Genomic DNA, 111934 nt, shown 5'->3' on the forward strand with positions numbered 1-111934 from the left:
TGAGAAATCCTCCCGTTTCCCGCGACAGGTGCAGACCGGATTTTGCCAGATGCCACAAGGCTTGCAGAGGATTTCATGCTAAATTCTACCCACACTCTTTCACGAAGACCCAATTCATTCAATAACTGCGGCTCGTCTTTTGCATTGTACTCGGAGGCAATCTTAAGCTCGACAATCACCGTTTTGTTTACCAACAAGTCAGCGAAATATTCCCCCACTGCAATTCCTTTGTAACGCACCCCTATCGGATGTTCAATTTCGGCTTCGATGCCGCGTGCAGCCAGTTCGGCTTGCAACGCTTTCTGGTACACACGCTCCAGAAAGCCATATCCCAACGTGTTATGCACCTCAAACGATGCACCGATTATCTCCTGAGTCAAAGCTTCGTGAGCTAAAAGATTCATCCGTGTTTCATCCGTGTTCATCTGTGGCGCAATGATTTTTTAACTCGATTTCGGCGGCTCGTCGTCCGCACCGGCATCGGCGGCAAGCTTGTGCAGGTTGGCCCGGCGCGCTTCGATGGCGGCGATCTCCGCCTGTTGTTCGGGTGTTAAATGACCGACGTTCTTCGGTTGTGTGACAGCCGCCTGCGCCTTGGCACGTTCGATCGCCGCATCGATGCGCATCTGCTGCGTGTCGTCGGCAGAGGCTGCAGGATTAAGCGCTGCAGCCGGGGCGGGGATAGCTGCAGCAGCCTTGGCCGCGCTCTCCCGTTCTTTCTGCGCCAGCCGCCCGGCTTTTTCCTGCTTCTCGCGCTCAATGCGGAGCTGGTGGAACTCGTGGCGTTCGCGCGCCTGGTCGGCGGCGCGTTTTTCTTGGTCGCGCGCGCGGACCTCGCTCTTGGCGTAGCGGTAATAGTGCACCAGCGGAATGCTGCTGGGGCAGACATAGGCGCAGGCGCCGCACTCGATACAGTCGAACAGATTCCATTCCTGCGCCTTGCCGAAATTGTTCGACTGGGCGAACCAGTACAGATCCTGCGGTTGCAGTTCCGCCGGGCAGACCTGTGCGCAGCGCGTGCAGCGGATGCAGGGCAGCGCGGGCGGCTTCGGCGGGAACAGCGCATCGGAAGCGGCGATCACGCAGTTGCTGGCCTTGACCAGCGGCACGTTGGCGGCGGGTAACTCCAGCCCCATCATCGGCCCGCCCATGAGGTAGCGGTCGGTGTCCGGCAACGCCGCGCTCAACTGCACCAGTTCCGCAAAGCGTGTCCCGATCAGCGCTTCGTAGTTGCGCGGCTGCGCCACATTGCCGGTGACCGTGACTACGCGCGCGATCAGCGGCTCGCCGTCGTCGCAGGCGCGCTTGACCGCGTAGGTGGTGCCGACGTTGAAACATTGCACGCCGATGTCGGTCGGCAGCTTGCCGGAAGGAACCTCCAGCCCGGTCAGGATGCGGATCAGATGCTTGGCGCTGCCGCTGGGATACAGCGTGGGGATGACCACGACCTCGAATGGCAGGCCGCTTGCGTTCACCGCATTCTGCATGGCGGCGGCGGCTTCCGCTTTGTTGTCCTCGATGCCGATCAGCACTTCACGCGCATCGAGTGCGAAGCGCAGAATCTCCGCGCCGCGCACGATTTCCGCCGCGCGTTCGCGCATCAGCATATCGTCGCACGTAATGTAGGGCTCGCACTCCGCGCCGTTCAGGATCAGGGTCTGCACCGGCAACGCGTGGCGCAGTTTCATGTCGCTGGGGAACGCGGCGCCGCCGAGTCCGACGATGCCGTGCGCACGCAGATGCGCCTGCAGTTCCGCGTTCGATAGGGTGCGGTAATCCACCGGGTGGCGCTCGCCCCATTCTTCCGCGCCGTCCGTGCGCAGGGTGATGCACAGTTCAGGCAAAGCGGACGGGTGGGCCACGCTTTGCAAGTCGATGGCGCTGACGGTGCCGGAAGTTGGCGCGTGGATGGATGCGGAAAATCCGCCGACCGGCGCGCCGATCAGTTGCCCTTTCAGTACCCGTTCGCCGACCTGCACCAGCGGCTTGGCCGCTTCGCCGGCATGCTGGCGCAGCGGAATCACCAGTTCCTGCGGCACCGGCGCGCGCACGATCGGTTGCGCGGTTGATTGCGCCTTGTTGCCGGGCGGGTGGAGGCCGCCGTGAAAGTTGAAGAGCCGCCTCATTGCTTTTGCCTCAAAGGAATGACCGGATATTTCCATTTCCAGGTGGCCGGTTTTTCCGGGATGGGCTGCATGCTGATGCAATCCACCGGGCAGGGCGCGACGCACAGTTCGCACCCGGTGCATTCGGCGGCGATGATGGTGTGCATCTGCTTCGCGGCGCCGGCGATGGCGTCCACCGGGCACGCCTGGATGCACAGGGTGCAGCCGATGCAGGTGTTCTCGTCGATGAAGGCCACCGCCTTGGCGCGGGGCTGGCGGTCGGCACCAAACGGTTTCGGTTCGACGCCGAGCAGTTCCGCCAGTTTGTGGATGCCTTCCTCGCCGCCCGGCGGACACAGATTGATGTCCGCTTCGCCCCGGGCGATGGCCTCGGCGTAGGGTTTGCAGCCGGGGAAGCCGCACTGGCCGCATTGCGTCTGCGGCAGCACCGCGTCGATCTTTTCCACCAGCGGGTTGCCTTCGACGCGAAAGCGGATCGCGGAATAGCCCAGCACCACGCCGAGCACCACCGCGATGGCGATCATCACCCACAGCGCGGTGATCATTTCACCAGGCCCGAGAATCCCATGAATGCCAGGCTCATCAATCCCGCCGTGACCATCGCAATCGCGGTGCCGCGAAAGATCACCGGCACATCCGCCCCTTCCAGACGCTCGCGGATGCCGGCGAACAGCACCATCACCAGGGTGAAACCGACCGCGCCGCCGAAGCCGAACAGCAGCGATTCGATGAAATCATGTTTGGCCTGCACGTTGAGCAGGGGAATGCCGAGCACCGCGCAGTTGGTGGTGATCAGCGGCAGATAGATGCCGAGCACCTGGTACAGCACGGGACTGGTCTTCTTGATCGCCATTTCGGTGAATTGCACGATGGCGGCGATCACCACGATGAACGACAGCGTGGTGAGGTAGGCCAGATCCGGGCCGAGCAGATAATGGTTGACCAAATAGCTGGAGCCGGAAGCGATGGTCAGCACGAAGGTGGTGGCCGCGCCCATGCTCAATGACGTCTCCAGTTTTTTGGAAACGCCCATGAACGGGCAAAGCCCGAGAATCTTGACCATCACGATGTTGTTGACGAACACCGTGCCGATCACGATCAAAAAATATTCAGACATGGCAAAAATGTGCCGATAAGGTGCAAAGAGGGGCGGATTATGCCCCTGTTCGGGGGGCGCTTCAACTTCGGGCGGGGTATATCCTTATAACCGGAACAGGGGGCTTGTGGCCGTTGCCGGAGCTTGAGAAAAAGAGAGAAAAACATGTCGTCAGACCCAAAAAAAATCCTCGACAAGTTGAAGATCAGCGGCCATCTGCCCACGCCGAAGGGGGTGGCGCTGCAGGTCATCGAACTGACGCGACAGGACAGTGCGACCAACCACGACCTGGTGCGCCTGATCGGCGCCGATCCGGCGTTGAGCCAGCGCGTGGTGAAGGCGGCGAACGCCCTGCTGGGCAAGGTGTCGCGCCCGGTGGTGACCATACACGATGCGGTCACCGTGCTGGGGATGCGCGCGCTGCGCCAGCTGGTGCTGGGCATCGCCCTGGTGGCCGATTACCGGCATGGCCCGTGCACCCGTTTCGATTACACCCATTTCTGGTATCACTCCCTGCTGACGGCTGTCGCCGCGCGCCTGCTGGCGCAACAGGCCAGGCTGATGGCGGCGGAAGAGATCTTCGTGCTGGGCCTGCTCGGGCAGATCGGTCAGTTGGCGCTGGCGACCGTCTATCCGCAGGCGTTCAGCGATCTGCTGCAAGCGGGTATCGATGAACAACAACTGCGCGCAGGGGAGCGCGCGCAATTCGGTTTCGATCATGCCGAAGTCTCCGCCGCGATGCTGGCCGACATGCATTTTCCGGTGATGTTCCAGCAGTTGGCGCGCGACTATCGTACGCCGCAGGCAAGCGAGACCGCAGAAGGCACGCGCGAATGGCAGTTGTTGCGCACCCTCAATCTGGCGGCGCTGCTGGCCGATGCCTGGCTGGCCGATGACGCGGAGCGTCCGCGCCCGATCCGTGCCGTGCGCCGCGCCGCGGCGGAGTTGGCGGTCGAGGAGGGGGCGCTGCTCGAGCTGGTTGCGGTCTGCAAGAACGACGTGCAGCAATGGGTGGGCCTGCTCGGGATGGGCAGCCTGCATCTCCCTGATCTGGTGTTTGCCCCGGCGGAGGAGACGTTGCCGCCGGACGGCGACCTGCCCTATACGCTCAGTCCGCATGACTACAAGATGCGCGTGTTGCTGGTCGAGGATGATCGCGCCATGCGTGCGCTGGTCGAGCATTGGCTGACTGCGGCCGGGCATCGCGTCAGTGTGGCGCAGGACGGTGCGGAGGCGTTGAAGATGGCGGAACTGCACCGGCCGCAGGTGGTGATCGCCGACTGGAACATGCCGCAGATGGACGGTGTCGCGCTGTGCCGCGAACTGCGCCGCCTGCCGCAGCAGCGGCATGTCTATCTGATCGTGATGACGGCCGCGTACACGCCGGACAAACAGGTCGAGGCTTTCGAGGCGGGCAGCGACGATTGCCTGGCGAAACCGCTGACGCCCAAGCTGTTCTTCGCCCGCCTGCGCGCGGCGCAGCGCGTGGTGCAGTTGCAGGAAGAGCTGGCCTTCGACCGCGAACAACTGGTGCGTTTTTCCGGCGAGTTGTCGGCGGCCAACAAACGCCTGCAACAGCAGGCGCTGACCGATGCGCTGACCGGGCTGCCCAACCGCCGCTTCGCCATGGACCGGCTGGAACAGGAGTGGGCGCTCACGCGGCGCGGCGATCGGGCGCTATCCTGCATGATGATCGACATCGATCACTTCAAGTCGGTCAACGACCGCTTCGGCCATCAGGTGGGCGACGAAGCGCTGAAGCAGGTGGCCGAAACCCTGCGCAAGACAGCGCGCGCGCAGGACGTGGTGTGCCGCCATGGGGGCGAGGAATTTCTGGTGATCTGTCCGGATGCCGTTGCCGCCGCCGCCTGCCAGGCGGCGGAGCGCATGCGCCTTGCCGTGGAGTCGCTGCGCATGGCGGCACCGGACGGCCAGCGCGTGCCGCTCACCATCAGCATCGGCGTGGCGGAAAAAAGCGGGCAGGCCGCCGCCATGCACGAGTTGGTCAATCGCGCCGACGACAACCTGTACGCCGCGAAAAATCAGGGACGCAACCGCATCGTGCTCAATTCCTGAAGTCGTGGCACTTGTTGCGAACCCGTGTGGGTCGGACTTCAGTCCGACATGCCAGATCGAAACACGACCTCCAATGTGCCTGCAAAAAACCAAACGAACCTTGAATTGCATGGCATAGAATCGGCGCTCATGCATCTTCGATATTCGAGGTTCTGAATGGCACTTTCCTGGAACGAAATCCGCAACCGAGCAATCGAGTTCTCCAAACGCTGGGAGAACGAAACATCGGAAGATGCCGAAGCCAAGCCGTTCTGGACGGAGTTCTTCAACGTCTTCGGCATCGACCGCAAGCGCGTCGCCAGCTTCGAGGAGCCGGTCAAAAAGCTCGGCGACAGGCAGGGCTACATCGACCTGTTCTGGAAAGGCATGCTGCTGGTCGAGCACAAGTCGCGCGGCAAGGATCTGGACAAGGCCTATACACAGGCGCTCGATTATTTCCCCGGCATCAAGGAACGCGACCTGCCAAAATATGTGCTCGTCTCCGATTTCGCGCGCTTCCGTCTTTACGATCTTGAAGAAAACACCGAGACCGAATTCAAGCTCGCCGACCTGCACAAGCGCATCAAGCACTTCGCCTTCATCGCGGGTTACCGCACGCAAACCATCGCGCCGCAGAACCCGGTCAACATCAAGGCCGCCGAGCGCATGGGCAAGTTGCACGACGCGCTCAAGGCGGCGGGCTACGAGGGGCATCCGCTCGAAGTGCTGCTGGTGCGCCTGCTGTTCTGCCTGTTCGCCGAAGACACCGGCATCTTCCAGCCCGCCAGCGCGTTCCGCGCCTGGATCGAAGAGCGCACCGCGCCGGACGGCTCCGACCTCGGCGCGCAACTGGCACTGTTGTTCCAGGTGCTCAACACGCCGGAAACTCCCCCTCCTCAATCCTCCCCCGCAAGCGGAAGAGGAAGCAATCGTGAAAATCACTCTTCGATTCCTGTGCGCTCGAAAAATCTCGACGAACAGCTCGCCGCCTTCCCTTACGTCAACGGCAAACTGTTCGAGGAGATGCTGCCCATCGCCGACTTCGACGCCGCCCTGCGCGAGGCGCTGCTCGACTGCTGCGCGCTGGACTGGAGCGCCATTTCGCCCGCCATCTTCGGCGCGCTGTTCCAGAGCATCATGGATGGCAAGGCGCGGCGCAACCTCGGCGCGCACTACACCAGCGAGGAAAACATCCTCAAGCTCATCCAGCCGCTGTTCCTCGACGCGCTGTGGGAAGAATTCAAGCGCGTAAAAAGCAACAAGAACAAGCTGTTCGAGTTCCACAAGAAATTGCGCACGCTGACCTTCTTCGACCCCGCCTGCGGCTGCGGCAATTTTCTGGTCATTGCCTACCGCGAACTGCGCAAGCTGGAACTGGACGTATTGCGCACCGTACATGCAGGCCCAGGTTCGCGCTTCCTCGACATCCACCAGGAGATCAGCGTGGACGTGGACCAGTTCTTCGGCATCGAGATCGAGGAATTCCCGGCGCAGATCGCGCAGGTCGCGCTGTGGCTGATGGACCACCAGATGAACGTGCGCGTGTCGGAAGAATTCGGCCTGTATTTCGCGCGCATCCCGCTCAAGACCTCGCCGCACATCGTCAACGGCAACGCGCTTACCTTGGACTGGAACGACGTGCTACCGGCGGAGCAATGCAGCTATGTGTTGGGCAATCCGCCGTTCGTCGGCGCGAAGTTCATGGACGAAGCGCAGCGCGAGGATGCGCAGCGTGTGTTCGCGGACATCAAGAGCGGCGGTCTGCTCGATTTTGTCGCCGCGTGGTATGTGAAGGCGGCGCGGTATATAACGGATGCATCGCCCTTTGCAGGAGCGGGCCATGCCCGCGAATCGCACGCAGATACGCCCGTTTCTGTAGGAGCGCGCCCTGCGCGCGAAAGCGTTTCGCACGCAGGGCGTGCTCCTACAAAAGCCGCTTTCGTCTCTACCAACTCCATCACCCAGGGCGAGCAGGCCGGCGTACTGTGGGGATGGCTGCTCGCGCGAGGCATGCACATCCATTTCGCCCATCGCACCTTCCAGTGGAGCAACGAAGCGCGCGGCATGGCGGCGGTGCATTGCGTCATCATCGGCTTTTATCTCCCCTCGCCCTCCGGGAGAGGGGCAGGGGGTGAGGGCGAGCCGAAAAAGACCCTCTACGAATACGAAGACATTCGCGGCGAAGCGCACGCCGTCGCCGCGCGCAACATCAATCCCTATCTGGTGGACGCGCCGGACGTGGTGCTGGTCAACCGCCAGCACCCGATTTGCGCCGTGCCCGAGATCGGCATCGGCAACAAGCCGATCGATGGCGGCCACTACCTGTTCGCGCCGGACGAGAAAGCCGAGTTTCTCGCACACGAACCCAAGGCCGCCAAATGGTTCCGCCGCTGGATAGGCGCGGATGAATTCATCAATGGCTATGAGCGCTGGTGTCTGTGGCTGGGCGACTGCCCGCCCGACGAATTGCGCAGGATGCCGGAAGCGATGAAACGCGTCGAAGCCGTGCGCGAGCTACGCCTTGCCAGCAAGAGCGCGCCCACGCAGAAACTGGCAGCGACCCCGACGCGCTTTCATGTGGAAAACATTCCCGATGCGCCTTATCTCTTGATACCGCGTGTTTCATCGGAACGGCGCAGCTTCATTCCCATCGGCTTCATGCACCCAGACACGTTGACCAGTGATACCTCGCTAGTCATTTCCCATGCCACCCTCTACCACTTCGGCATCCTGACCTCCACCATGCACATGGCATGGGTGCGCTACACCTGCGGTCGGTTGGAAAGCCGCTACCGCTATTCGGCTGGCATCGTCTATAACAACTTCCCGTGGCCCGACGCTGTAGGAGCGGGCCCTGCCCGCGAAAGCGTTTCGCACGCAGGGCGTGCTCCTACCAACACCGTGGAAGCCGCCGCGCAAACCGTGCTGGATGTCCGCGCGCAATTCATGCTCCCCTCGCCTTCCGGGGGTGTGGGGGAACGTGTGAGCGCAGCGAATTCAGCCTCCCTCGCCGATCTCTACGACCCGCTCACCATGCCGCCCGCGCTGGTCAAAGCCCACCAGGCTCTCGACCGCGCCGTGGATGCCTGCTACCGCAAAGCACCGTTCACCAACGACGCGCAACGGGTGGAGTTTTTATTCGAGCGCTACCAGCAACTCACCAGCCTGTTGCCGACAGCCACCGCAAAGCCTAAACGCAGCAAGAAAGCGGCGGCATGAATGATGTGAATTTTCGCGGGCATAGCCCGCTCCTACAAACCACGCACATCCCCGTAGGAGCGGGCCATGCCCGCGAAACATTAGCCAATACAGGAGTTGTAGGAGCGGGCCACGCCCGCGAAACACCCGCAATAAATGCAACACATTCCGGCCATCACGCATTGCGCAAAGGACGCGCCTCGATAGCAAACGGGATATATCTGGTTACGACAACCACACTCGAACGCCAAAGAGTGTTTGAGGATTTTTCGGCAGGTTGCACGGCGGCGAGGTGTTTTGAAGATGCCGAGTTATTAGGCGACGCAAAAATGCTGGCGTGGGTGTTGATGCCGGATCACGTCCATTGGTTGCTGCAATTGGGTGAGCGGGATACGTTGAGCAAGGTGGTAGGTCGTATGAAATCGGCCTGCGGCAGACATGTGAACATCGCGTTAAGCAGGACGGGCGCCGTTTGGGCGAAGGCCTTTCACGATCACGGCTTGCGCAACGATGAGGATGTGCAAGCCGTGGCGCGTTACGTGGTGGCAAATCCCTTGCGTGCTGGGCTGGTATCCGACCTTGGAAATTATCCGTTCTGGAATGCGGTTTGGTTGTAGTACGGCAATCGCGCGCAGGGCGCGCTCCTACAGATCGAACGACACCCCGTAGGAGCGGCTCTCAGCCGCGATTCGCGAGCAGGGCACGCTCCTACATCGTGATCGCGAGCAGGGCGCGCTTAACCGCTATTCAAACCGCTATTCGCGTGCAGGGCACGCTCCTACCTGACCGCCGCCGCGCATTCCCTGACCAGCGCCTGGCCGCGGTAGATCAGGCCGCTGTAGAGCTGCACCAGCGATGCGCCGGCCTCGATTTTTTCTCGCGCATCCGCGCCTTTCAAGATTCCGCCGACACCGATGATGGGCAGCGCGCCCTGCAGTTCGGCGGCGAGTTGGCGGATGACGGCGGTGGATTTTTCGCGCACCGGTGCGCCGCTCAAACCGCCGCTCTCGTTGCCGTGCGGCAGATTCTCAACACCGTCGCGCGACAAGGTGGTGTTGGTGGCGATGACGGCGTCGATGCGGTGTTGGGTGAGCAGGGCGGCGATTTGCTTGATCTGTTCTGCATCCAAATCCGGGGCGATCTTTACCGCCAGCGGCACATATTTACCCTGCTGCTGCGCCAGTTTTTCCTGTTCCGCTTTCAGTTGGCCGAGCAGCGCGTCGAGCTCGTCGCTACCCTGCAACTGGCGCAGGTTCCTGGTGTTGGGCGAGGAGATGTTGATGGCGACGTAGCTGGCGTGTTCGTACACCTTGCGCAGGCCGATGAGGTAATCGTCCGCCGCATTCTCGATGGGGGTGTCGGCGTTCTTGCCGAGGTTGATGCCGAGCACGCCGGTGAATTTGGCACGCTTGACGTTCTCGATCAGCGCATCCACGCCGCCATTGTTGAACCCCATGCGGTTGATGATGGCCTGTGCTTGCGGCAGGCGGAACAGGCGCGGGCGCGGGTTGCCGGGTTGCGGGCGCGGGGTGACGGTGCCGATCTCGATGAAGCCGAATCCGAGCGCGGCGAGGCCGTTGATGCATGCGCCGTTCTTATCCAGCCCGGCGGCGAGCCCGACCGGGTTGGGGAAGGTGATGCCCATCACCGTGCGCGGATCGGGCGCGGGCTGCGGGATCAGGCGCGACAGGCCGAGACAGTGCGCCGTGTTCAGGCTGGTGAGCGTGGCATCGTGCGCGGTCTCCGGATCGAGCGCGAACAGGGCAGGACGGAACAGGTTATACGGATTCATTTTTTGACGACGGAAATGGGAAAGGGTTTGCGTTTGAACACTTCGCCGCGCGATTTTCCGCGCCAGAATTCGGCGACGACATCGCCCAGTTGCAGGCAGAGCAGGCCGAGCAGGGCATAACCGAGCTGGGCGAACCCGGCCTGCGGCAACTGCACGATGAGCGTGCCGCCGCCGAGTTCAAAGGTGAACACGAGTAAATTTCCGGCGACCAGACCGGACAGGGCGCCCCCGAGCACGCGCCCCCAGTCGCCGTGAGGGATGCCGTCAAACACGGTGCTCTCGTGCCACAGCAATTGCAGCGCGACGAGCAAGGCCAGAGGTGCCAGCCACAGCAGCCAGAAGCCGGATTGGGGCCAGACGCTGCCCACGGTCAAACCGAGCAGCGCCAGCGTCAACAGGGTGTGGGCGGCGGCATGCCGCGAGATGAACCGCAGCGCAGGCATGCCGGTCAGCAATTTGAGCAAGCCGGCCTGCGCTACGAAGGCGGTGCGCAGCAACAGCACCAGCGGCGCCAGCAGGGCAAAGATCAGCGTTTGCAGCAGACTGCTGGTGAAATCGTGCGAGGCCGGGAGCAGCCAGCTCTCGGCGAACAGATTGAGCCAGGCCAGCAACCAGCCCAGGAATGCGCCGGCCACCGCAAGCGCCAGAAAATAGGCGCGCTGCAGACGCAGCAGACTATGTCCGCCATTTCGTGCCTGCCATGTGTCGGCCAGCCACAGCAGGAGGATTGCGGCAACCAGCGTCAGCGCCAGCGGCGCCAAAGGCATGAGGGGGAATGTGGTCCATTCAGGTAGTGCATCGGCCAGCCACCGTGCCAGCAGGGGCAACAAGAGCAGGCTGCAGAAAAAGAGGGCGAGGCGTATCAGCATGTTGTTTCCTTTGCGGTTAACAGTGCCCAATCGCCATCGCGCAGGCCTTGCAGGGGAGCGAATTTTTGCTTGTACGCCATTTTGCGCGAGGCGCGGATCCAGTAGCCCAGATACAGGTAAGGCAACTGCAATTTGCGGCACAACTCGATCTGCCACAACACATTGAATGTGCCGAAACTGGCTTGCGCGATGGCGGGATCGTAAAAGGTATAGACGGCGGACAGGCCGTCGTCCAGCACATCGATCACGCTCACCATGCGCAGTTCGCCGCGCCCGCCCTGAGCCTGGTCGAAGGGCGCGCGGAACTCCACCAGCAGACTGTCCACATGACTTTGCAGCAGGAAGTTGCGGTACTGTTCCGGCGTGTCTTCCGCCATGCTGCCCTCGCTGTGGCGCGCCTGCTGGTAACGCTGATACAGGGCGAAATATTCCGCCTTGTCCTGGAGCGGCAGGATCTCGGCATGCAGGTCATGATGGCGTTTCCAGCTGCGGCGCTGGCTGCGCGTGGGCGCGAATTCGTCCGCCACGACGCGCACCGGCACGCACTCGCGGCAGCCGTCGCAGCGCGGGCGGTAGGTGAACGTGCCGCTGCGGCGGAATCCCCGGCGCACCAGTTCCGCATAGACTTTGGGCGTGATCAGGAAAGCGGGCGTGGCGACCTGCGAGCGCGCTTCCCGTTGCGGCAGGTAGCTGCACGGGTACGGCGCCGTCAGATAAAGTTGCAGCGTGGAGAGCGGGATGTCGTTGAGCAGGCTCATTGAAAAAGGTCGGGTTCGAAGCGAAAGTCGGCGACGGGCGTGCAGTTTATCAATTCCTGCACGCGGGCGACGAATTCCGTGCGCGGAATCTCGCGCGCGCCGAGCGAGGCCAGGTGCAGGGTGTGCATCTGGCAGTCGATCAGACCCCGCGTGCCGTGCCAGTGCTGCCATTGCGCGGCGAGATGGGCGAGGGCGATCTTGGAACCGTCGCGCTGGCGGCTGAACATCGACTCGCCGTAGAACATCCCGCCGAGGGCGACCCCGTACAGGCCGCCCGCCAGTTCGCCGTTCATCCACACTTCGACCGAATGCGCGTAGCCCAAGCGATGCAGTTCGCAATAGGCGTCGATCATTTCTGCGGTTATCCAGGTGCCTTTGCCGGGGCGGTCGGCGCAGGCGCGCATGACGCGTTCGAATGCGCTGTCGGTGCGAATTTCGTAGTGGCCTTTGCGCAGGGTTTTCTTCAGCGAGTGCGAGCAGTCGAACTCGGCCGGGAACAGCACCATGCGCGGATCCGGGCTCCACCACAGGATGGGTTCGCCGGGGCTGAACCAGGGAAAGATGCCGCGCCGGTAGGCGTCCAGCAGGCGGGGCGGCGACAGATCGCCGCCGCTGGCGAGCAGGCCGTTGGGGTGTTGCAAGGCATCTGCGACGGGGGGAAATGGCATGGGGCGAGGATACGTGGGCTGGCACCCCGATTCAATGGAATCTGTCGAAACGTGCGGATTGGCGCGGATACATAGGCCTTCTGGCATATAGGCAATCAAGGCAAATTGTGCTTACATTGGGCACGGGGAAGCATCGTCCAGGGAGGGCATCCTAGTGCTTGGGTTGTTTGGAAAGAAATCGGATCATCCGTTGGCAGATATGAAGTCTGCGCAAGCTCTGCTGGATGACATACCAAAGAATGATTCGTTCAGAGCGTTGCAGGAGATTGGCGACTGCGTGGAGGCGATCCGCGAGCAGGCAGACAGTTTCCGCCTCGATCACGAGTGGGCGGTGTTGCGCCTGTTCGACCAGGCGGCACAAGTGCACCTGCGCAAGTTGCTGCACGACTATTTCGCCCCGCAAACCCTGTCCCAGTTCCAGGAAAACCGCCTGTGGACCTTGCTTGATACCTATTTCACGCACAGCGACTCGTGCCACTTTGACGTGCTGACCCGCTATCGCGCCGGGGCGAAAGGGGCGGCTTCGATCAAGGCGGACATCCCGTTGCTGTGCGCGCGCGGCATCCATGCGATCACCGGCCAGTTGAAGCTGGCGGCGGCGCGCTATGCCATGGTCGATCCGGCCCTGTGGCGGCGGCTGGCAGCGTATTACGCCCTGGCCGAAGTTCATGATGGCATGGATGCCCCGCTCCTGTTGTATCCCGGCGTTGTCACCAGCGTGGCGCAGTCATTCGGCGTATTGGTCTTGTGGTACGGCAGCAGTGTGGGCAGTTTGAGCCCGCTCCATAGCCATATTGCGGAGCGATTGCTGGTTGCGTTGGGCGGCGGCATCCGCGTTGCGCGTACCGATGACGGGGCGGGCCTGTTCGCCTTTGATCTGGCACAACCGACGCCGCCCATGCGCGCCACTGCCGGCGCGACCGCCCATCCTGCCCTGCGCTTTGTTGGAGTACAAGGTCTGCGCCAGCCGTTGGCGGATCTGCTGAAAACCCTGGACAAGGGCATTCTGCCCGATGGATTGAATTTTTACGGGGCGAAATACGAAGTGGAGCAGGTGCGCGACATCGCGCAGCGCCTGTCGCAAAGCCTGACCCTGCCGCCGCCGGCCCGCCGCAATCCGCGCCGCAAGATCAAGGTCAATCTCAAGGTGGCCAACGGCTTCAGCCGGATGCTGGAACGCTCCGATCTCGGCTTGAGCTTTGGCGCGGAAGATTGTGAGCAGTGGGAAGTCGAGGATATCAGTGCCACCGGTTTTCGCAGTGTGCTTCCGGCAGCGCGGGTGAATGGCGTTCGCATCGGGTCGTTGCTGGGTTGCCAGCCCGAAGGCGTCGCGCAATGGGGGGCGTGTGTCGTGCGCCGTCTGAGCCGTGATCCGGAAGGCAATTTGCATATCGGAATCGAGATGTTGAGTCCGCGCATCGTCGGTGTGCCCTTGCTCGACGCGGTCAATTCCGACATTCCCAACGTGCAGATCGGCATGTACCTCAATCGCCCGAATGACGGCAGCGGCGAGGCATGGCTGCTGATGAAGCAGGATGCCTTCGTGGGCAGCCGCAGCCTCAAGATGCAACTGGACGACAAGGAGTATCTGCTGCTGCCGCTGGCGCTGGTCGAGCAGGGCGAGGATTACGATCTGGCGCGCTACCGCATGATGGAGCAGGACACCCGCAGCGAAGATTAGCGGAAGCGGTCTTTGTAGGTCGGGTTTCAACCCGACGAAGTTGTGGGCGTTTCCCCTGCCGTGTCGGACTAAAGTCCGACCCACAAACCCCATCTTTGCGCCGGTGTTTAACCCGACGGTTTTTCCGGGTTTTCTGCAATCTCCATCTGCTTCCTCAGCCAGCGCTCGATATCCCGGATTTCCTCCATGCACACGCTGTGCGGCATCGCGTAGTCGTGCCAGTCTGGCGTAAAGCCGAGGTGTTGCAGGCGTGCGGCGGATTGCTTGCCCAGTGCGCAGGGCAAGACCGGGTCGTGCAGTCCGTGCGCCATGAAAATCGGCGTGCCCAGGGCGCGCCTCACGCCTGCGGCGCGGGTGGTGTCCGCCAGGGGCAAATAGGTCGAGAGCGCGAGGATGCCGCCCAGTTTTTCCTGGGCATGCAGGCCGGTATGCAGCGCGATGGCGCCGCCCTGCGAAAATCCGGCGACAAAGAGATGGCCCGGCGCGATGCCGCGTCCGACTTCCCGTGCGATCAGTTTCTCGATTTCGTGCCGTGTCGCGGCAATGCCGGCGGCATCCTGTTCCGCATCGATTTCGCTGCTGCCGATGTCGTACCACGCAGGCATCACATGGCCGCCGTTGATCGTGACCGGGCGCGCCGGCGCATGCGGGAAGATGAAGCGCACCGCCTGCGGCAAATGCAGCTCCTGCGCGACCGGCACAAAATCCTCGCCGCTGGCACCCAGCCCGTGCAGCCAGATGACACTGAAACGCGGGTTGGCGCCGCTGTTCAGCGTGATATGCGGCAAGACATGGCTCATGGTTGCGGGATGATCTCGCGCAGCAACTGGAATATCTCGCGGTAGGATTTGGGCGGGGCGACCCGGACACGGCAGGGCGCAGCCCTCAGGTGCGGGTAGGGGCGCCAGCCGCCGGGACGAAACACGGGAGTGTTCATGGTTGCGGGATGATCTCGCGCAGCAACTGGAATATTTCGCGGTAGGATTTGGGCGGCTTCGCCAGTTCCTGTTCTTTCAGCGCGTTGCGGATCAGGGCGCGCAGCCGCTGCGCATCGGCTTGCGGATATTGCGCCAGCAAGGCGGTCAGGGCGGCGTTGTCTTCCAGCAGGCGGTCGCGCCACTGTTCAACCTGGTGCAGCCACGCGGTGTGTTCGCGCGAGGTGCCGTTCCAGGCGTCCAGCTTGGCCAGAATGGGGGCGGTCTCGACTTCGCGCATCAGCTTGCCGATGTATTGCAACTGGCGTTTCTGCGCGCCGAATTTGCTGATGCGCTTGTATTCCGTCAGCGCCTCCAGCAGGGTTTCGGGCAAGTCCAGCGCACGCCATTTGTCCTTCGGCAATTCGGTCAGTTGTTTGCCCAGGTCCTGCAGGTCGTGCATCTGTTTCTTTACCTTGGTTTTGCTGGGGGGCAGTGCCTGCTGCAATTCTGTATCGGTGTCCGGCGTGTTCGTCATGGCTGTGAGTGGCTGTCGCGATGTTGGTATGATAGCGCCCCTGCCGTAGCTGCCCGACTGAAAATTTTTATGCCCAGCCCCGTGAAAAACATCCCGACCTCGCCGGATTCCCTGCGCCAACTGGCGGCCGACATCATCGCTTACGCCCGCAAACAGGGTGCTTCGGCTAGTGTGGCCGAAGTGTCCGCCGGGCTGGGGCAGACCGTGAACGTGCGCCAGGGCGAGATCGAAACCATCGAATACAACCGCGACAAGGGACTGGGGGTCAGTGTCTATCTCGGCCAGCGCCGCGGCCAGGCCAGCACCTCGGACTTCTCGCGCCGGGCGATGCAGGACACGGTGCAGGCCGCGCTGAACATCGCGCGCTTCACCGCGGAGGACGATTGCGCGGGATTGCCGGAAGAGGCGTTGCTGGCGCGCGACTGGGCCGACCTGGACCTGTATCACGCGTGGCCGATCGACGTGGCGCAGGCGGTCGGTCTGGCGCGTGATTGCGAGCGCGCCGCCTTTGATGCCGACCCGCGCATCGTCAATTCCGAGGGCGCCAGCGTCAATGTGAACAGCGGCAGTTTCGTGCTGGCGAACAGCCTCGGTTTCAATGGCGGCTATACCTCCTCGCGCCACAGCGTCAGCTGTGCGGTGATCGCCGGCAAGGGCGGGAACATGCAGCGCGATTACTGGTACAGCACGGCGCGCCACCCCGCCGATATTCTCAAGGTGGAAGAAATCGGGCGCATCGCCGCCGAGCGCACCGTGCGCCGCCTGAAGGCGCGGCGGCTGCCGACCCTGCAGTGTCCGGTGCTGTTCGAGGCGCCGGTGGCGGCGAGTCTGTTCGGCCATTTCGTGCAGGCGGTCAGCGGCGGCAGCCTGTACCGGAAATCCTCGTTCCTGCTCGATCATCTGGAAAAGAAGGTGTTTTCAGACCTCGTCCGCATCGACGATGTGCCGGATATTCCGCGCGGCCTGGGCAGCAGCCCGTTCGATAACGAGGGCGTGCGCACTCGGCGCCGCACCCTCGTCGAGGACGGCGTGCTGCGCGGCTATTTTCTGGGAACGTACAGCGCGCGCAAACTGGGGATGCACAGCACCGGCAACGCGGGTGGCACGCACAATCTGATCGTTCGTCCCGGCACGCAGGATTTCGACGGCCTGCTGCGCCAGATGGGGCGCGGCCTGCTGGTGACCGAATTGCTGGGACACGGTGTGAACGCGGTGACCGGCGACTATTCGCGCGGCGCGGCGGGATTCTGGGTCGAACACGGAGAGATTCAGTACCCGGTGGAAGAATTGACCATCGCCGGCAATCTGCGCGAGATGTACCAGGGCATCGTCGCGCTGGGCAACGATGTGCAGGTGCAGGGCGCGCGCCAGTGCGGTTCGGTGCTGGTCGAGCGCATGGCGATCGCGGGCCAGGCATAAAGGAACGACGCCGATTAAGTCGTCATGCCCGCGCAGGCGGGAATCCAGCCGGTTGATTTAACTGGACTCGGGTCTTTGCGTGAGCGACTTAACCAGGCGTGTTCAGTGTTTTCTTAGAATTTTTCGTCTGCGCGCAGATAGCGCCACTGCCCCATCGGCAACTTCTCCAGCTTTACCTTGCCGATGCGCACGCGCTTGAGGCCTGTGACTTTCAAGCCGACCAGTTCGCACATGCGGCGGATCTGGCGCTTTTTGCCTTCCCTGAGAATGAACTTCAGCTGGTCGTCGTTCTGCCAGGTGACGTTCGCCGGTTTGAGTTTCTTGCCGTCCAGCGACAGGCCGTAATTGAGTTTTTCCAGGCCGTCCGCTGCGATGCGCCCGGAGACGCGCACCAGGTATTCCTTCTCGATGTTGGAGTCTTCGCCGATCAGTTGCTTGGCGATGCGGCCATCCTGCGTGAGCACCAACAGCCCGGTGGAGTCGATGTCCAGCCTGCCGGCGGGGACGAGGCTTTTCAGGTGGCGCGGCTCGAAACGTTGTGGCGAAGGGTCGAGTTTCCAGTGTTTCTCGGGGCGCACCAGCACGACGGCGGGCTGGTGGCCGTCTTCGGCCTGGCCCGAGACGTAGCCCACCGGCTTGTGCAGGATCACGGTGACCTGGCTTTCTTGCCGGGTCTGGGCGGCGCGTTCCAGCGTGATCTTTTGCGTCGGCAAGATCTTGCTGCCGAGTTCGCTGACGGTCACGCCGTCCACCTTCACCCAGCCTTGGGCGATGTAGTCATCCGCTTCGCGGCGCGAGCAGAGGCCCTGTGCGGACATCAATTTCGACAAACGTATTTTTTCCATGGTTAATCCAGTACGGGGAACAGCCCGCGCAGCCCGCCCGCGATGAATTCGACGGCAATGGCGGCCAGCAACAGGCCCATCAGACGGGTGACGATGGTGCTGCCGATGCTGCCCAAGCGGCGCGATACCCAGGGGGCGACCAGGAACGTCAGCCACACGGTGATGCCCAGGGCGACCAGCACCAGCGCCATTACGCCGTAGTGCGCGGCGCTGGCCGCTTTGTGCGCATCGACGATCACCGTGCTGATGGCGCCCGGGCCGGCCAGCAGCGGGGTGGACAGCGGCACGATGGCGATGGATTGGGTGGCTTCTGTATCCGCGTTTTCATTCGGCGCCGGCGCCTGCTTGTGGCCGATCAGCATGTTGATCGCCATCAATAGCAGGAGGATGCCGCCGGCTGTGCGGAAGGAGTGGATGCTGATGCCGAAGAACGAAAGGATCGCTTCGCCCAGCAACAGGGCGGCCAGCAGGATGCCGAACACCGAAAGCGATGCAAGACGCCCCACGCGCTCGCGTTTTTGCGCGCTCATGCCGGCCGTGAACGCAATGATGATCGGAATGATGCCGACCGGATCGATGATCGCGAACAGGCTGATGAAAATCTTGGTGTATTCGGTGAAATCCAGCATGGGTTGCTTGTGTTGGAAGGAAAGCCGCGCGAAGTTACACCGTATAATGCGGCGAATCAAATCGCTGCGTGCCTGTCGTGATGCAATTCATTGCCCATTCCTATCTGATCGCCTTCGCTGCGGGTGTGCTTGCCGTGCCGGGCTTTGCACCCTTTGCGCTCTTCCCCTTGCCGGTGCTTGCGCTGGCCGTGCTGTTCTGGCTGTGGAACCGTGCCGAACAGCCCCGGCACGCAGCCGGACTGGGATTCGCGTTCGGCATGGGCTTGTTCACGGCGGGGGTCGGCTGGATCTATATCGCGCTGCACGAATACGGCTACATGCACCCGGTGCTGGCGGGGACGGCCACGTTGCTGTTCGCCGCGTTGGTCTCCCTGCCCGCTGCGCTGGCGGGTTATGCGCGGGCACGCCTGGGTCGCGCATCCGGCGCGTCCGTGCTGTTGCTCGGACCGGCGCTATGGACTCTCGCCGAATGGCTGCGCGGCCTGATCTTCACCGGCTTCCCATGGCTCGCGATGGGCTATTCGCAGGTGCCGGACAGTCCTCTGGCGGGGTATGCGCCGCTGTTGGGGGTGTATGGCGTGTCGCTCATGGTGGCGGTGAGTGCGGCGTTGTTGCTATCGCTGATTCGTAGTGCCGCCCCGGCTCCCTCTCCCGCCGGGGGAGGGCTGGGGTGGGGGAAGAACCTGCGGATACAAGCCAGCTATATGCCGATGCTCCAGTTGATCTGCATCTGGATTGCAGGCTCCGCCCTGCAATCCATCGAATGGACCCACCCGCAGGGTGAACCGCTCAAAGTTGCCTTGTTGCAGGGCAACATCCCGCAGGACAGCAAGTTCGAGGAAGGCGCATTGATCGGCACGCTGGAAACCTATCGCCGCCTGACGCAAAACAGCGATGCACGCTTGATCGTGATGCCCGAAACCGCAGTGCCGCTGCTGCGCCACAATGTGCCGGAAAATTATCAGGCCCTCCTGCGCGATCACGTGAAACAGAACGGCGGCGACATCCTGATCGGCGCGTTCGAAAAAGAAGACGGGCGCTACTACAACAGCGTCTATTCGCTCGGCAGTTCGGAGAGCCAGCACTATCGCAAGAACCACCTCGTCCCCTTCGGCGAATTCATTCCGCTGCGCAGTGTCCTCGGCTGGTTCATCAATGAAGTGTTGCAGATCCCGATGGGCGATCTGGCCAGCGGCGGAGCCCGCCAGCCGCCGCTCGCTGTCGCCGGGCAACAGGTCGCGGTCAACATCTGCTACGAAGACGCCTTCGGCGAAGAGATCATCCGCGCCCTGCCGCAAGCCACCCTGCTGGTCAACGTGACCAACGATGCCTGGTACGGCGACTCGCACGCCGCCGCGCAGCACAACCAGTTGTCGCAGATGCGCGCGCTGGAAACGGGCCGCATGCTGCTGCGCGCCACCAATACCGGCGTCACCTCGGTCATCGGCACGGATGGGCAGGTGCTGGCCATGCTGCCGCAGCATGAAGAGGGTGTACTCGCGGCGCAAGTGCAGGGATATGCCGGCAGTACACCGTATGTGCGCTGGGGCAATGCGGCGATGCTGGGGTTGCTTGTGCTGATGCTCGGCACCGCGTTGAGGCTGCGCAAACATGAATGACACTCACTGCGCAAACTCCCTCTCCCGTCGGGGGAAGGTGGGGGTGGGGGAACATGTTTGGGTCTGCTATCTCCTCCAGTGCGCTGACAACACCCTCTACTGTGGCATCACCAACGATCTCGACAAACGGATTGCAGCACATAACGCAGGCGAAGGCGCCAAATACACCCGCGGCCGCACGCCGGTGAAAGTGCTGTATAGCGAACCCTGCGCCGACAAGTCAGCCGCGCTGAAGCGCGAGATGCAGATCAAGCAAATGGTGCGGAGTGAAAAGTTGGAGTTGTGCGGATTAAGCGTTTCAGAATATCCGGCTCGCAAAATCAGCGGGTGAAAAAATCGGGTAGGTATCAGCCAAACTGAGCAGGTCAATGTCGCCCGTCACCAGGCAATTAGCCTCGCTGGCAATGAGAGTGGCCAACACCATGTTGTCTTTTGCATCGCGTGGAACAACAGCAATGGTTTGTTGTATGTCCGCAATTTCTGTTTCAAATCGCAAGACGGTCAGATAGCGGCTGATGGCATCGTTATCCCAACCGGTACGTTTGCGAATCTTTGGATAACTCAATACGGCAGCTATTTCAGTCAGCATGGGCTCGGAAAGCACCAGAGAATAATGCCCGGTTCGCCATGCAGTGATAATACGTCCGGGTGTGCTTTTGGGTAGCAGCAGTCCTGAGATGAAAACGTTGGTGTCAATGACTGCGCGCACTTAACGCTTCCGTGCGTGTTTGATGGCAGCATCAATTTCCTGTTGGGCAATGTATTCATCCACGCCTTGGTAAGCGGATGCAAGCTCATCGGTGAGCCGTTCAAATTCACGCTTCATCAAACGGATTTTGTCGAATAGCGCGGTATCAACCATGGCGGCGACTGGTTTGCCGCCTTTAGTGATGACGATTTGGTCGTGCCCGTATTGAATGCCGTTCAGCAGATCCCCCAAGTTTTGGCGGACAGACATGGCAGTGGCTTCTTTAATCATGGCGATTGCCCCAATTGATATGACTGGGTCAATTATAGCAGTTGGTGCTTTGTGGGAATGGCGCCTGTAGCTGGGGGCTTCAGTGTTTTGATTTGACGGACTTGGGATGACGCAAACGTACTAAAACCCGTAAAATGCGCGCCTACACCAATTTAGCCGGTTTACACCAATGAGCACTTCTGCTTCCGACATCACGCGCTCCGCGCATGAGTCTTCCCAAAAAAACACTTTTGGTTCCGACATCACCCGCTCCGCGCATGAGTCTTCCAAAAAAAGCACTTTTGGTTCCGACGTCACGCGCTCCGCGCGTGAGTCTTCCCAAAAAAACACTTTTGGTTCCGACATCACCCGCTCCGCGCATGAGTCTTCACCGAAAGTCGGCCATGGGCCGACTTTTCAGCAAGTCATCCTGACGCTGCAGAATTATTGGGACAAGCAGGGTTGCGCGCTGCTGCAACCTTATGACATCGAGATCGGTGCGGGGACGTTCCACACCGCCACCTTTTTGCGCGCGATCGGGCCGGAGCCCTGGCGCGCGGCCTATGTCCAGCCGTCGCGCCGTCCCAAGGACGGGCGCTACGGCGAGAATCCGAACCGTTTGCAGCATTACTACCAGTATCAGGTGGTGCTGAAGCCGTCCCCGGACAACATCCAGGAACTCTATCTCGACAGCCTGCGCGCGCTGGGCATCGATACCGGCGAGCACGATATCCGTTTCGTCGAGGACGACTGGGAATCGCCGACGCTGGGCGCGTGGGGGCTGGGCTGGGAGGTGTGGCTGGATGGCATGGAAGTCACGCAGTTCACCTATTTCCAGGAGGTCGGTTCGCTCACCTGCAAGCCGGTGCTGGGCGAGATCACCTACGGGCTGGAACGCCTCGCCATGTACTTGCAGGGTGTGGAGAACGTGTTCGATCTGGTGTGGGCGAAGAACGGCGACACCGTAGTGACCTACCGCGACGTGTTTCACCAAAACGAGGTGGAGCAATCGAAATACAACTTCGAGCATTCCAACGTCGAGATGCTGTTCCGCCACTTCAACGAATACGAGGCCGAGGCTAAGCGCCTGATGGAAGCGGGGCTTCCGCTGCCGGGGTTCGAGATGGTGATGAAGTGTTCGCACACCTTCAACCTGCTGGACGCGCGCGGCGCGATTTCGGTCACCGAGCGCGCGGCCTACATCGGCCGCGTGCGCGCCTTGTCGCGCCGGGTGGCGCAGGCGTATTACGATTCGCGCGAGGCATTGGGCTTCCCCATGTGCAAAACCGGGGAGGGCAAATAAATGAAACAGACATTGCTGATCGAACTGCTGACTGAAGAGCTGCCGCCCAAGGTGCTGGAGAAGCTTTCCGCCACCTTCGCCAACGAAGTCTTTGCCGCGCTGAAAGAACAGGCATTGCTGGGTGACGACAGTGTCTGCACACCCTATTGCACGCCGCGCCGTCTGGCGGTGAGCATCACCGAGGTGGAGGCGCAGCAGGCGGATCGCATCATCGAACGCAAAGGCCCTGCAGTGGCCGCCGGACTGGATGCCGAAGGCAAGCCGACCAAGGCGCTGGAAGGTTTCATGCGCTCGGCCAATGTCACGCTGGCGCAGTTGCAGCGCGCGGGCGAAGGCAAGGCGGAATGTTTCATCGCGCGCATCGAGCAGAAGGGCAAGCCGCTGGAAGACTATCTCTCCGCCATCATCGTCCAGGCGCTGAAGAAATTGCCGGTGCCCAAGCTAATGCGCTGGGGCGATCTGGAACACCAGTTCGTACGTCCGGTGCACGGGTTGACGGTGTTGCATGGCAGCAGCGTGGTAGCGTCGGAGGTGCTGGGATTGAGCAGCGGCAACGTCACCAGCGGCCACCGCTTTCTGTGCAGCGAGCGCGTGACCATCGCGCACGCCGACGACTATGAGGCGACACTGGCACGCGACGGACGCGTGGTGGCGAGCTTTGCCAGCCGCCGCGAAAGCATCGCGGCGCGTCTGGATCAACTGGCGGGGGAGAACGGTGCGATCTGGATCGGACACGCCAACTTTGACCAGTCCAAACTGATGTCCATGTCCAACGAGGAGCGCAGCGTATTGAGCGGCCTGCTCGACGAAGTGACGGCGCTGGTGGAGTGGCCGGAGGTGTATGTCGGCCAGTTCGAGGCAGAATATCTGGAAGTGCCGCAGGAATGTCTGATCCTCACCATGCAGCAGAACCAGAAATACTTCCCGCTGCTGGATGCGCACAGCGGCAAGTTGCTGAACAAGTTCCTGATCGTCTCCAACATGCAGATCGCCGATCCGCATCACATCATCGAGGGCAACCAGCGCGTGGTGCTGCCGCGCCTGGCCGATGCGCGGTTCTTCTTCAATCAGGATCGCAGGCAGAAGCTGGAAAGTCGTGTCGAGAAACTGGGTAGCGTGGTGTACCACAACAAGCTGGGCACGCAGTTGCAGCGCGTGGAACGCATCACCTCGCTGGCGGGCACCATCGCCCGCCTGCTCGGCGCGGACAAGGCGGATGCGGAACTGGCGGCACGTTTGAGCAAGGCCGACCTCATCACCGACATGGTGGGCGAGTTTCCCGAGCTGCAAGGCATCATCGGACATTACTATGCGCTGCACGACGGCGAAAAGCCGGCCGTGGCGAGCGCCATCGAGGCGCATTACCATCCGCGCTTTGCCGGCGATACCCTGCCGCAAGGTCCGCTGGCCTGCGCGGTGGCGCTGGCCGACAAGCTGGAAACCTTGGTTGGCATCTACGGCGTCGGTCAGATCCCGACCGGCGACAAGGATCCGTTCGGCCTGCGCCGTCAGGCGCTGGGCATCCTGCGCATCCTGATCGAGACGCCGCTGGAACTGTCTTTGCCGGCATTGCTGAAAGTGACGGCCGACAATTTCCCGCAAGGCATGTTGAGCGCGACCGTGGCGGCGGAGGTGGAAGGCTTCATGCTCGACCGTCTGCGCGGTTATTTGCGCGAGCAGGATTTCGAGATTGCCCAGATCGAGGCCGTGCTGGCCGTCCTCAACGGGCGTCTGCACGAAGTGCTGCCGCGTTTGCAGGGTGTGCGCACTTTTGCCGCGCTGGCGGTGGCCAAGGACCTCGCGGCCGCGAACAAACGGGTGCAGAACATCATGCGCAAGAATGCCGAAGAACTGGGCGAGCAAACGCAGGCGGCGGTTAACCCGGCGTTGCTCAAGGACGACGCCGAACGCGAACTGTATCAGGCGATGCAGGACATCGCGCCGATGGCGCGCGGGTATTTCGAACGCGGCGATTACAGCAACAACCTGAAGACACTGGTCACGCTCAAGCCGTTCATCGACGATTTCTTCGACAAGGTGATGGTGATGGCAGAAGACAAGCCGCTGCGCCTGAACCGCGCCATGCTGCTGCAACAGTTGGGACGGCTGATGAACCAGTCGGCTGACATTTCCAAACTCGCAGCATGAAACTCATCATCCTCGACCGCGACGGCGTCATCAATTACGACTCCGACCAGTTCATCAAGAACCCGGAGGAATGGCGTCCGCTTCCCGGCAGCCTCGAAGCCATCGCGCGCCTCAACCAGTCCGGCTACCGGGTGGTGGTGGCGACCAACCAGTCCGGCATCGGGCGCGGCCTGTTCGACATGCCGATGCTGAACGCCATCCACGACAGGATGCACAAAGCGCTGGCCTTGGTCGGCGGGCGCATCGACGCGATTTTTTTCTGTCCGCATACCAATGATGCCCAGTGCGACTGCCGCAAACCGAAGAGCGGCATGCTGGAGGAGATTGCGGCGCGTTATGGCGTCAGTCTGGTCGGCGTGCCGGCGGTGGGCGATTCGCTGCGCGACCTGCAAGCGGCTGCTCGTCTCGGTGCCAGCCCGTATCTGGTGTTGACCGGCAAGGGCGTGAAGACGCAGGACGCGGGTGGCTTGCCGGAGGACACCCTGATATTCCCGGATCTTGCCGCCGTGGCGGCTGCCTTGCCATGAATTTGCTCCGCTCCATTCTGTTTGCGCTGGCGCAGGCCGTGTTCACTTTGGCCTATGCCCTGTTTTCGCCGGTTATCTTTCTGTTCGGACAGCATACGCGGCATCGCTTGCTGTCCGGTTTTGCTCCCGGCATGTTGTGGCTGCTGCAAGTCATCTGCGGCATCCGCATGGAAGTGCGCGGCCGGGAGAATATTCCGCCGACGGCCTGCGTGGTGTTGAGCAAGCACCAGTCCGCGTGGGAGACGCTGGCGCTCCAGTTGGTCTTGCCCGCGCATGTCTGGGTCGCAAAACGCGAGCTGTTGTGGATCCCCTTCTTTGGCTGGCTGCTGGCACTGTCGAGTCCCATCGCGCTGGATCGAAGCAAGGGCAAGGAGGCGATGAAGCAGCTGCTGGAGCAAGGCAAGTCCAAGCTGGAACAGGGTTTCAGCATTGTCCTCTTCCCCGAGGGCACGCGCATTCCTTATGGTCAGAAAGGAAAATACAAGATCGGCGGCGCGTTGCTGGCGAAGCATGCGGGCGTGCCCATCCTCCCCGTCGCGCACAATGCCGGAAAGTTCTGGGGGCGGAATGCCTTCGTCAAACGGCCGGGGGTGGTGCAGATGGTGATCGGCGCACCCATCGCCACCGCCGGCCTCAAGGCGGAGGAGATCAACCGCCTGGTCGAGGAATGGATCGAAGGCGAGATGGCGCAACTGTGATGTTGAACGCCTTGCGCCGCAAGATTTCGCCGCCGCTCGTCGAACAGCGCAAGATCGATCTCTCCGGCCAGTCGATCAGCTATACCCTGAAACGCAGCAGCAAACGCCGCAGCATCGGCTTGCGCATCGACGAGCGCGGCCTGACGGTGAGCATGCCTCTGCGCGCCTCCGAGAAATGGCTGCACACTGTGTTGCGCGACAAAGCCGATTGGGTGGTGGAGAAAATCGGCAGTTGGCAAGTCCGGCGTCCGGCGCCGCCCCAGTGGCGCGACGGCGGGCCCATTTCGTTTTGCGGCGATACCCTTGTTCTGCGGGTCGTGCCCGATCTGTTCGGCGCGCCGCCCGTGCGGGTCGCGGGAATGCTCCACCTGCGGCTGGCGGAGGAGGCGACGCCGCAGCGCGTGCAACGCGCGACCGAGCACTGGTACCGGCAACAGGCGCAGCAACTGTTTGAGCAGCGCGTGGCGCATTTTGCGCCGCTGCTGCAGGTCGCACCGAGCGCCATCCGCTTGTCGGCCGCGCGCAGCCAGTGGGGAAGTTGCAGCGCGCGCGGCGTGGTGCGGCTGAACTGGCGACTGATCAGATTGCCGCACGCGCTGATCGACTACGTGATCGTGCACGAACTGGCACACTTGCGCGAGATGAACCATTCCGCCGCATTCTGGCAAGGGGTGGCGCAGGCGTGTCCGGAATACCGGGAGCGGCGCGCGCAACTGCGGGATTTTCACCTCGGGGACTGAAACGGGTGCGACATCCTGTCGCATGCCGCCGCGGATAATCTTGCCTTGGCGTGCGTGCTCCAGACGGCCGCTGCGGGTGCCTCTGTCTCCTCCCGGCCAGTCGGCGGGCGGCAGTCTAGTTTCAAAATAGAATCTCGACGCCGGCACCCAGTCGTGCCAGCTCTCCCAGTTTTGCAAACAGTTCGCTGCCGTCGCGCTGGCTCTGCCAGACGCCATTGTGCAGGGCGAAATGGAAGCCGCCGGATTTTGCCGCCAGCCAGATCTCGCGGTTGGGGACGTGCCGGTTGACGATGAGCTTGTTGCCGTCCTGGAATTCGATCTCCATGACCGAGCCGTTGCTGTCGTAGTCCAGGTCGCCGTGGTCGAGCGCGCGTTCGATGCGCCCGAAAATTTCGTCCGCCAACCGGTTGAATTCGCTTTCCGTCATCATTGCTCCTTGCTGAGTGGCCGGCACGCGCTTCGCTTATAATCGCGGCCGTTTTGAGTTGAACCTTCGGGTTATAGAAAGAATTTCATCATGCGTACCCTCGGCATTATGTTTCTGTTGCTCTTGTGCGTGCAAGGATGCGGGCGCAAAGGACCGCTGTATCTGCCCCAGGCGCAAGCCGGTTTTTCCGACACGTATTCACATTCCCTCAAGGACGAGGCAAGCCATGAATGATCATTTCCGTTACCGCCAGGACGAACTGTACGCCGAGCAAGTCCCGCTGGGGCTAATCGCCCGGCGCTTCGGGACGCCTTGCTATGTCTATTCGCGTGCTGCACTGGAAAGCGCATTCCACGAATTCGACCAGGCCCTGGCGGCGCACGAGCATCTGCTGTGTTACGCGGTAAAGGCCAATCCCAATCTGGCCATCCTCAATCTGTTCGCCCGACTCGGCGCGGGATTCGACATCGTCTCCGGCGGCGAACTGCAACGCGTTCTGGCCGCGGGGGGCGCGGCAGAAAAGGTGGTCTTTTCCGGGGTGGGCAAGCGCGAGGACGAGATGCGCCAGGCGCTGGAAGCGGGCATCCTGTGCTTCAACGTCGAGTCGGCGGCGGAACTGGACCGTTTGAACCAAGTGGCGGGCGGGCTGGGCCAGATTGCGCCGGTCAGTCTGCGCGTGAACCCCGATGTCGATGCCAAAACGCATCCTTACATTTCCACCGGGCTCAAGCAGAGCAAATTCGGCGTGGCCTATTCCGAGGCACTGGCGCTTTACCGCAAGGCGGCCGGAATGGCACACCTGCGGGTGACCGGCATCGACTGCCATATCGGTTCGCAGCTCACCGAAGTCGGCCCGTTCATCGCCGCGGCCGAGAAGGTGCTGGCGCTGGTGGACAGGCTTGCCGCCGAAGGCATCGCGCTGGAGCATTTCGATTTCGGCGGCGGGCTGGGGATTTGCTACGACGACGAAACACCGCCTTCCATTGCTGAATACGCCCGTGCGTTGTTACATGCCTTGTCCGGTCGCAGCGAAAAACTTATTGTCGAACCGGGCCGGGTGTTGGTCGGCAATGCCGGCGTGCTGCTGACTCGGGTCGAATATCTCAAACAGGGCGAAGAGAAGAATTTTGCGATCGTCGATGCGGCCATGAACGATCTGATGCGCCCGGCTCTTTATGAGGCGTATCACCAGATCCTGCCGGTGCAACTTGCTCACCCACTCCAACCCGTCCCCGGAGGGCGCGGGGGTGAACGAGACAAGCAATCTTTGATTTTCGAGGTGGTCGGGCCGGTTTGCGAGAGCGGCGACTTCCTCGGGCACGCCCGTGAACTGGGGGTTGTGGCGGGGGATGTGCTGGCGGTGATGTCGGCCGGCGCATACGGTATGAGCATGAGTTCCAACTACAACACGCGCCCGCGCGCGGCCGAAGTGATGGTGGACGGGGAACAGACCCATCTTATTCGCGAACGCGAAACCTTGGAGCAACTGTATGCCACCGAAAAAATCATCACGTGATTTTTTTGCATATAACTGCACAAATCTATTGCGAAAAAAAAATATTCGCGCATAGAATGCCGCCACCGTGCGTGTTGGGAGATTTCAAGCAACTGAAAGACGCATCGGGAGTGCTGCGGTTGCACGCAATGTAGTATTTGGTTAGTCCATCAAACTTTAATAAGGAATGAAAATGGCAACTGCTACCAAAGCGAAAAGCACCACCAAAAAACCCGCAGCGAAAAAGGCTGCTGCAAAGAAACCGGCCGCCAAAAAAGTAGCTGCCAAGAAACCCGCAGCGAAAAAGGTCGCGGCAAAGAAGCCAGCCGTCAAGAAAGTAGCCGCCAAGAAACCCGCAGCGAAAAAGGTCGCGGCAAAGAAGCTGGCCGTCAAGAAAGTAGCCGCCAAGAAAGTCGCCGCCAAGAAACCCGCAGCGAAAAAGGCTGTGGCAAAGAAGCCAGCCGTCAAGAAAGTAGCCGCCAAGAAACCGGCAGCGAAAAAGGCTGTGGCAAAGAAGCCAGCCGTCAAGAAAGTAGCCGCCAAGAAACCGGCAGCGAAAAAGGCTGTGGCAAAGAAACCGGCTGCCAAAAAAGCGTCCGGCAAAGGCATCCTCGGCGCCTGATAGCGGTAGATTAGGGCGGGCGCCGGGCCGTTGCGTTTCGCCCTTTCTATCCGTTCTTCATACGTGTCGTCTGGCCGTGCGCAGTCTGTCCGCGCAGGCATGCTGGTCGGATCGCCTGGACTTTTCTGATCGCAATTTGCTGATCTCAATCGGCATCGTGCGCCTCATTGCCGTTGTTGCGCAGGGGGGCAGACCAGGTTAGATCAGGAATACCGTCGCCAAGCCAAGAAAGATGAAAAAGCCGCCGCTGTCGGTGATTGCGGTGAGCATGACGCTGGCCCCGATGGCGGGGTCGCGACCGAGACGCTGCATCAGCAGCGGGATGCCGATGCCGACCAGTGCCCCCAGGGTGAGATTGAGCAGCATGGCGCTGGTCATCACCAGCCCGAGCGGCACGCTGCGGTAGAGGAAGTAAGCGAACAATCCCGCAATTCCCCCCCATACGATGCCGTTCAGGCCGCTGATCGCGAGTTCTTTCAGCATCAGCCGGCGTGCGTTGTTCTGGTTGATCTGGCCGAGGGCAAGCGAGCGGATGATGATGGTGGTGGTCTGGTTGGCGGAGTTGCCTGCGATGCCGGCAACGATGGGCATCAGGGTGGCAAGTGCAACCATTTGCGCGATGGTGCCCTCGAATTCGCCAATCACGCGCGAAGCAAAAAAAGCGGTGCACAGATTCAGCGCCAGCCAGGTCCAGCGGTTCTGCGCCGACTTCCACACCGAGGCGAAGATATCTTCCTCCTCGCGCAAGCCGGCCTGGTTCAGCAGGTCGGTATCGGATTCCTCGCGGATGAAGTCCAGGACCACGTTCACCGTGACCCGGCCGAACAATTTCCCGTCTTCATGCACCACGGGCGCCGACACCAGGTCGTAGCGTTCGAACGCCTGTGCGGCGTGTTCCGCCTTGTCGTCGGGATGCAACTGGACGACGTCGGTGATCATCAACTGCCCCACCGGGGTTTCGGGTTCGTTGACGACGATCAGGTTGATCGGCAGTACGCCCCGGAAGCGCTCATCCCGGTCCACCACGAAAACCTGGTCGGTATGGTCGGGGAGTTCGTCGAAACGGCGCAGGTAACGGGACACGGCTTCCAGCGTGACGTCTTCCCGCACATGCACCATGTTGAAATCCATCAGGGCGCCGACCGAGTCTTCCGGATAGGACATCGCCGCGCGCAGTTGTTCGCGCTCTTCGATCGGCAGCGACTTGAACACATCGCGGATCACGTGATGCGGCAAGTCTGGCGCAAGGTCGGCGATTTCGTCGGTGTCGAGCTGTTCGGCGGCTTCGCGCAGTTCGTCGCGGCTCATGTCCGCGATCAGCGATTCGCGTACCGAATCGGAAACCTCAATCAGGATTTCGCCGTCGCGGTCGGCCTTGACCAGATTCCACACCAGCAGGCGCTGTTCGATGGGGAGCGCTTCCAGGATGTAGGCGATATCGGCGGCGTGCAGGGCTTCCAGTTTTTCGCTCAACTCCGCCAGGTGGCGCTTGTGCAGCATCTTGTCCAGCAGCTCGTGGCGTTCCGCACGCGGCAATTCCTGGTTATGCACAACCGTTTCCAGCAACGCCTGTTTCTCCAGCAGGTGTTGCACCTGCTGGAGATGTTCCTGCACGTTATCGGTGAATTGGTGTTCCGTGTTTTCGGTCATGGCGCGGCCCGGAAAATTGCGCGCTATTGTAAGGAAAATAAGCGGTCGCCGTCAGGGTATCTCGGCATCCGGCATACGTTCCAGAATGATCAGCGTCTTGGCCAGCATGCCCGAAGCCTGGCGATGGCGGTCGTAGTAGCGCGGGTTGGGCACCATGGCGGCGAGGCGTGCCGCCTGCTCGGCGGTGAGTTGAGAAGCTCTGACCCCGAAGTAATGCCGTGCCGCCGCTTCCGCGCCGAATACGCCATCGCCCCACTCGATGACGTTCAGGTAGATTTCGAAGATGCGCCGCTTGTCCATTGCGGTCTCCAGCATCAGCGTGATCAGGACTTCTTCGCCCTTGCGCCACGGCGTGCGTTTGGTGGAGAGGAAGAGATTCTTGGCCAATTGCTGACTGATGGTGGAACCGCCCGCGACGATCCGGCCCTTCTTCAAATTCTTCTGGTAAGCCTTGGCGATCCCCTCCCAGTCGAACCCTTCGTGATCGACAAACTTTGCGTCCTCGGCGGCAATGAGCGCGCGCTTGAGATTGTTCGAAATAGTGTTGTAGGGCACCCACTTGTGTTTCAGTTCGGCATCCGGATTCCTGTCCTGCATCACTTCCAGGCGATCCGCCATAAAGGAGCTGCCGGCCGGATTGAACTTGATCCACCAGCAGATGTGGGCGAACAGCCACAACTGGTAGAGCAGCAGCAAGGCGAACAGCACCGCCACGCTGCGCCAGAACAGGCTGCGCGGCATTTTCATTGTTTGCGCAGGGCGGCCAGGACGGGGGTGGTATCCGGGCGTACCTTGCGCCACAGGGCAAAAGAGGTGGCGGCCTGTTCCACCAGCATGCCCAGGCCGTCGGCAACGATGGCCGCGCCCTGCTGCCGCGCGAACGCCATGAACGGCGTCTCCTTGCCGTACAGCATGTCGTAGGCCAGTGCGCCGGGCTTGAACAGTCCATCCGGCAAGGGCGGAAGCTGGTCCGACAAGCCGCTGGAAGTGGCGTTGATGACCAGGTCGAAGCTGCGCCCGGTCAGGGCCTCGTAGGATCGGGCGTGCACCGTTCCCGCACCTTCGAACGGCGCCGCAAGCTGTTCGGCTTTGGCCTCGGTGCGGTTGGCGATGACGATGCTGATCCCGGCATTGAACAGCGGCCACAGCACGCCGGCTGCCGCCCCGCCGGCGCCGAGCAGCAAGGCGTCCTTGAGGAACAGTTTGAATTGCAGGTTCTTTTCGATATCGGCGAGCAGGCCGACGCCGTCGGTGTTGTCGCCCAGGATTTCCCCGCCTTCGAAAATGAGCGTGTTCACCGCACTGGCATCATTGGCGCGACCGCTGCGTTGCGTCGCCAATTGGTACGCCTCGAATTTGAACGGCACGGTGACGTTGCAGCCTTTGTAACCTTCGGCACGCAAGCGTGCGATGGTCTCGGCGAAGCCTTCCAGCGGCGCTTCGATCGCTTCGTAGCGGATGTCCTGTCCGGTCTGCTGCGCGAACATGCGGTGGATCAGCGGCGATTTGCTGTGCGCGATGGGGTTGCCGATCACGGCATATTTATCGGTCATTGCTGGAAGTGCCAATCAGTGAGGGCGGAAAGTGCGCGGATTATAGCGGCTTAACCCGTGCGCTTCAGCATTGCTGTCAGCAAATCGGTCAACGCCATTGCCCACACGATCGCGACGTCCACCTCAGTGATGATCGTGAACCTGTCGGTCAATCTGATACACTTGATCCCGGACACCGCCCTGCAGTGGCTAGGATTCCACACGCAGAGCTCAAGTGCGGGTAACCGTTCAGGTGAGAATTTTACAGCCGTGGCGACGGTGGGGACGGCGGCAGGACGGGATATCATGGGGAAGGCCATGGCGAATATCAGGGCCAGGCGAGGCAAGGCTGCAGACGACAAGGCCAAGGCTGATATGCTAAATATGCATGGTTTGCAGAAGGCGCGTGCTGCGGTCAGCGGTGGCTGATCTCTGCCTGACATGACGCATGAATAATCACTATAGCGCGCAGACGATGTCTGCTTACATAAGGGACATGGTATGAACGAATTTGTCAAAGGAATGGTGCTTGGGAATCTCCTAGTGCCGGATCAGACTGCTCAGATAGAGGCTGATTCGAGGGCGGAAATAGCTGGCATGCAGGCTGATCGGGCAATAGCGATCGCTGAAAGGAAACACCAGGAGCTTGTGCAGGCGCACGAAGCCAGGCAATGCTGGCACTTGTATGCTTCTCGCCTGCGCGTCAACTTGGAGGCCCGCAAGATAAGCGAGGCGGCCCTGCTGGAAGCGTTGATGCGGGAGGGAATCAATCATCCACTAGCTACCGCAGAAGGGTTTGAGGCGCATTTCAAGGCAGAACTTGATAAGCAGTATAGGATCGCTGCGCAAGCTGAAGAGCACGCCAAGGAGCTTGAGATTTTGAATAGCATCCCGCCTCTTCAGCACCACCTGAACAAGATTGACGCGGAATATTTGGCGCGCATGCCCGTCGAGATTGCTCAGCTTAGCGAAGATCAACGACGTGATGCGATGAAAAAAGCTAATGAGCAAGTCAGCTTCGGGTTTGCAAAATCGATGCCGGAGTGGGTTTCGCTTGAAAAAGAACGGTTGGCAGCACTTGCACAAGCGGAGAGGGATTTTGATTCAGGCTCGGAGACGGCAGAGTCCTCTATTGCCGCTGCGCCATCGGAGTGCCCGACACTCTATTCGGAATACCGAGAGATTGCTGTGCAATCTAGAGAGTACGCCAAGGAGCTTGAGATTTTGAATAGCATCCCGCCTCTTCAGCACCACCTGAACAAGATTGACGCGGAATATTTGGCGCGCATGCCCGTCGAGATTGCTCAGCTTAGCGAAGATCAACGACGTGATGCGATGAAGAAAGCTAATGAGCAATTCAGCTTCGGGTTTGCAAAATCGATGCCGGAGTGGGTTTCACTTGAAAAAGAACGGTTGGCAGCACTTGCACAAGCGGAGAAGGATTTCGACTCAGACTCGATCAGAACTGATGCACCTATTGCCCCCAGGCGCAAGCTGATCTATTAATCGAACTAGTGTAGTGTTGCACGCTATCTGGAACTTATGCCAAGGTGCGGGAAGCTCTTGTGGGTCGGGTTTTAACCCGACATGTCGGACTGAAGTCCGACCCACAAAGGTTTGCAATAAGTATCGTTAAGAGTGCAGCACTACACTAGGTCAGTAGTGTCCGGAGATTCGATAGTTTGACCATGTTAACTCATTGAGCAACCGTTACTAAATGGCATATTTTCCGTAACCGATTTCAACTTGCGCCAAACTTCCTTCCTTCACAGGAAGGGTGCATATGCACGCAGGGAAATTGGTGTTCGCTCAACTGATGGCTCATCTGCCATTACACCTATTCCGTCAGTGCGTAGCCCGCTATCCCAATCGGTATCCCGCACTCAAGTTCTCGCATCTCGATCAATTCCTCTGCCTGGCCTTCGCGCAACTGACTTACCGCGAGAGCTTGCGCGACATCGAAACCTGTCTGCGCGCCCACCAAGCCAAGCTCTATCACTTGGGTATCCGGGGCCATATCGCCAAGAGCACATTGGCCGATGACAACGAGAAGCGCGACTGGCGCATCTACCAGGATTTCGCGATGAGCTTGATCCAGACTGCCAGACAACTCTACGCCAGCGACAGCTTTGCCGTGAAACTGGAACAGACTGCCTATGCGCTCGACACCACGACCATCGACCTGTGCTTGAGCGTCTTCCCTTGGGCGCGCTTCCGTCAGGCCAAGGCCGCTGTCAAGATGCATACGCTGCTCGACCTGCGCGGCAACATTCCAACCCTCATTCACATCAGCGCCACTGCAGCGCTGTAGGTATGGCGACTGAAAATCAACCGCGAAAGATCGTTCCTCGCCAGTGATGTCCGGCTTACTTTAGAGGGTGAATCTGGTATCGTTACCGCGGGGGATAGGGGGGTTCTCTTTGTAATTTTGTTGGGTAGGACAAAAGTATTCAGGTGTTGAGGCAATGCTTTCATCTGAACGGTGTGAGGCTGGATTGCACCCATTCTTGAATCAAAATTAAGGAGCAGCAGTGAATCTGGCCTTATTCGATCTGGACAATACGTTACTGAGTGGCGACAGCGATTTTGAGTGGTCGCAATTTTTGATCGAGCGGGGCGTGCTCGACCGCGAGCTGTTCGAGTCCAAGAATCTGGCGTTCTACGAGCAGTACAAGGCGGGAACCTTGGACATCCACGAATTCCTCGATTTCCAGTTGAGACCGTTGTCGCGCCATGCGCGCAAGGTGCTGGACCAGTGGCATGAGGATTTCATGCATATCAAGGTGCGTCCGATGATCGGCGACAAGGCGCGAGCGCTGGTGGCACAACACCGGCAGGCCGGCGATGTGTGCGCCATCATCACTGCCACCAATAGTTTCGTCACCGCGCCCATCGCGCGCGAGTTTGGCATCGAACATCTGATCGCCACCGAGCCGGAAGAAAAGGGTGGCGAGTTCACCGGCCGTGTGGCGGGCATTCCCAGTTTCCGCGAAGGCAAGGTGACGCGCATGGAGCAATGGCTGGCCGGGCAGGGCTGGCAGTGGGATAGTTTCGAGCAAAGTTGTTTTTACAGCGATTCACTCAACGATCTGCCGCTGCTGTCCAAAGTCAAACGTCCGGTCGCGGTCGATCCCGACGACACCCTGCGCGCGCACGCCGCGCAGCACGGCTGGCCCATCCTGTCCTTGCGTTAATCGAGAACTCGCGTAGCGATTCGTTTGCCCTTTCTCCTGCTTGTGGGGGAAAGTTGGATAGGGGGAACGGGGCAAGGCATGGGTTCACATGCTTTAGAGCGAAGAGCCGACTGCCGGGGTGCGCAGTGTATAATTCGCGCCCGTTGCCGCGCTCAAGCCAGCGGCGGCATCCGCAACTTCCGGCGACAACATGATCAAAAGACTATTCAGGAAAGTGTTCGGCAAATCCCGCACGGCCAAGGCGGCGGGCAAGGCGCATGTGATTCCGTTGCGCGAGCACCGGGTGGCGCGTGACGGCATCAGCGACAGCGCGCAGCGCGTGACCGACGGCCTGCAGGCGGCCGGCTTTCAGGCTTACGTGGTGGGCGGCGCGGTGCGCGATTTGCTGCTGGGCTGTAAACCAAAAGATTTCGATGTGGCGACCGATGCCACGCCGGAGCAGGTGAAGCGCGTGTTTCGGCGCGCCCGCATCATTGGCCGCCGTTTCAAGCTGGTGCATGTCATGTTCGGCAGCGAAACCATCGAGGTCTCCACCTTCCGCCGTGCGATGGAGGTTGACGAGGCGGAGACCGACGCGCACGGGCGCATCCTGCGCGACAACGAATTCGGCGACATGGAGCAGGATGCCGCGCGGCGCGATTTCACCGCCAACGCACTGTTTTACGACCCCGCGACCCAGGAGATCATCGATTACCACCACGGCTATGCCGACATCCGCGCCAAGGTGTTGCGCATGATCGGCGACCCGGAAGTGCGGTTCCGCGAGGACCCGGTGCGGATGCTGCGCGCGGTGCGGCTGGCCGCCAAGCTCGGGATGAAGATCGATCCCGCCACGGCCGCGCCGATCGCCCGTCTGAAGGAACTGTTGCGCAATGTGCCGGAGGCGCGCCTGTTCGACGAGATGCTCAAACTGCTGTTGTCCGGCCACGCGCTGGCATGCATCAAAAAACTGCGTTTCAAGGGCCTGCACCATGGCCTGTTGCCGATGCTGGACGTGATCCTTGAACAGCCGATGGGCGAAAAGTTTGTGATGCTGGCCTTGCAGAACACCGATGACCGCATTGCCGCAGACAAGCCGGCTTCGCCCGCTTTCCTGTTTGCCGCATTGCTGTGGCATGAAGTGCTGGCGACCTGGAAAACCAGGCAGGCGGCGGGAGAGCGGCCGGTCGCCGCGCTGCATGCGGCCATGGATGACGTGCTGGAACGGCAGCGTGCGCAACTCGCCATCCCGCGCCGCTATGACACGGTAATGAAAGAGTTGTGGCTGTTGCAGCCGCGCTTCGAGCAGCGCGGCGGACAGCGTCCGTTCCGTCTGCTGGCGTTGCCGCGTTTCCGTGCCGCCTACGATTTTCTGTTGTTGCGCTGCGCCAGCGGCGAGGTCGATGCGGCGCTGGGTGACTGGTGGACCGAGTTTCAGGAAGCCGACGAGGCGCGCCGCGCCGAGATGCTGCAGCCGGACAGCGGTGCGCCGAAGAAACGCCGCCGCCGCAAAAAGCCGTCTGCCGCCGTGCAGGCAGAATTGCCGATCGATTGATGCGGCATCTCGCTTACCTCGCGCTGGGCAGCAACCTTGAAGACCCGGCTGCACAAGTCAGAAATGCGATGAATGCCCTGGATGCGCTGCCGCACACCCGTGTGCTGAAATGCTCATCGTTGTATCGCAGCGCGCCGGTCGGCTATCTGGACCAGCCCGATTTCATCAACGCGGTGGTGCAGGTGGCAACCGGACTGGCGCCGCATGCGCTGCTGGATGCGATGCTGGCGCTGGAACAGGCTTGCGGCCGCACGCGCGAATTCGCCAATGCGCCGCGCACGCTCGATCTGGACTTGTTGCTGTATGAGGCTCTTGTGCTGCACGAACACGGCCTGACCTTGCCGCACCCGCAAATGCACCGGCGTGCCTTCGTGTTGCAGCCGTTGCTTGAAATTGCGCCGGATTGCGTGATTCCCGGAGTCGGCCCGGCGGCAGTGGTGGCAAAGGCGTGCGCCGAGCAACAGCTGGTGCGGTTGGATTCGTAGGTCGGACTTCAGTCCGACAGGTCGGGATGAAGCCAGACCCATAGTGTTTCCAAGGACTTGCAAGGATGCTGGAAAAATATCGCTACATCGTGGTGGAAGGCCCCATTGGCGTGGGCAAGACCAGCCTCGCCCGGCGTCTGGCCGAACACGCCGCCGCGCAGCCGATGCTGGAAAAGCCGCAGGATAATCCGTTTCTGGCGCGGTTCTACGAGGACGCCGCGCGCTACGCGCTGCCGACTCAACTTTTTTTCCTGTTCCAGCGCATCGACGAGGTGCGCGAGCTGACGCAGATGGACATGTTCCGGACGCGGACCATTGCCGATTACCTGTTCGACAAGGATGATCTGTTCGCGCGCCTGAACCTGAGCGATGAGGAATACACCCTGTACCAGTCGATCTACCGCAACCTGGCACCGCAGGCGCCCGCGCCCGACCTGGTCATCTATTTGCAGGCTTCGGTCGATACCCTGGTCGAGCGGGTGCGGCGGCGCGGCCACCGCTACGAGCGGCCCATTCAGGACGATTATCTGGCACGTCTGGCCGACAACTATCGTGAATTCTTCCATCACTACAGCGCTGCCCCCGTGCTGGTGGTGAATAGCGAAAACCTGAATTTTGCGGATAATGCGGATGACTTCCAGCTGCTGCTCGACCGCATCGGCCGCATGCGTGGGCAGCGCGAGTATTTCAACGTGAGTGGGGACTGAAGCGCATGGCGCGAATGACTTTGAGCAAGCTGCAAACGATGCGCGAGCGCGGCGAAAAAATCGCCGTGCTGACCTGCTACGACGCCAGCTTCGCCACGCTGCTGGAGAACAATGGCGTGGAAGTTCTGCTGGTCGGCGATTCGCTCGGCATGGTGGTGCAGGGACGCGAGAGCACGCTGCCCGTCACCATCGAGCAGATGGCGTATCACACCTCCTGTGTTGCCAGCGGCGCGCAGCAGGCGTTCATCATCGCCGACATGCCCTTCGGCACCTCGCAATACAGCCCGCGCGAGACTTTTTCCTACGCCGTGCAACTGATGCAGGCCGGGGCCGAGATGGTCAAGCTCGAAGGCGGCGCGGAGATGGCCGATACGGTTGCTTTCCTGACTTCGCGGGGCATTCCGGTGTGCGGCCATATCGGCCTCACCCCGCAATCGGTGAACCAGCTCGGCGGCTACAAGGTGCAGGGCAAGACCGATGCCGCCGCCAGGAAACTGCTGAATGATGCGCAAGCCTTGCAGGACGCAGGTGCGGGCCTGATCGTGCTCGAAGCCATTCCCGCCGCGCTGGGCGCGCAAGTCACCCAACAACTGCGCATCCCCACCATCGGCATCGGCGCGGGGCCTGACTGTTCCGGCCAGGTGCTGGTGGTGTACGACATGCTCGGCATCTATCCCGGCAAAAAAGCGCGCTTCGTGAAGGATTTCATGCCGGGTGCGGGCTCCATCGCGCAGGCGGTGGCGAACTACGTGGCCGAAGTGAAGTCGGGAGCATTTCCGGCGGCGGAGCATTCGTTCTGATGCAACTCATTCATTCCGTATCCGAGCTGCGCGCCCGTCTCGCCGGCGAAAACGCCGTCGCTCTCGTGCCCACCATGGGCAATCTGCATGAAGGGCATATCGCGCTGGTGCGCCAGGCGCGGGAACGCGGGACATGCGTGGTGGCGAGCATCTTCGTCAACCCCCTGCAGTTCGGGCCGAACGAGGATTTTGACCGGTACCCGCGCACGCTGGAGGCGGATTGCGCCAAGCTGCAAGGGCTGGCGGACGTGGTGTTTGCGCCATCGGTCGGCGCAATGTATCCCGAAACACAGACGGTCTTCGTCGAGCCGCCACCCCTCGCCAATGAATTGTGCGGCGCATGCCGTCCCGGCCATTTTCGCGGCATGGCCACGGTGGTGCTGAAGCTGTTCAATCTGGTGCAGCCGCAAGTGGCACTGTTCGGCAAGAAGGATTATCAGCAACTCGCCCTCATTCGGCAGATGGTCAGCCAGTTCAATCTGCCCATCGAGATCGTCGGGGGCGAGACGGTGCGCGCGGCGGACGGTCTGGCCTTGTCCTCGCGCAACCAGTATCTTTCGCCCGCCGAGCGAACCGAGGCGGTTTTTCTGTATCGAACGCTGGTCGCGGCGGCTGACGCGCTGCGGGCGGACGACAAAGACCCTGCCGTCATCGAGCAGAAGGCCGCGCAAGCGCTTGTCAAGCGCGGCTGGCAGGTGGAGTATGTGTCCATCCGCGCCCAGGCAGGACTGGCAATACCGCAACAAGGTGAGCGCGCACGCGTGATCCTGACGGCGGCAAGGCTGGGCAAAACCCGCCTGATCGACAACATCGAGGTTTGTCTTTGAGGTGGCGGCGTTTATAATGCGCGACTCCGCAAGCAGAGGGTGGGACAGGAGGTAATCATGCAACGAACCATGCTACAAGCCAAATTGCACCGCGTGCGCGTGACGCAGTCCGAACTGCATTACGAGGGTTCGTGCGCCATCGACGACGACTTCCTCGATGCATCCGGCATCCGCGAATATCAGCAGATCGATATCTACAATGTCACCAACGGCGAGCGTTTCACCACATATGCCATCCGTGCTGCGCGCGGCTCCCGCACCATCTCGGTCAACGGGGCGGCGGCACACAAGGCGAACCCGGGCGACATCCTCATCATTGCGGCCTACGCCAACTATTCCGAGCTGGAATTGCAGAAATATCATCCCTCCCTCGTCTATTTCGACGAGAACAATCGCATCATCGAACAGCGCAAAAAGATTCCGGTGCAGGCAGCCGGCTGATTCGCCGCCTTGAATGCAAACAGCCCCGCTACGGCGGGGCTGTTGTTTTGTGTGGGTCGGACTTCAGTCCGACAAAGCAGCGATGAACTCAACCCATTGTCGGGTTAAAACCCGACCCACAAGGTTTTCCTGCACATTGGCAGCGTACAACACTACACTGGATTCAGATACGTTTCGCCAGTTCCGCGGCCTTGCCGATATACGTTTCCGGACGCAAGGCCTGCAGACGCAGTTTCTCGCTTTCCGGAATCGCCAGCGTATGGATGAAGGCGGCCAGACTTTCGCGGTTGATGCCGCCCTTGCCGCGCGTGAGTTCCTTCAATTTGTCGTAGGCGTTCTCGATGTTGTAGCGGCGCATCACGGTCTGGATCGGCTCGGCCAGCACTTCCCAGCTGTGGTCCAGGTCTTCCGCCAGTTTCTGCGGGTTGGCCTCCAGCTTGTTCAGGCCTTTCACACAGGATTCGTAGGCGAGCAGGGTATAGCCCAGTGCCACGCCCATGTTGCGCAACACGGTGGAATCGGTGAGGTCGCGCTGCCAGCGTGAGATTGGCAGCTTTTCCGACAGATGTTTTAACAGTGCATTGGCCAGGCCGAGATTGCCTTCGGCGTTCTCGAAGTCGATCGGGTTCACCTTGTGCGGCATGGTGGAAGAACCCACCTCGCCCGCCACCACGCGCTGCTTGAAATAACCGAGCGAGATGTAGCCCCAGAGGTCGCGGTTCAGGTCGATCAGGATGGTGTTGGCGCGGGCATAGGCATCGTACAGTTCGGCCATGCAGTCATGCGGCTCGATCTGGATGGTGTAGGGGTTGAAGGCCAGACCGCGCGCTTCGACGAAACGTTTGGCAAAACCCTCCCAATCGACATCGGGGTAGGCCGACAGGTGCGCGTTGTAGTTGCCGACCGCGCCGTTGATCTTGCCCATGATTTCGACCCCGGCGATGCGCGCATGGGCGCGGCGCAGGCGATACACCACGTTCGCCATTTCCTTGCCCAGCGTGCTCGGCGTCGCGGTCTGGCCGTGGGTGCGGCACAGCAGCGGCAGCGAGGCATGGGCATGCGCCAGGTCTTGCAGTTTGTCGATGATGACGCGCAGGGTTGGCAGCATCACTTCGTCGCGCGCGTGGCGCAACATCAGCGCATGCGACAGGTTGTTGATGTCTTCCGAGGTGCAGGCGAAGTGGATGAATTCCAGCGCATCTTTGGTTTCGTCGTTCTCCTCCAGTTTCTCGCGCAGCCAGTATTCGATCGCCTTCACGTCATGGTTGGTGCGGCACTCGATCGTCTTGATCTGTTCGGCATCCGCCTCGCTGAATTCGGCGGCAAGCTGGTCGAGCCAGGCGATGGTGGCGACCGAGAACGGCGGCAGTTCGACGATGGCGGGTTCCGCGCTCAACGCTTTCAGCCATTCGATCTCCACCCGCAGGCGATAGCGGATCAAACCGAATTCGCTGAAATGCGGGCGCAATGTTGCGACTTTCTGGTGGTAGCGCCCGTCGAGGGGAGAAAGGGCGGTAAGGGCTGACAATGACATGGTGTGTGCTTTCAAATTCAAAATGGGCCGCGCGATTTTACCGCGTTATTGCTCGATGATGCCGCCACCGAGGCACACCGCGCCGTCATACAGGACGACTGATTGGCCCGGCGTCACCGCCCACTGCGCTTGGTCGAAGGTGAAACGGGCGGCATTGTCGGCCAGTGGGATGATGCGGCAGGCCGCATCCTGCTGGCGGTAGCGCGTCTTGGCCGCGTAGGCGCGCGTGCTTTCCGGCGCGCCGCCGCTGATCCAGTGCAGGTCCAGCGCATCCAGTTGCGACTTCAGCAACAGCGGATGGTCATGTCCCTGCACCACGAGCAGGCGGTTGTTGGCCATGTCCTTGCCGGCGACGAACCACGGCTCGCCGCTGCCTTCCTTGCCGCCGCCGATGCCTAACCCTTGGCGCTGGCCGTAGGTGTAGAACGACAGGCCCATGTGCCGGCCCATTACCTTGCCTTCTGGGGTGACCATATCGCCCGGCTTGGTCGGCAGATAGCGGCTGAGGAACTCGCGGAACGGGCGCTCGCCGATGAAGCAGATGCCGGTGCTGTCCTTCTTCGCCGCGTTGGAAAGTCCATGCTGGTGTGCGATCTCGCGTACCTTGCGCTTGGGGATGTTGTTCAGCGGGAACATCGACTTGGACAGTTGCTGCTGGTTCAGGCGGTGCAGGAAGTAGCTCTGATCCTTGCTGGCATCGTCCGCCTTGAGCAGTTGGAACAAACCATCCCGTTCGCGCACGCCGGCGTAATGGCCGGTGGCGATCTTCTCGGCACCAAGCCGGATGGCATGGTCGAGGAAGGCTCTGAACTTGATCTCCGAATTGCACAGGATGTCCGGATTGGGCGTGCGCCCGGCCTCGTATTCGCGCAGGAAATAACTGAAGACGCGCTCCTTGTATTCCTTGGCGAAATTCACCGCCTCGATGGGGATGCCGATCGTGTCCGCCACCGCAACCGCATCGATCAGGTCCTGGCGCGAGGAGCAGTATTCGCTGTCGTCATCGTCTTCCCAGTTCTTCATGAACAGGCCGATGACATCAAAGCCCTGCTGCTTGAGCAATAAAGCGGTCACGGAAGAGTCCACGCCGCCGGACATGCCGACAACGACAGTGATTTTACGATTGCTGTTCACGATCGGCCCCTCTCCCTCCGGGAAAGGGTTCGGGTGAGGGTTTGTCTTTTACTCATAGTGAGTGATCAACTCCAGCGGGTAACGCTTGCCCGCAAGATAATCCTCGACGCAACGCAGGATCAGTGGGCTGCGGTGGCGATCCTGGGTGGCGCGAATCTCGTCCATGGTCATCCATGCCGCGCGCACGATGCCGGTGTCCAGCTTGCGTTCAGGGTGGTGGGCGGTGATGCGTCCGCCGAAGGCGAAGCGCAGATAGGTAATGTCGGAGCCGGGAGCGGGCCAGCGATAGATGCCGATCAGATATTCCGGCACAAAATCATAGCCGGACTCTTCCAGCGTCTCGCGTACAGCACCTTCAGCCAGCGTCTCGTTTGCTTCCCAGTGTCCGGCGGGTTGGTTGAAACGCAGCCCTTGGGCGGTTTCCTCCTCGACCAGCAGGAATTTGCCATCCTGTTCGAGCACGGCGGCAACGGTGGCGTGGGGTTTCCAGATCATTGGGCGGTCGCAGTGTTCACGCGTGCCATCGTGGGGGTGGCGTAGGCGTTCGCGGCGCATCCCGTGGGCATGCCGCTCATGTTGTGGAATCGGTTAAATGCATTCATTCCGGATCGTGATGCACTGTTTGGACGGGCAATCCTGTTTAAGCCTTTAATCCGTCCGTCAGGTGCGGCGCGATGAGCTTGAGCAGTTGTTCGTGGATGAACGGGTTGCCAGCGCAGATGTGGCCACTGCTCATGTAATTCTGATTACCCGCGAGGTCGCTCACGAGGCCGCCGGCCTCGGAGATGAGCAGTGCGCCCCCGGCGATGTCCCAGGGCTTGAGGCCGGTTTCGAAGAAGCCGTCGTAGCGGCCGGCGGCGGTCCAGGCCAGATCGAGCGAGGCGGCGCCGGGGCGGCGCAGGCCGGCCGTCTGCTGCATCAGGTCGCGGAAGATCGCCATGTAGGCGTCCATGTGCTCGAAGCGCGTGTAGGGGAAGCCGGTGCCGATGAGTGCCTCGGTCATCTCCTTGCGCTTGCTGACGCGGAGGCGCTTGTCGTTAAGGAATGCGCCGCGGCCGCGCGTGGCGGTGAACAGGTCGTTCTTGGTCGGGTCATAGACGACGGCCTGGGTCAGCACGCCGTTGTGCTGCAGCGCGATGGAGACCGCGTACTGCGGTACACCGTGCAGGAAGTTGGTGGTGCCGTCGAGCGGGTCGATGATCCAGAGATATTCCGACTCGCCTTGGGCGCCGCCTTCCTCTGCTAGAATCGCGTGGGTCGGATAGGCCTGCAGCAAGGCTTCGACGATGATGCGTTCGGCGGCGCGGTCCACTTCGCTGACATAATCCGCGTGGGATTTCTTGGTCACGGTGAGGTGGTCGATGTTGTCGGCGGCACGGTGGATGAGATTGCCGGCGCGACGCGCGGCCTTCACCGCGATGTTGAGCATGGGGTGCATATCAGTACAACCTTTTTAATGAGCTGGGGAAATCCGGCACGCATTTTAGTTGGTATTGCCTTTTGAATAAACCTAATCCTTTAGATAACGTCCGTGTGGTGTTGAGTCACACCACCCATCCCGGCAACATCGGCGCGGCGGCGCGGGCGATGAAGACCATGGGGCTGCGCCGGCTGTATCTCGTCAATCCGCGTTTTTTCCCCGATGCGCAGGCCACGGCGATGGCGGCGGGTGCGGATGACATCCTGGAAAGTGCGGTGGTGTGCGCCTCAATCGATGAGGCCTTGCACGGCGTGGTCTTCACGGTGGCGATGACGGCGCGCCTGCGCGACATTGCCATCGAAGTCAAAACCCCGCGCGAGGCGATGCCGCTGGTGCTGCAGGAGGCGGTCGCGCATCCGGTGGCCCTGCTATTCGGCACCGAGATGTCCGGCCTGACCAACGCGGAGGTGGGGCGCGCGCATCTGGGAGTGAACATCCCGGCCAATCCGGATTTCTCCTCGCTCAACCTGGCCGCCGCGGTGCAGGTGATGGCTTATGAGTTGAATGTCGCGCGGCAGGCTGGTGTGCCGGCCATGCGCGCAGTCGAGCCTGCGCCGCACGAGCGGGTGGAAGGCCTGTACGCGCATCTGGAAAAGACGCTGCACGAGATCGGCTTTTTCACCACGCAGAACCCGGCGCGGATGATGCAGCGGATGCGCCGCCTGTTTGCGCGCGCCCGGCTGGAGGACGAAGAAATCAATATCCTGCGCGGTATCTTGAGCGTGGCGACCGCGTACAATGCGCGCCTGAAAAAACGTTATTCGGAAGAGCATCCAGATGTTTAAAAATATCCGCGAGGACATCGCCAGCGTATTCGACCGCGACCCGGCGGCGCGCACCACGTTCGAGGTGCTGACCTGCTATCCGGGGCTGCATGCGCGGATCGCGCACCGTCTGACGAATCGGCTGTGGCACGCCGGAATGAAATGGCTGGCGCGTTTCATCTCGCATCTCGCACGCGGGCTGACCGGTATCGAAATCCATCCCGGCGCCACCATTGGCCGCCGTTTTTTCATCGACCATGGTATGGGCGTGGTTATCGGCGAGACCGCCGAGATCGGCGACGACGTGACGCTGTATCACGGGGTGACGCTGGGCGGTACCTCATGGCAGGAGGGCAAACGCCATCCGACCTTGGGCAACGGCGTGGTGGTGGGGGCGGGCGCGAAGATTCTGGGCCCGATCCATATCGGGGACGGCGCGAAGATCGGCTCCAACGCGGTGGTGGTCAAGGATGTGCCGGCGGGGGCGACGGCCGCCGGTATCCCGGCCCGGGTGCTGGACGAAGCGAAAAAATCCCCCGGCTTCAATGCCTACGGTCTCGGCAGCGACCAGAACGACCCGGTGGCGAAAGCCTTGCACGGCCTGATCGGACACAGCGTGTCGGTCGATCAGCGTATCGAGCACATCCTGCAGCAACTCGAAAAGATGGGGGTGCGCCTCGAAGACGAGCAGGCGACTGCGGATAAATTCGATCCAAACTACCTGAACAAGATAGTTGACTAAAAAAATCGGGTATCCTATGATTCGTCGCAGCCCGGTCAGCGCAAGGCGCGTTTCCGGCAGAAGCCAAGGCTTCCAATTTTTTCGAGGGGTATAGCGATGCGACTGACGACTAAAGGCAGGTTTGCGGTAACGGCGATGGTGGACTTGACCCAGCGCGGAGGGAAGGGGCCGATCACACTGGCGGCCATCAGCGAGCGGCAGAAAATCTCCCTTTCCTATCTGGAACAATTGTTCGCCAAGCTGCGCAAGAACAATATCGTGGCCAGCGTGCGCGGTCCGGGCGGCGGGTATTGTCTGTCACGGCCAGCCAGCAAGATTTCGATCGCGGAGATCGTGCTGGCGGTGGACGAGCCGCTGGATGCCACCAACTGCGGGCGCACCGGCACGTGCATGGATGGCAAACCTTGCTCGACACATGAATTGTGGATGGAATTGAGCGACCGCATTTACGAATATCTGCATCAGGTCAGTTTGCAGCAGGTGGCCAACGGGCAGGTGAAGTCCGAGCCGTCCCGCACCGCTGCCATCGTGATGTCGCCGCGGACGATTGGTGCGCACGTGGCGGCTTGAGGAAATTAGAAAATGACACAGAAAATGCATCTTCCAATCTATATGGACTATTCCGCGACCACCCCGGTGGATCCGCGCGTGGCAGCGGCGATGATTCCGTACCTGACCGAGAAATTCGGCAATCCGGCTTCGCGCTCCCACGCCTACGGCTGGGAAGCAGAAGCGGCGGTGGAGCATGCCCGCGAACAGGTCGCGGCGCTGGTGAACGCCGATCCGAAAGAAATCGTGTGGACCTCCGGCGCGACCGAGTCCAACAATCTGGCGCTCAAGGGCGCGGCCAATTTCTACGCGAGCAAGGGCAAACACATCATCACCGTGCAGACCGAGCACAAGGCCGTGCTCGACACCGTGCGCGAGCTCGAACGCCAGGGGTTCAGCGCGACCTATCTGGCGCCGGAAGCGAACGGACTGATCGACCTGGACAAGCTCAGGGACGCCATCCGCCCTGATACTGTGCTGGTGTCGGTGATGTATGTGAACAACGAGATCGGCGTGATTCAGGACATCCCCGCCATCGGTGAGCTGTGTCGTGAGAAAGGCGTGCTGTTGCATGTCGATGCGGCGCAGGCGACCGGCAAGGTGGTGATCGACCTGCAAAAACTCAAAGTTGATCTGATGAGTTTTTCCGCGCACAAGACTTACGGCCCCAAGGGCATCGGCGCGCTGTATGTGCGGCGCAAACCGCGCGTGCGTCTGGAAGCGCAGATGCACGGCGGCGGGCATGAGCGCGGCTTCCGTTCCGGCACGCTGCCGACGCACCAGATCGTGGGCATGGGCGAGGCGTTCCATCTCGCCAAGGAAGAAATGGCGACCGAGAACGAGCGCATCCGCATGCTGCGCGACCGTCTGTGGGCCGGGCTGTCGAGCATGGAGGAGGTGTATCTCAACGGCGACATGGAGCGCCGCGTGCCGCACAACCTGAACGTGAGTTTCAATTTTGTCGAGGGCGAATCGCTGATCATGGCGGTGAAGGACATCGCGGTGTCCAGCGGATCGGCCTGTACCTCGGCCAGTCTGGAACCGTCCTATGTGCTGCGCGCCCTGGGGCGCAACGACGAACTGGCACACAGTTCGATCCGCTTCACCGTCGGTCGTTTCACCACCGTCGAGGAGGTGGATTACGCCATCGCGCTGCTGCACGACAAGATCGGCAAGCTGCGCGAGCTATCCCCCTTGTGGGATATGTTCAAGGAAGGCGTGGATTTGAATTCGGTACAGTGGGCGGCACATTAGAGAACCGCCCTTTGCCCGCCCGGCGGCGTTGTCGGACAAGCAAACCATCGGTCCTCTGGATAATTCTAAGGAGAAAAAAATGGCATACAGCGAAAAAGTACTGGATCACTACGAGCATCCGCGCAATGTCGGATCACTGGACAAGAATGACTCGTTCGTCGGCACCGGCATGGTGGGTGCGCCGGCCTGCGGCGACGTGATGAAGTTGCAGATCAAGGTCGGCAAGGACGGCGTGATCGAGGATGCGAAATTCAAGACCTACGGTTGCGGTTCGGCCATCGCCTCCAGTTCGCTGGTGACCGAATGGGTCAAGGGCAAGACCGTGGATCAGGCGCTGGCGATCAAGAACACGCATATCGCCGAGGAACTGGCCTTGCCGCCGGTGAAGATTCACTGTTCCATTCTGGCCGAAGACGCGATCAAGGCGGCGGTGGCCGATTACAAGTCCAAGCATGGCGGGACGGTGGAGACTGCCGCCTGCAACGCGAACAAATAGGAGGCGGAGATGGGTGTCACTCTGACCGAGAACGCGGCCAAGCATGTGCAGAACTTCATGGCCAAGCGTGGCAAGGGAGTCGGTCTGCGCCTGGGCGTGCGCACCAGCGGCTGTTCCGGCATGGCGTACAAGCTGGAGTTTGCCGACGAGGTGGCGGACGACGAGCTGGAATTCACCAGCCACGGCGTCACGCTGCTGGTCGATCAGCAAAGTCTGCCTTACCTCGATGGCATGGAACTCGATTACACGCGCGAAGGATTGAACGAGGGCTTCAAGTTCAACAACCCAAACGTCAAGGATACCTGCGGCTGCGGTGAAAGCTTCAAGGTTTGAAAAACAAACTTCTTTCGCCACAGAGACCCAGCGGCACCGCGAGCAACGGTAGTCAGCTATCGTTGGGTGACCTTGTTGTGAAGATGGCTCTTCCTCGGTGTCTCAATGTCGCTGTGGTGGGGATGACTTGATGATCTCTTCAGACTTTCAGCAGGACTTCTTCTCCCTCTTCAATCTCCCCCGTCGCTTCGAGATCGACCAGGCCGAGCTCGATCGGAAATATCGCGAGCTGCAAGCGCAAGTCCATCCGGACAAGTTCGCCCACCTTTCCGATACCGAACGCCGCCTGTCGGTCCAGTGGGCGACGCGCGTGAACGAGGCTTACCAGACCCTGCGTTCGCCGTTGGCGCGCGGGCGTTACCTGTTGGCGCTGCAGGGCGTGGACACGCAGGAAGAAACCAACACCGCGATGCCGGTCGAGTTCCTCATGCAGCAGATGGAATTGCGCGAAGCACTGGAAGCGGCCCTGCAAAGCAAGGACATGGCGGCGCTGGACGCGCTGGAAGCGCAGGTGAAACAGACGATCCAGGCGCTGCAACAGCAGCTCGCGTTGGCGCTGGATGAACAACGGGATGATGCGGCCGCCGCCGGTCTTGTGCGTAAACTGAAATTTATGGAAAAGATCGCGGAAGAGATAGCTGCCGCATTCGACGAACTGGATTCCTGATCATGGCATTGCTGCAAATTTCCGAGCCCGGCCTTTCGGCTGCCCCGCACCAACACCGCCTCGCCGTCGGCATTGATCTGGGCACTACCAATTCGCTGGTGGCCACGGTGCGCAACGGCATCAGCGTGGTGCTGAACGACGAGAGTGGTGCAGCCTTGCTGCCGTCGGTCGTGCGCTACTGCGCGGACGGTTCCGTGGCGGTGGGCGCGGCGGCGCAGGCCGCGCAAAATGGCGATCCGCAGAACACCATCGTGTCGGTCAAGCGCTTCATGGGGCGCGGACTGAAAGACATCGGCGATGCGGTGGACATGCCGTATCGCTTCATTGATGCCACTTCGACAGGCTCAGGACAGGCGCCAGGCATGGTGCAATTGCGCACGGTTGCCGGGGTGAAAAGCCCGGTCGAAGTGTCGGCCGAAATCCTCAAGGTGCTGCGCGACCGCGCCGAACGCTCGCTCGGCGGCGCACTCGTCGGCGCGGTCATCACGGTGCCGGCCTATTTTGACGATGCGCAGCGGCAGGCGACCAAGGATGCCGCGCGCCTGGCCGGTCTTAACGTGCTGCGCCTGCTGAATGAACCGACCGCCGCCGCCATCGCCTACGGGCTGGATAACGCGTCGGAAGGCGTGTACGCGGTATACGACCTGGGCGGTGGTACCTTCGATATTTCCATCCTGAAACTGTCGAGCGGCGTATTTGAAGTGTTGGCGACAAATGGCGATTCCGCGCTGGGCGGCGATGATTTCGATCAGCGCATCTATTGCTGGATCCTGGAGAAGGGCGGTCTCTCTCAATTGGGCGCGAACGATACCCGCCTGCTGCTGACCCATGCGCGCGCCGCCAAGGAGCAGTTGACCGACAATGCACAGACGCAGATCACCGCCGTGTTGAGCGGTGGCGAACTGGTGGATGTGACACTGACGCGGGATGAGTTTTATGCAATGACGCAGAATCTGCTGGCGCGCACCCTGCAGCCCACGCGGCGTGCCTTGCGCGACGCTGGGTTGGGCGTGGCGGACATCAAAGGGGTGGTCATGGTTGGCGGCTCGACGCGCATGCCGCAGGTGCAGCGTGCGGTTGCCGAGTTTTTCCGGCAGATCCCGCTGACTAATCTCGATCCGGATAAAGTGGTGGCGCTGGGGGCGGCGATCCAGGCCAATGTGCTGGCGGGCAACCGCGGCGCAGACGACTGGCTGTTGCTGGATGTGATCCCGCTCAGTCTGGGCATCGAGACGATGGGCGGGCTAGTGGAAAAGATCATGCCGCGCAACAGCACGATCCCCAGTGCGCGCGCGCAGGAGTTCACCACCTACAAGGACGGACAGACGGCGATGAGCATCCACGTATTGCAGGGTGAGCGCGAACTGGTGAGCGATTGCCGTTCGCTGGCCAAGTTCGAGTTGCGCGGCATCCCGCCGATGGTGGCGGGCTCGGCCCGGATCCGCGTCACATTCCAGGTGGATGCCGACGGCTTGCTCAGTGTGTCGGCGCGCGAGACCAACAGCGGCGTGGAGGCGGCGGTGACGGTCAAACCCGCCTACGGTTTGCAGGAGGATGACATCACGCGCATGTTGCAGGACGGCAACCGGCATGCGCGCGATGACATGCTGGCGCGCGCGTTGCGCGAACAGCAGACGGAGGCGCGGCAATTGCTCGACGCGGTGGATAATGCGCTGGCGCAGGATGGCGGCTTGCTGGATGAACCGGCAATCAGGCAGATTCGAAAATGCATGGAGAATTTGCGCGCCGTGTTGGATGGCAGCGACCATAATGCCCTCAAGCGCGGCATTGAGGCACTGAATCAGGCAACCGTCAGTTTTGCCCAGAAACGTATGGATCAGAGCGTGTCGCGCGCATTGAAGGGACATAAAATGTCCGAATTGGAGAATTGAAGTGACACAGATAATTGTTCTGCCACACGAGGAACTGTGCCCCAAGGGCGCACTGTTCGAGGAGCAACCGGGCAAATCGATCTGCGATGCCCTGCTCGATCACGGCATCGAGATCGAGCATGCCTGCGAAAAATCCTGCGCCTGCACCACCTGCCACGTGATTGTGCGTGAGGGCTTCGACAGTCTGGCCGAAGCGACGGAGCTGGAAGAAGACATGCTGGACAAGGCGTGGGGGCTGGAAGCCAATTCACGCCTGAGTTGCCAGGCGCTGGTTGGCACGCAGGACCTGGTGGTTGAAATCCCTAAATATTCGATCAACATGGCGAAGGAAGGGCATTCGAAATGAAATGGAAAGATGTGCGCGACATCGCGATCGCCTTGCTTGAAAAACATCCCGAGGTCGATCCGCTGACCGTGAACTTCGTGGACCTGCACAACTACGTGGTGGATCTCGACGGGTTTGACGATGACCACAGCCACGGCGGCGAGAAAGTGCTGGAAGCGATTCAGGCGACCTGGATCGAAGAGGCCGAGTGACATGCTGCAAAGACTGCACGCGCTTTCCAATCGCCGGCGCTATATGAGCGGTGCCCTGGCGGTGGGCGGATTGTTTTCCGCCGCCTTGTATCTGCAATACGTTTTGCGCGAAGAGCCGTGCCCGCTGTGCATGTTGCAGCGCGTCATCTTCATTGTCATGGGCCTCCTGTTTCTGCTGGCCGCCATGCAAAACCCCGGACGGATCGGCAGCCGCATCTACTCGGCTCTGATTGCACTTTTCGCGCTGGGCGGCGTGGCGACCGCCGCGCGCCACATCTGGCTGCAACACCTGCCCAAGGATCAGGTGCCCGCCTGCGGACCGGGGCTGGATTACCTGCTGCAGAATTTTCCGCTGGCCGAAGTGTGGCAGGAACTCATGCACGGCTCCGGCGAATGTGCGGAGAAAGGCTGGACCTTCCTCACCCTCGGCATCCCCGAGTGGTCGCTGATCTGGTATGTAATCCTGGGGCTCTGGGCGATACTCATCGCCGTAAGGCCGCCTGGCGCTACAACGCAATCCGACTGAAGACCTCCCGCGCTGGCATGTTCCGGTCAGTTGCGGCCATACCCATTCTTCGAAGTTCCCTTGTATCAGCGTGAACTTCGCGTGGCGATACGTTCGCGCCTTGCCCTGCGAAAAATCATCCCGGTCGCATTCGTGAAATAAGTCCGACAGGCTGCCAGGCTTGAATCCAAGACCCTATCGAAGGGGGGCGGGGATTGAAACAGGTGTAAGCCCTTTGCGGTTTCCTGCGACAGATGCAGTACCCTTACGTGAGGGGATGAATAAAACTCTTTGGGGCCACGGAGGATAAACATGAGCAAGAAAATTGTTGTTGCATTGGTTGCCATGGTTTTATTCGCAACAGGTTTGGTATTTTATCTGTGGCAACAATCCGTTCAACACGAACCTAAACCCGTTCAAACGACTCCTGTGCCACCGCAGGCGGTGAACCCAGCACCCGAAATCCCTGCCGCACCCGCGCCAACGCCAGTTTCTGTACTCCCCCCCATATCCATGGTGCAGAGTGACCGTTTCATCGTCGAAGCATTGACCGCCATCTTGAACAATCAATCGCTGATGCAGTTGGTTCAACCCGAACGCCTCATTCACAATATTGTGGTCACAGTGGACAACCTGCCGCAGCAGCGTGTGCCGGCCAAGATGATGCCGTTGTCTGCCCCGGTGGGGACGTTTCTCGTTACAGGTGAAGCAGGCAACTTGCGCATGAGCCCAAAAAATGCCGAACGCTACTCCCCTTATGTGAAATTTGCGGAGGCGATTGATGCCCGCAAGCTGGTCGCGCTGTATGTCCGTCTTTACCCACTGTTTCAGCGCTCGTACCAGGAGTTGGGCTATCCAAACGGAAATTTCAATGATCGCCTGCTGGAGACGTTGGATGATCTGCTCGACACGCCGCGCATCAAAGGCCCACTCACGCTGGTGCAACCGAAATTTTTCTACCAGTATGCCGACCCTGATCTGGAAAACCGCTCGATTGGCCAGAAGATCATGTTGCGTTTGGGCGATAAGAATATGGACCGAATGAAAACCTGGTTGCTCGACATAAAGCAGGAACTGGGCCGACACGAAGACGCATTGGGCGGTGGCAGATGAGTGTTGCTGCTGGACGCGTGCGGAAGGGTTAATTGCCGCACGGCTCGCAAGCTGACGGGGGGCAAGCGCGCCCCGTTTGAGACCCTGCGGTGCTGTGCGGGTTTTGCATTTCGTAATTGGGCCGCGCTGCGTTAGAATGCCGCCGCTATGAGTCTTCCCCAACTCTCTGTCATTATCCCGGTCTATAACGAGGAGCAGGGCCTGCAGGCTTTGTTCGACCGTCTGTATCCGGCGCTCGACCCGCTCGGGGTGGGCTATGAAGTCATCTTTATCAACGATGGCAGCCGCGACCGCTCGGCCGCCCTCCTGCGCGAGCAGTTCCAGCAACGTCCGGATGTGACAAGGGTGGTACTGTTCAACGGTAATTTCGGGCAACACATGGCGATCATGGCCGGTTTCGAACAGTGCCGCGGACAGCGCATCGTGACGCTGGATGCCGACTTGCAGAACCCCCCCGAAGATCTGCACCTGCTACTGGCGAAGATGGACGAAGGCCACGATTACGTCGGCTCCATCCGCCGCCAGCGCAGCGACAGCTGGTGGCGCCATGTCGCCTCGCGCGCCATGAACGGCCTGCGCGAAAAGATCACGCGCATCAAGATGACAGACCAGGGCTGCATGTTCCGCGCCTACGACCGTAAGATCATCGAGGCGATCAATTCCTGCCACGAGGTCAGCACGTTCATTCCGGCATTGGCCTACGGCTTCGCAAAAAATCCAACCGAAGTGGTGGTGGGGCACGAAGAGCGCGCGGCGGGCGAATCGAAATATTCCCTGTACAGTCTGATTCGGCTGAATTTCGACCTGATGACCAGTTTTTCCCTGGTGCCGCTGCAACTGTTTTCGATGGTCGGCATGACCATTGCAGCCGGTTCCGGTCTGCTCTTTCTTGTGCTGGTGACGCGCCGCCTCATCGTCGGGCCGGAAGCGGAGGGTTTGTTCACCCTGTTTGCCTTGCTCTTCTTCCTGATCGGCATCGCGCTGTTCGGCATCGGTCTGCTGGGCGAGTACATCGGCCGCATTTATCAGCAAGTGCGTCATCGTCCGCGCTATCTGATCGATGCTGTGCTGGAACAACGGGAATGAGCCACGCCGTCGTTTTTGCGTATCACAATGTAGGTTGCCATTGTGCCAAGGTGGGCGCAGCCCTGGTGCGGGCACGATGCGCCGACGCCGATAAATGGTTTGCGGAAATCGAACCATGAGCAGGGCCGTTGTTTTTGCGTATCACAATGTCGGTGTACGCTGTCTTAATGTGCTGCTGGCGCAGGGGGTAAAGGTGGCGCTGGTCGTTACGCACCGTGACAATCCAAACGAGACCATCTGGTTCGACAGCGTACAGCAGTTGGCCGAGTGGCACGGCGTTCCCGTAATCACCCCGGAAAACCCCAACGTGCCGGAAGTGGTCGAACAGATCCGCGCCCTGCAGCCGGACTTTCTTTTCTCGTTCTACTACCGCGAGATGCTCAAAGCGCCATTGCTCGCCATCCCGGGACGTGGCGCGCTCAACATGCACGGTTCGCTGCTGCCCAAGTACCGTGGCCGGGTGCCGGTGAACTGGGCCATCATCCACGGCGAGACCGAGACCGGCGCGACACTGCATTACATGACCGAGAAGCCGGACAACGGCGACATCGTGGCGCAGCAGGCGGTGCCCATTTTGCCAGACGACACGGCATTCGCGGTGTTCCAGAAAGTCACTGTGGCAGCAGAGATGGCGCTGCATGGCGCATTGCCCGCACTACTGGCGGGCACTGCACCGCGCACCCCGCAGGATTTGAGTCAGGGCGGTTATTTTGGTGGACGCCACCCGCAGGATGGTGAAATTGACTGGGCGCAGCCGGCGCGCCGCATTCATAATCTGGTGCGGGCCGTGGCGCCGCCCTATCCAGGCGCAACCACCCGGCTCATGGGACGACCCATGCGTATCCTGCAAACCTTGGTGGATAACGAGCAGGAAATGACGAATCCCGGTTTTTATGTGCGCAACGGCAAGGCGTACGCCAGCTGCAGAACGGGCAGATTGCGTGTGCTGCGTTTCGAGCTGGACGGCAGCGAGATGACTGCGCAAGATTTTGCCGAGAGATTCGGCACCGAAGAATTTGAATTCAATCGTTGAGGCTATAAAAATGAAGAAAGTCCTGATCCTGGGTGTGAACGGTTTCATCGGCCATCATCTGTCCAACCGCATCCTCGCCACCACTGACTGGGAAGTCTATGGCATGGACATGAGCACCGACCGCATCTCCGACCTGGTTGGCAAGCCGCGCTTCCACTTCTTCGAAGGCGACATCACCATCAACCGCGAATGGGTCGAGTACCACGTCAAGAAGTGCGACGTGATCCTGCCGCTGGTCGCCATTGCCACGCCGGCCACTTACGTGAAGCAGCCGCTGCGCGTGTTCGAGCTGGACTTCGAAGCCAACCTGCCCATCGTGCGCGCGGCGGTGAAGTACAAGAAACACCTGATGTTCCCCTCGACTTCCGAAGTGTACGGCATGTGCCACGACGAGGAATTCGACCCCGAAAATTCGGAACTGATCTGCGGCCCGATCAACATGCCGCGCTGGATCTACTCCAACTCCAAGCAGCTGATGGACCGCGTGATCTGGGGCTACGGCATGCAGGACAACCTGAACTTCACCCTGTTCCGCCCATTCAACTGGATCGGCTCCGGGCTGGATTCGATCAACACCCCGAAGGAAGGCAGCTCGCGCGTGGTGACCCAGTTCCTTGGTCACATCATCCGTGGCGAGAACATCAGCCTGGTCGATGGCGGTCACCAGAAACGCGCCTTCACCCACGTCGACGATGGCATCGATGCGATGATGAAGATCATCGAGAACAAGAACGGCGTGGCGACCGGCAAGATCTATAACATCGGCAACCCGACCAACAATTTCGCGATTCGCGACCTCGCCGACATGATGCTCAAACTGGCGAAGGAATATCCGGAATATCGCGATTCCGCCGCCAAGGTGAAGATTGTCGAGACCACCTCTGCCGCCTACTATGGCAAGGGCTATCAGGACGTACAGAACCGCGTCCCGAAGATTACCAACACCTGCGAGGAACTGGGATGGAAGCCGACCACCAACATGGCCGACACGTTGCGCAAGATTTTCGATGCGTATCGCGGCCAGATCAACGAGGCGCGCGGCCTGGTGGACTGATTGGTGGGTCGGGCTTCAGCCCGACGCGTTGTGTCGGGTTAAAACCCGACCCACGTTGAACCTGCACAGATGAAACTGAAACAACTCGCCCTCAAGATCGATGTCGATACCTATCGCGGCACCCGTGAAGGCGTGCCGCGTCTGGTTGAGGCCTTGCAACGCCACCACGCGCAGGCAACGTTCTTCTTTTCGCTGGGTCCCGACCACACCGGACGCGCGATAAAGCGCGTGTTCCGTCCCGGTTTCATGCAGAAGGTTTCGCGCACTTCGGTGGTGAAGCACTACGGTATCAAGACCCTGCTGTACGGCACGCTGCTGCCCGGCCCGGACATCGGCCGAAAATGCGCGGACATCCTGCGCGCGGTGCGCGATGCCGGGTTCGAGGTGGGCATCCATTGCTACGACCACATCCGCTGGCAGGATCACGTAGCGGGCAAGGATGAGACCTGGACACGGCGCGAGCTGCAACGTGCAGTGGATCGTTACATCGAAATCTTTGGTGAAGCACCAAAATCACATGCCGCTGCCGGCTGGCAGATCAACCGCCATGCCCTGCGTCAGACGCAACATCTGGGTTTCGACTACAGCTCCGATACGCGCGGCACCCATCCCTTCATTCCAACCTGGGATGCCGAGATCATCGCCTGCCCGCAACTGCCCACCACCCTGCCGACACTGGATGAACTCATCGGACGCGACGGCATTACCGTGGACAACGTGGCGCAACACCTGCTGCAACTGACACAGGATGCGCCCGCCACCGGCCACGTCTATACCCTGCACGCGGAACTCGAGGGGCAGAAGTGGCTGCCGGTGTTTGAACAATTGCTGCAAGGCTGGCAGGCACAAGGTTACGAGCTGGTTTCCATGCGCAACTATCTGCAAGGATTGAAAGCCGAGACCTTGCCGCTGCACGAAGTCAAACAGGGCATGGTCGAGGGGCGCAGCGGGACATTGGCCGTGCAGGGCGAATCGGCCTGACGGGCATGGCGAATGTGCCGCCCAGGATGATGAAGCTTGCCATGCCCATTCCCCCTGGCCAGCTTTCCCCCGCGCGTGGGAGCAAGGGCGAACGAATCCCTGCGCGCGTTTCTCGCTAAAGAAAATCCGGAAACTGCCGTAAACCCTCTTGAGCACCTGCAACGGAGGAGACATGGCAACACAGAACATCAACGGGCTGGCGGGCTGGGTCGCCTTTCTCACGTCGGCCGACATTCCCGTACTCAAGCAAACGGCACGCGAACTGGACGTCCTGCGCCAGGATGCGAATATGCTCAGCGCGCGCAACGTGGCGGATGCGATCGCCGCCGACCCGATGCTGACTGCCAAACTCCTGCGCTACCTGCAACAGCACAAACGCCGCAGCCAGACCAGAGAAGTGGTGCAGGTCGAGCAGGCCCTGCTGATGCTGGGCGTCGAGGCGTTCTACACCAAGGTTCCGGCCAGCCCGCATGTGCAGGAGGCGATGCAGGGTCAGACCGGCGCGCTGGTCGAACTGTTGCATGTCGTGCATCGTTCGCACCGCGCTTCCGAATTCGCGCGCGACTGGGCGATCCGCCTGAACGACATGCATTACGAGGAAGTGCGCATCGCCGCGCTGTTGCACGATCTGTCCGAAATGTTGCTGTGGTGCTATGTGCCGCAGGACATGCTGAAAATCCGTGCCCTGCAGCAGCAGGACAAAACCCTGCGCAGCCGCGCGGTGCAGGAACAAGTGCTGGGGTTCAATTTGTCCGAACTGCAAAAAATGCTGGTGAAAGAGTGGGATTTGCCGCAGTTGTTGCTCGACCTGATGGACGATACCAACGCGGCCAAGCCGCGCGTGCGCAATGTCACGCTGGCGGTCAATCTGGCGCGCCATTCCGCCAACGGCTGGAGCGATGCGGCGTTGCCGGATGACTATCGCGATCTGGGCGCCTTGCTGCGCATCCCCCCGGCAGAGGCCATGGGGCTGGTCGCGCCGGAAGAGGGCAACGCGTGCGAACTGGGCACGCCGCATTAGCGTCGGCTTTGTGGGCCGGACTTTAGGCCGACAGCAAACCGGCTCGGTGCTTCTCCAGTGCGAGTCCGATCAGCCTGATGGCCTGCTCATGCAGATCGTCTGCCAGGCAGTCCAGTTCGACGAGATCCGCCATGCCGCGCAGCCAGGTGAGCTGGCGCTTGGCCAGCTGGCGTGTGGCGGCGATGCCTTTCTCCAGCAATTCCGTTTCTGAAATCTCGCCTTCCATGAACTCCCAAGCCTGCCGGTAACCGACGCAGCGCATCGAAGTCAGGTCGCGGTGCAGCGGATACTGGTCGCGCAGCCCGCGCAGCTCATCCACCAGCCCGTCCTTCAGCATCTGCCGGAAGCGCAGTGCGATGCGCCTGTGCAGTACGGCACGGTCGGAAGGGACGAGGGCGATGGGCAGGAGGTTGTAGGGGAGAGCCTCACTGCTCAAGCGCCCTCGCCCGGCGGGAGAGGGCTGGGGTGAGGGTGCTTTTCTGATGAGTTTTGACATCGGCTCCCCCGTGAGCAGATAAATTTCCATCGCCCGTTGCACACGTTGCGTGTCGGTGGCGTGCAAACGCGTCGCCGTTTCCGCATCCACTTGCGCCAATCTGGCGTGCAGGTGTTCGATGCCGTGCCGCGCGATCTCGGCATCGAGTTGTGCACGCAGTGCGGCATCGGCTTGCGGCAATGGACTCAAGCCTTCGCGCAGCGCCTTGAAGTAAAGCATCGTGCCGCCCACCAGCAGCGGGATTTTGTTGCGCGCACGGATGTCGGCCATCAGGCGCAATGCGTCGTTCCGAAACGCGGCAGCGGAATACGCTTCGGTCGGATTGATGATGTCGATGAGGTGATGCGGTGCTTTTGCTAGCGTTGTCGCATCCGGCTTGGCCGTGCCGATGTTCATGTCGCGGAACACCAGCGCGGAATCCACGCTGATGAGTTCCACCGGAAGCTGCTGCGCCAGCTCCACGGCGATCCCGGTCTTGCCGGAAGCGGTGGGACCCATTAGAAAGATGGCGAAAGGGAAAGCAGTCATCGAGAAGAATGATTAGCCACGGATGCAACGCGGATGCGGGATGACGCAGATCGGGCGAGGGTTTTATCCGTGGTCATCCGTGTCGATCCGTGGCTGATTGATTTTGATGTTGTCATTCCAACTCCCGGTTGCGCGTCTCATGCACCAACCACGCTGCCACCACGCTGATCGCCGCAGCCACCGAGATATAGCCACCCACCCAGGCCAGGCCCCCCATCAGCACCAGCTTTTGCGCGATGAAGGGCGCGAGGGATGCACCGAGAATGCCACCCAGGTTGTAAGCCGCGCCCGCACCGGTGTAGCGCACGGCGGTGGGGAAGAGTTCCGGCAGCAAGGCGCCCATCGGCGCGAAGGTCGCGCCCATCAGGAACAGTTCGAGCGAAAGGAAGGCGGTGATGAGCACAGGCGAACCGCTGCCCAACATCGGCTCCATCAAAAAGCCCGACAGCAAGGCCGCACTACCCGCGACGATCAACACCGGACGGCGGCCGAAACGGTCGCCCGCCCAGGCCGCAAGCGGCGTGGCCGCCGCCATGAACAGCACCGCGATGCACAACATGGCGAGGAAATCGGCGCGCGCGATGCCGAGTTGGGTCACGCCGTAGGAGAGCGAAAACACCGTGGTGAGATAGAACAGCGCGTAGCACACCACCATCAGCAATGCGCCCAGCACCAGCGGCTTTACGTGGTGGGTGAAGAGTTGCGCCAGCGGCAGTTTCACCGGCGCACGGGTTTTCAATGCCTGGGTGAACACCGGCGTCTCTGCCAGTTTCAGCCGCACATACAGGCCAACTGCCACCAGCACCGCGCTGGCAAGGAAGGGAATGCGCCAGCCCCAGTCGCGGAACTGTGCATCGTCGAGCGTATTCGCCAGCAACAAAAAACTGCCCACCGCACACAGGAAACCGACGGGAGGCCCCAACTGCGGGAACATGCCGAACCAGCCACGTTTGCCCTTGGGCGCATATTCCGCCGCCAGCAACGCCGCACCGCCCCATTCACCACCGAGACCGATGCCCTGGCCGAAACGCAGCAGACACAGCAGCGCAGGCGCGAGCCAGCCCACAGCTTCATAACTCGGCAACAGACCGATCAACATCGTAGAGGTACCCATCACCAGCAGCGAGGCCACCAGCGTTGTCTTGCGCCCGATGCGGTCGCCAAAATGGCCGAACAGCAAGGCGCCTGCCGGGCGCGCGAGGAAAGCGATGCCAAAGGTGAGAAAGGCGTTCAACGCCTGCACCGCCGGGTCGCTGTTGGGAAAGAAGATCGGCCCGATCACCATCGCCACGGCGAGGCCGTAGATGTAGAAATCATAGAACTCGATGGCGGTGCCGATGAAGCTGGCGAAGGCAATGCGGGTGGTGGAAATCATGCGATCATTTCCCCCGCATGAACATCGCATCCAGTTCCGCAATCGTGACCTGAAACCAGGTCGGTCGCCCATGATTGCACTGGTCGGCGCGTTCGGTCTGTTCCATCTCGCGCAGGATGGCGTTCATCTCGGGCAGGCTGAGCTGCTGATTGGCGCGCACGGCGGAATGGCAGGCCAGTGTCGAGAGGAGTTGGTTGCGGCGTTCGGTGAGCGCACGCGATGCGCCGAAGTCGCGCAGTTCGTGCAGCACTTCTTTCGCGGCGGCCTCGGCTTTGGATTGTTTCAACATGGCCGGCATGGCGCGCACCGCCAGCGTATTTGTGGAGAGTGGGGCGATATCGAAACCGAGTTTGTGCAAGGCTTCCTGCGCGTCTTCCACGGTGGCGACATCCAGGGTGTCTGCCGCGAAACTCACCGGGATGAGCAGCGGTTGGGTCGGCATCTGCTGCGCATCGAACGCGGTCTTGAGCCGTTCATAGACGATGCGTTCGTGGGCGGCGTGCATGTCCACCACGATGAGGCCGTGCCGGTTCTGCGCGAGGATGTAGATGCCGGCGAGCTGGCCGAGGGCGAAGCCGAGCGGGTGGTCTTCTTGTGGATCTGACTTCAGTCCGACATGTCGGGTTGAAACCCGACCCACATCCGAGGCCTCTTGTTCGGGTAAATCAACGTTGCCCGTTTGCGATTCCCACAGACGATAAGTCGCTTGCTGTTCGGCTGCGCCGAAGCGGATGCGCTGTTGTTCAATTGGGGGGAACAATTGAGATTCTTCCCTCGCCCCAACCCCTCTCCCAGAGGGCGAGGGGCTTGTTGGTTGTTGAATTGTGGTGGTGCTCTTCATCGTCGCGCTCAAGGCATCCTGCAGCGCATGGAACACGAACTGGTGGATGCCCTGGCTCTCGCGGAAGCGCACTTCGCTCTTGGCCGGGTGCACGTTCACATCCACTTGTTCCGGCGGCATGTCGAGGAGCAGCACGAAGGCGGGGTGGCGCTGGTGGTGCAGGATGTCCTGATAGGCCTGGCGCACGGCGTGCATCAGCACCTTGTCGCGCACGAAGCGGCCGTTGACGAAGAAGTATTGCTCGTCGCGCGTGGCGCGGGAATAGGCGGGCAGGGCGGCGATGCCGTGAAGGTGCAGCGGGCCGGTCTGGCGTTCGACGTTCACCGCATGCTGGCCGAATTCGGCGCCGAGGAGGGCGCTGATGCGTTGTGCGAGGTTGTGCCTGGGCAGTTGCCAGATGTTCTTGCCGTCGCGTTGCAAGGTGAATGCGACATCCGGGCGCGATAGCGCGATGCGCTTGAAGGTCTCTTCGCACCAGGCGTATTCGGTGCTCTCGCTCTTGAGAAATTTGCGCCGCGCGGGGGTGTTGAAATACAGCTCGCGCAGCTCGACGCTGGTGCCGTGCGGATGGGCGGCCGGGGCGGCCGTGCTTTGCGTGCCGTCCTGCGCTTCGACTTTCCAGCCATGTTCGGCATCGGCGGCGCGGCTGGTCAACGCAAGCTGCGCCACCGCCGCCATGCTCGCCAGCGCTTCGCCACGGAAGCCCATGCTGGCGACACGCTGCAAATCATCGAACGACGCGATCTTGCTGGTGGCATGGCGCATCAGGGCCAGCGGGAGTCCGTCCTGCGCGATTCCTCGGCCATTATCGCGCACCACCAGCCGCTTGATACCGCCGCCTTCGAGCATGACATTGATTTCGGTCGCGCCCGCGTCGAGGCTGTTCTCCAGCAATTCTTTCAGGGCCGAAGCGGGCCGCTCGATGACCTCGCCGGCGGCAATCTGGCTGATGAGCAGGTCGGGAAGAAGGTGGATGGCGGGCATGGCGCGAATTATATACATAGCGACATATATCTACTGCGCGGTTGGATGGCTGTGCCAGTTGGTGGATGAGGCACGGCGGGTATAATTTGCGCCCGCAACCTTCCCCACTTGACTCTCCCATGTTGCACTGGAAAGACAACCAGCCTTACTCGGAACGTTTCGGCGATGTGTATTTCTCCACCGATTCGGGGCTGGAAGAAACACGCCATGTATTCCTGCAGGGCAACGATCTGGCACGGCGCTTTGCCGCGTTGCGCGCGGGGGAAAGTTTTTGCATCGGCGAGAGCGGTTTCGGCACGGGGCTGAATTTTCTCTGTGCCTGGCAGTTGTTCGAGCAGTGTGCCCCGCCGGGAGCGAGCCTGGATTTCTTCAGCGTGGAAAAATTTCCGCTGGAACAGGATGAATTGCGCGCTGCGCTGGCGTTGTGGCCGGAGTTGCAGGTGCAGTCCGATAGGTTGATCGCGCGCTGGCCGCGCCGTGTCCCGGGCTGGAACCGCTGGCACTTCGCTGCCGGTCGTGTGCGCCTGACGCTGGCGCTCGATGACATCGCGGATGCCTTGCCGCAATTGCCGCAGGCGGCGGTGGACGCCTGGTTTCTGGATGGTTTCTCACCCGCGAAAAATCCGGAGATGTGGAGCGATGTGGTGTTGTCCGGCCTTGCCCGTGCTTCGCATGCCACCACCACGCTGGCGACCTACACCAGCGCCGGCTGGGTGCGGCGCGGCTTGCAACAGGCGGGCTTCGCGGTCGAGCGCGTGCCCGGTTTCGGCAGGAAGCGCGAGATGGTGCGGGGTTGCCTGCTGAATGTCGGACTGAAGTCCGACCCACAGGAGGCGGCGTTGGGTGGGTCGGACTTCAGTCCGACGCTGTCTGTTGCCGCACAACCGCAGCTGCGAGGATCGAGCGGAATGCCGCGCACGACCATCGTCATCGGCGGCGGTCTGGCTGGATGCGCGGCGGCCCATGCGCTGGCACAACGCGGTATCGCGGTCACCTTGCTCGAACGCGGGGCGCAGTTGGCCGGCGCTGCCTCCGGCAACCCGCGTGGCATTCTCTATGCCCGCTTCGGCGCGGGCATGAACGCCCTGCACCGTCTGGTGCTGGCAGCTTACGGCCATGCGCTGGCCTTGCTCGACGAGGTGATGCCGGCGGACGGGATCAATCGTGCCGAATGTGGTCTGTTGCAACTGGCGGCGACCGAGGCAGAACGGAAACGCATCGCCAAACTGGCGGCGCAGGCGTGGCCGCCGCATCTGTTGCAGGCGGTGGATGCGGGCAGGGCCTCCACACTGGCGGGGCTGCCGATGGCGCACGGCGGCCTGTGGTTCCCCGCCGGCGGCTGGGTGGTGCCACCGCAGGTCTGCGCGAGATTGGTGCAGCATCCGAACATCACGTTGCGCTTTGAAAGTGAAGTGGATGCGCTGGAGCCGACGGCGACCGGCTGGCGCGCCAGCGGCGACGGGTTCAGCTTCGAGGCGGCACAGGCGGTGGTGTGTTGCGCGCATGCGGCGAAGCAGTTGCAACCGTTCGCCGCATTCCCCTTGCAACCGGTGCGCGGCCAGATCAGCGAACTGCCGGCGACCGCAGCCAGCAGCCACTTGAAAACGGTGTTGTGCGCCGAGGGCTATTGCGTCCCGGCGATCAACGGGCGGCACGTGGCGGGCGCGACGACGACTTTCGACGATGAGGGTGTGGAAATCCGCGTTGATGACCATGCCGAGAATCTGGCGCAACTCGAAGCGCAGATGCCGGCTTTGCACCACGCGCTGGGCGAAGTGGATCTGCAGCATCTGGCGGGACGCGCCGGGGTGCGCTGCTCCGTGCCGGGGGCCACGCCGCTGGTGGGTGAAGTGGTGCCCGGCCTGTATTGCAGCCTGGCTCACGGCACGCGCGGCCTGCTCACGACCGGTCTGGCGGCCGAGATCATCGCGGCACAGATGTGCGGACAATTGCCGCCGCTGCCGCAGGATTTGCTGGGCGCGCTGGCGCCGTTGCCCCGTTATCAACTTCAAGCATAATGCGCGACATGAAAAAGACCGCTCCATCCGAATATCCCGAGATCCGTCCCGGCCAGTCCGTCGAGTTGCTGAAGGAACTGCACATCCTGACACGCGACGGCAAGCTGAACCAGGATTCGCGGCGCAAGCTGAAACAGGTGTATCACCTGTACCAGTTCATCGAGCCGCTGCTGGCGCAAGTGCAGCAGCAGAAGGGCAACATCACGCTGGTGGACCACGGCGCGGGCAAGTCGTACCTCGGTTTCATTCTGTATGACCTGTTCTTCAAGGCGATGGAACATCAACATGAATCGTCACGAGCGGTTGAAGTGCAAGGCGCACGGAGCGGAGCGAACGAGACATACCTTGAAGGTAGGCGAAGGAGCGAGCACCGCGCAACGCAGCAATTCGACCGCGCAGTAGATTCATCGCATATTTACGGCATCGAGACGCGCTCGGAGCTGGTCACCCATTCGCGCGAACTGGCAGCGCGGCTGGGTTTTACGGGCATGTCTTTTCTCAATCTGTCGGTGGCGGAATCGATCACCTCGGCGGTGTTGCCCGCGCAGGTGGACGTGGTGACGGCGCTGCATGCCTGCAATACCGCGACCGATGACGCGATTCGTTTTGCGCTGGCGAAGCGGGCGCAGCACATCGTGCTGGTGCCGTGCTGCCAGGCCGAGGTGGCGGCGATGCTGCGCAAGCACAAGGCGCAGGCGCTGAAAAATCCGCTGGCGGAACTGTGGCGCCACCCCATCCACACGCGCGAGTTCGGCAGCCATCTCACCAACGTGCTGCGCTGTCTGCAACTGGAAGCGCACGGCTACCAGGTGACGGTGACCGAGCTGGTCGGATGGGAGCATTCGATGAAGAACGAACTGATCATCGCCAGCGACAAGAATCTGCCGCGCCACAAGGCGGCGCAACGGTTGCGCGAATTGTTGCAGAGCGTGGGTCTGGAAGAATTGAGCGGGCGGTTCTTTACGGAATGAACCCTGCCGTCATTTCGGCGCAAGCCCGCAGCGTGAAATGGGGGCAGACTCGATTTAATTCCACGATGGCCGCGCCATTGCGCAAGCCTGTGACCAGGTTGTTGACCTTGAGCAGACTCACGAAACCTTCCCGTAGCATTCGATTTCTGATGTAAAAATGAAATTAAATCGAGTCTGACCCTAATTTATTTCAAAGCTGTTTGCTGACTTTCATGATGCCGGGATCATCTGCGCTCGGCTTGATGGTAAAACCCATGCGGTTCATCAGCTTCAGCATGTTGTGGTTATGATTCAGGACTTCGCCTTCGATGACCTGCAATCCCTTTGAACGGGCAGCTTCCATCAAGGCGATCATCAGCCTTTGCCCCAACCCCTTGCCGGCAATGTTGTTGGCAACCACCAGCGCAAACTCGCAACTCGACCCGTCCGGATTGATGGCATACCGCGCGACCCCCAGTTCCGTTTCGGGCGTTTGATCCTGCGTCACTGCCACGAGCGCCATTTCCCGGCTGTAGTCGATCTGGGTGAGACGGGCCAGCATTTCCTCGGTCAATTCCTGCACGCTGTTCATGAAACGGAAATATTTCGCCTCCTCTGAAAGGTCATGCACGAAACGTTTGACCAGATCAGCATCCTCCGGACGGATGGGGCGAATCACGACGTCCGTTCCGTCGGCCAGCTGCCATTGACTGACCCAATGGGTAGGGTAGGGATAAATCGCCATGTGGGCATAGCGGTCGGTGCCGGGTTGACGATATTCCACCACCACGCGCGCGTCGGCGGCCAGCACTCCCTGCTCGTCCAAAATCAGGGGATTGATATCCATTTCCTTTAACAACGGAAGCTCGCATACCATTTCCGAGACACGAAGCAGTACATCCTCCAATGCCCCCATGTTGGCGGGAAGCATATTGCGGAAAACCCCCAGCATTTTTGCGATTCGAGTACCGCGGATCAGTTCCCGTGCCAGAAAATTATTCAAGGGGGGCAATGCGACCGCGCGATCCCCCATGATTTCGACCGATGTTCCACCGGCACCGAACGTAATGACCGGACCGAACACGGGGTCGGTGGTAACACCAATCATGAGTTCGCGGCCATTGGCTTTGACAATCATGGGCTCGATGGAAATGCCCTCGATTCTTGCGGTTGGCCGGTTGAGTTGCACGTTGTCGATGATGTGCTGATAGGCCGCCCGCACTTCATGCGCATTGCGCAGATTGAGCATCACGCCGCCCGCATCACTCTTGTGCGTGATGTCCGGCGAATTGATCTTCATCGCCACCGGGAACCCCAATTGCTGGGCGATCAGCAATGCCTCGTTCGGCGAATGGGCGACCATGGTTCGCGCCACGGGAATGTTGAAAGCCGCGAGCAACGATTTCGATTCCATCTCCGATAACACCTTGCGGTGTTCCTGCATGGCACCTTCGATGATCAGGCGCGCACTCTCCACATCCGGCTCGTCATGGTGCGAGAACGGTCCGGGCATCTGCATCAACAGTTTCTGGTTGCGGTAATAGGCGGACAGATGGGAAAAGACTTCCACTGCCGGTTCGGGGGTACGGAAGTGCGGGCGATGCGCTTTGGCAAAGGCTGTGCGCGCTTCTGCGACCTGAATTTCGCCCATCCAGCAAGTCAGTAGTGGTTTGCTGTGGCTATTCGCGAGTTCGATCATCGCCTGTGCCGATTCCAGCGGTTTGGTCATAGCCTGCGGGGTGAGGATGGCCAGCACGCCATCCACATTCTCATCGTCCAGACAAGCTTTGACCGCATGGTGATAGCGGTCGGCCTGGGCATCGCCGATGATGTCCACCGGATTGCCGTGCGGCCAGTTCGGCGGGAGGTGCTGATTCAGTTTTTCGATGGTGGTTTCGGAAAGTGTTGCCATGGCCAAACCCAGATCGGCGGCACGGTCGGTGGCCATTACCCCTGGGCCACCCCCATTGGTGACGATGGCAAGCCGGTTGCCCACAGGGCGGAAACCGCATGAAAGCGCTTTGGCTGCGGTGAATAATTGAGTGACGGTTTTTACCCGTACCACGCCGACCCGGCTGACTGCGGCATCGAACACATCGTCCGCACCGACCAATGAAGCTGTGTGCGACATCGCCGCCTTCGAACCGGCCGCGTGACGTCCGACCTTGACCAGAATCACCGGTTTGATCCGGGCGGCCGCGCGCAGGGCGCTCATGAAGCTGCGCGCATTGCGGATACCCTCTATATACATGAGGATGCTGCTGGTAAGCGGATCGGAGACCAGATAGTCAAGGATTTCGCCAAAATCGACATCCGTCGAAGAACCGAGAGAAACGACGCTTGAAAACCCCACGTCGTTGCTTTGTGCCCAATCCAGAATCGCAGTGCAAAGCGCTCCCGATTGCGAAATGAAGGCGATGCTGCCCGTGTTCGCACCTCCCTTGTTGAAGGTCGCATTCAAACCGATCGAGGGACGCATGATGCCCAGACAGTTTGGGCCAATCAGCCGTATGCGAAAGCGGCGCGCAATTTCGACCAGATCCTTTTCCAGCGCGATGCCTTCTGCTCCGGTTTCACCAAAACCCGCAGTGATGATGATTGCCGCCTTGACCCCGTGCAGGCCGCATTCCTCCAGCAGCCCCGGGACGGTTTTTGGGGGGGGGCGATGACCACCAATTCGATCGGCTCAAGGATATCTCCGATCGAAGCATAAGCCCGCTGTCCCTGGACCTCGGCGTTTCTTGGGTTGATTGGATACAGCTTCCCCTTGAAGCCGCATTGCAGCATGTTCTGGAAAACGATCTGGCCGACCGAGTCTGGCCGGTCACTGGCCCCAAAAACTGCGACTGAATGAGGAGCGAAAAGTGGATTGAGGTAATGTTTTCCCATGATTTATTGCCATGAAGTTGGATGTTTTCTGCTGCGTGGCTATGATAGCACCGCGACATGAATTCAATTTGACGGAGCCCTTTGTGCAAACAGCCTACATCAGCCATCCGCTGTGCCTGAAACATGATATGGGCATCCACCATCCCGAATGTCCTGCCCGCATCCATGCGATCGAGGATCAACTCATTGCCTCGGGTTTGTTTGGCTACCTGCAACATCACCTGGCACCGGAAGCGACCCGTGAACAATTGCTTCGCGTGCATAACGCCGATTATCTGGATGAGATCGCCGCGATTGCGCCGACGGAAGGAATGGTGTCGCTGGATGGAGATACCCTCATGAATCCCTTTACTTATCCTGCCGCGTTACGCGCTGCGGGGGCGGTGGTAATGGCGGTTGACCTGGTGATGGAAGGACGGGTTGAAAATGCGTTCTGCAACATCCGTCCGCCCGGGCATCATGCGGAACGCGGGAAAGCGATGGGCTTTTGCATTTTCAACAATATTGCCGTTGGCGCTGCGCACGCTTTGGAAAAACATGGAGTGGGTCGTGTCGCGATTGTGGATTTTGACGTCCATCACGGGAATGGCACTGAAGATATTTTCACAACAGATCGAAGAGTCATGCTTTGTTCAACCTTCCAGCATCCGTTTTATCCATACAGTGGTGCAGAAAGCGCAAGCGAATACATTATCAACGTACCCCTGAAGGCAGGGAGCGGCGGGGCGGAATTCAGAACGGCTGTTTCCACGCATTGGCTGCCGGCACTGGAAAGATTCAAACCTGAACTGGTCATGATTTCAGCGGGCTTTGATGCGCACCGTGAAGATGACATGTCGTCACTGGGTTTGCTTGAGGCAGACTATGCCTGGGTGACTGAACAAGTGAAGCAGATCGCAGTCCGGTATGCGAAGGGACGCATTGTTTCGGCACTGGAGGGGGGGTATGAATTGCATGCACTGGGGAGAAGTGCGGCTGCGCATATCAAACAATTGAGTGGACTCTGATCGAGTCCGCCCGCAGGTGGCACACTACGGCGGAATGCGCACCCTAAAGCGCTACGCGTTGAAAAAGCTGCAGCAGACGTTGCATCGTTAAGTGAGTCCACGACCTATCCCATATCGGGTTTTTTTGGATTCAAGGAATACTTGTTGACTGATTTGGCGCGGATTCTCCGCGCATCAGGTTTTTCGTCAAGATAGGGCTTGTCTGGGGCGGGGCATGGTTAGACATTCCCCCCGTAAATCATTAGACTTGCGCCCTTTTTTGCACAGGCAAGCATCATGTCCGACGCCATCGACCAGACCCCTCAAGAACCCGCAGCCGTGCCGCGCGACAAGATCGCGCGCGAGGTGGCGCGCCGCCGCACTTTTGGCATCATTTCCCACCCTGACGCGGGCAAGACCACGCTCACCGAAAAGCTGCTGCTGTTCTCCGGCGCAATCCAGCTGGCGGGGGCGGTGAAGGCGCGCAAGAGCGGCCGGCATGCCACTTCGGACTTTTTGGAGATCGAAAAGCAGCGCGGCATTTCGGTCGCTTCATCGGTGATGCAGTTCGAGTACCGCGACCACGTGGTGAACCTGCTCGACACGCCGGGCCACCAGGATTTCTCGGAAGATACCTACCGCGTGCTGACCGCGGTGGACTCCGCGCTGATGGTGATCGATGCGGCCAAGGGCGTGGAGGCGCAGACCATCAAGCTGCTCGACGTGTGCCGCATGCGCGACACGCCCATCCTCACCTTCATGAACAAGATGGATCGCGAAGTGCGTGATTCTTTGGAGCTGCTGGACGAAGTGGAATCGGTGCTGAAGATCGAGTGTGCGCCAGTGACCTGGCCGCTGGGTATGGGCAAGACCTTCCGCGGCGTATATCACCTGCAGCGCGACGAGATTCTCCTGTTCACGCCGGGGGAGGAGCGGGCCGACGGCGAGGTGGAGGTCATCAAGGGGATCGACAATCCGGTATTGATCGAACGTTTCCCGCTGGAGATCGAGCAACTGAAGATGGAAGTGGAACTGGTGCACGGCGCCTCGCACCCGTTCGACCTGCAACGATTCCTCGACGGCAAACAAACGCCGGTGTTCTTCGGCTCCGCCATCAACAATTTCGGCGTGCGCGAGATTCTGAACGCGTTGCTGGACTGGGCGCCGGCGCCGCGCGAGCGCGCTGCCGGCGTGCGCCAGGTGAATCCGGGGGAGCAGGCGTTCTCCGGTTTTGTGTTCAAGATCCAGGCCAACATGGATCCCAACCACCGCGACCGCATCGCCTTCCTGCGCGTGTGTTCCGGCCACTTCGAGCGCGGCATGAAGCTCAGGCATCTGCGGATCAACCGCGAGATCAAGGTGTCGAGCGTGGTGACCTTCATGGCGTCCAGCCGCGAGCAGGTGGAAGAGGCGTATGCCGGCGACATCATCGGACTGCCCAACCACGGCAACATGCAGATCGGCGACAGCTTCTCGGAAGGCGAATTGCTGCAATTCACCGGCATCCCGTATTTCGCGCCGGATTTCTTCCGCTCGGTGCGCATCCGCAATCCGATCAAGGTGAAGCAGTTGCACAAGGGCCTGCAGCAACTGGGCGAGGAAGGCGCGGTGCAGGTGTTCAAGCCGATGGACGGCGGCGACCTCATCCTCGGCGCGGTCGGCATGTTGCAGTTCGATGTGGTCGCCAGCCGCCTGCAGGGCGAATACGGCGTGGATGCGATGTTCGAGAGCGCCAGTGTCAGCACCGCGCGCTGGGTGACGTGCGACGATGCGAAAATTTTTGCCGATTTCCAGAAGTCGCTGTCGCACAATCTCGCCATCGATGCGGCGGGCAACCTGGCCTACCTCGCGCCGAACAACGTCAATCTGCGCCTGACCCAGGAACGCTGGCCGCAAGTGGTGTTTCATACCACCCGCGAACACGCGGTCAAACTTTAACCGGGCGGGCACGGATGCTGTACATCGCGCGCAACGTCATTGTTCCCGAGCGCGAGATCGAGCTGACGGCCGTGCGCGCGCAGGGTGCGGGCGGGCAGAATGTGAACAAGGTGTCGAGCGCGGTGCATTTGCGCTTCAACATCGGCGCGTCATCCCTGCCGCCAGAAATCAAACAGCGCTTGTTGCAATGCAACGATCAGCGTATCAGCAAGGACGGTGTAGTCGTCATCAAGGCGCAGGAGTTCCGCAATCAGGAGCAGAACCGCAACGAGGCTTTGCGACGGCTGAAGTCGTTGTTGCTGTCGGTTGCGGTGATGCCCAAGCCGCGTGTCGCCACCCGGCCGACGCGTTCGGCGCAGAAGAAACGGGTGGAAGGCAAGGTGCTGCGGGGCAGGGTGAAGGCGCTGCGCGGGAAAGTGCGGGACTGATTTTTAGTCGGCGAACTCGAATTCGACCCGCAACAGGTGGTGATCCGAGGCCGGCGTCGGAATGACCGCCTGATTCACGCAGCGCAATTTCCGGTTGTAGAACACATGGTCCAGCACATAAGGCATGCGGCGCCAGGTGATCGTTTCGATCTGCGCCGTTTTGAAACCCGCCTCCGCGAATTGCGCCACCAGCGTTTCATGACCGCTGACATTGAAATCACCGCCGAGCAGGGTGGGCAGGGTTGATTGCTGCAACGCGTGTAGCACCATCTCGCGCTGCTGCGGATGTTCCGCACTGGAAGACTTCAGCATGAAGAATGCCAGCAAATGCGTGTTGAACACCTGCACCGTGTGTCCGCCGAGGGTAGTCTTGGCCCCGATCATCAGGCGATCGGTCGGTGTTTTTGTTTCACCGTTGAAGTTGAATTCAAGCGGCGGGGAAGGCAGGTACAGACGCGAGGTGTCGAACAGTTTGCTGCGGGAAAAGATCGCCAGGCCGATGCCGAACGGCAATTCGCGCGGGTCGGGCCTGGGGTAGGAAAAATAACTGTCGTAACCCGGCAACGCCGCTTTCAGGCGGGTGAAGTTCGGCGGCGGATCGCGCTGGATGCCGTTCGGCTCCGCATGCTCGACTTCCTGCAACAGCACGATGTCAGCATCCATGCGCTTGATCTCGGCGATGGTCTGTTCCAGATCGACCGGCGCCAGATCGGGATGGGCTTCATCCCAGACCTGGCCGAATTGCATATTGAACTGGAGCACCTTGAAGCGGGACATGATGAGGTAGGGGGTGTCTTGGGTTTTTTTGGGAACTGTATAGAAACCTGGCAGCGGAATCAAGCCGGCCCGTTTTTGCCCTGCAGATAGCTTGTGCGTACGGCCGGCTCGAAACGCTCGATCGCGTAACGCAGCATGGTGCGCGGCATCTGGCGGTGATGTTGTTGCAGGAACGCTTCGAGCACGGCGCGGTCGAGTTTGCCGACTTCCCGCAACATCCAGCCCACGGCTTTGTGCATCAGGTCATGGTCGTCGTTCAGCAGAAGCCGCGCGAGGCGCAGCGTGCAGTCGAAATCGTTGTGGCGGATGAAATGGAGGGTGGCGACGATGGCGATGCGGCGCTCCCATAACGAAGGCGAGCGCGCCAGCGTGTCGAGCGCGGCGCGAGAACGGTGTTGCAGATGCCGGCCGACGATGTGCGGTGCCGAAACGTCCACCAGATCCCAGTTGTTGATGCGGCCGGTGCTGCGCAGATACAGGCCAAAAGCGGCCTGTTGTCCGGCATCGTCGGCGCCCTGAAAGCGTTGCATCAGCAACAACAGGGCGAACAGGCGTTCCTCGTGATAAGGCGAGTCGAGCAGGGCGGCAATGGTGGCGAGGTCTGCATCGCGGTGCTGTTTCGCCAGTGCGCGCAGGGGCGGCACCTTGATGCCGAGGAATACATCGCCCTCGCCATAGTCCCCCGGCCCGGTCTTGAAAAAACGCTGCAGGACAAGGGCGACCGCGGGTGAGGCAAGGGCGCGCAACTGTGCCCGCAGAGTGGCGAGCCGTGCCATGCGTCAGCGGCGTCCGCCCAGCAGCGACCCCAGCACGCCGCGCACGAGGCGCCGCCCCAGTTCCGAGCCGACCGTGCGCGCCACGCTTTTTACCAGTGCTTCGCCCGTGCTCTGGCGGCGGCTGTTGCCGCCGCCACCCAGCAAGCCATCGAGGAGTCCACCCCCGCTGCCTGACGCGACCGGGGCGGCGGCCGCCGCTGCGGCCTGTTGCGCCTCGGCCCGGGCTTTGAGCTTCTCGAACGCGGATTCCCGGTCCAGGGATTTCTCGTAATGTCCGGCAACGAGCGAGCCGGCGATGATTTGTTGCCGTTCGGCCGGCGAGAGCGGGCCGATCTGTGCGCGCGGCGGCACAATGAGGGCGCGCTCCACCACATTCGGGCGGCCTTTTTCATCGAGCAGCGAGACCAGCGCTTCGCCCACGCCGAGTTCGGTGATGGCGGCTTCCTCGTCCAGCGCCGCATTGTCGCGCATGGTCTGGGCGGCGGCGCGCACCGCTTTCTGGTCGCGCGGCGAGAAAGCCCGCAAGGCATGCTGGATGCGGTTGCCGAGCTGGCCGAGAATCTTGTCCGGCACGTCGGCCGGGTTTTGCGTTACGAAATATACGCCCACGCCCTTGGAGCGGATCAGGCGCACCACCTGTTCCACCTTGTCCAGCAGCGCGGCAGGCGCATCGTTGAACAGCAAATGCGCCTCGTCGAAAAAGAACACCAGTTTCGGTTTCTCCAGATCGCCCGCTTCCGGCAGATTCTCGTACAGCTCGGACAACAGCCACAGCAGCAAGGTCGAATAGACTTTCGGCGCTTGCATCAGCTGGTCGGCAGCCAGGATGTTGATGATGCCCGCACCTTGCTCGGTCTGCATCAGGTCGTTGATGTCCAGCATCGGCTCGCCGAACAGTTGTGCGCCGCCTTCGTGTTCCAGTTGCAGCAATCCGCGCTGGATGGCGCCAATGCTGGCGGTCGAGACATTGCCGTATTCGGTGGTGTAGGTCTTGGCGTTCTCGCCAACATGTTGCACCATCGCGCGCAAATCCTTGAAGTCGAGCAACAGCATGCCGTTGTCGTCGGCAATCTTGAATACCAGCGTCAGCACGCCCTGCTGCGTGTCGTTCAGGTTGAGCATGCGCCCCAGTAGCAGCGGTCCCATGTCGGACACGGTGGCGCGCACCGGATGGCCCTGCGCGCCGGCCAAATCCCAGAACGTCACCGGATAGGCGCGATGCTCGAAGTCGGCCAGTTGCAACTGGTCGACGCGCGCCTGCACCTTGGCATTGCCCCCGCCTTGTTTGGCCACGCCCGAAAGATCGCCCTTGATGTCGGTCAGGAACACCGGCACCCCGATGCGGCTGAATGATTCCGCCAGCGATTGCAGGGTCACGGTCTTGCCGGTTCCGGTGGCGCCGGTGATGAGGCCGTGACGATTGGCCATCTGCGGCAAAAGAACGAGTTGAAGCTGGTCTTTCTGTGCGATCAGTAGCGGTGCGGTCATTTATCTCTCCATCTTTTTCGAATTTTTGCTAAAGGTTTAGGGGAAGCTGCCGATACCCTTCACAAGGATGCCTGTCATTGTATTCATTGCGGTCAAAAAAGGAGGTGTGTCATGGCAATCAGTCCGACCCATTCAGGCAGTCAATATGTATCGCAGGTGCAGCCGCAGCCGCAGCCATATGCGGAGCGGGTGGCCGAGCGCGAGAACAACAAAAACAGTGAAACGGTCAAACGTGCCGCAGCGGTCAGCGAAGCGCCCAAACCGACGGTCAACACCCAAGGGCAGACGGTGGGCAGGGTCGTCAACACGCAGGCTTGATCAGAATCAGGCGACGCCCGCCTGTTCCGCCTGGACGTCGGCAAAATAGCTGGAACGCACCATGGGCCCGCACGCGGCATGGGAAAAACCCATCTCCCGCGCGGCCTCTTCGAACATCCGGAAAGTTTCCGGCGGGACATAGCGCAACACGGGCAGATGCCCGTTCGACGGTTGCAGGTATTGTCCCAGCGTGAGCATCTCCACATCGTGGGCGCGCAGGTCGCGCATCACTTGCAGCACTTCCTCGTCGGTCTCGCCCAGCCCCAGCATCAGGCCGGATTTGGTCATCACCTGCGGGAAACGCGCCTTGAAATCCTTCAGAAGTTTGAGCGAATGCGCGTAATCCGCACCGGGTCGCGCCAGCGGATACAGGCGCGGCACGGTCTCCAGGTTGTGATTCAATACATCCGGCAATTCGCTCGCCATCGCCTCTAGCGCAATATCGAGGCGGCCACGAAAATCCGGCACCAGGGTTTCCAGTTTGGTGGCGGGCGAGGCGGTGCGGATCGCGCGCAGGCAGGCGGCGAAGTGCGCCGCGCCGCCGTCGCGCAGGTCGTCGCGGTCCACGCTGGTGATGACGACATAGCGCAGCTTGAGCAGGCCGATCGAGCGGGCGAGGTTGTCCGGTTCGTCGGCATCCGGCGGCAGCGGCTTGCCGTGCGCCACGTCGCAGAACGGGCAGCGGCGGGTGCAGATGTCGCCCAGGATCATGAAGCTGGCCGTGCCCTTGCCGAAGCATTCGCCGATGTTGGGGCAGGTCGCTTCTTCGCATACGGTATGGAGTTCGTTTTCGCGCAGGATGCGTTTCATCTCCTGATAGCCGGCGCCGCTGCCGATTTTGGCGCGGATCCATTGCGGCTTGCGCAGGCGTTCCTGCAAGGGGATGATCTTGACCGGATTGCGCGCGGTTTTGGCCGCGCCGGTTTGTTTGCGGGTATCGTTCATGCTGCGTATTGTAAGGCATCTGTAATACCCAAGTGAAAAAGTATGGTAAAGTTCGCCGCCGTGGCGATACCATTCAGCCCACCGATATTTTTAATCAGGAGACCCTCATGGAACACCAACTGCCTGCTTTGCCTTTTGCCAAGGACGCCCTCGCACCGCACATGTCTGCCGAGACTTTCGACTACCACTACGGCAAGCACCATCAAGCCTATGTGACCAACCTGAACAATCTGATCAAGGGCACCGAGTTCGAGAATTCGAGCCTGGAAGAGATCGTCAAGAAAGCGTCCGGCGGCATCTATAACAACGCGGCGCAAGTTTCCAACCACACTTTTTTCTGGAGCTGTCTGAAGCCGAATGGCGGCGGCGCGCCGACCGGTGCATTGGCCGCTGCCATCAACAAGAAGTGGGGCTCGTTCGATGACTTCAAGAAAGCCTTCCAAACTTCCGCCGTTGGCAACTTCGGCTCCGGCTGGACCTGGCTGGTGAAGAAGGCCGACGGTTCGCTGGACATCGTCAACATGGGTGCCGCCGGCACCCCGCTGACCACTGGCGACAAGCCGCTGCTGTGCGTGGACGTGTGGGAACACGCCTACTACATCGACTACCGCAACATGCGCCCCAAATACGTTGAGACTTTCCTCAACAATCTGGTGAACTGGGATTTCGCGGCGAAGAATTTCGCGTAAGGGATTCAGATTTGCAGCACACCTGCCCGGCCTTGTGCCGGGCTTTTTGTTTTTCTTGTGTATTCCAGGCTGTTAGAATCCGCGCATGAATAATCGCCTGCTTGCACTGACCAGTCGCCTGCGTTTCGCGTTCAAGACATTCACCGAATTCCTTGCCCGGGTGTGGAAGCGTAGTTTCTATTTCTATCTGGCAGGAATCTTCTCCCTGTTTGCAGTGTTGGACACGACGGTGTTGCACATCACCAGTGAGATGCGCACGGCGGCGTTTGATGCCATGGTGCGTTACCGCATCTCGCCGCCCAAGCCCGATCCGGATATTGTTATCGTGGATATCAATGAGGCGAGTCTGGCCGCACTGTCCAAGGATTACGGGCGCTGGCCGTGGCCGCGTCAAGTGTTGGGCGAGTTCGTGGAGGCTATCGAGAAGCAACAGCCGAAAGCGGTAGTGTTCGACATCCTGTTCAGTGATGCCGATATCTACAATGCGGACAGTGATGCCTATTTTGATGCCGCCATCGCGTCTGCCAATAACCTTTACTTTCCCATGCTGCGCCTCGATCAGGGTGCAGATGCGCTGAGTCAGATCAGGGTCGAGCAGATCCCCGGTGTGTCGCCGATAGAAGATGAAGAGCAACAGAAGGATGCGACGCTCGCCGTCATCCTGCCGCACTTCCAGGCGGCCATCGAGAGCGGTCGCCTGGGTACGCACAATGTGGTGCTGGATAGCGACGGGGTGGTGCGCAAATATCCGGTGTATATCCCCAGCTATGGTTGGAAAGTGCCTTCACTGCCCTCGCGCATCGGCAAAGACATGGGCTGGCCGGAACCTTCGACCGAACAGATTTTGCTCAACTGGCGCGGCAAGCCGTTCAGCTATCACTACGTGAGTTTCTCGGATGTCTATACGGACATGGGCAGCAAGAACAAACAGCGCGCGCAGGATGAGTTCAAGGACAAGATCGTCGTCATCGGATCCACGGCACCGGGACTGTTCGATTTGCGCGCAACGCCGATGGCGCGGATGCATCCCGGCGTGGAGGTGCTGGCGACGGCCATTGACAACAACAAGCATGGCGATTCACTCCGCTTCCCCGAAGGCCGCATCTGGTATCTGCTCATCACTTTGGCGCTCATCTGGGGGACGGCGTGGGCGTTCTATCGCGAGGATGGACGCGGCAATATCGACAAGTTGTTCGGTCTGTCGCAAGTCATCCTGATTGGCTTCTCGTTCGCCAGCATCAATTTTTCAAACACCTACATCAACCTGGCCGGGCCTGTGGTGTTGGGTATCGCATACTTCTCGCTGGCGCGTCTGTATGCCAACGCGACAGGCAAGGCGCTGGAGCAGAACATGGTGCGTGCGGCGACAGCACGGCGGGGCGATGTGCAGGCGACGCTGCTGCTCATCCGCTTCGATACCCGGCTCAACGTGATACCTGATGCGATGTTGAACAAGATCCGCATCGGTTTGAAGCGCATCGGCTCACCGCAAAAGAGTGTGGAGATATTGAGCGGTTCGCAGAAGGGTTTGTGGGGATTGTTCGAGAAGACCATCGCCATCTCATGGGCGGCGGACGTTGAAGATGCAGAGGCCTGTGCGGAGATTCGGGCGGATGTGGCGACGGTGCTGCAAGGCATGCCGTCTTTGTTGGGCCGTTTCGTGTTGCATGTTGAGGATGCAACACGCCATGTCGTGCATGAAGGCAGATTGCATGGTGGCGAGCAGGCGGCACAAGGTTGGCGCGTGATATTCGCGGAAGCATTGATGAAGTGGGACAACGATGGGGGGCGCAATGGGGTCGTATAAATGCGGGTTGGTGTCGGTGGTGTTGTGCGTTGCGATGCAGAGTGGGGTGGTGCTCGCCGGTGAATCCGGCACGATGTCCAAAGCGGGTGACATGAAAGCCGAACCTTTCCGCGATGCAAAAACGGTGAAGGCGCTCGCGGTTGGCCAAAAGTTGGATATTCTCAGCAAGCAGGGCGGCTGGTTTAAGGCGAAAGCGGGCACGACGACAGGTTGGGTGCACATGTTGAGCGTGCGTAGAAATGAAGCAAAAAAAGGGACGAACAAGTCACCTGGATTGCTCGCACTTTCATCTGGGCGGGCCGGAACGGGCAAGGTGGTGGCTACGACTGGCGTGCGCGGTTTGAACGAGGAGGAACTGAAAGCGGCGATCTTCAACGAGTCAGAGTTGCAGCGCGCAGAAGCCAATGCATCAAGCAAGGCAGATGCGGCCACATTTGCCAGGCAGGGCAAGCTGGTCGCGCGCCCATTCGATTATTTGCCCGCGAAGTGAGGAGCGGTGACATGAAAAAATCAGTACAGATGCTGTTGTTCTCACTGTGTTTGGTATCTGCCGGTGCCGGTGCATTCGATCTGGGGACGTTGAGAGGCAAGATCGATGCCGCTAAAGCATCCATCCCGCCCGTCAATCCGGAGATCACCGCAGCCATGAGGGAGTTCAAAGGCCACGACGAGCGCGAAGAGATCGCCATCGGTCGGCAGATTGCGGGCAACTTATTGGGCGCAGCCCCTTTGGTTAAAGACAACCGGTTGCAGAAGTACGTGAACCGCGTCGGTCGCTGGGTGGCGACGCAGAGCGAGCGTCCAGACCTTCCTTGGCATTTCGGTGTCATCCAGTCGGAAGACGTGAATGCCTTCGCCGCACCGGGCGGTTACATCTTCGTTACGCTGGGGCTGTACCGCATCCTCCAAAATGAAGCCGATCTGGCTGGTGTGCTGGGGCACGAGGTTGGCCATGTCATCCGTCAGCATCACCTGAAGATTTTGCAACAGAGCAGGCTGGTGGAGGCGGGCAGCAAAACCCTTTCAAAATCGGTCGGCGGCAACGACACGGTGCAACAACTCATCGGCAGTGGCGCAGAAATCGTTGCGCGCGGGTTGGACAAGGATGCCGAGTTCGAAGCAGACCGCATCGGGGTCGTGCTGGCGACGCGGGCGGGTTACGACGCCTACGGATTACCCGGCGTGTTGCAACAGATCGGTCACGCGGCGCAAGATGACGACCGGGTTGCACTGCTGTTTAAGACCCATCCCCTTCCTGAAGATCGGTTGAATAAACTCGACGAGGCGATGGGAGACCGTTTCGACCGCATCAAGGGGGTGACATTGAGTTCGCGTTTCCAGCGTCCGTAGAGGAGACACGTCGAAACAGTTTGTGCAGGGCGGTTTCGATCTGGAACGAGGGCCGAAGGCGCTGACTTACAGATGGCGTGTTGCCCACTGGCCAAGTATCTGCGCAACAAATTCAGCATCCGCCTTATTGCTGAGCATGTGGTCGGCCCGATCAAGCGCCATGAAGCTTTTGGGATGTTTGGCGGCCTTGAATATGGCCGCGGCATGATGGATGCCAACCACGGTGTCGATGGGGCTGTGGAAAATCAATAGCGCACAATGCAGGGAAGAAAGTTGCGATAGCAGCGAGTAGCTTTCGGCGTTCTCGATAAACTGTTGTGAAATCTCGAATTCCCGGCTGCCAATCTGCACATCGGCTTTCCCGTTGCGCTCAATTTCGGCACTGACGGCGGTGAACATTTTGGTGATGTGCGCGGGTTCGGAGGGGGCGCCCAGGGTTGCAACCGCCTTGACGGACTTTATTCTTGCGGCTGCGGCCAGTACGGCCGTTCCTCCCAGGCTGTGTCCGACGAGCAACGCGGGAGCCTGGTAATTTTCCGCCAGCCAATCTGCGGCGCACACCAGATCCTCGATGTTGCTGGAGAAATTCGACTGGGCGAAGTCTCCCGCAGACTGGCCAACCCCGGTGAAATCAAAACGCAGAACGGCGAAGCCCTGCTGGGTGAGCGTGCGTGCAATGCGGCGGACGACAGGGAGGTCTTTGGAGCAGGTAAAGCAGTGTGCAAAGATGGCCACTGCGCGCGCCCCGTGTTCCGGTTCATCGAGTTGTGCGGCGAGGGGGTGGCCGAGTGCTCCGATGAGATTGATTGATGTGGTTTTCATGGGGTATCCCGCGCCTCATTGCGCGAGGGGTGAGCAGGGGCGCGGAAAATTTCCGTATCGGGATGAAAGGCATACCAGGCAAACCAATAGGCGGCAATCACCGGAATTTCCGTGCCGGTTGCATCGGTTACCCTGACGGAGCGGTTATCCGGGTCGTAGTGCACAACAATTTCGGCGCTGCCAAGTTGTTCGTGCACCATACCCGGGGTCTTGGCCAATTCATCAAACGGGTAGGCTCTGAAATGGCCCTCGTGTTCCACGCCTGCCACCCAGGCTTTAGGGGGCAGCCGTTCATCCTGATGGGACACGGAAAACCAGATATTGCGGCTTTCCGCATAGCCATGGTAGGGATTGCGCGAATAGTCGCGTTGGAATCCTGTTGCGCGCGACAGGACACTGCTGTCCGGGAAACGTTTTTTCCAGTCTTGCCAATGCGTATGGGTCAACACGATGCGTTGCAGGCGGGTTCCCTTGAATTTTCCGGTCACTGCTTGCCCCAGAATTTGCGACCACAGCGACTCGGTCTCGCGATCGTAAATTAAAACATCACTGTTGTAGAGCAAACCGGAAACAGCGAAGCGCAATCTGCGCCCGTCCACTTCGCTCTTGAAGGCAACTCCGCTGCCGCATAGCGGGCAATAGGTCACGGTAACTGGCTCGTCGCCGATGACATCGTTGACGATCTCATGCCAGTTCAGAATGGCAACCGGATAGGCGCGAGCGATGCCATTGCGGTAAATGCCCAGCACGCGGTCATTCGCCTTGAGCCAATCCGTGTTTTTTGCCTCCGTGAAGCGCGGATGATCGAGGGTCGGGATGCTGTCGCGCGGCGGTCCGCCGCCCTCGATGGCGGTGAGCGGGATCAGCGCATTCTGCACCTCGAATCCATTCCAGGCCTCCGCTGCCGCGAAATGGCTCCAAATCAACAGTGCGCCAAGCATGACGCGGGCAAGATTCAAATTGCCAGCGAAAGATTCGACCCGATTTGCTTTAATAACATTAATTGCACACACTGGAAACCCCGGCGGATCGTTAAGAACAGTGGAACTGGCTGAACTGGCTGCGTAGTCGCGGACACGCTGCTTTTCTTACGCGCCCAGGGGGAGGTTGTCCGGATGCGGGCGAGGAGGACACATGCCTGGACAGAAAGGAAAATTTTGTGGCGCACGATGGGGGGCTATGCCGCAACAGAGTCGGTTGTACCTGCGGATTTTTGCGTTGAGCCTTTGCTGGGCCAACCCTGCGCACGCGGCTGGTGATGTGCCGCTGTTGCTCGAAATTCCCGCTGCGGCGTTTGTCGTGGGCTCGGATGCGGACGAACGCGAAGCGGCTTATCGCCTGGATGAATTGGCGTATCAGATGCCGCTGACCCGCGAGCAAGGCTGGTACAACGACGAATTGCCGCGCCGGACCGTGTACGGCGAAGCGTATTGCATCACGGCAACACCGATTACCAACCGGCAGTATGCGGCGTTTATTGCGGCGACACCCCATCGTTTGCCGGAGGTCGGACCCAAGACTTGGGCGTCCTATCGCCTGCGCCATCCCTTCGCAAGTACGCAACGGTTTTCCTGGAAGTCGCGTCTGCCGCCACCGGGGCGTGCCGATCATCCGGTGGTATTGGTCAGTCTTGGCGATGCCCGGGATTATGCGGCGTGGTTGAGTTTGAAAACGGGTGCACACTGGCGTCTTCCCACCGAATTCGAATGGGAAAAGGCGATGCGCGGTTTGGCTGGGCGTTATTTTCCGTGGGGTAACGCGTTTTCCGCAAACAATCTCAATAGCGCGGATGAGGGCCCATTCGATACCCTGCCCGTCGGCCGCTATCCCTCCGGTGCCAGCCCTTTTGGCGTGCTGGATGGCGCCGGACAGGTGTATGAATGGACAGCCACTCCGCAGGGTGCGGGGCGCAGCATTGTCAAGGGCGGCTCGTGGGACGATCGGGGTTGCGGGGTGTGCCGTTCCGCAGCGCGCCACGCGCGCCCGGATACCCTCAAACATATTCTGATCGGGTTTCGATTGGTGCGTGAAATTGTGCCGGATCACCGGCATTCAGGGTGTCAATCACCTTGATGCATGCCCATTTCTCCGCGTTGGTTCATGCCGGTGGTTGAGGCGCGGGTGCGTGCGGAGTTGAACGTGCGTTTGATGCACGCTGATGCATCGGTTATAATGCACCACAGTCCAAAGGCGGGATGAGCGCAACGTTCTTCCCGCTTCTTTATGTCCCGCTTGAAGGAGCACCCCGTGTCGCAAACGAAGCCAGCCATCCTAGTCCTAGCCGATGGAACGGTGTTTCGCGGCATTTCCATCGGGGCGGAAGGGGTGAGTGTCGGCGAAGTGGTGTTCAACACCGCCATCACCGGCTACCAGGAAATTTTGACCGATCCTTCCTACTGCAAGCAGATCGTCACGCTGACCTATCCGCACATCGGCAATGTTGGTTGCAATCCGGAAGACGTGGAATCGCGCCAGGTGTTCGCCAGCGGCCTCGTCATCCGCGACCTGTCGCAGACGGTGAGCAATTTCCGCGCGACCCAGTCCCTGCCAGAATATCTCAAGGCCAACAATGTAGTTGCCATCGCCGGCATCGATACGCGCAAGCTGACGCGCATCCTGCGCAGCAAGGGCGCGCAGAACGGCTGCATCGCATCGGGCGATGATGTCGAGGCGGCGCTGAAGGCGGCCAGGGGTTTCGCCGGACTGGCAGGCATGGACCTCGCGAAAGTGGTGACGTGCGACAAGCCTTACGATTGGACGCAGAAGAAATGGAAACTGGGTAGCGGTTACGGCGATGCCTCGGCGCCCGGCACCCAGCACTCGGCCCTGCATGTAGTGGCCTACGACTTCGGCGTGAAGCGCAACATCCTGCGCCTGCTGGCCGAGCGCGGCTGCAAGATTACGGTTGTCCCTGCCAAGACCGGCGCCGATGAGGTGCTGAAGATGAAGCCGGACGGCGTGTTCCTGTCCAACGGCCCCGGCGATCCGGAGCCGTGCGATTACGCGATTGCGGCGGCGAAGAAATTCCTCGAAGCCGGTGTGCCGCTGTTCGGCATCTGCCTTGGCCACCAGATCATGGGGCTGGCCTGCGGCGCCAAGACGGTGAAGATGAAGTTCGGCCATCGCGGCGCGAACCACCCGGTGCAGGACACCCAGACCAAGCGCGTGATGATCACCAGCCAGAACCACGGTTTCGCGGTGGATGCGACAACGCTGCCGAAGAATGCGCGCGTCACGCACATCTCGCTCTTCGACGGCACGTTGCAAGGTTTTGAACTGACCGACAAGCCCGCGTTCTGTTTCCAGGGGCACCCCGAGGCGAGTCCCGGCCCGCATGATGTGGCGCCGTTGTTCGGTAAATTCATCAAAATGATGGAAAACCAAAAATGAGCCACGGATTGACACGGACTTTCACGGATATGGCTTTCAATGCCTTTATCTGTGTTCCATCCGTGTTAATCCGTGGCTAACTTGAGTATTCAAGAATGCCAAAACGTAGCGACATAAAATCTATCCTGATCATCGGTGCCGGCCCCATCGTCATCGGACAGGCATGCGAGTTCGACTATTCCGGCGCGCAGGCGTGCAAGGCGCTGCGCGAAGAAGGCTACCGCGTCGTTCTGGTGAACTCGAATCCGGCCACCATCATGACCGACCCGGACATGGCCGATGCGACCTATATCGAGCCGATCACCTGGCAGATGCTGGAGAAGATCATCGCCAAGGAAAAACCGGACGCGATCCTGCCGACCATGGGCGGGCAAACCGCGCTTAATTGCGCGCTGGACCTGGCCAAGCACGGCGTGCTGGAAAAATACAAGGTCGAGATGATCGGCGCGTCGCGTGATGCCATCGACATGGCGGAAGACCGCGAAAAGTTCAAGCAGGCGATGACCAGGATCGGTCTGGCTTCGGCCCGTTCCGCCATCGCACACTCCATGGAAGAGGCGCTGCAAGTGCAGCAAGTGATGGGTTTTCCGACCATCATTCGTCCTTCCTTCACCATGGGCGGTTCCGGTGGTGGTATCGCCTACAACCGCGAGGAGTTCGTCGAGATCTGCGAGCGCGGTCTGGAGGCCTCGCCGACCAAGGAGTTGCTGATCGAAGAGTCGCTGCTGGGATGGAAAGAATACGAGATGGAAGTCGTGCGCGACCGCAACGACAATTGCATCATCATCTGTTCCATCGAAAACCTCGACCCGATGGGCGTGCACACCGGCGATTCCATCACCGTCGCGCCCGCGCAGACGCTGACCGACAAGGAATACCAGATCATGCGCGACGCTTCGCTGGCGGTGCTGCGCGAGATTGGCGTGGAGACCGGCGGCTCCAACGTGCAGTTCTCGATCAACCCGAAGGACGGGCGCATGGTGGTGATCGAGATGAATCCGCGCGTGTCGCGTTCCTCGGCATTGGCTTCCAAGGCCACCGGCTTCCCGATCGCCAAGGTCGCGGCCAAACTGGCTGTCGGCTACACGCTGGACGAGCTCAAGAACGACATCACCGGCGGCGCGACCCCGGCCTCGTTCGAGCCGACCCTCGACTACGTGGTGACCAAGATTCCGCGGTTTGCCTTCGAGAAATTCCCGCAGGCCAACGACCGCCTGACCACACAGATGAAATCGGTGGGCGAAGTGATGGCCATCGGCCGCACCTTTCAGGAATCGTTCCAGAAGGCGCTGCGCGGCCTGGAAGTGGGCGTGAACGGACTGGATACAAAATTCAGCGAGCGCGAAGCTGTCGTGTCCGAGCTCGGCAATCCCGGGCCGGATCGTATCTGGGCGGTGGGCGATGCCTTCCGTCTCGGCATGAGCGTGGAAGAGGTGTTCAACGCGAGTTCGATTGATCCCTGGTTCCTGGTGCAGATCGCCGACATCATCCGGCAGGAGCAGGCGTTGTCGGGCCACACGCTGGAGAGCATCACCGCCGATCATCTGCGTGCGCTGAAACGCAGCGGTTTCGCCGATGCGCGGCTCGCGAAATTGTTGGGAATTGATGATGAATCGGTGCGCGCCTATCGCCATGCGTTGGGGATACTTCCGGTGTTCAAGCGCGTGGACACCTGTGCCGCCGAGTTCGCCACCAACACCGCCTATATGTATTCGACCTACGAGGAAGAATGCGAAGCGCAGCCGACTGATAAAAAGAAGATCATGGTGCTGGGCGGCGGGCCGAACCGCATCGGGCAGGGCATCGAGTTCGATTACTGTTGCGTGCATGCCGCGCTGGCGATGCGCGAGGACGGTTTTGAAACCATCATGGTCAACTGCAATCCGGAGACCGTTTCGACCGACTACGATACGTCGGATCGTTTGTACTTCGAGCCGCTGACGCTGGAAGACGTGCTGGAAGTGGTTGCGGTCGAGAAACCCGTTGGCGTGATCGTGCAGTACGGCGGTCAGACGCCGCTCAAGCTGGCGCACGGTTTGGCCAAGAACGGCGTGCCCATCATCGGCACTACGGTGGATATGATCGATATGGCGGAAGATCGCGCGCGCTTCCAGGCGATGTTGCAGCAACTGGGGCTGAAGCAGCCGCCCAATCGCACCGCAAGCAATGCCGCCGATGCGGTGGCGGGTGCGGCCGAGATCGGTTATCCGCTGGTGATGCGCCCGAGCAACGTGTTGGGCGGGCGCGGCATGGAGATCATCCACGCCCAGCCGGACCTTGAGCGTTACATGCGCGATGCAGAAGAGTTGGCGAAGGTGTGGCCGGAGCGTATGCCCATCCTGCTCGACCGTTTCCTCAATGATGCGATCGAGGTGGATGTGGATGCGGTGTCCGACGGCCGGCAGGTTATCATCGGCGGCATCATGGAGCACATCGAGGAAGCGGGCGTGCATTCCGGCGACTCGGCCTGCTCGCTGCCCCCGCATTCGCTGTCTGCCGCATTGCAGGACGAATTGCGCCGCCAGACGGTGGCGATGGCAAAGGCGCTCAACGTGGTCGGCCTGATGAACGTGCAGTTCGCCATCCAGGGCAAGACGGTCTATGTGCTGGAAGTGAACCCGCGCGCCTCGCGCACCGTGCCCTTCGTGTCGAAAGCGAGCGGGGTGCCGCTGGCCAAGATCGCTGCGCGTTGCATGGCCGGCCAGTCGCTGGCCGCGCAGGGCATCACGAAAGAAATTGTCCCGCCGTATTACTCGGTGAAGGAGGCGGTGTTCCCCTTCATCAAATTCCCCGGCGTCGATACCATTCTTGGTCCCGAGATGAAATCCACCGGCGAGGTGATGGGCGTGGGGGCGACCTTTGCCGAAGCCTTCGTCAAATCCCAACTCGGTGCCGGCGTGAAATTGCCGAAGGCCGGCCGCGTGTTCATCAGCGTGCGCGAAGCCGACAAGACGGGAGCGGCGGAAGTTGCGCGCACCCTGAAGCAGCTCGGTTTTACCATTCTGGCGACACGCGGCACCGGTTCGGTCATCACTGCGGCCGGGGTGGAAGTGACCGTGGTGAACAAAGTGGCGGAAGGCCGCCCGCATATCGTGGACATGATCAAGAACGGCGAAATCAGCCTCATCGTCAATACCGTGGACAGCAAGCCGTCGGTGATGAAGGATTCCTATTCCATCCGGCATGCGGCGCTACAGGGCCGGGTCACCTATTACACCACCATGGCCGGCGCGCGCGCGGCCTGTCTGGGCATGCAATACCTGGCCGAATTGCAGGTCTATGACGTGCAGTCGCTGCACGCCCGTTTCCAATAAAGGAAGTAAATCATGAGCAAAATCCCATTGACGGTGGTCGGCGCTGAAACTTTGCGCCAGGAATTGCATCGGTTGAAGACCGTGGAAAGGCCGGCCGTGATCAATGCGATCGCCGAAGCGCGCGCGCAGGGCGACCTGTCGGAGAATGCCGAATATGAAGCGGCCAAGGAAAAACAGTCATTCGTCGAAGGCCGTATCGTCGAACTGGAGTTCAAGCTGGGCAGCGCGCTGATCATCGATCCGAAGACGCTGAATGCCGGCGGGCGCTGCGTGTTTGGCGCGACCGTGGTACTGGAAGACGTGACCAACGGCGATGTGGTGACTTACCAGATCGTCGGGGATGACGAGGCCGACATCAAACACCGCAAAATCTCCATCAGTTCACCGATCGCGCGCGCACTGATCGGCAAGACGGAAGGCGATATTGCCGAAGTGCAGGCGCCGGGCGGGATACGCGAATACGAAGTGGTCGAGGTGCAGTACATCTGAAGCGCGATTGCTGCGCCATGTTAGAGCAGAATTCGAGGCTGCTGCGCAAGGTCAGCGCCTGCCGGCGAGTTGTTTCTTGGTAAGCGGTTTGCCCCGGGGGCGTTTCGGCGCCTTGGCGATGGGCTTTTCCAGCGGGCGGTAGATGACCAGCGTCTTGCCGATGTGCTGTACCGCACCCGCCTTGAGCAGGGTGCATATCTCTTGCAACATGCCTGCACGCACTTCGCGTTCGTCGTGCATGACCTTGACTTTCAGCAAGTCATGGCTTTTCAGGCTGCGCTCGATTTCATCCAGGACTGCAGGGGTCAGACCGGCGTTGCCGATCATGACGATGGGTTTTAGCGCATGCGCGCGCCCCTTGAGTTCGAGGCGCTGGGAAACGGACAAAGTTAACATGATGACTTTCTTGAAAACAGGCGCGGATTCTAAACGATGAAGGCTTCCAAAACCAGCAAACAATGGATGATGGAGCATGTCAATGATCCTTATGTGCAAATGGCACAGAAGGACGGTTATCGGGCGCGCGCGGCTTACAAGTTGCTCGAACTGAACGAGCGCGATCATCTCATCAAGCCCGGCATGGCGGTGGTGGACCTGGGCGCAGTACCCGGCAGCTGGTGCCAAGTGGTGGCGCAGAAACTGGGGGCGCACGGCCGCATCATCGCGCTGGACCTTCTGCCTTTGCAGCCGCTGCCGCGGGTGGAGTTCATCCAGGGCGACTTCCGCGAGGAGGGCGTACTGGCGCAACTGGAGGAAAAACTGGGGGGGCGCCCGATCGACCTTGTAATTTCCGATATGGCACCCAACATGAGCGGCGTGAACTCGGCCGATCAGGCGCGCGCCCTCTATCTGGCGGAACTTGCGCTGGATTTCGCCGTCAAGCACCTCGCGGTCGGCGGCAATTTCGCGGTCAAGGTGTTTCAGGGGGCCGGTTTCGAGGATTACCTGAAGTCGATGCGCGGCCACTTTGCCAAAGTGGTTGCGCGCAAACCGAAAGCCTCGCGCGATCGCAGCAGTGAACAGTATCTGGTGGGGCTGGGCAAGCTTGAGAAATAAGCATGGACGTAGTCTAATGCCCCCTCGTTTTATCGCTCAATCATGAGGAGCAAGTGTGAATAATCTGTTCAAGAGTATCGGAATCTGGCTGGTTGTCGCGATGGTGCTAATGACCGTCTTCAACCAGTTCAATGCGCGCCAGCAAGCGACGGCGCAAGTGCAACTGGACTATTCGCAGTTCCTCGAGGCGGTGCGCGCGGGACAGATCGACAAGGTGACGATCGAGGGGCGCACCCTGAAAGCGGTGACCGCCGACGGCAAGCGCGTGACCAGTTTTGCCCCGAGCGACATCTGGCTGGTTTCCGACCTGCTGAAGAACGGGGTCAAGGTCGAGGCCAAGCCGGAAGAGGAGCAGGGCTTCTTCACCCAGATCTTCATCTCGTGGTTCCCCATGCTGTTGCTGATCGGGGTGTGGGTCTTCTTCATGCGCCAGATGCAGGGCGGCGGCAAGGGCGGCGCCTTTTCCTTCGGCAAGTCGCGCGCGCGCATGCTGGATGAAAACAAGGAGCGCTTCACCTTCGCTGATGTGGCCGGGTGCGATGAGGCCAAGGAAGAAGTTTCGGAACTGGTCGATTTCCTGCGCGACCCTTCCAAATTCCAGAATCTGGGCGGGCGCATTCCGCGCGGCGTGCTGATGGTGGGCAGCCCGGGGACCGGCAAGACGCTGCTGGCCAAAGCGATCGCCGGCGAAGCCAAGGTGCCGTTCTTCTCCATCTCTGGCTCCGATTTCGTCGAGATGTTCGTCGGCGTCGGCGCGGCGCGCGTGCGCGACATGTTCGAGCAGGCCAAGAAACACTCGCCCTGCATCATCTTCATCGACGAGATCGACGCGGTCGGGCGCCAGCGCGGCGCGGGACTGGGCGGCGGCAATGACGAGCGCGAACAGACGCTGAATGCGCTGCTGGTCGAGATGGACGGCTTCGAAGGGACGAGCGGCGTGATCGTGATTGCCGCCACCAACCGCCCGGACGTGCTGGATGCCGCCTTGTTGCGTCCCGGCCGTTTCGACCGCCAGGTGGTGGTGCCGCTGCCCGACATTCGCGGCCGCGAGCAGATCCTGATGGTGCACATGCGCAAGGTTCCCTGTGCGCCCGATGTGAACGCCAATGTGCTGGCGCGCGGCACCCCCGGCATGTCCGGGGCGGATCTCGCCAATCTGGTGAACGAGGCTGCGCTGTTTGCGGCGCGCCGGGGCAAGCGGTTCGTCGAGATGGACGACTTCGAGGCGGCAAAAGACAAGATATTCATGGGCGCCGAGCGCAAGTCCATGGTGATGCCGGAAGAGGAACGGCGCAACACGGCTTACCATGAATCGGGACATGCCCTGGTGGCCAAGTTGATGCCCAAGACCGATCCGGTGCACAAGGTGACCATCATTCCGCGCGGCCGGGCGTTGGGGCTGACCATGCAGTTGCCGTCCGAAGATCGTTACAGTATGGACAAGATTCGTCTTCTCTCGACGATTACCGTGTTGTTCGGCGGGCGTATTGCGGAAGAGATATTCATGAATCAAATGACCACGGGTGCTTCCAACGACTTCGAGCGCGCGACCGACATGGCGCGCAAGATGGTCACGCAGTGGGGGATGTCCGATGCGCTGGGTACGATGGTGTATGGCGAGAATGAAGGTGAAGTTTTCCTTGGCCGTTCGGTGACCACGCACAAGAACATTTCAGAAGCGAGCATGCAGAAGGTCGATGCCGAGATTCGGCGCATCCTCGACGAGCAATATGCGCTGGCGCGCAAACTGATCGAAGAGAACCGCGACAAGATCGAGGCGATGGCCAAGGCCCTGCTGGAATGGGAGACCATCGATGCCGACCAGATCGACGACATCATGGCGGGCAAGCCGCCGCGCCCGCCCAAACCGGCACCCGTGCAGCCCGCTGCACAGCCACCTAAGGATGAGACACCGACCGCGCCGGCCACCGGCGAGCCGGCACAGGAAACCTGAAAGCAGGAGCGAGGATCGGGGAATAGGCCACGGGCAGGGCGGCGGATTTTCCTCAATCCAGAATCCTCGAACCCGATGTCACTTCACTGCGGCAAATTCCAGTTTGACCTTGCGCGCCCTCTCGTGATGGGCATCGTCAACGTCACTCCGGATTCCTTCTCGGATGGCGGCCTTCATGCTTCCGCCGCAACTGCCATCGCACACGCGCACCGACTCATTGAATACGGCGCCGATATGCTCGACATCGGCGGCGAATCGACGCGTCCCGGTGCGGCGGAAGTCGGTGTGCAGGAGGAACTGGATCGGGTGTTGCCGGTGCTCGAAGGATTGCGCGGTGTTGCGGTGCCGCTCTCCATCGATACCTGGAAGCCGGAAGTGATGCGCGCCGCGCTGGCGGCGGGTGCAAGTCTGGTCAATGATGTGAATGCGCTGCGGGCGGAAGGCGCGCTGCAGGCGGTGGCGGCCAGCGCTGCTGCAGTGTGTCTGATGCACAAGCAGGGCAATCCGCAGACCATGCAGCAGCAACCGCACTATGCCGATGTCGTGGCAGAAGTGGGCGCTTTTCTGCGCGCACGCGTCGCCGCAACCGAGGCGGCGGGAATCGCCCGGAATCGCATCGTCATCGATCCGGGTTTCGGATTTGGCAAGACGCTGGCGCATAATCTTGCGCTGTTGCGCGACCTGGATGCCTTGTCTGCGCTCGGGGTGCCGGTGCTGGCCGGCTTGTCGCGCAAGTCCATGCTGGGGGCGATTACCGGGCGCGGCATCGGCGAGCGCGTCGCGGCCAGCGTGGCCGCCGCGTTGCTCGCGGTGCAGCGCGGTGCGGCCATCGTGCGCGTGCACGATGTGCGCGAGACGGTGGATGCGCTGAAGGTATGGCAGATAATTGATGAAAACCATTCACCACAGAGACGCAGAGACACAGAGCATACCCAAAGCAAAACAATCTCTGGCGTTTGAATCTGGAAGCGGGTGTTTTTGGTTTTCTCCATGTCTCTGTGGTGGGATGTTTAAAAGGGGCGGAATTTATGATGGGCAGGAAATATTTCGGTACCGACGGCGTGCGCGGCAAAGTGGGCGAGCATCCGATCACGCCGCAATTCGTGATGCATCTGGGTTTTGCCGCGGGCAAGGTTCTGGCGAGCGCGGAGCATGCGCAAGGCGAGCGTCCGGGCGTGCTGATCGGCAAGGACACGCGTATCTCCGGCTACATGCTGGAATCCGCGCTCGAGGCCGGGCTGATCGCGGCGGGCATCGATGTCTATCTGGCGGGCCCCATCCCGACGCCGGCGGTGGCGTATCTCACCCGCGCCCTGCGCTTGCAGGCTGGGGTGGTCATCTCCGCCTCGCACAACCCGTTCGAGGACAACGGCATCAAGTTCTTCTCCGGCAGCGGCACCAAGCTGCCGGATGCGATTGAGCTCGCAATCGAGGCTGAACTGGAACAGCCGATGCAGACCAACGCCTCGGAAAATCTGGGCAAGGCCAAGCGCATCGACGATGCGGTGGGGCGGTATATCGAATTTTGCAAGAGCACCTTTCCCAGCGAGATGAATTTGCGCGGCCTGAAGCTCGTGGTGGACAGCGCACACGGCGCGACCTACCACATCGCGCGCCATGTCTTCCACGAACTGGGGGCGGACGTGGTGGCCATTGGCGCCGAGCCGAACGGCCTGAACATCAACGACGGCTACGGTGCGACCAAGCCGCAAAACCTGCAAAAGGCCGTGGTCGAACACCAGGCCGATCTCGGCATCGCGCTGGATGGCGACGGCGACCGTCTCATCATGGTGGATGCCGCGGGCAAACTCTATGACGGCGACCAGTTGCTGTATGTCATCGCCCGGCATCGCCATGCCGAAGGCGCGATGAAGGGCGGCGTGGCCGGTACGCTGATGACCAACCTGGCGTTCGAGCACGCCATGCAGCATCTGGGCATTCCGTTCGCGCGCGCCAAAGTCGGCGACCGCTATGTGATGGAGTTGTTGCAGCAGCACGGCTGGCAGCTCGGCGGCGAAAACTCCGGCCACATCATCTGTCTCGACAAGCACAGTACGGGGGATGGCATTATTTCCGCGCTGCAAGTGTTGCATGCGCTGCGCATGAAACAGCAAACGCTGGCCGAGGCCGCAGGCGACCTGCAGATGTATCCGCAAGTGCTGATCAATGTGCGTGTCGGCGGCAAGACCGATTATGTCAATCATCCGGCTGTGAAACATGCGGTCGAAACCGCCGAAATCATGCTGGCAGGAAAAGGGCGTGTGCTGTTGCGTCCTTCCGGCACCGAACCGGTGCTGCGGGTAATGGTGGAGGGCGAGGACGTGGCCAAGGTGCGGTTGTGCGCGGAAAAGATCGCCGAAGCGGTCAGCAAGCTGGCTCAAGCCTGACGGGCATGGCAAATGTGCCGCCCATGATTGAAACCTGCCATGCCCGTTTCCACCTATCCAACTTTCCCCCGCAAGCAGGAGCAAGGGCGAACGGATCGCCCCGGTCCTTCTGTAATAATCCTGTCACATTGGGGCGCTAGGATGCCGCCCGTCACAGAGCGTGTGATGAGCGAACACATTTTACTAACCCTTCGTTGAGGAAAATATGACTGATTTAAAATTGAAGACTCTGGCGGTTGCCGTCCTGATGGGCGGCGCTTTGGCGGCCTCTCTGTCGGCGCACGCGGCAACACCACTGGTGGCTGTGGACGGTTCCAGCACGGTGTTTCCGATCACTGAGGCGGTGGCCGAGGATTTCCAGAAAGCCAAAAAGAACAAGGTGCATGTGACGGTCGGCGTTTCCGGCACGGGGGGCGGATTCAAGAAGTTCTGCCGTGGCGATACCGACATCTCCGATGCCTCGCGTCCCATCCTGCGCAAGGAAATGGACCTGTGCAAGGAGAACGGCATCACCTACATCGAATTGCCGGTTGCCTTCGACGCGATGACGGTCGTCATCAATCCCAAAAACACCTGGGCAGAGAAGATGACGGTGGCCGAGCTGAAAATGATGTGGGAACCGGCTGCGCAGGGCAAGATCACGCGCTGGAACCAGATCAATCCGGCCTGGCCTGATGCGCCGTTGAAGCTGTTTGGTCCGGGTGCCGATTCCGGCACTTTCGATTACTTCACCGAAGCGATTGTGGGCAAATCCAAGTCCAGCCGCGGCGACTTTACCGCTTCCGAGGATGACAACGTCCTGGTGCAGGGTGTTTCGCGTGACGAGAATGCGCTGGGCTACTTTGGCTATGCATACTATGCGGAAAACAAGAAGAAGATGAAGGCGGTCGCCATCATTGAAAAAGACGGCAAGCCTGCGGTGTTGCCTTCTGTTGAAACCGTAATGAAAGGTACCTATCAGCCGTTGGCACGCCCGCTCTTCATTTACGTCAATGCGAAAGCTGCAGACAAGCCGGAAGTGGGAGAATTTGTGGAGTTCTACCTGAATAAGGCGGCCACCCTGACCAAGGAAGTGGGTTATGTACCGCTGGCTAAAGAGGATTACAAGCTGGCGCTGAAAAACCTGAAAAGTCGCAAGACCGGCACCGGTTTTGGAGGCGAAGCCGAGGTGGGGGTGGAAATGAAAGATCTGCTGACTCGCGAAGGCAAACAATAATCCGCGTTTTGCTGGATTGACGATGGCGGGGTCAGAACGGCCCCGCCATTTTTCATGGGATATTCCCGGAACGCGCATTCGTTTGTAACAATCAACCTGTTAGAATGCCGACCTCGAATGAATTGCGGTGAGGGAAGCTGAGGCCAGATATGGAAAGAACATCAACAAGTACCCGATTTGCGCGCAATCCCTGGGTGCATCGGCGGGAAAAGCTGGTCGAGGCTGTCATGTTCCTGGCCGCTTTCTCGGCGGTGGCCATCACCGTTTCCATCGTGGCCATCCTGTTGTACGAATCGATGGTTTTCTTTGAGCATGTCTCGTTGCTCGAATTCCTGACCAATACGCAATGGTCGCCGCTGTTCGAGAATCCGCAATACGGGGTCTTGCCGCTGGTGATGGGCACCCTGGTCACCTCGACGGTAGCCCTCTTGGTGGCGATTCCCATCGGCAGCATCATCGCCATCTATCTGTCCGAATTCGCGCCGCACAAGGTGCGCGAGGTGGTCAAGCCCTTCCTTGAACTGCTTGCCAGCGTGCCGACCGTGGTGTTCGGCTATTTCGCCCTGCTGGTGGTTACCCCGCTGTTGCAAACCGTCATGCCGGAATTGCCGGGCTTCAACATGCTGGGACCGGGTATCGTGATCGGCATCATGATCATTCCCTACGTCTCGTCCCTGTCCGAAGATGCAATGAAGGCCGTGCCGATGGCGATGCGCGAAGGCTCCTACGCAATGGGTGCGACCCGTTTCCAAACCGCGCTGCGGGTGATCACGCCGGCTGCCATCTCGGGCATCATTTCGGCCTACATTCTGGGCATGTCGCGTGCGATCGGCGAAACCATGGTGGTGGCGATCGCCGCGGGCCAGCAGCCCAATTTTACCTTCGACCCGACCGAGGCTGCGGCGACCATCACGGCCTATATCGTGCAGGTTGCCCTGGGGGATTTGCCGCACGGTTCGATCGGCTATCAAAGCATCTTCGCCGTCGGTCTGGTGCTGTTCCTGATGACGCTGGTCTTCAACATTCTGGGCCAAATCGTGCGTCAACGTTTCCGTGAGGTCTATTGAAATGGGCGAACAAAAAGACACGAAACAGCTGCGCGCGCTGATCCGCCGGCTGAAGTTCAATGACTATATGTTTTCCCTGATCGGTCTGGTTTGCATGATGGTGGGCGTGGTCACCCTGCTCGGTCTGTTCACCAATTTGCTGCTCGACGGGCTGGAGCGTCTCAATTATGACTTCTTCACTTCGTTTCCCTCGCGGCGTGCGGCGCAGGCCGGCATCCTGTCGGCTTGGGTCGGTTCGGTGCTGGTGTTGCTGGTGACCGCCGTGGTGGCAGTGCCGATGGGGGTGGCGGCTGCGGTGTATCTCGAGGAGTACGCGCCGAAAAATCTGCTGACCTCCATCATCGAAATCAACGTCAGCAATCTGGCCGGTGTGCCTTCGATCATTTACGGCCTGCTGGCGCTGGGCCTGTTTGTTTATCAGCTGGATCTGGGGCAAAGTATCCTGACCGCCGGGCTGACCTTGGCGTTGCTGATTTTGCCCATCGTCATCGTGGCGACGCGCGAATCGCTGCGCACCATCCCGCGCGAGATTCGCGAGGCGGCCTATGCGCTGGGGACCACCCGCTGGCAGATGATACGCGACCATGTGCTACCCTATTCGCGCGGCGGCATCCTGACCGGGGTGATCATCGGCATGTCGCGCGCCATCGGCGAAACGGCGCCCATCATCACGATCGGCGCGCTGACGTTCATCGCCTTCCTGCCGCCGGTACCCTTCACCGGTGAAGCGGGAGAGCCGGTCGCCGGCCTGTTCGATTGGCTGTTCTCGCCCTTCACGGTATTGCCGATCCAGATGTTCAACTGGGTGTCGCGGCCGGAGGAGGCCTTCCTGGTCAATGCGGCGGCGACCGGTGTGGTGATCATCACCATGACCCTGGCCATGAATGCGCTGGCGATTTATCTGCGTTATAAGATTCGTAAAAACATCAAATGGTAGGAGCGGGAATCAATGATAACGACTGCTGAAAAGAGCCCGTCTGCGGTAGCCCTTAAAGCCGAAGTCAGGAATTTTAATTTCTACTACGGCAAGGTGCAGGCCCTGAAGAACATCAACATGCCGATCGCCGAAAAACAGGTGACGGCGCTGATCGGTCCTTCCGGTTGCGGCAAATCGACTTTCTTGCGCAGCTTCAACCGCATGCACGATCTGTATCCCGGCAACCGCTACGAGGGCGAGATCATTCTGCATCCGGATGACATCAACATCGTCTCGCGCCAGGTCGATCCGCTGGAGGTGCGGATGCGCATCAGCATGGTATTCCAGAAGCCGAACCCGTTTCCCAAGTCGATCTACGAGAATGTTGCCTACGGCTTGCGCGTGCGCGGGGTGAGAAATCGCTACGATCTGGACGCCAAAGTGGAAGAAGCTCTGCGCGGTGCCGCGCTGTGGAATGAAGTCAAGGATCGGTTGAAAGGCTTGGCGTTCAATCTTTCGGGCGGCCAGCAGCAGCGCTTGTGCATCGCCCGTGCGCTGGCCATCGATCCGGAACTGGTGCTGTTCGATGAACCGACTTCGGCGCTCGATCCGATTGCCACCAGCAGCATCGAGGAACTGGTGACCGAATTGAAGGAGAAGGTGGCGATCCTGATCGTGACCCACAACATGCAGCAGGCGGCGCGGGTATCCGATTACACGGCCTACATGTATTTGGGCAACCTGATCGAGTTCGGGGATACGAACAATGTGTTCACCAACCCGAAACGCAAGGAGACGGAAGACTACATCACGGGCCGCTTCGGCTAGGTTCTTCGTGGTGTTTTGCTGACCTTGTGCAGGCGGCTATCACGCAAACGGAAGTAATTCAATCCGCCTATAGGCATTACATCGATTGACCCTGCGGCCATTCATCGGTAACATCCGGCAACTCGAATCGTCGAAAGAAAAAGTGTCATGCGACGCAAGCTGGTAGTCGGAAACTGGAAGATGCACGGCAATCTCGCCCGCAACAAGGCGTTGCTGGGAGCTGTGCTGGCGGGAGTCAAGGAGTTGCGTGCCGCCGACTACGGCGTGTGCGTGCCTTATCCCTATCTGGCGCAGGCCCAGTCGATGTTGCAGGGAAGCAATATCGCATGGGGCGCGCAGAATTTGAGCCAGCACGAGCAGGGCGCGTTCACCGGCGCGGTGGCCCCGGGCATGCTGGCCGACTTCGGGTGCCGCTATGTCATCATCGGCCACAGCGAGCGGCGCGCGCTGTTTCATGAGAGCAACGATATCGCGGCCGCCAAGTTCGACGCGGCGATCAAGTTCGGCATGACGCCGATTTTCTGCGTGGGCGAGACCCTGCAGGAGCGCGAAGACGGGGTGACCGAGCAAGTGGTGGCGCGTCAATTGGAAGTGGTGCTCAATCACGCCGGCGCGCAATCGGTGGCAAAGACCGTGATTGCGTACGAGCCGGTGTGGGCGATCGGCACCGGCAAGACCGCGACCCCTGAACAGGCGCAGGCGGTGCACGCTTTCATTCGCAGCCGGGTGGCGCAACTGGACGGCAAAGTGGCCGGGGGATTGCGGATCCTCTACGGGGGCAGCATGAAACCGGGAAATGCAGCAGAGTTGATGGCGATGCCAGACATCGATGGCGGGCTGATCGGCGGTGCGTCGCTGGTGGCGGAAGAGTTTGTGGCGATCTGTCGCGCCGCGCAACAATAACTAGCGTTGGAGTCAAGTGTGGAAACATTGGTCTGGGTGGTGCATGTGGTGACGGCAGTCATTCTGGTTGGTCTGGTTCTGGTACAGCGCGGCAAGGGGGCCGACATGGGTGCGGCGTTTGGTTCCGGGTCGGCGGGCAGCCTTTTCGGCTCCAGCGGCTCGGCTAATTTCTTGAGCCGGAGCACTGCGGTTGCGGCCACTGTCTTTTTTATTACCAGTCTCACTTTGACCTATTTGTATGCGCAACCAGCGCAAGTGTCCGGGGTGATGGACAGGGTTGATGTGAATACGCTGCAAAAGAATGTGCCTGCCGCTGTTGATGCGCCTGATTCGAAGGTCAATCAAATACCCAAATAAATAGGTTACATGCGGAGTTGGCGGAATTGGTAGACGCGCAGCCTTGAGGTGGCTGTGTCCGAAAGGACGTGTGGGTTCGAGTCCCATGCCCCGCACCAGATAACACAAAAACAAGAACCTTGGCAAAAGGTCGGAAAAACAGAAGCATCGCTTGGTAAGCCGCTATATCGCGGACTGATGGAGGGGGAGCATAAGCATGTTGGAAAATTATTTTCCGGTACTGTTGTTCATCTGCATTGCTTTGGCGATCGGTATTGCGCCTCTGGTTCTGGGCCGGTTGCTTGGCCCGAATCGTCCTGACGAAAAAAAATTGTCTCCCTACGAGTGCGGCTTCGAGGCCTTCGAAGACGCGCGCATGAAATTTGACGTGCGTTTCTATCTGGTCGCCATCCTGTTCATCCTGTTCGATCTCGAGATCGCTTTCCTGTTTCCCTGGGCCATCGTGCTCAAGGAAATCGGCACCTTCGGTTTTGTCTCCATGATGGTCTTCCTCGCCATCTTGGTGGTTGGCTTCATCTACGAATGGATGAAGGGAGCGCTGGAGTGGGAGTAGCAGCACGAGCAGGGAGCAGGGGCCCCGCGCAGCGGGGATGTGACCGTCCGCGAGTGCTGCCAGACGCCGACACGGTGAATTGGGTGGAACGGAATTTTGCCGAGGCGGCAGCACGAGCAGGGAGCAGGGGCCCCGCGCAGCGGGGATGTGACCGTCCGCGAGTCGTGTTCCAGTGCGCGGAGAAGAAAGGGATGGGTTATGGGCATTGAAGGTATTCTGGAGAAGGGCGTCGTCACGACGACTGCCGACACCATCATCAACTATGCGCGCACCGGTTCGCTGTGGCCGATGACCTTTGGTCTGGCTTGCTGTGCCGTGGAAATGATGCATGCGGCACTCGCGCGTTACGATCTTGACCGATTTGGCGCCGGCGCTTTCCGCCCCAGTCCGCGCCAGTCCGATGTGATGATCGTGGCCGGCACGCTGTGCAACAAGATGGCCCCGGCCTTGCGCAAGGTGTATGACCAGATGGCCGAGCCGCGCTGGGTGATCTCCATGGGGTCGTGCGCCAATGGCGGCGGCTACTACCATTATTCCTACTCTGTGGTACGCGGCTGCGACCGCATTGTGCCGGTGGACATCTACGTTCCGGGTTGTCCACCGACGGCAGAAGCGCTGTTGTACGGCGTGATCCAGTTGCAGAACAAGATCAAGCGCACCAACACCATTGCGCGATAGGCAAATCATGGCGACCGATCTCGATATTCTGAAATCCAATCTGGCCGAGGCATTCGGCTCCGGTATTGTCGGTCTTGAGCAGCGGTTGGGCGAGCTGACCCTAGTCGTCAAGGCGGGCGACATGATCAGTGTGTTTACCCGGCTGCGCGACGACGCCGCCTTCCGCTTCGAGGAATTGATCGATGTGTGCGGCATTGATTACTCCGCCTATGGCAGCGAAACGAGCGAGGACGGGCGCTATGTGGCGGATAGCGTGCACCCCGGTCCGCGCTTTGCAGCGGTCTATCATCTGCTTTCCATTGCCCATAACATGCGCCTCCGTGTGCGCGTGTTCGCCGAGGACGATGCCCAGCCCATCCTGTCGTCGGCGATACAGGTCTGGCCGGCCGCGAACTGGTTCGAGCGAGAAGCGTTCGATCTGTTCGGCATCATTTTTACCGGCCATCCGGATCTGCGCCGCCTTCTGACCGACTACGGATTTGTCGGGAACCCGTTCCGCAAGGACTTCCCCTTGTCCGGCACGGTGGAGATGCGCTACGACGCCGCACAGCAGCGCGTGATCTACGAGCCGGTTTCGATTGACCCGCGCGAGGTGACGCCCCGCTCACTGCGCGAAGAAAACTATGCGCGCAATTGAGGGGGTGAGACTATGGCTGAAATAAAAAATTACACCCTGAATTTTAGCGCCGGCCGCCCTGCGGGCTTAACGTGCGTACGCACGTTAGCCTTCACTGAAATTCAGGGTGGGCGCACGTTGAATCAGGTGTTGAGATAGGCGGAGTTATGGCTGAAATAAAAAATTACACCATGAATTTTGGGCCGCAGCATCCGGCGGCGCACGGCGTGCTGCGCCTGGTGCTGGAGCTGGACGGCGAAGTCATCGAGCGGGCCGACCCGCACATCGGCCTGTTGCACCGCGCCACGGAGAAACTGGCCGAGCACAAGACTTTCCTGCAATCCGTGCCCTACATGGATCGCCTCGATTACGTCTCGATGATGGTGAACGAGCACGCCTACGTGATGGCGATCGAGAAGTTGTCCGGCATCGAGGTGCCGTTGCGCGCGCAATACATCCGCGTGATGTTCGACGAGATCACGCGCCTCCTGAATCATCTGCTGTGGCTGGGGGCATCCGGCATCGACCTCGGTGCGATGACCATGTTTTTCTACACCTTCCGCGAGCGCGAGGATCTGTTCGACGCTTACGAGGCGGTATCCGGCGCGCGCATGCATGCCGCCTACTATCGTCCGGGCGGGGTGTATCGCGACCTGCCGGACAGCATGCCGCAATACCGCGCGAGCAAGATTCACAACGAGGCGGCGATCAAAAAGATGAATGCAGACCGCCAGGGTTCGCTGCTGGATTTTCTTGAAGCCTTTACGCAGCGCTTCCCCGGTTACGTGGATGAGTATGAAACCCTGCTGACCGACAACCGCATCTGGAAACAGCGCACGGTCGGGATCGGCGTGGTCAGTCCGGAACGGGCCATGGCCATGGGCTTCACCGGGCCGATGCTGCGCGGATCGGGGGTGGCGTGGGATCTGCGCAAGAAGCAGCCGTATGAAGTCTATGATCGCCTGGATTTCGATATTCCGGTGGGCGTCGAGGGCGACTGCTACGACCGCTATCTGGTGCGCATGGAAGAGATGCGCCAATCCAACCGTATCATCAAGCAGTGCATCACCTGGCTGCGCCAGAATCCGGGCCCCGTGATTGCCGGCGACTCCAAGTTCGTGCCGCCCAAACGCGAGGCGATGAAGCAGAACATGGAAGAGCTGATTCATCACTTCAAGCTGTTCACCGAGGGTTTCCATGTGCCCGCCGGCGAGGTGTATTCCGCCGTCGAACACCCCAAGGGCGAATTTGGCATCTATCTGGTGTCGGACGGGGCGAACAAACCCTATCGCATGAAGATTCGCGCGCCCGGTTTTGCGCACCTCGCCGGACTGGACGAGATGGCGCGCGGACACATGATTGCCGACGTGGTGGCGATCATCGGCACACAGGACATTGTTTTCGGGGAGATAGACCGCTAATGTTGTCATCCACTGTAACCGCGGCGATAGACCGCGAGTTGAAAAAATATCCCGCCGACCAGCGGCAGTCGGCCGTCATGGCGGCCCTGCGCTTCGTGCAGGACGAAAAGGGCTGGATCGCCAGCGCGGACATGGCGGATGTTGCCGCCTATCTCGGCATGCCGCAGATGGCCGTGTACGAGGTGGCGACCTTCTACCACATGTACAACCTGAAGCCGATGGGCAGGCATACCCTGACCGTGTGCACCAACCTGTCGTGCACCCTGTGCGGCGCGCTGGATACGGTGGGCTATCTTGAGCAGAAGCTCGGCATCAAACTGGGCGAAGTGACCCCCGACGGCAAGTATGGCCTGCGCGAAGGCGAGTGCATGGGGGCCTGCGTGGACGCGCCGTTGCTGACGGTCAGCAACAAAAAACTGTGCGGCCGCCTGACGCCTGAAAAAATCGACCAGATTCTGGCAGAACTGGATAAGCAATGAGCGCCTCGGTTATCTACAACACGCTGCAATTCGACCAGCCATGGACGCTGGAAAACTACCTCAAAGTCGGCGGCTACCAGGCCTTGCGCAAGGTGCTCTCGGAAAAGATCGCGCCCGAGGCCGTCATCAACGAAGTCAAAACCTCCAACCTGCGCGGGCGCGGCGGCGCTGGATTTCCCACCGGTCTGAAATGGACGTTCATGCCAAAGAACTACGCCGGCGAGAAATATCTGGTGTGCAATTCCGACGAGGGCGAACCCGGCACCTGCAAGGACTGGGACATTCTGCGCTACAACCCGCATGCGCTGATCGAGGGCATGGCCATCGCCGCATATGCGACGGGAGTGAAGACCGGCTACAACTACATCCACGGCGAAATCTTCGAAGCCTACGAGCGCATGGAAGCGGCCTGCGATGAGGCGCGCCGGGCGGGTTATCTGGGCGCCAATATCCTCGGCCTCGGTTTCGATTTCGACCTGCATAATCATCTCGGCTACGGCGCTTACGTGTGCGGAGAAGAGACGGCGCTGCTGGAGTCGATCGAAGGCAAGAAGGGGCAGCCGCGTTACAAGCCGCCGTTTCCGGCCAACTTCGGCTTGTACGGCAAGCCGACCACCATCAACAACACCGAGACATTCGCCAGCGTGCCCTACATCATCCGCGAGGGCGGAAAGAAGTTTGCCGATCTCGGTGTGCCCAACAGCGGCGGCATCAAGCTGTTTTCCGTCTCGGGTCACGTCAACAAGCCGGGCAACTTCGAAGTGCCGATGGGCACGCCGTTCGCCAAACTGCTGGAGATGGCGGGAGGGGTGCGCAACGGCCACAAGCTGAAGGCGGTGATTCCCGGCGGATCGTCGATGCCGGTGCTGCCGGCCGAGATCATGATGAACGTGAACATGGACTACGACTCGCTACAAAAGGCCGGATCGTATCTGGGGTCGGGTGCCGTGATCGTGATGGACGACACCACCTGCATGGTGCGCGCACTGGAGCGTCTGTCCTATTTTTACCACGAGGAATCCTGCGGCCAGTGCACGCCGTGCCGCGAGGGCACCGGCTGGCTGTACCGCATCGTGCACCGCATCGAGCATGGCCAGGGCCGCCCGGAAGACCTGCAATTGCTGCTCGACCTGTGCGAAAACATCGCCGGGCGCACCATCTGTGCACTGGGGGACGCGGCGGCATGGCCGGTGCAGGGCATGCTCAAGCACTTCCGCAAGGAATTCGAATATCACATCGAGCACAAGCGCTGCCTGGTGCAAGACTGAACAGGATAGGTGAGCAATGATCAACATCGAAATTGACGGCAAGCGGATTCAAACCGAGAGCGGCGCGACCGTAATCGAGGCAGCGCATCAGGCCGGTATCCATATTCCGCATTTCTGTTATCACAAGAAGCTTTCCATCGCCGCCAACTGCCGCATGTGTCTGGTTGAGGTGGAAAAGGCCCCCAAACCTTTGCCCGCCTGCGCCACGCCGGTCGCGGAAGGGATGAAGGTGTTCACCCATTCCAAGCTCGCGGTGAAGGCGCAGAAAGGCGTGATGGAATTCCTGCTGATCAATCACCCGCTGGACTGCCCGATCTGCGACCAGGGCGGGGAGTGCCTGTTGCAGGACATCTCGGTCGGTTACGGCGGCGGGAATTCCCGCTATCACGAGGAAAAGCGCACCGTGCTGGCCAAGGACATCGGCCCGCTGGTGTCGGCGGAAGAGATGAGCCGCTGCATCAACTGCACGCGCTGCGTGCGTTTCGGCCAGGAGATTGCCGGCCAGATGGAGCTGGGGCAGGCGTTCCGTGGCGAACATGCCGAGATCATGTCGTTCGTGTCGGGCGCGGTCGAATCCGAGCTCTCCGGCAACATGATCGATCTGTGCCCGGTCGGCGCACTGACCAGCAAGCCGTTCCGCTACAAAGCGCGGGCATGGGAATTGTCGCGCCGCCGCTCGGTGAGCGCGCACGACAGCCTCGGTTCCAATCTGGCGGTGCAGACCCAGAACAATCAAGTATTGCGCGTATTGCCGATCGAAAACGAAGACATCAACGAATGCTGGCTGTCGGACAAGGATCGCTTTGCCTATACCGGATTGAATTCGGACGAGCGCCTGACCCGGCCGATGATCAAGCAGGATGGCAAGTGGCAGGAAGTGGCGTGGCCGGTCGCGCTGGATTATGCGGCGAACGGCTTGCTCCAGATCTCGCGCGGTGCGGGCGCGGAACACGTCGGCGCCCTGGCAACCGCCAACTCCACGCTGGAGGAGTTGCATCTGTTGCAGAAACTGATGCGCGGTCTCGGCAGCGAAAACGTGGACTTCCGTCTGCGCCAGAGCGATTTCTCCCTCGATGGAAAACGGCAGGGCGCGCCCTGGCTGGGAATGTCGGTGGGCGACATCGGCCAAGCCGACCGCCTGCTCATCGTCGGCAGTTTCCTGCGCAAGGATCATCCGTTGCTGGCCGCACGCATCCGCCAGGCCGTGAAACGCGGCGCACAGGTCAGCATTATTCACGCAGTCGATGATGATCTGTTGATGCGGGTGGCACACAAAGCCATAGTTGCACCGGATGCAATGGTTGATGCAATGGCGCAGGTGGCCAAGGATTTGTCGGAAAAACAGACGGGCGGCATCGCAGGCAGTCTGGCTGGCGGCGAACGCGTGGTCATTCTGCTCGGCAACTTTGCCCAGCAACATCCGCAGGCGGCGCAACTGCAAGCGCTGGCGCAGCAGATCGCGGCTGCCACCGCCGGCAAGTTCGGCTTCATCGGCGAGGCGGCGAATAGCGTGGGGGGATACCTCGCCCACGCCACGCCTGGCGCGAACGGATTGAACGCGCGCAGCATGCTGGCGCAACCGCGCAAGGCCTATGTTCTGCTCAACGTGGAAGCGGAGCTGGATTGCGCCGATCCGCAACAGGCACTGGCTGCACTGGGCGGTGCCGATACGGTGATAGTTCTTTCCGCCTACAAACACCGCGCGCTGGATTATGCGGATGTGTTGCTGCCGATCGCGCCGTTCACCGAAACATCCGGTACCTTCATCAGCAGCGAAGGCCGCGTGCAAACGTTCAAGGGCGCCGTCCGGCCGCTGGGCGAAGCACGCCCGGCGTGGAAAGTGTTGCGCGTGCTGGGCAATCTGCTCGAGCTCGACGGCTTTGATTTCGACTCCTCCGAGGCGGTGCGCGACCAGGTGCTGGCCGGTATTCAGATTAACAGTCTGGACAACGCCCTTGCCAACGTTGACGTGCAACCTCGGGCGCCGGCCGGCGGTTTGCAGCGCGTGGCGGAAGTGCCGATCTACGCAACCGATGCCGTGGTGCGGCGCGCCCCCCCGTTGCAGGCAACGGCGGACGCGGCACCGCCCAAGGCCTCGCTGCATCCGGAAGAATTGCACAAGCTCGGCATCGAACCCGGTGCCGACGTCAGGATCAGCCAGGGGGCGGGCAGCGTCACGCTGCGCGCGGCCGCTGACGCCAGGTTACCCAAGGGGGTGGTGCGCGTGGCTGCAGGCCATGCGGCGACTGCCGCACTGGGCGCGATGTTCGGAACGATCACGGTGGAGCGCGCATGATGGAACTGCTGCAAACCTTGCAAAGCGCAGGACAGGATTTACTCGGGGCAGCCTGGCTGCCGGTGTGGACGGCGATCAAGATCATGATTATCGTTGCGCCGATCATGGGCGGCGTGGCCTATCTGACGCTGGCCGAGCGCAAAATTCTTGGCTTCATGCAGATTCGGCCCGGCCCCAACCGCGTCGGATATTGGGGTTTGCTGCAACCCGTCGCGGACGGGATCAAGCTGCTGATGAAGGAAGTCATCATCCCGGCCAACTCCAACAAATTCCTGTTCCTCGCCGCCCCCGTGCTGGCGCTGGTGCCGGCGCTCTCGGCGTGGGCGGTGATCCCGTTCGATGACGGCCTGATCCTGGCGGACGTCAACGCGGGCATGCTCTACCTGCTGGCGATGACCTCGCTCGGGGTGTACGGCATCATCATCGCCGGTTGGGCCTCCAACTCGAAATACGCCTTCTTGGGTGCCCTGCGTTCGGCGGCCCAGATCGTGTCCTACGAACTGGCGATGGGATTTGCCCTGGTCTGTGTATTGCTGGCCGCGCAAAGCATGAATTTTGGCGATATCGTGCGCGGGCAGAGCAACGGTTACGGCCTGCTCGGCTGGTACTTCATCCCGCTGTTCCCGATGTTCGTCGTGTATTTCCTCGCCGGCGTGGCGGAAACCAACCGCGCGCCGTTCGACCTCGCCGAAGGCGAGTCGGAGATCGTGGCGGGCTTCCATGTCGAATACTCCGGCATGGGCTTTGCCCTGTTCTTCCTCGCCGAATACGCCAACATGATTCTGATTGCGGCGCTGACCTCGGTCATGTTTCTCGGGGGCTGGTTGCCGCCGCTCGATATCCAGCCGTTCAACCAGATTCCAGGACTGGTCTGGATGCTGGCCAAGATGTCCGCCATGCTGTTCATCTTCCTGTGGTTCCGTGCGACCTTCCCGCGCTATCGCTATGACCAGTTGATGCGTCTGGGCTGGAAGGTGTTCATCCCGCTGACCCTGGTCTGGGTGGTGGTGATCGCGGCATGGATGCAGACCCCGTACTGGCTGTGGTAAGGGGTGAGGAGAAAAAATGAAAAAACTGATCAATTTCTTCAAGAGTTTTTTGCTGCTCGAATTGCTCAAGGGCATGTCGGTCACCGGGCGGTATTTCTTCGCGCGCCACATCACCGTCCAGTATCCGGAGGAGAAGACCCCGCAGAGCTACCGCTTCCGCGGCCTGCATGCACAGCGGCGTTACCCCAACGGCGAGGAACGTTGCATCGCCTGCAAGTTGTGCGAGGCGGTTTGTCCCGCCCTCGCGATCAAGATTGAGGTGGCTGAACGCGCCGACGGTTCGCGCCGCACCACGCAATACGACATCGATCTGACCAAGTGCATCTTCTGCGGATTCTGCGAGGAATCCTGTCCGGTGGACGCCATCGTCGAGACGCGCATCTTTGAATATCACGGCGAGAACCGCGGCGACCTGTATTACACCAAGGACAAGTTGCTGGCGGTCGGCGACCAGTACGAGCAGCAGATCGCCCTGGATCGTGCCGCCGATGCCAAGTACCGGTAATTTGAGGAAGCCCCATGAATTTTGAAACCATTCTGTTCTACCTGTTCGCCGCCGTGGTCGTGTTCGCCGCGCTGCGGGTGATTACCGCGCGCAACCCGTTGCATGCGGTGCTGTTCCTGGTCCTCGCCTTCGTCAGCAGCGCCGGCATCTGGCTGCTGCTGGAAGCCGAATTCCTGGCCATCACCCTGGTGCTGGTGTATGTGGGTGCGGTCATGGTGCTGTTCCTGTTCGTGGTGATGATGCTGGACATCAACCTCGAACAACTGCGCAAAGGCTTCTGGCAGTGGCTGCCGGCGGGCGCCCTGTTGGCGACATTGATCGTGGTGCAGATGGTCTGGGTGCTGGGGGACAAGGCGAGTTCCGCCGGCATGACCGCCGTCAGGCACGCGGCGGATTACAGCAACACCAAGGAACTGGGACGGCTGATCTATACCGATTACGTCTATCCGTTCGAACTGGCGGCGGTGCTGCTGCTGGTGGCCATGGTGGCCGCGATCGCGCTGACCTTCCGCCGCCGCCGCGATTCGAAGTCGCAGCAAATCAGCAGGCAGGTCCAGGTCAAGCGCGCCGACCGGGTGCGGCTGGTTTCCATGCCGGCGGTGAAGCGGTCGGCGGACGACGCGTCCGCCCGCGCGCCCAAGTGAATACAAAGGGGAAGTCATGTTGAATCTGGGTCTTTCGCATTATCTTGTGCTGGGAGCGGTGCTGTTCGCCATCAGCGTGGTCGGCATCTTCCTCAACCGCAAGAACCTGATCGTGCTGCTGATGGCGATCGAACTGATGTTGCTGGCGGTGAACACCAACTTCGTCGCGTTCTCGCACTACCTGAACGACGCGGCCGGACAGATTTTCGTGTTCTTCATCCTGACGGTCGCGGCGGCGGAAGCCGCCATCGGGCTGGCGATTCTGGTGGTGTTGTTCCGCAACTTGCGCACCATCAATGTGGATGATCTGGATTCCCTGAAAGGTTGATGCAAATGGATATGAAAAGCCTGTATCTGCTCGTTCCGCTGGCGCCACTGGCGGGCGCAATCGCGGCCGGCCTGTTCGGCAAGTGGCTGGGGCGCACCGGGTCGCACCGCATCACGATCGCGCTGGTGGCGGTTTCCTTCCTCGCCTCGCTGGCGATCTTCAGCGATGTGTCGGCGGGCAATACCTTCAACGGCCCGATCTATACCTGGCTGACCTCCGGCGATACCAGCTTCCAGGTTGGTTTCATGATCGACAAGTTGAGCGTGACCATGATGCTGGTGGTCACCTTCGTCTCGCTCATGGTGCACATCTACACCATCGGCTATATGGCAGAAGACCCCGGCTACCAGCGCTTCTTCAGCTACATCTCGCTGTTCACCTTCTCCATGCTGATGCTGGTGATGGCCAACAACTTTCTGCAACTGTTCTTCGGCTGGGAGGCGGTGGGCCTGGTCTCCTACCTGCTGATCGGTTTCTGGTACACCCGTCCGACCGCGATCTACGCCAACCTCAAGGCCTTTTTGGTCAACCGTGTGGGCGACTTCGGTTTCGTGCTCGGCATCGCGCTGGTGCTGATGGTGTTCGGCACCCTGGATTACCAATCGGTGTTCAACAACGCGCAGAACTACGTGAACGACATCGCCCCCATCCCGGGCGTGACCTGGAATCTGCTCAGCGCCATCTGCATCCTGCTGTTCATCGGCGCGATGGCCAAGTCCGCGCAGTTCCCGCTGCATGTGTGGCTGCCCGATTCGATGGAAGGCCCGACCCCGATCTCCGCCCTGATCCACGCCGCGACCATGGTGACCGCCGGGATCTTCATGGTGGCGCGCATGTCGCCGCTGTTCGAGCTGTCCGACACCGCGCTGTCCTTCATCCTGGTCATCGGCGGCATCACCGCGCTGTTCATGGGTTTCCTCGGCATCATCCAGAACGACATCAAACGCGTCGTGGCTTATTCGACTTTGTCCCAACTCGGCTACATGACCGTGGCGCTCGGCGCCTCGATGTACACCGGCGCCATCTTCCACCTAATGACGCACGCCTTCTTCAAGGCGCTGCTGTTCCTCGCCGCGGGCTCCGTCATCATCGCCATGCACCACGACCAGGATATCCGCAACATGGGCGGCCTGAAGAAATACATGCCCATCACCTGGATCACCTCGCTGATCGGTTCGCTGGCGCTCATCGGAACACCGTTCTTTTCCGGCTTCTATTCCAAGGACAGCATCATCGAGGCGGTGCAGCTGAGCCAGATCCCGGGTGCCGGCTTTGCCTACTTTGCGGTGGTGGCCGGGGTGTTCGTGACCGCCCTCTATTCCTTCCGCATGTACTTCCTGGTCTTCCACGGCGAGGAACGTTTTGGCAAGGCGCAGCATGGCCACGACGCGCACGGCCAAGACGAACACCACGGCCTCGCGCCGGGGCAGAAGCCGCACGAGACTTCATGGGTCATCACCCTGCCGCTCATCCTGTTGGCGATTCCGTCGGTGGCGATCGGCTTTTTCACCATCGGCCCGATGTTGCACGGCGAGTATTTTGGCGACGCGCTGTTCATTTCCGACGACCATCCGGCGATGCACGAAATGTACGAGCACTTCGAGGGCCCGGTGGGCATGGTGCTGCATGCCCTGACTACGCTGCCGTTCTGGCTGGCCGTGGCCGGCGTATTCGTCGCCTGGTTCTGCTACATGAAGCGCACGGACATTCCGGCCAAAGTGCAGAAAATGTTTGCGCCGCTCTATATCTTGCTCGAACAGAAATACTATTTTGACCGTTTCAATGACTGGTTCTTCGCCGGCGGCGCGCGCGGTGCGAGCCGAATCCTGTGGAAATTCGGCGACGTGAAATTCATCGACGGATTCTTCGTCAACGGTGCGGCAAAAATGGTCGGCATGTTCTCCGGTGTGTTGCGCGGATTTCAGACCGGCTATGTCTATCACTACGCATTCTGGATGATCCTGGGTGTGTCGCTGTTGCTGACCGTGCGTACCTGGTTTGTATAGCGGCAGGCCGGGCGTTGGCCCGGCATGGTTAAGGTGCCGGGTCAACGCCCGGCCGATAAAGAAGGAAGAAGCATGATTTTCGGATACCCGTTGTTAAGCGTCGTCATCTGGCTGCCCATCGTATTCGGCGGGCTGGTGCTGATGACCGGAAATGACCGCAATGCAGCGCTTGCGCGCTGGGTTGCGCTGCTCGGCGCAGTGCTCGGCCTGCTGGTGGCGCTGCCGCTGTACACCGGCTTCGACCGCATGACCAGCGCCATGCAGTTCGTCGAGTTGAAGCCCTGGATCAGCATGTTCAACATCCACTATCACCTCGGCATGGACGGGATTTCCCTGTTGCTCATTCTGCTCAACTGTTTTTTCACCCTGGTTGTGGTGATTGCGGGCTGGCAGGTGATCGAGAAACGGGTGGCGCAATACATGGCCAGTTTCCTCATCATGTCCGGCCTGATCAACGGCGTGTTTGCCGCGCTGGACGCGGTGCTGTTCTACGTATTCTGGGAAGCCATGCTGATCCCGATGTTCATCATCATCGGCGTGTGGGGCGGACCCAACCGCGTGTATGCCGCGCTCAAGTTCTTCCTCTACACCCTGCTCGGTTCCCTGCTGATGCTGGTGGCCTTGCTGTACCTGTACTTCAAGTCGGGGAGTTTCAACCTCCTCGATTACTACCAGTTGCCGCTGACGATGAACGCGCAGATCCTGATCTTCATCGCCTTCTTCATGGCGTTCGCGGTCAAGGTGCCGATGTTCCCGGTGCACACCTGGTTGCCGGATGCGCACGTGGAAGCGCCCACCGGCGGCTCGGTCATTCTGGCCGCGATCATGCTGAAGGTTGGAGCCTACGGTTTCATCCGCTTTTCGATGCCGATCGCGCCGGATGCCAGCCATGAGCTGTCCGGTGTGATGATCGCGCTGTCGCTGATCGCCGTGGTGTATATCGGTCTGGTCGCGCTGACCCAGGCCGACATGAAAAAACTGGTGGCCTATTCTTCCATCTCGCACATGGGCTTTGTCACCCTCGGCCTGTTCATTTTCAATGCCTACGGCATGGAAGGCGCGATATTGCAGATGATCTCGCACGGATTTGTGGCGGGCGCACTGTTCCTCTGTATCGGCGTGCTGTATGACCGCGTGCATTCGCGCCAGATCGTGGATTACGGGGGTGTGGCCAATACCATGCCGGTGTTTGCCGCGTTCTTCATGCTGTTCGCCATGGCTAACAGCGGTCTGCCCGGCACCAGCGGTTTTGTGGGTGAATTCATGGTCATCCTGGGGGCGGTCAAGGTCAATTTCTGGTTTGCCTTCGCGGCGGCAACGACGATGGTGTTTGGTGCCG

Annotated in this window: 112 protein-coding genes, 1 tRNA gene and 2 pseudogenes (1 of these 115 cut by a window edge); 80 read left to right on the forward strand and 35 right to left on the reverse strand. The window is 60.6% G+C overall.

Annotated features, from left to right (window positions below; genetic code table 11):
- The 4 genes from ACKTSJ_RS00005 to rsxA all read right to left on the reverse strand — a co-directional run.
- On the reverse strand, nt 1–425 hold a 425-nt coding region (locus ACKTSJ_RS00005; protein WP_407896129.1), incomplete at its 3' end, for a GxxExxY protein.
- Between the two features lie 18 nt (nt 426–443).
- The gene (rsxC, locus tag ACKTSJ_RS00010; RefSeq protein ID WP_407896131.1) at nt 444–2126 is read right to left on the reverse strand and encodes an electron transport complex subunit RsxC; all 1683 of its coding nucleotides are present in this window, start codon (nt 2124–2126) and stop codon (nt 444–446) included.
- Entirely contained in the window at nt 2123–2671 is a 549-nt protein-coding gene (rsxB, locus tag ACKTSJ_RS00015; protein ID WP_407896133.1) for an electron transport complex subunit RsxB, read from the reverse strand. The genes rsxC and rsxB overlap by 4 nt, the downstream gene beginning before the upstream one ends.
- Nucleotides 2668–3243: an electron transport complex subunit RsxA gene (gene rsxA / locus ACKTSJ_RS00020; RefSeq protein WP_407896135.1), complete on the reverse strand. Its 576-nt coding sequence runs from the start codon at nt 3241–3243 to the stop codon at nt 2668–2670. The genes rsxB and rsxA overlap by 4 nt, the downstream gene beginning before the upstream one ends.
- Nucleotides 3244–3387: 144 nt before the next feature.
- Here rsxA and ACKTSJ_RS00025 point away from each other — a divergent pair, with 144 nt between their 5' ends.
- The 3 genes from ACKTSJ_RS00025 to ACKTSJ_RS00035 all read left to right on the forward strand — a co-directional run bounded on the left by ACKTSJ_RS00025 (nt 3388) and on the right by ACKTSJ_RS00035 (nt 9092).
- Complete coding sequence (locus ACKTSJ_RS00025) at nt 3388–5298, forward strand: diguanylate cyclase (RefSeq protein WP_407896137.1); 1911 nt, start codon at nt 3388–3390, stop codon at nt 5296–5298.
- 156 nt (nt 5299–5454) lie between these two features.
- Nucleotides 5455–8496 (forward strand): class I SAM-dependent DNA methyltransferase, encoded by a 3042-nt coding sequence (locus ACKTSJ_RS00030; protein ID WP_407896139.1) that lies wholly within the window; start codon nt 5455–5457, stop codon nt 8494–8496.
- Complete coding sequence (locus ACKTSJ_RS00035) at nt 8493–9092, forward strand: REP-associated tyrosine transposase (protein WP_407896140.1); 600 nt, start codon at nt 8493–8495, stop codon at nt 9090–9092. Before ACKTSJ_RS00030 ends, ACKTSJ_RS00035 begins: the two co-directional genes overlap by 4 nt.
- 161 nt (nt 9093–9253) lie before the next feature.
- On the opposite strand, the gene ACKTSJ_RS00040 is transcribed toward ACKTSJ_RS00035, so the two are convergent.
- The 4 genes from ACKTSJ_RS00040 to aat are packed head-to-tail and all read right to left on the reverse strand — an operon-like array spanning nt 9254 to nt 12562.
- Nucleotides 9254–10267 (reverse strand): quinone-dependent dihydroorotate dehydrogenase, encoded by a 1014-nt coding sequence (locus ACKTSJ_RS00040; protein ID WP_407896142.1) that lies wholly within the window; start codon nt 10265–10267, stop codon nt 9254–9256.
- The gene (locus ACKTSJ_RS00045; protein ID WP_407896143.1) at nt 10264–11136 is read right to left on the reverse strand and encodes a hypothetical protein; all 873 of its coding nucleotides are present in this window, start codon (nt 11134–11136) and stop codon (nt 10264–10266) included. The genes ACKTSJ_RS00040 and ACKTSJ_RS00045 overlap by 4 nt, the downstream gene beginning before the upstream one ends.
- The gene (locus ACKTSJ_RS00050; protein ID WP_407896145.1) at nt 11130–11894 is read right to left on the reverse strand and encodes an arginyltransferase; all 765 of its coding nucleotides are present in this window, start codon (nt 11892–11894) and stop codon (nt 11130–11132) included. The genes ACKTSJ_RS00045 and ACKTSJ_RS00050 overlap by 7 nt, the downstream gene beginning before the upstream one ends.
- Nucleotides 11891–12562 carry a leucyl/phenylalanyl-tRNA--protein transferase gene (gene aat / locus ACKTSJ_RS00055; RefSeq protein WP_407896146.1) on the reverse strand — a complete coding sequence of 224 codons (672 nt, stop codon included), beginning with the start codon at nt 12560–12562 and terminating at the stop codon, nt 11891–11893. Before aat ends, ACKTSJ_RS00050 begins: the two co-directional genes overlap by 4 nt.
- Before the next feature lie 190 nt (nt 12563–12752).
- On the opposite strand from aat, the gene ACKTSJ_RS00060 reads away from it, so the two are divergent.
- Entirely contained in the window at nt 12753–14243 is a 1491-nt protein-coding gene (locus ACKTSJ_RS00060) for a hypothetical protein (protein WP_407896147.1), read from the forward strand.
- Between the two features lie 107 nt (nt 14244–14350).
- Here the strand turns inward: ACKTSJ_RS00060 and ACKTSJ_RS00065 are convergent, their stop codons facing one another.
- The 3 genes from ACKTSJ_RS00065 to yjgA are packed head-to-tail and all read right to left on the reverse strand — an operon-like array spanning nt 14351 to nt 15695.
- The gene (locus ACKTSJ_RS00065; RefSeq protein ID WP_407896149.1) at nt 14351–15043 is read right to left on the reverse strand and encodes an alpha/beta hydrolase; all 693 of its coding nucleotides are present in this window, start codon (nt 15041–15043) and stop codon (nt 14351–14353) included.
- The gene (locus ACKTSJ_RS00070) at nt 15040–15180 is read right to left on the reverse strand and encodes a hypothetical protein (RefSeq protein ID WP_407896150.1); all 141 of its coding nucleotides are present in this window, start codon (nt 15178–15180) and stop codon (nt 15040–15042) included. The genes ACKTSJ_RS00065 and ACKTSJ_RS00070 overlap by 4 nt, the downstream gene beginning before the upstream one ends.
- Entirely contained in the window at nt 15177–15695 is a 519-nt protein-coding gene (gene yjgA, locus ACKTSJ_RS00075; protein WP_407896152.1) for a ribosome biogenesis factor YjgA, read from the reverse strand. Before yjgA ends, ACKTSJ_RS00070 begins: the two co-directional genes overlap by 4 nt.
- A gap of 69 nt (nt 15696–15764) precedes the next feature.
- Between yjgA and pmbA the strand changes: the two genes are divergently transcribed.
- Nucleotides 15765–17114 (forward strand): metalloprotease PmbA, encoded by a 1350-nt coding sequence (gene pmbA, locus ACKTSJ_RS00080; RefSeq protein WP_407896154.1) that lies wholly within the window; start codon nt 15765–15767, stop codon nt 17112–17114.
- A 113-nt stretch (nt 17115–17227) separates the two neighbouring features.
- Here the strand turns inward: pmbA and ACKTSJ_RS00085 are convergent, their stop codons facing one another.
- Together ACKTSJ_RS00085 and ACKTSJ_RS00090 are read right to left on the reverse strand one after the other, a co-directional pair.
- Nucleotides 17228–17959: a pseudouridine synthase gene (locus ACKTSJ_RS00085; protein WP_407896156.1), complete on the reverse strand. Its 732-nt coding sequence runs from the start codon at nt 17957–17959 to the stop codon at nt 17228–17230.
- A 2-nt stretch (nt 17960–17961) separates the two neighbouring features.
- The gene (locus ACKTSJ_RS00090) at nt 17962–18588 is read right to left on the reverse strand and encodes a MarC family protein (RefSeq protein ID WP_407896157.1); all 627 of its coding nucleotides are present in this window, start codon (nt 18586–18588) and stop codon (nt 17962–17964) included.
- 80 nt (nt 18589–18668) lie between these two features.
- Between ACKTSJ_RS00090 and lnt the strand changes: the two genes are divergently transcribed.
- Together lnt and ACKTSJ_RS00100 are read left to right on the forward strand one after the other, a co-directional pair.
- On the forward strand, nt 18669–20207 hold the full coding sequence (gene lnt / locus ACKTSJ_RS00095; RefSeq protein WP_407896159.1) for an apolipoprotein N-acyltransferase: 1539 nt from the start codon (nt 18669–18671) through the stop codon (nt 20205–20207).
- 43 nt (nt 20208–20250) lie between these two features.
- Nucleotides 20251–20538: a GIY-YIG nuclease family protein gene (locus ACKTSJ_RS00100; RefSeq protein WP_407896161.1), complete on the forward strand. Its 288-nt coding sequence runs from the start codon at nt 20251–20253 to the stop codon at nt 20536–20538.
- Here ACKTSJ_RS00100 and ACKTSJ_RS00105 read toward each other — a convergent pair.
- Both ACKTSJ_RS00105 and ACKTSJ_RS00110 read right to left on the reverse strand, forming a co-directional pair.
- Nucleotides 20506–20916, reverse strand: coding sequence for a putative toxin-antitoxin system toxin component, PIN family (locus ACKTSJ_RS00105; RefSeq protein ID WP_407896162.1), 411 nt, complete (start codon nt 20914–20916; stop codon nt 20506–20508). The genes ACKTSJ_RS00100 and ACKTSJ_RS00105 overlap by 33 nt on opposite strands.
- Complete coding sequence (locus ACKTSJ_RS00110) at nt 20917–21186, reverse strand: type II toxin-antitoxin system prevent-host-death family antitoxin (RefSeq protein WP_407896164.1); 270 nt, start codon at nt 21184–21186, stop codon at nt 20917–20919.
- Between the two features lie 169 nt (nt 21187–21355).
- On the opposite strand from ACKTSJ_RS00110, the gene glyQ reads away from it, so the two are divergent.
- From glyQ to ACKTSJ_RS00135, 5 genes are read left to right on the forward strand one after another with little or no spacing between them, the layout of a single operon-like run.
- Entirely contained in the window at nt 21356–22468 is a 1113-nt protein-coding gene (glyQ, locus tag ACKTSJ_RS00115) for a glycine--tRNA ligase subunit alpha (RefSeq protein ID WP_407896166.1), read from the forward strand.
- Nucleotides 22469–24616 (forward strand): glycine--tRNA ligase subunit beta, encoded by a 2148-nt coding sequence (gene glyS, locus ACKTSJ_RS00120; RefSeq protein WP_407896168.1) that lies wholly within the window; start codon nt 22469–22471, stop codon nt 24614–24616.
- Complete coding sequence (gene gmhB / locus ACKTSJ_RS00125) at nt 24613–25143, forward strand: D-glycero-beta-D-manno-heptose 1,7-bisphosphate 7-phosphatase (RefSeq protein WP_407896170.1); 531 nt, start codon at nt 24613–24615, stop codon at nt 25141–25143. Before glyS ends, gmhB begins: the two co-directional genes overlap by 4 nt.
- A complete protein-coding gene (locus ACKTSJ_RS00130; protein WP_407896172.1) occupies nt 25140–25841 on the forward strand; it encodes a lysophospholipid acyltransferase family protein in 702 nt (233 codons plus the stop codon). Before gmhB ends, ACKTSJ_RS00130 begins: the two co-directional genes overlap by 4 nt.
- A complete protein-coding gene (locus ACKTSJ_RS00135) occupies nt 25841–26581 on the forward strand; it encodes a M48 family metallopeptidase (RefSeq protein WP_407896174.1) in 741 nt (246 codons plus the stop codon). Before ACKTSJ_RS00130 ends, ACKTSJ_RS00135 begins: the two co-directional genes overlap by 1 nt.
- Before the next feature lie 121 nt (nt 26582–26702).
- On the opposite strand, the gene cyaY is transcribed toward ACKTSJ_RS00135, so the two are convergent.
- Nucleotides 26703–27008, reverse strand: a complete 306-nt coding sequence (gene cyaY, locus ACKTSJ_RS00140; RefSeq protein WP_407896176.1) for an iron donor protein CyaY — start codon at nt 27006–27008, stop codon at nt 26703–26705.
- A gap of 90 nt (nt 27009–27098) precedes the next feature.
- Between cyaY and lptM the strand changes: the two genes are divergently transcribed.
- The 3 genes from lptM to ACKTSJ_RS00155 all read left to right on the forward strand — a co-directional run bounded on the left by lptM (nt 27099) and on the right by ACKTSJ_RS00155 (nt 29125).
- Nucleotides 27099–27242 carry an LPS translocon maturation chaperone LptM gene (gene lptM / locus ACKTSJ_RS00145; RefSeq protein ID WP_407896178.1) on the forward strand — a complete coding sequence of 48 codons (144 nt, stop codon included), beginning with the start codon at nt 27099–27101 and terminating at the stop codon, nt 27240–27242.
- Entirely contained in the window at nt 27235–28524 is a 1290-nt protein-coding gene (gene lysA, locus ACKTSJ_RS00150; RefSeq protein WP_407896180.1) for a diaminopimelate decarboxylase, read from the forward strand. Before lptM ends, lysA begins: the two co-directional genes overlap by 8 nt.
- A gap of 172 nt (nt 28525–28696) precedes the next feature.
- The gene (locus tag ACKTSJ_RS00155; protein ID WP_407896182.1) at nt 28697–29125 is read left to right on the forward strand and encodes a histone H1-like repetitive region-containing protein; all 429 of its coding nucleotides are present in this window, start codon (nt 28697–28699) and stop codon (nt 29123–29125) included.
- Between the two features lie 198 nt (nt 29126–29323).
- On the opposite strand, the gene mgtE is transcribed toward ACKTSJ_RS00155, so the two are convergent.
- From mgtE to aroE, 3 genes are read right to left on the reverse strand one after another with little or no spacing between them, the layout of a single operon-like run.
- Entirely contained in the window at nt 29324–30775 is a 1452-nt protein-coding gene (mgtE, locus tag ACKTSJ_RS00160; protein WP_407896184.1) for a magnesium transporter, read from the reverse strand.
- A gap of 51 nt (nt 30776–30826) precedes the next feature.
- Nucleotides 30827–31522, reverse strand: coding sequence for a monofunctional biosynthetic peptidoglycan transglycosylase (mtgA, locus tag ACKTSJ_RS00165; RefSeq protein WP_407896186.1), 696 nt, complete (start codon nt 31520–31522; stop codon nt 30827–30829).
- A complete protein-coding gene (gene aroE / locus ACKTSJ_RS00170) occupies nt 31519–32328 on the reverse strand; it encodes a shikimate dehydrogenase (protein ID WP_407896188.1) in 810 nt (269 codons plus the stop codon). The genes mtgA and aroE overlap by 4 nt, the downstream gene beginning before the upstream one ends.
- A 57-nt stretch (nt 32329–32385) precedes the next feature.
- Here aroE and ACKTSJ_RS00175 point away from each other — a divergent pair, with 57 nt between their 5' ends.
- The 10 genes and pseudogenes from ACKTSJ_RS00175 to panD all read left to right on the forward strand — a co-directional run bounded on the left by ACKTSJ_RS00175 (nt 32386) and on the right by panD (nt 40295).
- The gene (locus ACKTSJ_RS00175; protein ID WP_407896190.1) at nt 32386–32736 is read left to right on the forward strand and encodes a hypothetical protein; all 351 of its coding nucleotides are present in this window, start codon (nt 32386–32388) and stop codon (nt 32734–32736) included.
- Nucleotides 32737–32808: 72 nt separating this feature from the next.
- Nucleotides 32809–33813 (forward strand): hypothetical protein, encoded by a 1005-nt coding sequence (locus ACKTSJ_RS00180; protein ID WP_407896192.1) that lies wholly within the window; start codon nt 32809–32811, stop codon nt 33811–33813.
- Nucleotides 33814–34090: 277 nt separating this feature from the next.
- Nucleotides 34091–34600, forward strand: a pseudogene (locus ACKTSJ_RS00185) (DUF4372 domain-containing protein); the annotation flags it as partial.
- Nucleotides 34601–34838: 238 nt separating this feature from the next.
- Nucleotides 34839–35501, forward strand: a complete 663-nt coding sequence (locus tag ACKTSJ_RS00190) for an HAD family hydrolase (protein ID WP_407896194.1) — start codon at nt 34839–34841, stop codon at nt 35499–35501.
- Nucleotides 35502–35691: 190 nt separating this feature from the next.
- A complete protein-coding gene (pcnB, locus tag ACKTSJ_RS00195) occupies nt 35692–37035 on the forward strand; it encodes a polynucleotide adenylyltransferase PcnB (protein ID WP_407896196.1) in 1344 nt (447 codons plus the stop codon).
- Entirely contained in the window at nt 37035–37520 is a 486-nt protein-coding gene (gene folK / locus ACKTSJ_RS00200) for a 2-amino-4-hydroxy-6-hydroxymethyldihydropteridine diphosphokinase (RefSeq protein WP_407896198.1), read from the forward strand. The genes pcnB and folK overlap by 1 nt, the downstream gene beginning before the upstream one ends.
- A gap of 65 nt (nt 37521–37585) precedes the next feature.
- A complete protein-coding gene (locus ACKTSJ_RS00205; RefSeq protein WP_407896200.1) occupies nt 37586–38227 on the forward strand; it encodes a deoxynucleoside kinase in 642 nt (213 codons plus the stop codon).
- A 5-nt stretch (nt 38228–38232) separates the two neighbouring features.
- Nucleotides 38233–39027, forward strand: a complete 795-nt coding sequence (gene panB / locus ACKTSJ_RS00210) for a 3-methyl-2-oxobutanoate hydroxymethyltransferase (RefSeq protein ID WP_407896202.1) — start codon at nt 38233–38235, stop codon at nt 39025–39027.
- The gene (gene panC / locus ACKTSJ_RS00215; protein WP_407896204.1) at nt 39027–39854 is read left to right on the forward strand and encodes a pantoate--beta-alanine ligase; all 828 of its coding nucleotides are present in this window, start codon (nt 39027–39029) and stop codon (nt 39852–39854) included. Before panB ends, panC begins: the two co-directional genes overlap by 1 nt.
- 57 nt (nt 39855–39911) lie before the next feature.
- Nucleotides 39912–40295 carry an aspartate 1-decarboxylase gene (panD, locus tag ACKTSJ_RS00220; RefSeq protein WP_407896206.1) on the forward strand — a complete coding sequence of 128 codons (384 nt, stop codon included), beginning with the start codon at nt 39912–39914 and terminating at the stop codon, nt 40293–40295.
- A 163-nt stretch (nt 40296–40458) separates the two neighbouring features.
- On the opposite strand, the gene purB is transcribed toward panD, so the two are convergent.
- The 4 genes from purB to ACKTSJ_RS00240 all read right to left on the reverse strand — a co-directional run bounded on the left by purB (nt 40459) and on the right by ACKTSJ_RS00240 (nt 44401).
- Nucleotides 40459–41829, reverse strand: coding sequence for an adenylosuccinate lyase (gene purB, locus ACKTSJ_RS00225; RefSeq protein WP_407896208.1), 1371 nt, complete (start codon nt 41827–41829; stop codon nt 40459–40461).
- A gap of 45 nt (nt 41830–41874) precedes the next feature.
- Nucleotides 41875–42963 carry a tRNA 2-thiouridine(34) synthase MnmA gene (mnmA, locus tag ACKTSJ_RS00230; protein WP_407896210.1) on the reverse strand — a complete coding sequence of 363 codons (1089 nt, stop codon included), beginning with the start codon at nt 42961–42963 and terminating at the stop codon, nt 41875–41877.
- Between the two features lie 48 nt (nt 42964–43011).
- Nucleotides 43012–43458, reverse strand: coding sequence for an NUDIX hydrolase (locus ACKTSJ_RS00235; RefSeq protein WP_407896212.1), 447 nt, complete (start codon nt 43456–43458; stop codon nt 43012–43014).
- Between the two features lie 145 nt (nt 43459–43603).
- Complete coding sequence (locus ACKTSJ_RS00240; RefSeq protein WP_407896214.1) at nt 43604–44401, reverse strand: inositol monophosphatase family protein; 798 nt, start codon at nt 44399–44401, stop codon at nt 43604–43606.
- A 62-nt stretch (nt 44402–44463) separates the two neighbouring features.
- On the opposite strand from ACKTSJ_RS00240, the gene ACKTSJ_RS00245 reads away from it, so the two are divergent.
- From ACKTSJ_RS00245 to ACKTSJ_RS00325, 17 genes are all read left to right on the forward strand, one after another.
- The gene (locus ACKTSJ_RS00245) at nt 44464–45228 is read left to right on the forward strand and encodes an RNA methyltransferase (RefSeq protein ID WP_407896216.1); all 765 of its coding nucleotides are present in this window, start codon (nt 44464–44466) and stop codon (nt 45226–45228) included.
- A complete protein-coding gene (cysE, locus tag ACKTSJ_RS00250; protein WP_407896218.1) occupies nt 45221–45949 on the forward strand; it encodes a serine O-acetyltransferase in 729 nt (242 codons plus the stop codon). The genes ACKTSJ_RS00245 and cysE overlap by 8 nt, the downstream gene beginning before the upstream one ends.
- 96 nt (nt 45950–46045) lie before the next feature.
- Nucleotides 46046–46519: an Rrf2 family transcriptional regulator gene (locus ACKTSJ_RS00255; RefSeq protein WP_407896220.1), complete on the forward strand. Its 474-nt coding sequence runs from the start codon at nt 46046–46048 to the stop codon at nt 46517–46519.
- A 12-nt stretch (nt 46520–46531) separates the two neighbouring features.
- Nucleotides 46532–47752 (forward strand): IscS subfamily cysteine desulfurase, encoded by a 1221-nt coding sequence (locus tag ACKTSJ_RS00260; RefSeq protein WP_407896222.1) that lies wholly within the window; start codon nt 46532–46534, stop codon nt 47750–47752.
- A 79-nt stretch (nt 47753–47831) separates the two neighbouring features.
- Nucleotides 47832–48248, forward strand: coding sequence for a Fe-S cluster assembly scaffold IscU (gene iscU, locus ACKTSJ_RS00265; RefSeq protein ID WP_407896224.1), 417 nt, complete (start codon nt 47832–47834; stop codon nt 48246–48248).
- Nucleotides 48249–48257: 9 nt separating this feature from the next.
- On the forward strand, nt 48258–48581 hold the full coding sequence (gene iscA / locus ACKTSJ_RS00270) for an iron-sulfur cluster assembly protein IscA (RefSeq protein ID WP_407896226.1): 324 nt from the start codon (nt 48258–48260) through the stop codon (nt 48579–48581).
- A gap of 130 nt (nt 48582–48711) precedes the next feature.
- Nucleotides 48712–49248, forward strand: a complete 537-nt coding sequence (hscB, locus tag ACKTSJ_RS00275) for a Fe-S protein assembly co-chaperone HscB (RefSeq protein ID WP_407896228.1) — start codon at nt 48712–48714, stop codon at nt 49246–49248.
- 2 nt (nt 49249–49250) lie between these two features.
- The gene (gene hscA / locus ACKTSJ_RS00280) at nt 49251–51140 is read left to right on the forward strand and encodes a Fe-S protein assembly chaperone HscA (protein WP_407896230.1); all 1890 of its coding nucleotides are present in this window, start codon (nt 49251–49253) and stop codon (nt 51138–51140) included.
- A 1-nt stretch (nt 51141) separates the two neighbouring features.
- Complete coding sequence (fdx, locus tag ACKTSJ_RS00285; protein WP_407896232.1) at nt 51142–51486, forward strand: ISC system 2Fe-2S type ferredoxin; 345 nt, start codon at nt 51142–51144, stop codon at nt 51484–51486.
- Complete coding sequence (gene iscX / locus ACKTSJ_RS00290; protein ID WP_407896234.1) at nt 51483–51677, forward strand: Fe-S cluster assembly protein IscX; 195 nt, start codon at nt 51483–51485, stop codon at nt 51675–51677. Before fdx ends, iscX begins: the two co-directional genes overlap by 4 nt.
- Before the next feature lies 1 nt (nt 51678).
- Nucleotides 51679–52203, forward strand: a complete 525-nt coding sequence (locus ACKTSJ_RS00295; protein ID WP_407896236.1) for a disulfide bond formation protein B — start codon at nt 51679–51681, stop codon at nt 52201–52203.
- A 291-nt stretch (nt 52204–52494) separates the two neighbouring features.
- Nucleotides 52495–53295 (forward strand): DUF3014 domain-containing protein, encoded by an 801-nt coding sequence (locus tag ACKTSJ_RS00300; protein WP_407896238.1) that lies wholly within the window; start codon nt 52495–52497, stop codon nt 53293–53295.
- A 147-nt stretch (nt 53296–53442) separates the two neighbouring features.
- Nucleotides 53443–54381, forward strand: coding sequence for a glycosyltransferase (locus tag ACKTSJ_RS00305; protein ID WP_407896240.1), 939 nt, complete (start codon nt 53443–53445; stop codon nt 54379–54381).
- Between the two features lie 115 nt (nt 54382–54496).
- A complete protein-coding gene (locus ACKTSJ_RS00310; RefSeq protein ID WP_407896242.1) occupies nt 54497–55414 on the forward strand; it encodes a formyltransferase in 918 nt (305 codons plus the stop codon).
- Nucleotides 55415–55424: 10 nt separating this feature from the next.
- Nucleotides 55425–56468 (forward strand): bifunctional UDP-4-keto-pentose/UDP-xylose synthase, encoded by a 1044-nt coding sequence (locus ACKTSJ_RS00315; protein ID WP_407896244.1) that lies wholly within the window; start codon nt 55425–55427, stop codon nt 56466–56468.
- Between the two features lie 69 nt (nt 56469–56537).
- Entirely contained in the window at nt 56538–57449 is a 912-nt protein-coding gene (locus ACKTSJ_RS00320; protein WP_407896246.1) for a polysaccharide deacetylase family protein, read from the forward strand.
- A 172-nt stretch (nt 57450–57621) separates the two neighbouring features.
- Entirely contained in the window at nt 57622–58470 is an 849-nt protein-coding gene (locus ACKTSJ_RS00325; RefSeq protein ID WP_407896248.1) for an HDOD domain-containing protein, read from the forward strand.
- A 22-nt stretch (nt 58471–58492) separates the two neighbouring features.
- Here the strand turns inward: ACKTSJ_RS00325 and miaA are convergent, their stop codons facing one another.
- The 3 genes from miaA to mutL form a co-directional block, all read right to left on the reverse strand.
- The gene (gene miaA / locus ACKTSJ_RS00330; RefSeq protein WP_407896250.1) at nt 58493–59464 is read right to left on the reverse strand and encodes a tRNA (adenosine(37)-N6)-dimethylallyltransferase MiaA; all 972 of its coding nucleotides are present in this window, start codon (nt 59462–59464) and stop codon (nt 58493–58495) included.
- Between the two features lie 142 nt (nt 59465–59606).
- Nucleotides 59607–60869: an MFS transporter gene (locus ACKTSJ_RS00335; protein ID WP_407896252.1), complete on the reverse strand. Its 1263-nt coding sequence runs from the start codon at nt 60867–60869 to the stop codon at nt 59607–59609.
- 4 nt (nt 60870–60873) lie between these two features.
- Nucleotides 60874–62694, reverse strand: coding sequence for a DNA mismatch repair endonuclease MutL (mutL, locus tag ACKTSJ_RS00340; RefSeq protein ID WP_407896425.1), 1821 nt, complete (start codon nt 62692–62694; stop codon nt 60874–60876).
- Between the two features lie 119 nt (nt 62695–62813).
- Here mutL and mnmC point away from each other — a divergent pair, with 119 nt between their 5' ends.
- Together mnmC and ACKTSJ_RS00350 are read left to right on the forward strand one after the other, a co-directional pair.
- Complete coding sequence (gene mnmC, locus ACKTSJ_RS00345) at nt 62814–64712, forward strand: bifunctional tRNA (5-methylaminomethyl-2-thiouridine)(34)-methyltransferase MnmD/FAD-dependent 5-carboxymethylaminomethyl-2-thiouridine(34) oxidoreductase MnmC (protein WP_407896254.1); 1899 nt, start codon at nt 62814–62816, stop codon at nt 64710–64712.
- A gap of 8 nt (nt 64713–64720) precedes the next feature.
- The gene (locus ACKTSJ_RS00350) at nt 64721–65683 is read left to right on the forward strand and encodes a class I SAM-dependent methyltransferase (protein ID WP_407896256.1); all 963 of its coding nucleotides are present in this window, start codon (nt 64721–64723) and stop codon (nt 65681–65683) included.
- Here the strand turns inward: ACKTSJ_RS00350 and ACKTSJ_RS00355 are convergent.
- Both ACKTSJ_RS00355 and ACKTSJ_RS00360 read right to left on the reverse strand, forming a co-directional pair.
- Nucleotides 65673–65804, reverse strand: coding sequence for a hypothetical protein (locus ACKTSJ_RS00355; RefSeq protein ID WP_407896258.1), 132 nt, complete (start codon nt 65802–65804; stop codon nt 65673–65675). The genes ACKTSJ_RS00350 and ACKTSJ_RS00355 overlap by 11 nt on opposite strands.
- 69 nt (nt 65805–65873) lie before the next feature.
- Nucleotides 65874–68551: pseudogene (locus ACKTSJ_RS00360) on the reverse strand (GNAT family N-acetyltransferase).
- Nucleotides 68552–68634: 83 nt separating this feature from the next.
- Between ACKTSJ_RS00360 and ACKTSJ_RS00365 the strand changes: the two are divergent.
- From ACKTSJ_RS00365 to arfB, 3 genes are all read left to right on the forward strand, one after another.
- Entirely contained in the window at nt 68635–69558 is a 924-nt protein-coding gene (locus tag ACKTSJ_RS00365; protein ID WP_407896427.1) for a histone deacetylase family protein, read from the forward strand.
- Nucleotides 69559–69834: 276 nt separating this feature from the next.
- Nucleotides 69835–71475, forward strand: coding sequence for a peptide chain release factor 3 (locus tag ACKTSJ_RS00370; protein ID WP_407896260.1), 1641 nt, complete (start codon nt 69835–69837; stop codon nt 71473–71475).
- Between the two features lie 14 nt (nt 71476–71489).
- A complete protein-coding gene (gene arfB / locus ACKTSJ_RS00375) occupies nt 71490–71903 on the forward strand; it encodes an alternative ribosome rescue aminoacyl-tRNA hydrolase ArfB (protein WP_407896262.1) in 414 nt (137 codons plus the stop codon).
- A 3-nt stretch (nt 71904–71906) separates the two neighbouring features.
- On the opposite strand, the gene ACKTSJ_RS00380 is transcribed toward arfB, so the two are convergent.
- The 3 genes from ACKTSJ_RS00380 to ACKTSJ_RS00390 are packed head-to-tail and all read right to left on the reverse strand — an operon-like array spanning nt 71907 to nt 74944.
- A complete protein-coding gene (locus ACKTSJ_RS00380) occupies nt 71907–72743 on the reverse strand; it encodes an endonuclease/exonuclease/phosphatase family protein (RefSeq protein WP_407896264.1) in 837 nt (278 codons plus the stop codon).
- Entirely contained in the window at nt 72740–73456 is a 717-nt protein-coding gene (locus tag ACKTSJ_RS00385) for a DNA alkylation repair protein (RefSeq protein ID WP_407896266.1), read from the reverse strand. The genes ACKTSJ_RS00380 and ACKTSJ_RS00385 overlap by 4 nt, the downstream gene beginning before the upstream one ends.
- A 3-nt stretch (nt 73457–73459) precedes the next feature.
- A complete protein-coding gene (locus tag ACKTSJ_RS00390; RefSeq protein ID WP_407896268.1) occupies nt 73460–74944 on the reverse strand; it encodes a helicase HerA-like domain-containing protein in 1485 nt (494 codons plus the stop codon).
- 111 nt (nt 74945–75055) lie between these two features.
- On the opposite strand from ACKTSJ_RS00390, the gene ACKTSJ_RS00395 reads away from it, so the two are divergent.
- Complete coding sequence (locus ACKTSJ_RS00395) at nt 75056–75262, forward strand: hypothetical protein (protein ID WP_407896270.1); 207 nt, start codon at nt 75056–75058, stop codon at nt 75260–75262.
- A 6-nt stretch (nt 75263–75268) separates the two neighbouring features.
- Here the strand turns inward: ACKTSJ_RS00395 and lipA are convergent, their stop codons facing one another.
- Nucleotides 75269–76207: a lipoyl synthase gene (gene lipA / locus ACKTSJ_RS00400; RefSeq protein ID WP_407896272.1), complete on the reverse strand. Its 939-nt coding sequence runs from the start codon at nt 76205–76207 to the stop codon at nt 75269–75271.
- 107 nt (nt 76208–76314) lie between these two features.
- Between lipA and ACKTSJ_RS00405 the strand changes: the two genes are divergently transcribed.
- The 4 genes from ACKTSJ_RS00405 (at nt 76315) to ACKTSJ_RS00420 (ending at nt 80053) form a co-directional block, all read left to right on the forward strand.
- On the forward strand, nt 76315–76896 hold the full coding sequence (locus tag ACKTSJ_RS00405) for a superoxide dismutase (RefSeq protein ID WP_407896274.1): 582 nt from the start codon (nt 76315–76317) through the stop codon (nt 76894–76896).
- Nucleotides 76897–76981: 85 nt separating this feature from the next.
- Nucleotides 76982–78703: a CHASE2 domain-containing protein gene (locus ACKTSJ_RS00410; protein WP_407896276.1), complete on the forward strand. Its 1722-nt coding sequence runs from the start codon at nt 76982–76984 to the stop codon at nt 78701–78703.
- Nucleotides 78690–79193, forward strand: a complete 504-nt coding sequence (locus ACKTSJ_RS00415) for an SH3 domain-containing protein (RefSeq protein WP_407896278.1) — start codon at nt 78690–78692, stop codon at nt 79191–79193. The genes ACKTSJ_RS00410 and ACKTSJ_RS00415 overlap by 14 nt, the downstream gene beginning before the upstream one ends.
- Nucleotides 79194–79204: 11 nt before the next feature.
- The gene (locus tag ACKTSJ_RS00420; protein ID WP_407896280.1) at nt 79205–80053 is read left to right on the forward strand and encodes a M48 family metalloprotease; all 849 of its coding nucleotides are present in this window, start codon (nt 79205–79207) and stop codon (nt 80051–80053) included.
- 66 nt (nt 80054–80119) lie between these two features.
- On the opposite strand, the gene ACKTSJ_RS00425 is transcribed toward ACKTSJ_RS00420, so the two are convergent.
- Together ACKTSJ_RS00425 and ACKTSJ_RS00430 are read right to left on the reverse strand one after the other, a co-directional pair.
- Nucleotides 80120–80875: an alpha/beta hydrolase family protein gene (locus ACKTSJ_RS00425; protein ID WP_407896282.1), complete on the reverse strand. Its 756-nt coding sequence runs from the start codon at nt 80873–80875 to the stop codon at nt 80120–80122.
- A complete protein-coding gene (locus ACKTSJ_RS00430; protein ID WP_407896284.1) occupies nt 80872–81801 on the reverse strand; it encodes a DUF3179 domain-containing protein in 930 nt (309 codons plus the stop codon). Before ACKTSJ_RS00430 ends, ACKTSJ_RS00425 begins: the two co-directional genes overlap by 4 nt.
- Nucleotides 81802–82093: 292 nt before the next feature.
- Between ACKTSJ_RS00430 and ACKTSJ_RS00435 the strand changes: the two genes are divergently transcribed.
- The 4 genes from ACKTSJ_RS00435 (at nt 82094) to greA (ending at nt 88068) form a co-directional block, all read left to right on the forward strand.
- On the forward strand, nt 82094–82948 hold the full coding sequence (locus ACKTSJ_RS00435) for a formylglycine-generating enzyme family protein (RefSeq protein WP_407896286.1): 855 nt from the start codon (nt 82094–82096) through the stop codon (nt 82946–82948).
- Nucleotides 82949–83122: 174 nt separating this feature from the next.
- Nucleotides 83123–84265: a glutamine-hydrolyzing carbamoyl-phosphate synthase small subunit gene (carA, locus tag ACKTSJ_RS00440; protein ID WP_407896288.1), complete on the forward strand. Its 1143-nt coding sequence runs from the start codon at nt 83123–83125 to the stop codon at nt 84263–84265.
- Between the two features lie 95 nt (nt 84266–84360).
- Nucleotides 84361–87579, forward strand: a complete 3219-nt coding sequence (gene carB / locus ACKTSJ_RS00445; RefSeq protein ID WP_407896290.1) for a carbamoyl-phosphate synthase large subunit — start codon at nt 84361–84363, stop codon at nt 87577–87579.
- A 12-nt stretch (nt 87580–87591) separates the two neighbouring features.
- Complete coding sequence (greA, locus tag ACKTSJ_RS00450; protein WP_407896292.1) at nt 87592–88068, forward strand: transcription elongation factor GreA; 477 nt, start codon at nt 87592–87594, stop codon at nt 88066–88068.
- Nucleotides 88069–88119: 51 nt separating this feature from the next.
- On the opposite strand, the gene ACKTSJ_RS00455 is transcribed toward greA, so the two are convergent.
- The gene (locus ACKTSJ_RS00455) at nt 88120–88464 is read right to left on the reverse strand and encodes a YhbY family RNA-binding protein (RefSeq protein ID WP_407896294.1); all 345 of its coding nucleotides are present in this window, start codon (nt 88462–88464) and stop codon (nt 88120–88122) included.
- Between the two features lie 36 nt (nt 88465–88500).
- Between ACKTSJ_RS00455 and ACKTSJ_RS00460 the strand changes: the two genes are divergently transcribed.
- The 24 genes from ACKTSJ_RS00460 to ACKTSJ_RS00575 form a co-directional block, all read left to right on the forward strand.
- Entirely contained in the window at nt 88501–89124 is a 624-nt protein-coding gene (locus ACKTSJ_RS00460; RefSeq protein WP_407896296.1) for an RlmE family RNA methyltransferase, read from the forward strand.
- A gap of 55 nt (nt 89125–89179) precedes the next feature.
- Nucleotides 89180–91078, forward strand: coding sequence for an ATP-dependent zinc metalloprotease FtsH (ftsH, locus tag ACKTSJ_RS00465; RefSeq protein ID WP_407896298.1), 1899 nt, complete (start codon nt 89180–89182; stop codon nt 91076–91078).
- Between the two features lie 75 nt (nt 91079–91153).
- The gene (folP, locus tag ACKTSJ_RS00470) at nt 91154–92038 is read left to right on the forward strand and encodes a dihydropteroate synthase (protein WP_407896300.1); all 885 of its coding nucleotides are present in this window, start codon (nt 91154–91156) and stop codon (nt 92036–92038) included.
- Nucleotides 92039–92109: 71 nt separating this feature from the next.
- Nucleotides 92110–93465, forward strand: coding sequence for a phosphoglucosamine mutase (glmM, locus tag ACKTSJ_RS00475; RefSeq protein ID WP_407896429.1), 1356 nt, complete (start codon nt 92110–92112; stop codon nt 93463–93465).
- Nucleotides 93466–93670: 205 nt separating this feature from the next.
- Nucleotides 93671–94681, forward strand: a complete 1011-nt coding sequence (locus ACKTSJ_RS00480; RefSeq protein WP_407896302.1) for a PstS family phosphate ABC transporter substrate-binding protein — start codon at nt 93671–93673, stop codon at nt 94679–94681.
- Between the two features lie 149 nt (nt 94682–94830).
- Nucleotides 94831–95748, forward strand: coding sequence for a phosphate ABC transporter permease subunit PstC (gene pstC, locus ACKTSJ_RS00485; protein ID WP_407896304.1), 918 nt, complete (start codon nt 94831–94833; stop codon nt 95746–95748).
- Nucleotide 95749: 1 nt separating this feature from the next.
- Nucleotides 95750–96685 carry a phosphate ABC transporter permease PstA gene (pstA, locus tag ACKTSJ_RS00490; RefSeq protein ID WP_407896306.1) on the forward strand — a complete coding sequence of 312 codons (936 nt, stop codon included), beginning with the start codon at nt 95750–95752 and terminating at the stop codon, nt 96683–96685.
- Between the two features lie 12 nt (nt 96686–96697).
- Nucleotides 96698–97492 (forward strand): phosphate ABC transporter ATP-binding protein PstB, encoded by a 795-nt coding sequence (gene pstB / locus ACKTSJ_RS00495; protein WP_407896308.1) that lies wholly within the window; start codon nt 96698–96700, stop codon nt 97490–97492.
- Between the two features lie 147 nt (nt 97493–97639).
- Nucleotides 97640–98395: a triose-phosphate isomerase gene (gene tpiA / locus ACKTSJ_RS00500; RefSeq protein WP_407896310.1), complete on the forward strand. Its 756-nt coding sequence runs from the start codon at nt 97640–97642 to the stop codon at nt 98393–98395.
- Nucleotides 98396–98413: 18 nt separating this feature from the next.
- Complete coding sequence (secG, locus tag ACKTSJ_RS00505; RefSeq protein ID WP_407896311.1) at nt 98414–98752, forward strand: preprotein translocase subunit SecG; 339 nt, start codon at nt 98414–98416, stop codon at nt 98750–98752.
- Nucleotides 98753–98763: 11 nt separating this feature from the next.
- Nucleotides 98764–98850, forward strand: a tRNA-Leu gene (locus ACKTSJ_RS00510).
- A gap of 98 nt (nt 98851–98948) precedes the next feature.
- The gene (locus ACKTSJ_RS00515; protein WP_407896313.1) at nt 98949–99305 is read left to right on the forward strand and encodes an NADH-quinone oxidoreductase subunit A; all 357 of its coding nucleotides are present in this window, start codon (nt 98949–98951) and stop codon (nt 99303–99305) included.
- A 198-nt stretch (nt 99306–99503) separates the two neighbouring features.
- Complete coding sequence (locus tag ACKTSJ_RS00520) at nt 99504–99983, forward strand: NuoB/complex I 20 kDa subunit family protein (RefSeq protein ID WP_407896315.1); 480 nt, start codon at nt 99504–99506, stop codon at nt 99981–99983.
- Between the two features lie 7 nt (nt 99984–99990).
- Complete coding sequence (locus ACKTSJ_RS00525) at nt 99991–100620, forward strand: NADH-quinone oxidoreductase subunit C (protein ID WP_407896317.1); 630 nt, start codon at nt 99991–99993, stop codon at nt 100618–100620.
- 146 nt (nt 100621–100766) lie between these two features.
- Nucleotides 100767–102020 carry an NADH-quinone oxidoreductase subunit D gene (locus tag ACKTSJ_RS00530; RefSeq protein WP_407896319.1) on the forward strand — a complete coding sequence of 418 codons (1254 nt, stop codon included), beginning with the start codon at nt 100767–100769 and terminating at the stop codon, nt 102018–102020.
- On the forward strand, nt 102020–102499 hold the full coding sequence (gene nuoE, locus ACKTSJ_RS00535) for an NADH-quinone oxidoreductase subunit NuoE (protein ID WP_407896320.1): 480 nt from the start codon (nt 102020–102022) through the stop codon (nt 102497–102499). The genes ACKTSJ_RS00530 and nuoE overlap by 1 nt, the downstream gene beginning before the upstream one ends.
- A complete protein-coding gene (gene nuoF, locus ACKTSJ_RS00540; protein WP_407896322.1) occupies nt 102496–103767 on the forward strand; it encodes an NADH-quinone oxidoreductase subunit NuoF in 1272 nt (423 codons plus the stop codon). The genes nuoE and nuoF overlap by 4 nt, the downstream gene beginning before the upstream one ends.
- 16 nt (nt 103768–103783) lie before the next feature.
- Complete coding sequence (gene nuoG, locus ACKTSJ_RS00545; RefSeq protein ID WP_407896324.1) at nt 103784–106063, forward strand: NADH-quinone oxidoreductase subunit NuoG; 2280 nt, start codon at nt 103784–103786, stop codon at nt 106061–106063.
- Nucleotides 106060–107112, forward strand: a complete 1053-nt coding sequence (gene nuoH, locus ACKTSJ_RS00550; protein ID WP_407896326.1) for an NADH-quinone oxidoreductase subunit NuoH — start codon at nt 106060–106062, stop codon at nt 107110–107112. The genes nuoG and nuoH overlap by 4 nt, the downstream gene beginning before the upstream one ends.
- Before the next feature lie 16 nt (nt 107113–107128).
- Nucleotides 107129–107617: an NADH-quinone oxidoreductase subunit NuoI gene (gene nuoI, locus ACKTSJ_RS00555; RefSeq protein ID WP_407896328.1), complete on the forward strand. Its 489-nt coding sequence runs from the start codon at nt 107129–107131 to the stop codon at nt 107615–107617.
- 14 nt (nt 107618–107631) lie between these two features.
- Nucleotides 107632–108261 carry an NADH-quinone oxidoreductase subunit J gene (locus ACKTSJ_RS00560; protein WP_407896330.1) on the forward strand — a complete coding sequence of 210 codons (630 nt, stop codon included), beginning with the start codon at nt 107632–107634 and terminating at the stop codon, nt 108259–108261.
- A gap of 16 nt (nt 108262–108277) precedes the next feature.
- Complete coding sequence (gene nuoK / locus ACKTSJ_RS00565) at nt 108278–108589, forward strand: NADH-quinone oxidoreductase subunit NuoK (protein WP_407896332.1); 312 nt, start codon at nt 108278–108280, stop codon at nt 108587–108589.
- 5 nt (nt 108590–108594) lie between these two features.
- Complete coding sequence (nuoL, locus tag ACKTSJ_RS00570) at nt 108595–110595, forward strand: NADH-quinone oxidoreductase subunit L (RefSeq protein WP_407896334.1); 2001 nt, start codon at nt 108595–108597, stop codon at nt 110593–110595.
- Nucleotides 110596–110667: 72 nt separating this feature from the next.
- A protein-coding gene (locus ACKTSJ_RS00575; RefSeq protein ID WP_407896336.1) for an NADH-quinone oxidoreductase subunit M crosses the window boundary here: on the forward strand, nt 110668–111934 show its 5' portion. 215 nt of this gene lie beyond the right edge of the window; only the first 1267 of its 1482 coding nucleotides appear in the window; the start codon lies at nt 110668–110670; its stop codon lies off the right edge, out of view.

The sequence above is a fragment of the Ferrigenium sp. UT5 genome (assembly GCF_045866295.1).
GTDB lineage: Bacteria > Pseudomonadota > Gammaproteobacteria > Burkholderiales > Gallionellaceae > Sideroxyarcus.

What these genes read in the sequence shown, in the direction of transcription:
- hscA (WP_407896230.1), top strand. Translation starts at nt 49,251, where the DNA reads ATGGCATTGCTGCAAATTTCCGAGCCCGGCCTTTCGGCTGCCCCGCAC.
- ACKTSJ_RS00110 (WP_407896164.1), bottom strand. Translation starts at nt 21,186, where the DNA reads ATGATTAAAGAAGCCACTGCCATGTCTGTCCGCCAAAACTTGGGGGAT.
- pstC (WP_407896304.1), top strand. Translation starts at nt 94,831, where the DNA reads ATGGAAAGAACATCAACAAGTACCCGATTTGCGCGCAATCCCTGGGTG.
- lnt (WP_407896159.1), top strand. Translation starts at nt 18,669, where the DNA reads ATGCAATTCATTGCCCATTCCTATCTGATCGCCTTCGCTGCGGGTGTG.
- ACKTSJ_RS00135 (WP_407896174.1), top strand. Translation starts at nt 25,841, where the DNA reads ATGTTGAACGCCTTGCGCCGCAAGATTTCGCCGCCGCTCGTCGAACAG.
- ACKTSJ_RS00130 (WP_407896172.1), top strand. Translation starts at nt 25,140, where the DNA reads ATGAATTTGCTCCGCTCCATTCTGTTTGCGCTGGCGCAGGCCGTGTTC.
- ACKTSJ_RS00050 (WP_407896145.1), bottom strand. Translation starts at nt 11,894, where the DNA reads ATGAGCCTGCTCAACGACATCCCGCTCTCCACGCTGCAACTTTATCTG.
- ACKTSJ_RS00090 (WP_407896157.1), bottom strand. Translation starts at nt 18,588, where the DNA reads ATGCTGGATTTCACCGAATACACCAAGATTTTCATCAGCCTGTTCGCG.
- nuoK (WP_407896332.1), top strand. Translation starts at nt 108,278, where the DNA reads ATGTTGAATCTGGGTCTTTCGCATTATCTTGTGCTGGGAGCGGTGCTG.
- ACKTSJ_RS00415 (WP_407896278.1), top strand. Translation starts at nt 78,690, where the DNA reads ATGGGGTCGTATAAATGCGGGTTGGTGTCGGTGGTGTTGTGCGTTGCG.
- ACKTSJ_RS00480 (WP_407896302.1), top strand. Translation starts at nt 93,671, where the DNA reads ATGACTGATTTAAAATTGAAGACTCTGGCGGTTGCCGTCCTGATGGGC.
- ACKTSJ_RS00520 (WP_407896315.1), top strand. Translation starts at nt 99,504, where the DNA reads ATGGGCATTGAAGGTATTCTGGAGAAGGGCGTCGTCACGACGACTGCC.
- lipA (WP_407896272.1), bottom strand. Translation starts at nt 76,207, where the DNA reads ATGAACGATACCCGCAAACAAACCGGCGCGGCCAAAACCGCGCGCAAT.
- mutL (WP_407896425.1), bottom strand. Translation starts at nt 62,694, where the DNA reads ATGCCCGCCATCCACCTTCTTCCCGACCTGCTCATCAGCCAGATTGCC.
- nuoF (WP_407896322.1), top strand. Translation starts at nt 102,496, where the DNA reads ATGAGCGCCTCGGTTATCTACAACACGCTGCAATTCGACCAGCCATGG.
- greA (WP_407896292.1), top strand. Translation starts at nt 87,592, where the DNA reads ATGAGCAAAATCCCATTGACGGTGGTCGGCGCTGAAACTTTGCGCCAG.
- ACKTSJ_RS00405 (WP_407896274.1), top strand. Translation starts at nt 76,315, where the DNA reads ATGGAACACCAACTGCCTGCTTTGCCTTTTGCCAAGGACGCCCTCGCA.
- ACKTSJ_RS00025 (WP_407896137.1), top strand. Translation starts at nt 3,388, where the DNA reads ATGTCGTCAGACCCAAAAAAAATCCTCGACAAGTTGAAGATCAGCGGC.
- aat (WP_407896146.1), bottom strand. Translation starts at nt 12,562, where the DNA reads ATGCCATTTCCCCCCGTCGCAGATGCCTTGCAACACCCCAACGGCCTG.
- ACKTSJ_RS00320 (WP_407896246.1), top strand. Translation starts at nt 56,538, where the DNA reads ATGAAACTGAAACAACTCGCCCTCAAGATCGATGTCGATACCTATCGC.
- ACKTSJ_RS00525 (WP_407896317.1), top strand. Translation starts at nt 99,991, where the DNA reads ATGGCGACCGATCTCGATATTCTGAAATCCAATCTGGCCGAGGCATTC.
- ACKTSJ_RS00460 (WP_407896296.1), top strand. Translation starts at nt 88,501, where the DNA reads ATGAAGGCTTCCAAAACCAGCAAACAATGGATGATGGAGCATGTCAAT.
- panD (WP_407896206.1), top strand. Translation starts at nt 39,912, where the DNA reads ATGCAACGAACCATGCTACAAGCCAAATTGCACCGCGTGCGCGTGACG.
- ACKTSJ_RS00385 (WP_407896266.1), bottom strand. Translation starts at nt 73,456, where the DNA reads ATGGCACGGCTCGCCACTCTGCGGGCACAGTTGCGCGCCCTTGCCTCA.
- ACKTSJ_RS00040 (WP_407896142.1), bottom strand. Translation starts at nt 10,267, where the DNA reads ATGAATCCGTATAACCTGTTCCGTCCTGCCCTGTTCGCGCTCGATCCG.
- ACKTSJ_RS00030 (WP_407896139.1), top strand. Translation starts at nt 5,455, where the DNA reads ATGGCACTTTCCTGGAACGAAATCCGCAACCGAGCAATCGAGTTCTCC.
- ACKTSJ_RS00205 (WP_407896200.1), top strand. Translation starts at nt 37,586, where the DNA reads ATGCTGGAAAAATATCGCTACATCGTGGTGGAAGGCCCCATTGGCGTG.
- ACKTSJ_RS00085 (WP_407896156.1), bottom strand. Translation starts at nt 17,959, where the DNA reads ATGGAAAAAATACGTTTGTCGAAATTGATGTCCGCACAGGGCCTCTGC.
- rsxA (WP_407896135.1), bottom strand. Translation starts at nt 3,243, where the DNA reads ATGTCTGAATATTTTTTGATCGTGATCGGCACGGTGTTCGTCAACAAC.
- lysA (WP_407896180.1), top strand. Translation starts at nt 27,235, where the DNA reads ATGAATGATCATTTCCGTTACCGCCAGGACGAACTGTACGCCGAGCAA.
- iscA (WP_407896226.1), top strand. Translation starts at nt 48,258, where the DNA reads ATGGGTGTCACTCTGACCGAGAACGCGGCCAAGCATGTGCAGAACTTC.
- yjgA (WP_407896152.1), bottom strand. Translation starts at nt 15,695, where the DNA reads ATGACGAACACGCCGGACACCGATACAGAATTGCAGCAGGCACTGCCC.
- ACKTSJ_RS00315 (WP_407896244.1), top strand. Translation starts at nt 55,425, where the DNA reads ATGAAGAAAGTCCTGATCCTGGGTGTGAACGGTTTCATCGGCCATCAT.
- nuoH (WP_407896326.1), top strand. Translation starts at nt 106,060, where the DNA reads ATGATGGAACTGCTGCAAACCTTGCAAAGCGCAGGACAGGATTTACTC.
- glmM (WP_407896429.1), top strand. Translation starts at nt 92,110, where the DNA reads ATGGGCAGGAAATATTTCGGTACCGACGGCGTGCGCGGCAAAGTGGGC.
- ACKTSJ_RS00370 (WP_407896260.1), top strand. Translation starts at nt 69,835, where the DNA reads ATGTCCGACGCCATCGACCAGACCCCTCAAGAACCCGCAGCCGTGCCG.
- ACKTSJ_RS00560 (WP_407896330.1), top strand. Translation starts at nt 107,632, where the DNA reads ATGAATTTTGAAACCATTCTGTTCTACCTGTTCGCCGCCGTGGTCGTG.
- mtgA (WP_407896186.1), bottom strand. Translation starts at nt 31,522, where the DNA reads ATGAAAATGCCGCGCAGCCTGTTCTGGCGCAGCGTGGCGGTGCTGTTC.
- cyaY (WP_407896176.1), bottom strand. Translation starts at nt 27,008, where the DNA reads ATGACGGAAAGCGAATTCAACCGGTTGGCGGACGAAATTTTCGGGCGC.
- pmbA (WP_407896154.1), top strand. Translation starts at nt 15,765, where the DNA reads ATGCCCAGCCCCGTGAAAAACATCCCGACCTCGCCGGATTCCCTGCGC.
- ACKTSJ_RS00070 (WP_407896150.1), bottom strand. Translation starts at nt 15,180, where the DNA reads ATGAACACTCCCGTGTTTCGTCCCGGCGGCTGGCGCCCCTACCCGCAC.
- ACKTSJ_RS00310 (WP_407896242.1), top strand. Translation starts at nt 54,497, where the DNA reads ATGAGCAGGGCCGTTGTTTTTGCGTATCACAATGTCGGTGTACGCTGT.
- hscB (WP_407896228.1), top strand. Translation starts at nt 48,712, where the DNA reads ATGATCTCTTCAGACTTTCAGCAGGACTTCTTCTCCCTCTTCAATCTC.
- mnmC (WP_407896254.1), top strand. Translation starts at nt 62,814, where the DNA reads ATGTTGCACTGGAAAGACAACCAGCCTTACTCGGAACGTTTCGGCGAT.
- ACKTSJ_RS00065 (WP_407896149.1), bottom strand. Translation starts at nt 15,043, where the DNA reads ATGAGCCATGTCTTGCCGCATATCACGCTGAACAGCGGCGCCAACCCG.
- purB (WP_407896208.1), bottom strand. Translation starts at nt 41,829, where the DNA reads ATGTCATTGTCAGCCCTTACCGCCCTTTCTCCCCTCGACGGGCGCTAC.
- rsxC (WP_407896131.1), bottom strand. Translation starts at nt 2,126, where the DNA reads ATGAGGCGGCTCTTCAACTTTCACGGCGGCCTCCACCCGCCCGGCAAC.
- ACKTSJ_RS00420 (WP_407896280.1), top strand. Translation starts at nt 79,205, where the DNA reads ATGAAAAAATCAGTACAGATGCTGTTGTTCTCACTGTGTTTGGTATCT.
- arfB (WP_407896262.1), top strand. Translation starts at nt 71,490, where the DNA reads ATGCTGTACATCGCGCGCAACGTCATTGTTCCCGAGCGCGAGATCGAG.
- nuoL (WP_407896334.1), top strand. Translation starts at nt 108,595, where the DNA reads ATGGATATGAAAAGCCTGTATCTGCTCGTTCCGCTGGCGCCACTGGCG.
- pstB (WP_407896308.1), top strand. Translation starts at nt 96,698, where the DNA reads ATGATAACGACTGCTGAAAAGAGCCCGTCTGCGGTAGCCCTTAAAGCC.
- ACKTSJ_RS00425 (WP_407896282.1), bottom strand. Translation starts at nt 80,875, where the DNA reads ATGAAAACCACATCAATCAATCTCATCGGAGCACTCGGCCACCCCCTC.
- miaA (WP_407896250.1), bottom strand. Translation starts at nt 59,464, where the DNA reads ATGGGTCCCACCGCTTCCGGCAAGACCGGGATCGCCGTGGAGCTGGCG.
- iscX (WP_407896234.1), top strand. Translation starts at nt 51,483, where the DNA reads ATGAAATGGAAAGATGTGCGCGACATCGCGATCGCCTTGCTTGAAAAA.
- ACKTSJ_RS00235 (WP_407896212.1), bottom strand. Translation starts at nt 43,458, where the DNA reads ATGATCTGGAAACCCCACGCCACCGTTGCCGCCGTGCTCGAACAGGAT.
- ACKTSJ_RS00045 (WP_407896143.1), bottom strand. Translation starts at nt 11,136, where the DNA reads ATGCTGATACGCCTCGCCCTCTTTTTCTGCAGCCTGCTCTTGTTGCCC.
- ACKTSJ_RS00155 (WP_407896182.1), top strand. Translation starts at nt 28,697, where the DNA reads ATGGCAACTGCTACCAAAGCGAAAAGCACCACCAAAAAACCCGCAGCG.
- ACKTSJ_RS00240 (WP_407896214.1), bottom strand. Translation starts at nt 44,401, where the DNA reads ATGCACCCCATGCTCAACATCGCGGTGAAGGCCGCGCGTCGCGCCGGC.
- ACKTSJ_RS00305 (WP_407896240.1), top strand. Translation starts at nt 53,443, where the DNA reads ATGAGTCTTCCCCAACTCTCTGTCATTATCCCGGTCTATAACGAGGAG.
- pcnB (WP_407896196.1), top strand. Translation starts at nt 35,692, where the DNA reads ATGATCAAAAGACTATTCAGGAAAGTGTTCGGCAAATCCCGCACGGCC.
- ACKTSJ_RS00035 (WP_407896140.1), top strand. Translation starts at nt 8,493, where the DNA reads ATGAATGATGTGAATTTTCGCGGGCATAGCCCGCTCCTACAAACCACG.
- ACKTSJ_RS00295 (WP_407896236.1), top strand. Translation starts at nt 51,679, where the DNA reads ATGCTGCAAAGACTGCACGCGCTTTCCAATCGCCGGCGCTATATGAGC.
- nuoI (WP_407896328.1), top strand. Translation starts at nt 107,129, where the DNA reads ATGAAAAAACTGATCAATTTCTTCAAGAGTTTTTTGCTGCTCGAATTG.
- carB (WP_407896290.1), top strand. Translation starts at nt 84,361, where the DNA reads ATGCCAAAACGTAGCGACATAAAATCTATCCTGATCATCGGTGCCGGC.
- ACKTSJ_RS00180 (WP_407896192.1), top strand. Translation starts at nt 32,809, where the DNA reads ATGAACGAATTTGTCAAAGGAATGGTGCTTGGGAATCTCCTAGTGCCG.
- ACKTSJ_RS00515 (WP_407896313.1), top strand. Translation starts at nt 98,949, where the DNA reads ATGTTGGAAAATTATTTTCCGGTACTGTTGTTCATCTGCATTGCTTTG.
- aroE (WP_407896188.1), bottom strand. Translation starts at nt 32,328, where the DNA reads ATGACCGATAAATATGCCGTGATCGGCAACCCCATCGCGCACAGCAAA.
- ACKTSJ_RS00390 (WP_407896268.1), bottom strand. Translation starts at nt 74,944, where the DNA reads ATGACCGCACCGCTACTGATCGCACAGAAAGACCAGCTTCAACTCGTT.
- panC (WP_407896204.1), top strand. Translation starts at nt 39,027, where the DNA reads ATGCAACTCATTCATTCCGTATCCGAGCTGCGCGCCCGTCTCGCCGGC.
- glyQ (WP_407896166.1), top strand. Translation starts at nt 21,356, where the DNA reads ATGAGCACTTCTGCTTCCGACATCACGCGCTCCGCGCATGAGTCTTCC.
- cysE (WP_407896218.1), top strand. Translation starts at nt 45,221, where the DNA reads ATGTTTAAAAATATCCGCGAGGACATCGCCAGCGTATTCGACCGCGAC.
- ACKTSJ_RS00260 (WP_407896222.1), top strand. Translation starts at nt 46,532, where the DNA reads ATGACACAGAAAATGCATCTTCCAATCTATATGGACTATTCCGCGACC.
- rsxB (WP_407896133.1), bottom strand. Translation starts at nt 2,671, where the DNA reads ATGATCACCGCGCTGTGGGTGATGATCGCCATCGCGGTGGTGCTCGGC.
- folP (WP_407896300.1), top strand. Translation starts at nt 91,154, where the DNA reads ATGTCACTTCACTGCGGCAAATTCCAGTTTGACCTTGCGCGCCCTCTC.
- lptM (WP_407896178.1), top strand. Translation starts at nt 27,099, where the DNA reads ATGCGTACCCTCGGCATTATGTTTCTGTTGCTCTTGTGCGTGCAAGGA.
- ACKTSJ_RS00455 (WP_407896294.1), bottom strand. Translation starts at nt 88,464, where the DNA reads ATGTTAACTTTGTCCGTTTCCCAGCGCCTCGAACTCAAGGGGCGCGCG.
- panB (WP_407896202.1), top strand. Translation starts at nt 38,233, where the DNA reads ATGGCGCGAATGACTTTGAGCAAGCTGCAAACGATGCGCGAGCGCGGC.
- pstA (WP_407896306.1), top strand. Translation starts at nt 95,750, where the DNA reads ATGGGCGAACAAAAAGACACGAAACAGCTGCGCGCGCTGATCCGCCGG.
- ACKTSJ_RS00335 (WP_407896252.1), bottom strand. Translation starts at nt 60,869, where the DNA reads ATGATTTCCACCACCCGCATTGCCTTCGCCAGCTTCATCGGCACCGCC.
- gmhB (WP_407896170.1), top strand. Translation starts at nt 24,613, where the DNA reads ATGAAACTCATCATCCTCGACCGCGACGGCGTCATCAATTACGACTCC.
- ACKTSJ_RS00350 (WP_407896256.1), top strand. Translation starts at nt 64,721, where the DNA reads ATGAAAAAGACCGCTCCATCCGAATATCCCGAGATCCGTCCCGGCCAG.
- ACKTSJ_RS00325 (WP_407896248.1), top strand. Translation starts at nt 57,622, where the DNA reads ATGGCAACACAGAACATCAACGGGCTGGCGGGCTGGGTCGCCTTTCTC.
- glyS (WP_407896168.1), top strand. Translation starts at nt 22,469, where the DNA reads ATGAAACAGACATTGCTGATCGAACTGCTGACTGAAGAGCTGCCGCCC.
- ACKTSJ_RS00300 (WP_407896238.1), top strand. Translation starts at nt 52,495, where the DNA reads ATGAGCAAGAAAATTGTTGTTGCATTGGTTGCCATGGTTTTATTCGCA.
- nuoE (WP_407896320.1), top strand. Translation starts at nt 102,020, where the DNA reads ATGTTGTCATCCACTGTAACCGCGGCGATAGACCGCGAGTTGAAAAAA.
- ACKTSJ_RS00530 (WP_407896319.1), top strand. Translation starts at nt 100,767, where the DNA reads ATGGCTGAAATAAAAAATTACACCATGAATTTTGGGCCGCAGCATCCG.
- ACKTSJ_RS00410 (WP_407896276.1), top strand. Translation starts at nt 76,982, where the DNA reads ATGAATAATCGCCTGCTTGCACTGACCAGTCGCCTGCGTTTCGCGTTC.
- tpiA (WP_407896310.1), top strand. Translation starts at nt 97,640, where the DNA reads ATGCGACGCAAGCTGGTAGTCGGAAACTGGAAGATGCACGGCAATCTC.
- folK (WP_407896198.1), top strand. Translation starts at nt 37,035, where the DNA reads ATGCGGCATCTCGCTTACCTCGCGCTGGGCAGCAACCTTGAAGACCCG.
- nuoG (WP_407896324.1), top strand. Translation starts at nt 103,784, where the DNA reads ATGATCAACATCGAAATTGACGGCAAGCGGATTCAAACCGAGAGCGGC.
- ACKTSJ_RS00255 (WP_407896220.1), top strand. Translation starts at nt 46,046, where the DNA reads ATGCGACTGACGACTAAAGGCAGGTTTGCGGTAACGGCGATGGTGGAC.
- mgtE (WP_407896184.1), bottom strand. Translation starts at nt 30,775, where the DNA reads ATGACCGAAAACACGGAACACCAATTCACCGATAACGTGCAGGAACAT.
- iscU (WP_407896224.1), top strand. Translation starts at nt 47,832, where the DNA reads ATGGCATACAGCGAAAAAGTACTGGATCACTACGAGCATCCGCGCAAT.
- ACKTSJ_RS00395 (WP_407896270.1), top strand. Translation starts at nt 75,056, where the DNA reads ATGGCAATCAGTCCGACCCATTCAGGCAGTCAATATGTATCGCAGGTG.